A 104,567-nucleotide genomic window follows, 5' to 3' on the forward strand; every position below is an offset into this window, starting at 1 on the left:
CGGCACGCAGCAGCTGGCCGATGTGGTGCGCGAGGTCGGCGCGGCTAAACCACTGGTGACGCTTGGCGACGGCGTCATGGCGTCGGCAGCGTACTGGGTCGGCAGCGCGGCCAAAGCCGTGTACATCGCCGATGGCACCACCGAGGTGGGCTCGATCGGTGTGGTGACCAGCCACCGCGATGTTTCCGGCGCAGAAACGCAGCGCGGCGTCAAGACGACCGAGATCTACTCGGGCAAGTTCAAGCGCATTGCCAGCAGCTATGCCCCGCTCTCCGAGGAGGGCAGGGCGTCGGTGCAGGGCTACGTGGATTACCTGTACAGCCAGTTTGTGCAGGCCGTGGCCGACAACCGCGGCGCCAGCGTCGACCAGGTGTTGGCCGATATGGCGGATGGGCGGATCTTCGTTGGCCAGCAGGCCATCGACGCCGGCCTGGTCGACGGCATTGCCACGCTTGACCAGTTGGTAGGACGGCTCGCCGCCGGCGAGTTCAGCACGACCGGGGCGCGCACTGTGCCCCCTTCAAAAACCCGGGCAGATCTGCCCACCTCTCCGAAAGGAACCTCCATGAGCATCACCCGCGAAGAGCTGGCGGCGCAATCGCCCGAGCTGCTGCAGCAAATCCAATCCGAAGCCAGCACCGCCGGCGCGAGCGCCGAGCGCGCGCGCATCCTGGGTGTCGAGGCCCATGCGATGGCCGGCCATGAAAAGCTGATCGCCACGCTGAAGGCCGATGGCAAGACCACGCCCGACCAGGCTGCCGCGCAGGTGCTGGCAGCCCACCGCGGTGCGCTCGCAGCGCAGGCCACCGCGTTGGTGATCGATGCACCTGCGGCATTGCCTGCCAAGGTCAACAACGCGGACGCCAGCGAAAAGAAGGTGCCGACCCAGCAGGAAATCAGCGCCCGCGCCACCGAGCTGATGCAATCCGCGAAGGCAAGCGGCCAGCACATGAGCCACGCTGCGGCGGCCACCAAGGCGTTCAACGAACTGTCGGCGCAGGCCTGACCGTCGCCTCTCCCACGCAACACTACCGGACTACACCATGAGCAATCCTGGCCTCATCAAGACCCACACCGCCGATGGTGCCATCGGCAAATTCCGCATCGTTGCGCAGGGCGCATCCGATGGCGCCATCAAGCAGGGCACCGGGTCCACCGATGCGCTGCTCGGCGTAACGGAGGGGTTCGCCTACGTCGCTGGCGACCGACCCAGCATCGTGCGCAGCGGCATCGCGGATGTCGAGTATGGCGGCGCTGTCACGCGTGGCGCGCCCCTCACCAGCGACGCCAGCGGCCGCGCCATCGTGGCCACGCCCGCGGCCGGCGTCAATGCCCGCACCATCGGTTTCGCAGAAGTCTCCGGCGTGCTCGGCGACATCGGCTCGCTGCTGGTCTGCCCCAACCAGATCCAGGGCTGAGCGCCCGGCTCCGCCTTCTTTCTTCTCAATCTTCTAGGAGTCATCCATGACGACTGCTGTCGCTCCGTATCCGATCAATCTGCAGCTCATCGCGGCGATCGTGATCGCCTACGCCAACGGCGAAATGATCGCGGACCGCGTCATGCCGCGCGTTCCGGTCTCGCAGGCCGAGTTCAAGTATCTGGTGCAGACGGTCGCTGACCACTTCACCGTTCCCGACACCCGCGTGGGCCGCAAGGCCAAGCCCAACCAGGTGGAAAGCTCCGGCATCATGCAGACCGGCGCCGTGTTCGACTACGGCCTGGACGAAATCGTCCCGCTCGAGGACGTGCGCAACGCGCCGCAAGGCGTCGACCCGCTCGCGCTCGCCGCCGAATTCGTGATGAAGCTGGTCACGCTCGATCGCGAGGTGCGGGTGGCCAACATCGTCTTCGGTGCGGCCAATCACAGCAACAAGCTCACCCTGGCGGGCTCGTCGCAGTGGTCCGATTACACCAGCTCGGACCCGATCACGGCCATCCTGACCAACCTGGACACGCCGATCATGCGGCCCAATGTGGCGATCCTCGGCCGCACTGTGTGGACCAAACTGGTCTTGCACCCCAAGGTGATCGACTACGTCAACGGCAAGGGCGGCACCACTGGCGGCGTGACGCGCCAGCAACTGGCCGACGCGCTCGAGTTGGATGAAATCCTGGTCGGCAGCGCCTTCGTCAACACGGCGCGCAAGGGCCAGGCGATGTCGATGCAGCGATGCTGGGGCAAGCATGCGGCCTTCATCTACCGCGAGACCCCGGCGGAGGCGTCCCGCTCGACCACCTGGGGCTTCACCGCCCAGCAGGGCGAGCGCATCTCCGATGCCGATTTCGGCAAGCAGCATGGCGGCCTTGAGGGAGCCTACCAGGTGCGCGCCGGCGAGCGCGTCAACGAGCTGGTGACCGCCCCCGACCTGTCGTTCTTCTTCCAGAACGTCATCGCCTAAGCGCGCGAGCGTCAGGCCTTGCCAAAGCGGCCCGCCACGTGCGGGCCGTTTCCCTTTTCGAGGAGCAGCATGAAAGTCAAAGCAAACTGGCCGATCGACACCGGCAAGAAGGTGCACGATACCGACGCAGAGTTCGATCTGTCGCCCGTCGACGCCAAGGCCCTCGAGGCACTGGGCGCCGTCGAGATTTTGAGCCGCAAGAAGGGCGGAGACCCGCCGGCCTCGCCGCCGGTACCGGAAGCTCCGGACGGTGATCCAGACGACGATGATGATGAGGGTGGTCAGGGCGCCGATGGCTCTGGCCCGCCGGCCTGATGCTGGCCGACGAGGATCTCGACAACTTTGTCGAGGACTTTGGCGACCTGGTGAAGGTGGCCGGCCGGGGCATCGAGCAGCTGGCACTGCTCAGTCTGGTGCCGGGCGAGACGCTTAATGGCCTCTCGCGTGCCACCGGCGTGCAGCTGATCGGCCGCGCCGATGTGTTCGGTCTCCTGACCGCTGCTGATGTGGTGGATGTGACCGAAGGCAATAGCGCGGGTCTTTACAACCCGGTCGGGCCACCCGCCAAACACGGCGATGGTGCGTTTGTGAAGATCGACCTTAACCCGGTACCGACATGACGACCAAACGAGAGGCAATGGCGCAAGGCGTGCTGCAAGCGCTCCAGGCTGCGCCCACGCTGCAGGGGATCGGCCTGGTGTTCTCGCGTTCCCTGTTCGCCGCGCTGGACATGCGCGCCACCAAGCGAGTCGTGGTAGTTCACCACGGCCAGGAACAGATGGGCGCCGAGTCCACCGCCGAAGTCGACCGCCACGCCGAGCTGCTCATTACGGTGGTATCGCGTGATGCCGACCCGGATTCGATTTCCGAGGCCACGCTGGCGCTGGTCCACCCGGTGGTGATGGCATTCACGGATCCCGCCCTGATCGACATCGCCGAGCTCGGCACGGATACACCGAGTTACGACAACCTCGGCGGGATCGTCGGCGCCCGCACCGTCCACTATGACCTGTTCTACCGCACCAGTCGCGACAGCCTGAGTGCATAGGAGATCCACATGAAGACATCGAGGACCGCCGCGCCGGCGGACGGGGATGCGGCGGCAGCCGCGCCTCCTGACTCGGCGGGCGTGCTTGCTACCGATGAATACGCCGGCATGGCGGGCGTGTTCGAGTTCGACCCGGCCACCGGCGAGCGCCGCCCGATCTCCGGGCCGGCATTTGATGCAGCTGCAGCTGCAGCCCAACCTGATACGCAACCCGAGGAGCAAGCGTAATGCCAAAGCTCAATCGCAAGACGGTGCTGCTGGTGAAGACAGAGACGGTGCCAGGCACTGACTCGGTGCCCACCGGCGGCGCCAATGCCATCCTGGTGAAGTCGGCAACGATCCAGCCCCTGGTGGCCGAGAACGTGCCGCGCAACCTGATCCGCGCTTTCTTCGGCAACAGCGAGCAGCTGCCGGCCGGCATCCACAGCGAGCTGGATTTCGAGGTGGAGCTCGCCGGTTCCGGCGCGGCCGGCACGGCGCCCGCCTGGGGGCCGCTGATCCGCGCCTGCGGGATGTCCGAAACCATCACCGCGGCTACCGACGTCAAGTATGCACCGGTCACCGGCAGTAATGAGACGGTCACGATCTATGCGTATATCGATGGCCTGCTGCATAAGCTGCTCGGTTGCATCGGCACCGTGGCGTTCGACATCACCGCCAAGCAGATCCCGGTGATGCGCTACAAGTTCCTGGGCACCTTCAGCCCGGTGACCGATACCGCCAATCCGGCGGGCGTCGACTACACGAAGTTCAAGCGCCCCAGCGTGGCCAACAAGACCAATACGGCCGCCTGGTCGATGCAGGGCTACACCGGCCCGCTGCAGGCACTGCAGATCGATCTGGCCAATACCCTGGTCTGGCGCTCGCTGATCGGCTACGAAGGCGTTGCGCAGACCGATCGCCAGTCCTCGGGCAGCATCAACATGGAGTTGACCACGGTCGCCTCGAAGGACTGGTGGGCGACTGTGCGCGATGTCGTGACCGGCGCACTGTCGATCACGCATGGCACGGTGGTCGGCAACATCATCAAGATCGACGCGCCGGCGGTGCAGATGTCGAATCTGGCCTATGCCGACCAGGACGGTGTGGCGATGATGAGTTCCACGCTCACCATCAACCCTTCGGTGGGTAACGACGAGCTGGTCATCACCGTCAAGTAAGCGACCTGGTCGCGCAATCCACAACCCAAAACAAGGCCCGCCAACGCGCGGGCCTTTTGTATTGCTTAGGAGATCCCCATGGCATTCAAGCTGTCGGTAAAGCCCACCTTTGGCGTGCGCGTGCTCGTCGAGATCCTCAATGAGAAGGGACTGCTGGAGAAGTCCCAGTTCCTGGCCATCTTTACCCGTTACACGGTGGATGAGTTGGAGCTGCTCAAGGCCCGTTGGCTGGTCGAGGGCCGGGACGATCCGGTCTGGCTCGCGCGGCAGGTCCTGGTGGACTGGAAGGAGCTGATCGCCGACGACAACACGGCCGCGGAGTACAACGAAGAGAACAAGGCGTTTCTGCTCAGCATCCCGCCAGTGGTCGCAGCGCTGCAGCAGGCGTTCTGGGACAACGTGATCACGGCGCGCGCAAAAAACTGATCGCGGCCGCGCGCCATTGGGCCGGCGCCCGTGAGGATGAATTCGAAGCCGACGCCGATGTCGCCGATGCCCTGGAGGCGATCGGCGCGCCGGCAGACGTGCTCGAGGCGGTGCGCGCGCGGCCGAGCGGTGAGGATTTTCTGTACTACGCGGATAACCAGGAATCGCTGTTCCTCTTCTTCGACCTGGAACACCAGTGGAACCACGTTGGCTCGATGGCCGGCGTGATCCGCACGGGCCTCAACTACCCGGCGGTGGAGAGCGTGATGCGGATCCAGGGCATAGAGCGCAAGCGGCGGGCGGCGCTGTTCGCGGATCTGCAGCTGATGGAACGGGCGGCGCTCAAGGTTTTCCTCGAGGAGGCCGAGAAGCGCCGCGCAACAGACTAGGCACCCGCTCCGGCGGGTGTTTTCAATTGAGGGGAGGGGCCTGTGTCCGAACTCGGAAACATGGTGGTCAGGTATCGCGCGGATCTGGCCGACTACAACCAGGGAATGGCGGCCGGCGCCGCGACCGCCAAGCGGTTCGGGCGCGATGTGGAGCAATCCCTGCAGGGGTCGGCCACCCGGGCAGAACAAAGCGCCGCGGTGGTGGCCCGCAGCAGCGCGCAAATGTCGGGGTCGATCAGCCGTGTGGTGGAGTCCACCGGCGCGCTGAATCGCCAGTTTGATGGCCTGATGCGCACCATCGGCGGCATCGGCCTGGGCCTCACCATCACCGAAATGGTGAGCATGTCGGACGCGTCGACCAACCTGGCCGCGCGTATCGGCCTGGTGTCGTCGTCGGCGCAGGCCGCGACGCAGGCGCAGGCGGCGCTGTATGACGTGGCGCAGCGCACGCGCCAGCAGTGGGCGGGCGTCGCGCAGACCTACTCGTATCTGGCCAAGGCCGGGCAGGAGCTGGGCGTCAGTCAGGACAAGATCCTGCGCGTCACCGAGAACGTCTCCAAGGCGATCGCGCTCAGCGGCAGCTCGGCCGAGTCCACGCAGGCTGCCCTGGTGCAGTTCTCGCAGGGCCTGGCCAGCGGCACGCTGCGCGGTGAAGAGCTCAATTCGGTGCTCGAGCAGGCGCCGCGCCTGGCGCAGGCGCTGGCCGATGGCCTGGGCGTCTCGATCGGCGAGCTGCGCAAGCTCGGCGAAGAGGGCAAGCTGGTGCCGGCGCAGCTGCTGGATGCGCTGGACAAGGCCGGCAAGCAACTGAGCGCCGAGTTTGCCTCGATGCCGCTGACGGTCGAGCAGTCGTTCACCCAGCTGCAGAATGCGTTGATGAAGCGCATCTCGGACATGAACGAGGCCTCCGGCGTGTTCCGCAAGCTGGCCGATGGCGTCTCGTTCCTGGCCATGAACCTGGACTATGTGACGGCGGCGCTCACCGGCCTGGTGGCGGCCAAGGCGGCGGATTGGGCGCTCAATGCGGCGTCGTCGTTCGCCCGCAAGGCTGATGCCACCTTTCTGCTGACGCAGGCGACCCGCCAGCAGACCACGGCAACCCTGCTGGCCATCGAGACGGATGTGGCGCACACCGCGTCGCAGGTCGCCGATGCGGCCGCGACGTCCGCCGGCATCGGGGTCGCCCGGGCTGACCAGCTGGCCAAGCTGGCCAGCGCCAATGCCGCACTGCAGAGCGCCGAGGCCACCATCGCGGCTGCAAGCGCCACCGGCGCGCTCTCCGGCTCCCTGCGCCTGGTGCGCGAGGCCGAGCTGCAGGCGACCGCGGCGACCGTTGCCCGCTCGGCGGCGATGGCTGAGCTGGCGGTGCTGGGGCAGCAGCAGGCCCGGGTGAACCTGCAGATTGCGGCGGCCACCGAGGCCAACGCTGCTGCGCAGCGCTCGCTGGCTGCGGCACAGACCGCGGGTGCCGCTGGCGCCGGCATCGCCACGCGTGCCCTCGGCGTGCTTGGCGGCCCCCTGGGCGCGGTGGTGACCGTGCTGGGCCTGGGCGTCACGGCCTGGGAGATGTACTCGGCCCGCCAGCGGGAATCGGCGCGCGAGGCGGTGGATTCGTCGGGCAAACAGGTCGCGGTCAGCGGGCAGTCGACGCAGCAGATCATCGATGACCTGAACAAGCAGATTGCCAAGTACCGGGAGCGCAACGAGATCCGGGATGGCACGCCGTCAGGCGACTCGGCCAGGCTGGTCGATCAGAAACAGCGCCTGGCGGATCTGCGCGCCAAGAATGCCGCCATCACGCCAGCGCAACGGGCGGCCAACCCGTACAACCCGGATCTGCTGGATGAGGCCCGGCTTGAAAATGCCCTGGTCGCCGCCGAGGCGGCCATGCGCGCCGAGCGCGTGCGCAAGCTGGAGGCGGAAAACCAGAAGTTCGAAAACCAGCTCAAGGGGGTCAACGAGAATTACGAGAAGTACGTCACCACGCAGAAGGCGCTGCTGGCCGAGGGCGCTATCTCGCTGACCACGTACACCTCGCGCGTCAAGACGGCCTATGACAAGTGGGCTGGGGGCGCCAAGGATGCCGAGGAGGCCAACAGGGCCTATCAGAACATGCTGGGCGGCCAGATGGCGGCCATCGAGCAGCAGAGCAAGCTGCGCGAGGATACGCTCAAGCGCGAGCTGGCCAACGTCGACCGCCTGCGCCGCAACGGGCAGATCACCGAGTCCGAGGCCCTCACGCGCAGCTATGACGCGCGCGAGACCGCGCTGCAGGGCGAGCTGGAACAGGCCAAGCAGCTGGAGGAGCTGGCCGCCGGCAAGAAGGAAATGGCCGCACGCCAGAAGTACCGCGGCGAGCGCGTGCGCATCGAGGCCGAGCTCAAGGCCATCGGCCAGGAGCGCGTCAACGCGCTGCAGGACCAGAACGACCAGCTCTATCGGCAGCAGACCGAGCTGGACCAGAAGACGCTGCTGGGCATCGAGCAGCGCATCGTGGCCGTCCGGCAGGAGACGGATCTATACGGCCAGCTGCCTTCCACCATCGAGTCCGTCACGGTGGCGCGCATGCGCGAGCGCCGGGAGGCAATTGCGATGCTGGATCCCATGAGCGAGCAGCTCAAGGCGATCGATGCGGAGATCGAGGCGCGGGAGCGCCTGCGCGATGCCCTGTACACCAAGGAGGCCATGGAGGCCCACCACGACCAGGTCAAGAAGACCGAGGAGGAGTGGAAGCGGCTCTCCAACGAGCTGGGGCAGGGCCTGACGGATTCGTTTTTCCGGGCCTTCGAGTCGGGCAAGGACTTCGGCCGGACCTTCTTCGATGGCCTCAAGAACATGGCCAAGACCACGCTGCTGCGCATTCCCATCCAGTACGTGCAGAACGGCATTCTCAGCGCCTTTGGCATGGGCGGCACCAGCGGCACGGGTGGGGATGCCATCTCCGGCATCTCGAACCTGTACGGGGCCTATGACAAGCTGAAAACGGGTTACGGCCTGGTGTCGGGCTGGTTGGGCGGCGGCAGCGGTGCAGCGGCCACCGGCAGCATGTTCGGCGGTGCCGGCTATCTGTCAGGCGGCATGTTCGGCGCCGGCGCCGGCGCGTCGATCTATGGCGGTGGTGCGGCGGGCGTCGCGTATGGTGCCAATGCCGGGCTGTCGCTGTATGGCACCGGCACGGCAATGTCGCTCTCGGGCGGCACCGCCGGTCTCAGCGCTGCGGCAGGCTCTGCCGGCGCCAGCAGCGCAGGCCTGGCTAGCGGGTTCAGCGGGGCGATGGCATCCGTGCCCATTGCTGGCTGGATTGCGGCAGGGATGGCCGCGGCAGACTCGCTGTTTTCCAAGGGCTGGGACTACCAGAAGGTCGACGTGAACACGCTGGGTAAGGTGTACGGCGCGGCCACGTTTGGCGCTGACCGGCTCCTGCGCGGCATCGGGCTGAGCGATCGCGTTGCCAACCTGCTGTCCGGCGCCTCGACCATCACGGCGCTGTTTGGCCGCAAGAAGCCGGAAGTGCAAGCATCGGGCATCGAGGGGACGTTCACGGCGGATGGCTTCTCTGGCCAGGGCTTCACCGACTGGAAGGCGAAGGGGGGATGGTTCCGCAGCGACAAGAAGTGGACCGACTACTCGGCGCTCGATGATCAGCAGTCGGCGATGCTTGGCGGGGCGGTAAAAGGCTCGCTGGGCTTCTACCGCAACCTGGACAAGCTCGCCGGCGGCGCGGGCCTGTCCGATCGCCTGGGGTCGTTCAGCTACAGCGTGCGGACGGATCTGCGCGAGCAGTCGGCGGTCGACCAGCTGCTCAAGGATATGGCCAACTCCATGGGGCGGCAGCTGCTGCCCGAGCTGGAGCGCTTCCAGAAACAGGGCGAGTCGATCACCGACACTGCCCAGCGACTCACCGATGTGTTCTCGGCGACCAACATCGCCGCTTCGGTGCTGGGCAAGACCACCGAGCGCGCCTTCGGTGGGCTGGGGCTGTCGACTGCGCAGGTACGGCAAAGCCTGGTCGACCTGGCCGGCGGGTTGGAGGCCTTCAACAGCAAGGTGGCGGACTACTACGCGGGCTATTTCTCGGATGAGGAAAAGATCGGGCGCCTGCGCGAGCAGCTGAACGGCAGCTTCCGCGAGCTGGGCTTCGTCATGCCCTCCACCCGCCGCGGCTTTCGTGACCTGGTGGAGTCGATGGACCTCAGCACGGAGGAGGGCCAGACCCTGTTTGATGCCCTGATGAATCTGGCGCCGTCGTTCGGCCAGGTTGCGGATGCGGCGACCGCGGCGATGGAGGCCACCAAGGCCTTTAGCGACCAGGTCAAGGCGTTCCAGGATGGGCTGAAGCTGGGCAACCTGTCGACGCTCACACCCGAGCAGCAATATGCGGAAGCCAAGCGGCGCTATGAGGAGACATCCTCCAAGGCGATGGGTGGCGATGCCGACGCGCGATCGCAGTGGACGCAGATCGCGCAGGCCTTCCTGGAGGCCTCGCGGGCCTACTACGCCAGCGGCGGCAAGTACGCCGCCGACTTCGACCTGGTCAATGCCTTCCGTCCGGACGGCTCGCACGCCAACGGCCTCGCCTATGTCCCCTTCGATGGGTACCGGGCCGAGCTGCACGAGGGCGAGCGAGTGCTGACCCGGGCAGAAAACGTCCGGCTAAACCAGGCGCCGAATTGGTCGGAGTATGGCCGCGGCGGCAACGCTGCCCTGGTGGCGGAAGTCAAGGCACTGAGGGCCGAGCTGCAGGCTTTGCGCGATGACGGCCGCACGCAGGCCGTGGCGCGTATGCAGCAGGCGGAGGCGAGCCACCAGGAGGCCGTTGCGGTGGCCGGCCGGCAAGTCCGGCTGCTCGATGAGATGGTCAACGAGAGCAAACAATGACGATAGCGATAGAGGTAAGTGCCTGGCGGATCTCGGCCGCGGCGGTGGAGGTGCTGCGCTTCTCCAGCGCAGGCTTCACCACGCGGCCGACCGATACCCCGGGCAATGCGTATTTCGAGGGGCGTCTGCTCGAGCAGCCGCGGTTGTCGCGCACGCTGTTCGATCGGGCGACCACCTACGGCGCATCGCGCGCCTCGGCCGGCAAGATCCGGCTGAACAACACCGGCGGCGGGCTGGACAACCTGGTCACCGATTACGCGTTTGACGGCCGGCCCTTCACCGTCAAGGTGGGCCAGGCCGGTACGCCGGTGTCGGGCTGGGCGAGGGTGATGTCGGGGCTGCTCGATGACGTGAGCGCCGACGATGGCGCCATGAGTCTGCAGGTACGCGATCGCCTGGCCTTCCTGGGGCGGCCGCTGGCCCGGCCCAAGTATGCCGGCAGCAACGTGCTTCCGGACGGCGTGGAGGGCACCAAGGACGATCTCAAGGACCAGTACAAGCCGCGCGTCTATGGTGCCGTGCTCAATGTGCCGGCCAAGGCCGTCAACACCTCCAAGCTGGTGTACCAGGTGTCGGACCAGGCCTGCACCGTGAGCGCGGTCTATGACAACGGTGTCGCGCTTGTGCGCGGCGCGGACTACGCCAGCCAGGCCGAGCTACTGGCCACGGCGCCGGCGGCGGGCACCTTCCGCTGCTGGCTTGGCCTGTTCCGGCTGGGGAGTACTCCGGCCGGCCAGCTCACTGCTGATGCCGGCACCGTCGAGCAGCGTGCTGGTGCGCTGCTCAAGCAGCTCGCCCTCGATGCGGAGATCGTGGCTGGCGACATCCAGGACGCGGACGTAGCGGCCCTCAACGCTGCCAATGCCGCGCCGGTCGGCGTGTGGGTCGACGGCGAGGTGAGCGCGCAGGCGGTGATGGATGAGCTGGCCAACGCCATCGGCGCCTGGTACGGCTTCGATCGCTTCAACCGCCTGCGCATGGGCCGCCTGACAGCGCCGAGCGGCGTGCCGGTGGCGCGCTGGTCGCCCGACTCGGTCACCAGCCTGGTGCTGCGTTCCGCCGGCGTGCCGAGCTGGCGTGCAGTGGTGCGCTTCGGCCGCAACTACACGGTGCAGGCGCAGCCTGCCGGCAGCGTGGCGCAGGCGCGCAAGGCCTTTCTGGCGCAGGAGTACCGGCAGACCGCGGTGGAGGTGGCGGCCGTCAAAACGGCGTGGCCATCGTCGGAAGAAGTCACGTTCGACTCGGCTCTGCTCGCCGAGGCCGACGCCGCGGCCGAGGCGGCCAGGCGCAGTGCGCTGTATAGCGTGCGGCGGATCCTGGTCGGCGCGGAGATCCCGCTCTCGGAGCTGGGCGACCTGGTGGACCTCGGCGTAGTGGTCACCCTGGACCACCCGCGCTACGGCCTCGCAGGCCGGCTGCTGCGGGTGATTGGACTGGATGCCGGTGTCGACTCCGACACCGTGAAACTGACATTGTGGGGGTAGGGTGGCGAACGTTCTCCTGGCGCATCCCAATATCGCCGACACCGGCAGCCTGAGCGGCGGCAACTGGCAGATCGCGCGCGACAACCTCAAGGACCGGCAGCTGTTCAAGGTAGCGCGGACGGCAACGGCCGCCAAGGCCGACACGCAGTTCACGCTGGATCTCGGGCGCAGCCGCCTGGTGTCGGTGGTGGCCATCGTGCGGCACAACCTGTCGACGGCCGGCAAATGGCGCTTGCGCATGTCCAACGATGCGGGCTTTACCAAGCCGGTCTATGACAACGCCGTCACCATGCCGCCGGATGGTGGGCCAGGCCTGCAGATGGATTTCACCACGCAGACCTACCTGGCGTGGGATCCCGACTGGCAGCTGGCCTGGCCAACGATCTTTCCGACCAGCGTGCTGGAATGGGAGGATGACAACTTCTGGACCGGCAGCATCACCGAGGAGGAGCGCAGGGAATACCCGTCGCTGCTCCTGGTCGTGATGCCAAAGCCCACGGCCGGCCGCTATGTCCGCCTGGAGGTCGATGACGAGACCAACCCGGATGGCTATATCGAGTTCGGGCGCATCTTCGTTGGCAGTGCCTGGCAGCCGATCTACAACGCCAACTGGGGCGCCTCGATCGGTTGGGAGACGGATACGGGGGTGCAGCGCGCCATGGGCGGCGCTCCCTACTTCGATCGCAAGGCGGGCCGGCGCGTCACGCGCTTCACGCTGGGCTTTCTGTCGCGTGACGAGGCCCTGGGACGCATCTTCGAGATACAGCGCAAGGCTGGCATCGATGGCGAGATCCTGCTCGTCTGGGACAAGGACGATGCCATCAACCTGCTGCGCCAGTCCTATCTCGGCCGCCTCCGTCAGCTGGGCCCAATCGAGCGGGTCTTTGTCGGCAATCACAGCAATGCCTTTGAAATCGAGGAGCTTTAATGACCAGCGTTACCTTTACGCCGGACGTCGGCGGCGACAACGTCACCATCGACGACAGCGACAGCGCCACCACAGGCCTCGGCAATGGTGGCCACCGCACGCGCTTCATGATCGCGCTCGCGCAGTTCATGAAGGTGGTGTTGTGGGTGAAGAGCACGGCGGCCCTGATGCTGGGCTATCGAGATGCCGCGGCGACATCGGCCAGCCAGGCGCAAACCTACGCAGGGGCGGCGCAGGCGGCTGCGGGGATCCCGTCCTATGCCGCGAGGGGCAACTATGTGTTCACGGTCAATCCCGGGGCGACCGGGGTGGCATGGAGTAACGCGCTTACGCTGGCTGCCCTCATGGCCGACGCCCTCAGTGGCAAGACGGCGACGCTGACGCATACCCAGCCCCTGATTCGCTATGTGGAGAGCGACCAGGCCGGGGCTGTCGGTGTGTTTCAGACGCAGGTCGAAGGTGGGAGCTTCGCACTGCTGCGCAACACGGCCGCGGCACGCGATTTCAGCACGTTTGTCGCCGAGCACCAGGTCAACACTGCAGGTCGGCACCTGTTCGGCGGGGGTGCCGACAACAACACCGACAAGTTCCAGTTTCAAGGCGACCTGATGGTCACCGGCTACCTCAAGGCCTCCTTGAATGTGACGTGGACCTCGGATGCCCGAGTGAAGCGCGACATCGCGACGATCGAGGGCGCACTTGGCCTGGTGGAGCGGATGCGCGGCGTGCGATACACCCGCAGCGATATGGACGATGGGCGCGAGCATGTGGGCGTGATCGCGCAGGAGCTGCGGGAGGTGCTGCCGGAAGCGGTCATTGAAGGCGCGGACGGCTTGCTGTCGGTTGACTACGGCACACTTGGGCCAGTGCTGATCGAGGCAGTGAAAACGCTGTCGATGCGGGTGCGCCAGTTGGAAGGGGCGCGCGCATGACGACGCCAGCGGTCCCGCCCATTTCGCTTACGGACATCGCTGCTGAGCTGAGGCACCCTTCCATCGGTGAGTTGAACGCCGATGAAGTAAGGCGTTTGGCTGGGGTCTCGCGACTCGCCACCTCGTTGTCGTTGTCGCAGCTGCTGGGCAAGACGCGCCCATACTGGGGCGGCGTGACTTCGGAAGTCAGCACACCATTCATCGGGTTCAGTGGGACTTCCTTCGTGGGTGCCCTTGTCCCGCAAATCGACGTGTACCTCGGCAATGTGCAGATCAGGCAGTTCATGACGAGAACGTCTAGCGGGACCTCGCAGACGACTCTGGTCTTTGTGTCTGACCCTGGCTTTCGCAACGACTTGAAGGCGCGGCTGCTCGACACGGATTTCGGATTTGTCCGCGAGGTCACCCTAAGCTACTCGCCCACCGGTGGGACCTGGGATACCCCGGAACTCGCGGCCGGATCTGCAGCGGCCACCCTATTCACCGGCGCCGGGGTCTACTTGCTTGATTTGATCAAGCTCTAGCGCTTCACATAACGCATCTTTTCGCCACCTTCGGGTGGCTTTTTCATTTGGAGGGCTGCATGCCAGCAGAAGACAAGTTCAAGTACCACACGCAGCAGCTGGATTCGCCGTCGCGCGACTTCGCCGTGGTCGTCAAAAGCGACACCGTCGATTTCGACGTGTTGCCGCGCGCGATCTATGTCGGTACCGGCGGCGACATCCAGGCCGTGCGCGAGGACGGGGTGGTGGTGCCGTTCCTGAACTACCCGGGCGGCCAGTACCTGCCCATCCGCTGCATCCGGATCAACGCGACCGGCACCACGGCAAGCAATTTTGTGAGGCTGTGATGCGGATCGGCATCGGGCTATCGATGGCGGCGAATGCCCCGCGGTATGACGCGGAGGACTTGGCGAAGGGGACGATTTTGCTTGACTTCACGGCAACCAATGAACCGACCCTGCAGCTTGATTTTGCGGCCAACGACTATCGCAGCTGGGACGATGATCCGACCTGGCCTTATGGCGTGGTTGGCGTATTCAAAAGGAAAGCATAACGATGCTGACAAGTAAGAACTTCGGTGACATCGTCACCTTCGCCCGCGCCTCTGCCCGCTGGCGCTACAGCAACGGCGGGGTGCTGGTGCAGGATGCGGCCAACATGTCGGGCCTGGATTACGACCCAATCACGCTGGCCGCGCGTGGGCTGCTGGTGGAAGAGTCGCGAACCAATGCGATCCGCAACAATTCGATGGCCGGTGTCGTCAATGGTGTGGTAGGAGCCGGAGGAGCATTGCCGAATAATTGGTTTTCCGTCGGCGGTTTGAGCGGCCTCACGATGTCCGTTGAAGGGTCTGGGACTGCCTCCGGTATTCCCTATGTCGATGTGCGATTTAACGGCACCACGAATGCTGCCCTTGAGGCGGGCTTCAGTATGGAGGCAAATTCCACGGTGGCCGCTTCAAATGGTCAGACGTGGACCAGCTCTGCCTACCTGAAGCTGGTTGGCGGTAGCGTTGCCGGTGTCGACAACTTCATCCACTCGATCACCCAGCGCGACAACGCAGGCGCGTTCATCAATAACCTGTTTTCGTACTTCGTACCTGATGCTGCCGGCTCGCTGAGCGCTTTGAGGATGGCGCATACGGCAACGCTTAACAACGCGTCCGTTGCGTTCATCCATTCGCGACTGACTTTCGCGTACAAGACCGGGGCAGCTATTGACTTTACCCTGCGTATTGGCGCGCCGCAGTTGGAGCAAGGCCCCTTTCCAACGTCTCCGATCCTTGCGACTACCGCCCAAGTCACCCGCGCCGCCGACAGCGCGCTCATCACCGACCTGAGTAAGATCGGCTTCAACCCGAGCGAGGGGACGATTTATGTTGAGGGCGTAGCCCCTGCGCTGCCAGGTACTGGAGGTTTTGCGCACTTGATCCAGTTGGACTCAGGTGTGTCCACCGATCGGATCTCGCTCTACCTGCGGCAAGCGTCCGGCGGGCTTGCTGTCAATTGCTTCTCCGGTGGCGTGCAGCAGACGACGGGGCTGCAGCATCCGGCCTACACGCCCGGCACGGTGTTCAAGCACGCCGTGGCGTACCGAGCAGATGGCATTGCGTCATGTGTCAATGGCTCTGCACCGCTGACGTCTGCGGTGGGTGTGCTTCCGAGCAATCTATCGAAGATGGTTCTTGGGTGGGGGCGCGGTGCGAATGACTATCTAAATGGGGGGCTTCGCAATGTCCGCTACATCCCGCGTCGCATGACCAATGCCGATCTCCAGAACCTGACTGCGTGAGGTGACTATGTTCCATGACTACTACCTGCGCGGCCTCGACCGCGATACCACTCGCGCTGTGCTCCTGGCTGCCGGCTTGACTGTTGAGCGTGAGGATGACGCCGGCGAGCCGCGGCGCGTGCCGGCCGAGGGCGTCAATCTGTCGACCATAGGCGCGGTGTACCAGGGCGGCGAGTGGGATGCCAATGGCAACGTGATCACGCCGCCGGCGGCGGTGCCTGGCTGGCATGTGAATCTGCGTCTGGAGCGGCCGCTGTCGGCCGAGGAGGAGGCGCTGCTCAGCGAGATGCTGGTGGCGCCGGATCCTGCCACACCCTACCGGGTATGGGCGGCATGAAACTCTGCCTACGCCCCCTCTGCCTGGTGGTCGTCACGCAGCGCCTGATCCCGGCCGGCTTCGCTGGCTACACCTTGGGTCCGGTGGTCCTGGTGCGCCCCGGTACCAGCGATGCGCTGCTGGTGCATGAGCAGACCCATGCGCGGCAGTTCTGGCGCTGCCTCGGCTGCAATGGCCTGCTCTACCGGGTCAGCCGCCGCTGGCGCCTGCGCCTCGAGCTGGAGGCCTACCGCGCGCAGCTGGCGGTGGCTGGCCCGCCGGCGGCGCTGGAGCTCTCGGCGGCCCTGGCCAGCCAGTACGACCTGGACCTCACGCAGGAGGAGGCCTACCGCCTGCTGACGGCCTAGCACGCCAGCCGCACCACTACGGGCCACCCTGCGGGGTGGCTTTTTCTTGCCCGCCACGCGCGGGCTTTTTCAATTCGAGGTCATGGATAGATCAACCTTTCAGAAGGCGGCCGGCATCAACGATGCCCTGGCCGAGCGTTGGTGGCCGCACGTCGATGCCGCGCTGTTCGAGTTCGGCATCCTGCTCCCTCACCGGGTGGCAGCCTGGATTGCACAGGTCGGCCATGAATCGAAGGGCTTCTCCACGTTGGCGGAGTCCTTCGATTACTCGGTGGGCGGGCTGCTGGACACGTTCGGCAAGCGCCTGTCGCCGGCGCTGGCCAAGACCCTCGGCCGCCAGGCCGGTGAGCGCACGGTGCCGATCGAGCGCCAGCAGCGCATCGCCAGCATCGTCTACGCCGGGCGCTACGGCAACGGCGATGCCAGCACCGGCGATGGCTGGCGGTATCGCGGCCACGGCCTCAAGGAGATCACGTTCTTTGACAACCACCGGTCCTGCGGCCAGGCGCTTGGCGTTGACCTGGTCAGGCAGCCCGAGCTGCTGGCAACCGACGACCGGCTGGCCGCGCGCTCGGCGGGTTGGTTCTGGTTCGCCAACGGCTGCAACCGGCTGGCCGACGCCGGCGACCAGCGCGCGCTGACCAAGCGCATCAACGGTGGTTACAACGGGTTGGACGATCGCCTGCAGCGCTACGTGCGCGCCAAACAATTCATCCAAGGATAAGGGTCCACATGCAAGAACCTGAGAAGAGCCTTTTTATGCTGGTGGGGGTGGGCGCCATGATCGGCCTGGGCAAGCTGCTGGCCAGCGACGAAACGATCACCGTGCGCCTGGTGTGTGGCCGGACGGTGATGGGCGCCGCGGCCTCGATGGTGGCGGGCACGGTCCTGATTCAGTTTCCCGGTCTCAACCCGGTGGCGCTGATTGGCCTCGGCAGTGCGTTCGGCATCGTCGGCGCACAGGCCCTGGAGAGCTATTTCAAGCGCAGGCTGCGCCAAAGCGAGGGCGGGCATGGCAAAGGCGCTTGAGTTTCTAGCCGCCTGGAAGGGCCGCCTGGTGGCGGCTTTTCTCATGGTGGCCGCCGGCGCGGCCCTGGGCGGTGCGCTCGCCTGGTGGCTGCAGGGTAATCGCTATGGGCGTGAGCTGGCCGAGCTGCGGCTGGAGATCAACCGCGAACGGGAGGCTGCCACGCGAGCGGAGGCCGACCAGGTGACGAAGTACCGCGGGCTGGAGCGCGCGGCCGGAGAGGCGATTGCGGCCGTGGTGGCCCATGCCAAAGAGGAGAGAGATCGTGAAGACAACGCTGCAGCGACTGCTCGTGCTGAGTACCTGGCTGGCACTCGCCGGCTGTCCGTCGCCGTCCGTTCTTGTCAGGCCGGCGGTGGCGCCACCACAGATCCCGGCGCTGCCGGCGGAGCTGGTGAAGCGCGAGCCGAACTTGCTCCAGAGGCTGCAGCAGCTCTCGACGCCATCGCCCGAGACGGCGACCGCGGGATCCGCGACGCCAATGCCTGCATCGACGCTTACAACGCCGTCCGCGACACGCTGAACCAGGCGCAGCAGTAAAGACAGGGCGGCCGCTAGCGGTGTTAGAGCACCGCCGGCGGCCGCCGGACACACTGAAGAGACCAGTGAGCCAAGCCAAGGCCCTGCCACCTTCCTAGGAGGCGGGCGAATCATACCAAAAGTGAAAGGCTCACCACAAAATGGCAACACCCATCATCCCTTGGATCGGCGGCAAGCGCCGCCTGGCCGATACCCTGCTTTCCCGCTTCCCGCTTCCCGGTTCACGAGTGCTATGTGGAGGTGTTCGCCGGCGGCGCCGCGTTGTTCTTCATGCGGCCGCCGGCGGCGGTCGAGGTCGTCAACGATGTGAATGGCGAGCTGGTCAATCTCTACCGCGTGGTGCAGCACCACTTGGAGGAGTTCGTGCGCCAGTTCAAATGGGCGCTCACGAGCCGCACGGTGTTCCAGTGGCTCAAGGACACCCGGCCGGAGACGCTGACCGACATCCAGCGCGCCGCGCGCTTCTACTACCTGCAGCAGGCCTGTTTCGGTGGGAAGGTGGCCGGGCAGACGTTTGGCACCGCAACCACCACGCCGCCAGGCTTGAATCTTCTGCGGCTGGAGGAGAGCCTGTCGGCCGCCCATCTGCGGCTCGCCAATGCCTACGTCGAGCAACTCGATTGGGCGGAATGCATTCGTCGCTACGACCGGCCGCACACGCTGTTCTATCTGGATCCGCCCTATTGGGAAACCGAGGGCTATGGCGTCGACTTCCCCCTCGAGCAGTACGAGCGCATGGCGGAGGTGATGCGCCAGCTCAAGGGCAAGGCCATCGTCAGCCTGAACGACCACCCGGAGATCCGGCGCATTTTTGCCGGTTTCCAGATGGAGACGCTCGACATCAATTACCAGGTGGGCGGTGGCGACAAGCTGGCCGCGCGGCGGGAGGTGATCATCTACAGTTGGGATCGCCAGGCCGAGCCGGCAGGGCTGTTCTAGTCCAGCAACACATGAATATTTGCCCGCAGCTGGGAGAGCTGCGGGTACGGTCAGTATGTGTGGCTTTTCCTCCAGCACAACTGTCTTGATCTTAAGTGTTGCTGTTCGCCTTGCTGAGGTGACGGTATTGAACCCTCCGGTTTCGTGAGCCAAATCCGCCTGATAAGATTGCCGTGGCAAAGGTTGGTTGGTCATCAAAACCAAACACCGCTCAACTTCGGCTAGCGGGCCAGGACCCCAACAACTGGAAACAATTCGACATGTCGGCAGACAACAGAATATGTGCAAGTTGCGTCTCGGAGCGCTATCTCCAAGACGTTATAGCGAAGAGTTCGACCGTTGATTGTCAATGTGACTATTGTGAAGTGGTGCGACCAACGATTGATATATGGGATCTCGCTAAGCGCTGCAGCGACGTGATCGAGAATTTCTATGAGGTCACAAGTCTTGCCGATGCGGTAGTTATCTACGAAAGGACCCCACAGGGGGCTCCACTGACCGATGTTCTGGAGGAGTTGCTCCATGCATCGGATCGCGCAATCGAAGACCTCGGCGAAGTACTCACCGACCTGTGGTTTGATCTCAGTTGCCTCGAATCCCAATACGGGGATGACCCCTGGTTCATTCAAAAGCACGCGTTCCCTTGGTCGTTGAGCGAGGACTGGGAGAAGATGGAGCGCAGCCTGCGAAGCGAGGCACGTTTCGTGAACCCGGTGGCAGCAAGGACGCTCCAAAGCGTATTTGATCCAGTGCTAGATGAACGGACGCCGGAAGGCCGGCCGCTGATCCTTGAGGTTGGTCCGGGCTGCGAGCTCAATCTACTCTATCGGGCTCGGGTCTTTCAATCGATCGATGCGATGGAAGCTGCTCTCCGCCATCCAGAATGCCATCTTGGGCCACCGCCGCCAGGTGTCGGCGCGGCAGGCCGCATGAATGCCAAGGGCGTGGCCGTTTTCTACGGCTCCACTCAGCAGAACACAGCAATCTCGGAGGTGCGCCCCCCAGTGGGTAGTCATGTTGTGGTTGGCGCATTCAAGATTATCCGATCGCTCCGGCTACTCGACCTGACGCAGCTCGGCTCGATCCAGTTGGATCCAGGCCGAAGCCTTTTTGATTCCGCTACGGTAGATCAGGCCAACAGATGTCGCTTCCTCGGCCACTTGGCGCAGAAGCTCACCATGCCTGTAATGCCCGAGCTAGTTGACGAGGGGTATTTGACGACTCAGGTTATAGCGGACTATCTGGCGACACACCCAGGCATCGAGTTGGACGGCATTTTCTTCCCGTCGGTTCAGTCAGCGGGGACGTCAGGAACCCCGCCGGGCCACAACATCATCCTATTCCGGAAGGCGTCGTCTGTTTTACGCGCAGATTCTCGATATGAAGGGACCACCGACGTACGCCTGTGGGAGCACGAGGATGAACACACCTGGTTTGACCCGCAGATCTGGACTACGGAGTGCGCAAAGGAAAAAGAGCCGAATTGTATGCCGATGTGGATCAATCCAAGTGAAGTTCCCCCCGCGCTCGAACTGGATCGCGATGCTATCTACCTTCACAAGGTTCATGGCATTGAGTTCACGACAGAGTCTCGCAATATCAAGCATGCCGTTGCGAATACGCGAAAGAGCCCGTCCGGATCATTCGAGTGACTTGCGTTGGGTACGGACCAACGGTGGCGCGTGTCGCAAGTTGGCAAGATGAGTGCCAATGGGCCACCACGTCACCGTCAAGCGGTTTTCTGGGGGAAGTGGAGTAGCTTGCCCTTTTCGGCCACGTCAGCTGGATCCAGGTTGGTGTACCGCTTCAGGTTCCGCCAATCCTTGTGGCCGGTAACGGCTGCGACTTCGGGGATGTCCCAGCCGGCCTCGAATAGCTTGCTAGTCGCCTCGTGGCGCAGATCGTGCAGGTGCAGATCGACTATCTTCTTGTCGTCGCACGCCCACTTGAAGTATTTGCTGGCCGTGCCTGGCTCATGGGGGAAAATCCGGTCATCGGGGGTGTTCCGAGGCTGGCGCTGGATGATCTCAAGAGCATCACCGATGAGTGGCACCAGCTCGTCGTTTCCTTGCTTCTGACGCGGATCTTTCCGGTCACGCACCAGCACAAGGCGGCGGGCTTCGTCCAGGTCGGTCCAGGTGATGCGGAAGATCTCGCCCCGGCGGAAGGCCGATTGCATCAGGACGCGGACGATGGCCTCCATGGGCAGCTTGTGTTCGGGATGCTCGCGGAACCAAGTGAAGATTTTCTCTAGCTCAGCGGGGGAGGGTCGGCGCTCACGCTTGCCCCCAGGCCCGACCAGCTTGAGGTGGTTTAGGGCGGGCCAGGCATTTTTCACGACATCGGGCAGGGCGAGGTCCTGGATACTGCTCATATGGCGCATGACCGTGCCCAGCTTGGAGATGTCCATGCTGATGGTGTACGGGCCTGCGCCGGCGGCTTTCCGATCCTGGGCAAACTTGAGGATGTCCTGTGTCGAGAGGCGGTGCACCAGGTGGTCCGCAAAAGCCAGCTTGAGCTTGCGGAGCATGTACTCTTCGTTCGACTTTAGCGCAACGGCGCGGCCCGACTTTTCGCGTGCTTTTCGATAGTCCTCGATGAGGGTGCCGACCGTGAGGCCGGCGACTGCGCGTGGCGTCTCAATGTCCACTTCTGAATTTTTCGCCCACGCTTGCGCTTCCGCTTTGGTGCGAAAGGTTTTTGATATACTCCGGCCCTGCTTCCGGATCTGAGCGCGCCAGCGCTCCCCGATCTTGAGGATCGATGCCATGCGGTCTCCTGTAGCAAATCTGTAGCACGCGCTGCGTGAAATGTGATGATACAGGATGATGCAAAGTGATAAGTTGGGCATCGGCCAATCGCCCGGAAACCCAGGCAGGATAAGGCAAAAGCCAGTCCTGACAAGGGTTTCCAGCTACTGGGCAGAACCTATCCTCTCGCCGTAGTTCAATGGATAGAACACGCGCCTCCTAAGCGTGAAATGCAGGTTCGATTCCTGCCGGCGGGACCACCCCACGGGTCTCAGCGGTCCATCAAAGCTCCCCCGGTTGAAATGCAGAGGCTTGCCGCCGCGCGGCGCATGCGTCTCAATGCGTCCCCATCTTCGAAAACAGCTGAATCACCGCCACTCCCGCAATAATCAGCCCGATCCCCACCCAGGCCGCCAGATCCGGCACTTGCCGGTACAGCACGCTGGCAATCAGCGTCACGAGCACGATCCCCGCGCCGCACCAGATCGCGTAGGCGATGCCCACGGGCACGGTCTTCATGACCTGCATCAGCAGGAAGAAGGCGCTGACATAGCCGGCCACGACCAGCACGCTTGGCCATAGGCGCGTGAAATTCTCGGCGGCCTTGAGGCTGCTGGTGGCAATGACTTCGGCCGCGATGGCGAGGGCCAGTAGTACATAGGCATTCATGGATGGGTTCTTCACGTTGGCTGTCGCTGGGGCCACATTTTCCCATAGCTGCCCGGCGGGCCTTTCCGGGTGTACAGTGCAAAGCATGCTCGAGGCCGCTTTGCGGGCTGGTGATCCCTCCTTTCGGGTGGTTGTTCCTTGCGGGGATGCCATCTTCAATCGAGGTAGAAGCGCGCCGTCCAGGCGCCGGCAGTCCGGAGTCGTGTCGTGGGGTGGTCGCGGTAGCCCCGACCAGCTGGCAGTCGTGATAAAGCCAGCGGCGGGTGAGTCAGGTTTGCAGGGGAGCGTCATGAAAGGCGAGGATGAGGTTCAGACCGTGTGGCCGCAGGTGGATGGCCAGACGACGGGTCAGGGGCTCTGGCAGAACACGATTGCCGCAGCGGATGTGGCACTGGAAGAGGCGTCGCGCATACAGCGAGGCGTGCAGCACAACCTGAAGCTCCAGCAGGAAGTGAGGGCGCTGCGCGAGGAGTTGTGCAAGGCGCACGGCGAGCTGGATCGCTACCGTGGCATGCATGCGCGCGTGGTGGTCGGCATGCGGCAGCTGGAGGAGGGTAACGCTGGCGAGATTAGCCGCCTGCGCGCCGAGAGCGAGATGCTGATGGTGCGCCACCGGGTCTACAAGCTGCTCTCCGAGCACTATGCGCTCACCGCGCTGCGCTTTGATCCCGCCACGTTTGCCGAGCACCGCGACCGGGTGCTGCAGCACATCCTGTTCCAGCGGCGCAAGGGCACACCGGTCTCCGGGATCGGCGCCGCGGACATTGCTTTCCTGCTGCTGTAAGCGCTCGCGCTTACCCAGCCTTGGCGGCAGTACGCGGTCGCAAGACGATCAGCGCCAGCATGCCGCCCACCACACCCCAGAAGGCCGACCCCACGCCGGCCAGCGTCATGCCTGAGGCGGTGATCATGAATGTCAGCAGGGCGGATTCGCGCTCGGCCGGCGTTTGCATGGCCGTGGTCAGGCCGCTGGCGATGGAGCCGAGCAAGGCAAACGCGGCCACCGCAACGACCAGCGCTTTGGGGAACGCCGCGAACAGCGCGGCGATGCTGGCTGCCAGCGCGCCCGCAACCAGATAGCCGATGCCACAAACCACCGCTGCTGTATAGCGCCGGTTGCGGTCGGGATCCGCTTGCGCGCCGGTGCAGATGGCCGCGGTAATGGCCGCCAGGTTGATGCCGTGCGAGCCGAACGGGGCGAGCAGGGCGGAGGCGACACCAGTGACGGTGATCAGCGGCGAGGCCTGTACGTGATAGCCGTCGGCGCGCAGCACCGCCAGCCCGGGAATATTCTGTGACGCCAGCGCCACGATGAACAACGGTACCGCGATGCTGACGAAGGCTCGCAGCGAGAACGCCGGCGTGGTCCACACCGGCTTGGCCAGCGCGAAATGGAACGATTCGAAATGCAGCTGGCCAAGCGCGCCGGCCAGCGCCACGCCCGCCAGCAGCACGCCCGGCACCGCGTAGCGCGGCCAGAAGCGCTTGCCCAGCAGGTACAGCGCGAACATCACCAGCAGCAGCAGGGTCTGATGCTGGGCTTGCACGAACACGTCGACGCTGATGCGGAACAGGATGCCGGCGAGCAGCGCTGAGGCAATGCTGGCCGGCAGCGCGCGCATCAGTTTGTCGAACCAGCCGGTCATGCCGGCGGCGGTCATCAGCACCGCCGCCATGACGAAGGCGCCGATGGCTTGCGCGTAGGGAACGCCGGGAAGGCTGGCGATCAGCAGGGCGGCGCCAGGGGTGGACCAGGCAACGACGATGGGCGCCCGCGTCAACAGGGACAGCCCGATGGTGGTCACGCCCATGCCGATGGACAACGCCCAGATCCACGAGGCGACTTGCGCGTCCGACAAATGGGCTGCCTGGCCGGCCTGGATCATCAGCACCAGCGAACTGGTGTAGCCGGTCAGCATGGCGATCAGCCCGGCGACCAGGGCGGAGACGGAGAGATCGGTCAGCTTCAGGGGCGTGCTGGATATAGGGCTGGACATGGTGCGGCACTCGACGCAGCGCGTGCGGAAAAAGCGGCTGGGCCGCCATCTTCGCACGAGTTGCGCCGTTGCGGACGCGCGCTCAGTCGGCGACCTTGTCGCTGGGGAACTTGAAGGAATCGCGCAGCAGGTAGCTCATCGGGATGTCGAGGTTGACCCCTTGCGGCGGGATCGGCGACTGGAACCATTTCTTGTAGAGCTTCTGGGTATCGAGCGAATAGATGGAGGCGACCAGGGTCTTGTCCACCAGCCGCTTGAACTCGGCGTCCTGTTTCGACAGCATGATGGCGTAGGGCTCGATCGTCAGCAGCTCGCTGGTGACGGTGTAGCGGGCCGGGTCGCGCGCATTGGCGCGCAGGCCGTAGAGCAGCACGTCGTCCATCACGAAGGCGTCGGCCTTGCCTTGCTCGACCATGGCGAACGCCTCGGCGTGGTCCTTGGCTTCCACCACGTGGATCTGCATGGCGCCGGAGCCGTTGATCTGGCGCACCACCGCGAGCGACGTGGTGCCCACCGTGGAGACGACCGTCTTGCCGCGCAGGTCGCCCAGCTTGCGGATGCCAGAGTCGGTCTTGACCAGCATGCGGCTGCCGGCGATGTAGTGTGGAATGGTGAAAGCAACCTGCGCGCGCCGCTCGCGGTTGTTGGTGGTGGAGCCGCATTCGAGATCGGCCTTGCCGTCGACGATGGCGGCGATGCGGCTGGCCGGCGTGACAGGAACGAATTCCACTTTGAGGCCTGGGAGCCGGAGCGCGCCGCGCAGGGCGTCGGCCACCCGCAGGCACAGGTCGATGGCATAGCCGTAGGGCTTGCCGTCGGCCACGAAGGAGAACGGCACCGAGCTCTCGCGGTGGGCGATGCGCAGCACGCCAGTCTGTTCGATGCGCTGCAGCACTGGCGTGCTGCCGGACTGCGCGGCGGCGGGCATGGCGACAACGGCGAGTGAAAGCGAAAGCAGGGTCGATAGCACAAGCAGCAGCGGCAAGCGCTGCGCACGCGGATGGATCATGGAGTTCCCCGTACAAAGAAAAAGGCATCAAGCGGAATTGGCGTTGGGTCGCCTCTCACCGGTTCGGACCGGTTCTTGTATTGCTGCCGTTGTGCTGCGGCCTGCCGGCCGCCGGCCATTGTTCCATGGGGGAAAGCGGCCCGGCAATCGTCACGCCGGGGGGTGTTGCGCGGCGCGCAACAGGCGCGTGGCAGACGTGCAAGAGCCGCGCCGCAGGGGGCGTTGACGGGGCTTTCCCTTACGGACTTGTACGACTAGAGGCAGCCCGGGGCGCTTGCTATGCTCCTTTCCGTGCCTTGCGAGCAGGGCACCGAGGAGAGACTCTTGGGCCCGCGCGAGCGCGGGCCCTTCTTTTTTTGTGGCGGCCGCAGGCCAGGGGTTTGCGCCGCCTCCGGCGAGGGCGGGCGCCGGTGGTCTACAATGCCGGCTACCTGGCACCCCGCCGCCCGGTTGCTGTCCGACGCCGGCGCGCGGCCGCAGGTTCAAGCCGCTTGAACTGCCCCCTTGAACTGCCTCCTTTTCGCTGTCTCCTTTCGTATTGCTCCCATGGCCCTGTTTTCGATTTCCGACGCCCAGCTTGCCTTCGGGCATGTGGCCTTGCTCGACCATGCCGACTTCTCGCTGGAAGCCGGCGAGCGCGTCGGCCTGATTGGCCGCAACGGCACCGGCAAGTCGTCGCTGCTCAAGATCGTGGCCGGCCTGTCCGCGCCGGACGATGGCCTGATCGCGCGCCAGAGCGGCGTGACCTCGGCGTATGTGCCGCAAGAGCCGCAGTTCGAGGCGGGTGTGACCGTGTTCGACGCCGTGTCCCAGGGCCTGGGCAAGATCCACGACCTGCTGGTCGCCTACGAGGCAGCACTGGCGGGGCTGGACGACAACCACGACGAGGATTCGCTGGCCGAGCTGCACCGCCTGCAGTCGGAAGTCGACGCCGCCGGTGCCTGGGGTTTGCGCACGCGGGTCGAGACCACGCTGGCGCAACTCAGCCTGAGCGCCGATGTGCGCGTGGATGCGCTATCTGGCGGCATGCAAAAGCGCGTGGCGCTGGCGCAGGCCCTGGTGGCCGAGCCCGACATCCTGCTGCTGGACGAACCGACCAACCACCTGGACGTGGAAGCGATCCGCTGGCTGGAAGACCTGCTGCTGGCCTTCCGTGGCAGCGTGCTGCTGATCACCCACGATCGCGCCTTCCTGGACCGCGTGGCCACCCGCATCATCGAACTCGACCGTGGCCGGCTGATTTCCTTTCCTGGCAACTTCGCCGCCTATCAGGCGCGCAAGGCCGAGCTGCTGGCCGCCGAGCAGGTCGAGCAGGCCAAGTTCGACAAGCTGCTGGCGCAGGAAGAAGTCTGGATCCGCAAGGGCGTGGAAGCGCGCCGCACGCGTAGCGTGGCGCGTATCCAGCGCCTGGAGACGATGCGAACGGACCGCGCGGCGCGCCGCGACGTGCAGGGCAACGTCAAGCTGGAAGTGTCGCAAGGCGAGCGCTCGGGCAAGATCGTTTCCGAGTTGACGGATGTCAGCAAAGCCTTTGGCAACAAGATGGTGGTGCGCGACTTCACCGGCACCATCATGCGCGGCGACAAGGTCGGCCTGATCGGCGCCAATGGCGCGGGCAAGACCACGCTGCTGCGCCTGATCCTGGGCGAGCTGGCGCCGGATGCCGGTACGGTCAAGAACGGCAGCAACATGCAGGTGGCGTATTTCGACCAGATGCGCACGCAGCTGGACCTGGAGCGCTCGCTGGCCGATACCATCAGCCCTGGCAGTGACTGGGTCGAGATCAACGGCCAGCGCAAGCACGTCATGAGCTACCTCAGCGATTTCCTGTTCGCGCCGGAACGCGCGCGCTCGCCGGTCAAGTCGCTGTCCGGCGGCGAGCGCAACCGCCTGCTGCTGGCGCGCCTGTTCGCGCGCCCGGCCAATGTGCTGGTGCTGGACGAGCCGACCAACGACCTCGACATCGACACGCTGGAACTGCTTGAAGAACTGCTGCAGGACTACAGCGGCACTGTGTTCCTGGTGTCCCACGACCGGGCCTTCCTGGACAACGTGGTGACCTCCACCATCGCCGCCGAAGGCGACGGGCGCTGGCGCGAGTACGTGGGCGGCTACTCCGACTGGCAGGTCCAGTCGGCGCGCAGCGCGGCCATGCAGGACGCGCGCGGTGGCGAGGGCAAGGCCGCCGCGGAAAGCACGAAGCCGCGCGAAGCCCGCGCGGCCAACCGCCTGGTCAAGCTGTCGTACAAGGAACAGCGCGAGCTGGACACGCTGCCGGAGCGTATCGCTTCGCTGGAAAGCGAGCAAAAGGCCGTTGGCGCACAGCTGGCGGACGGCTCGCTGTATGTGAGCGACGCGGGCAAGGCCGCGCAGCTGGCGGCCCGCCACGATGAGATCGACCTGGAACTGCTGGAGGCGCTGGAGCGCTGGGAAGTGCTGGAAGCCAAGACCAAGGCCGAGGCGCCGTAAGGCCAGCACCGCTTGCCATGACGACGGCTGTCTCTCCCTCTCCCCTCAGGGGGAGAGGACCGGGGAGTGGGGTGGCTTAGCTAGGAGCCACTAGAAGCGGAGCTACGGTTTTTTCCAGCACGCGGGGGGAGGAACAACGGGCGATTGTTAGTCCTCGCGTCCCTTCACCCGCACCAGGCGAGCACCATGTTCGTCAGATCCACCATGAAAGCCGGCCGCAGGTAGGCCATGAAGGCCAGCGCCAGCACCCCGGCCAGCGCCGCGAAGCCTGCTGCCCGAAGCGCAAGGCCGGCGGGGCGTGCCGTGATCATGCCGCGGCCCCTTGCGGCCGCGCGATCGCATGCTCGCGGATCGGCAGGTTGACCAGGGCGGCCACTACGCCCAGCCCGATCGCGATCATCCAGACCGTGCTGTAGGTGCCGGTCCGGTCATACAGGAAGCCACCCAGCCACGCACCCAGGAAGCTGCCGATCTGGTGCGAGAAAAACACTACGCCCGACAGCATCGACAGGTACTGCACGCCAAACACCTGCGCGATGATGCCGTTGGTCAGCGGCACCGTGGACAGCCACAGGAAACCCATCATCGCGGCGAACACCCAGGTGCTGGTAGCCGTGAGCGGCAGCAGCAGGTAGCCGGCAATCACCACGGACCGGGTGATGTAGATCAGCGAAAGCAGGAAGCGCTTGGGCACGCGCTGCCCCAGCGCGCCCGCGCTATAGGTCCCGAACACATTGAACAGCCCGATCAGCGCCAGCGCCACGGTCGCGATCTTCGGGTCGGTCAGGCCCCGGTCCTTGAGATAGGGCGCCAGATGCACGCCGATGAACACCACCTGGAAGCCGCAGACGAAGTAGCCCAGCGTGAGCAACTGGAAGTTGCGGTTGCCGAACGCTTCGCGCACGGCCTGGCCGATGGTCTGCTGGAAGCCGGGCGCGTGCGTCGCGCCCTGCGGCTCGCGCAGGCTGAAGGCCAGCGGCAGCATCAGGCAAGCCAGCACCGCCAGGATGAACAACGCGTTCTGCCAGCCGGCAGTCGAGATCAGCGTCTGCTCCACCGGGATCATCAGGAACTGCCCGAACGAGCCCGCGGCCGCCGCGATGCCCATGGCCCACACGCGCTTCTCGGGGCTGGCCACGCGGCCAATCACGCCGTACACCACGCTGTAGGTGGTGCCGGACTGCGCAATGCCGATCAGGATGCCGGCGCCAGAGGCGAAGGCGGTGCCGGAGGTGGCCATGGCCATCACGACCAGGCCCGCCACGTATAGCGCAATGCCGACCAGCATGATGCGCAAGCCGCCGAACTTGTCGGCCAGCGCGCCCGTGAACGGCTGGGTCACGCCCCACATCAGGTTTTGCAGCGCCAGCGCGAAGGCAAAGGTCTCGCGGCTCCAGCCGTGGGTCTGAGTGATCGGCAGGTTGAACAGGCCGAAGCCGTGCCGGATGCCCATCGACAAGGTGACGAGCAGGCCACCGCAAATCAATACGGTTGTGAGGGAGAGTGGTTTTCTTGGTGTGTGTTGAATCGTGTTCTGCATGGCGTCCTGCATCCTGGCTCGGTGTGCGTAGTGCTGTTTTAGTTTTGTCGGCGCGGTCCGGAACCGCCTTGGCCACGCCGGTGCGAGCGAGTGTACCCCGCATCCCGGGAGGACGTCGGGCGTCACTCCGATGCCGCCCGCGACCCCGGATGTGCCGAATCGCGCACGGCAATTGCTGGTGACGATTGGCATCAAGACGGCTACCCGCTTCCATTACAATGCAGGCTGCCCGGCCCCCCTGGCTGGCGTGCGGCAACCGCGCCCCCGCCAAGGCTGGCCGAGAATCCCACTAAGCAAGCGACTCCATGGCGAGCAAAATCAGTCAGTACAGCGAATCCTCCATCCGGGTCCTGAAGGGCCTGGAGCCGGTCAAGCAACGACCCGGCATGTACACCCGTACCGACAATCCCCTGCACATCGTGCAGGAGGTGATCGACAATGCCTCCGACGAGGCCCTGGGCGGCCACGGCTCCGAGATCATGGTCACCCTGCATCGCGACGGCAGCATCAGCGTCGAGGACGATGGCCGCGGCATCCCGGTCGGCATCCATCCCGAAGAGCAGGTCCCGGTGGTGGAAATCGTGTTCACGCGCCTGCACGCGGGCGGCAAGTTCGACAAGGGCAAGGGCGGTGCCTATGCCTTCTCGGGTGGCCTGCACGGTGTGGGCGTCTCCGTGACCAATGCGCTGTCGACCCGCCTCGACGTGACCGTATGGCGTGACGGCAACTGCTCCACGCTGACCTTCTCCGGCGGCGATGTCACCGTGCCGCTGGCCACGCGCAAGCTCGAGCGCGGCGAGAAGAAGGGCGGCACGCGGGTGCAGGTCTGGCCCGATGCGAAGTACTTCGATTCGGCCGCGATCCCGATGGCCGAGCTGCAGCGGCTGCTGCGCAGCAAGGCGGTGCTGCTGCCCGGCGTCAAGGTCACGCTGCTGCAAGAGAAAAACGGCGAGCGCCAGACCTGGCAGTACGAGCAGGGCCTCAAGGGCTACCTGGTGGAAGCGCTGGCGCAGGGCAGCGGCGCCGAGCTGGTGGTGCCGATGTTCGAAGGCGAGCACTTCGCCGACCCGGACGCCAACCCGGCGGAAGATGGCTTCGCCGAGGGCGAGGGCGCTTCCTGGGTGGTGGCGTGGACCGAAGATGGCGCGCCGGTGCGCGAGTCCTACGTCAACCTGATTCCCACGCCGGCTGGCGGCACGCACGAGTCCGGCCTGCGCGAAGGCCTGTTCCAGGCGGTCAAGAGCTTTATCGAGATGCACGCGCTGCAGCCCAAGGGCGTGAAGCTGATGAGCGAGGACGTGTTCGCCCGTGCCTCGTTCGTGCTGTCCGCCAAGGTGCTGGACCCGCAGTTCCAGGGCCAGATCAAGGAGCGCCTGAACAGCCGCGACGCGGTGAAGCTGGTGTCCACCTTCAGCCGTCCCGCGCTGGAGCTGTGGCTCAACCATCACGTCGAGTACGGCAAGAAGCTCGCCGAGCTGGTGATCCGCCAGGCGCAGGCGCGCACGCGCGCGGCGCAGAAGGTGGAAAAGAAGAAGGGTTCCGGCGTAGCCGTGCTGCCGGGCAAGCTGACCGACTGCGAATCCACCGACGTCACCCGCAATGAACTCTTCCTGGTCGAGGGCGACTCCGCCGGCGGCTCGGCCAAGATGGGGCGCGACAAGGAGTTCCAGGCCATCCTGCCGCTGCGCGGCAAGGTGCTCAACACCTGGGAGACCGAGCGCGACCGCCTGTTCGCCAATAACGAGGTGCACGACATCGCGGTGGCAATCGGCGTGGACCCGCACGGCCCCAACGATGAGCCCGACCTGTCCAACCTGCGCTACGGAAAGATCTGTATCTTGTCCGACGCTGACGTGGACGGTGCGCACATCCAGGTGCTATTACTGACCTTGTTCTTCAAGCATTTCCCCAGGCTGATCGACAACGGCAACGTGTGCGTGGCCCGCCCGCCGCTTTTCCGGGTGGATGCGCCGGCGCGCGGCAAGAAGCCGGCCCAGAAGCTCTATGCGCTGGACGACGGTGAGCTGGTGGCCATCCAGGACAAGCTGATGAAGGATGGCATCAAGGAAGGCGGCTGGCAGATCTCGCGCTTCAAGGGCCTGGGCGAGATGAATGCCGAGCAGCTGTGGGAAACCACCATGAATCCCGACACGCGCCGCCTGTTGCCGGTGGCGCTCGGCCATTTCGACCTGCCGCAGACCGTGGGCGTGATGAATATGCTGATGGGCAAGGGCGAGGCCGCGCAGCGGCGCACCTGGCTCGAGGAGCGCGGCAACGAGGTGATCGCCGATATCTAGGCGGCACGAATCGAACCGTTCGATACCCGCATGACGCAAGGAGTCCCGATGGCTAAGACCAGACCTGGCAGCAACCGCGCGCGGCAATGGATTGCCGCCGGCATGCTGCTGGCCGGCTTGGCCGGTCTGGGCTTCATGCCAGCGGCCCACGCTGCGCTGTACGGCTATATCGACGACGACGGCGTGGCGCATTTCTCGGACGAGAAGCTGGACGAGCGCTACACGCTGTTCATGAAGAATGGTGGCGAGCTCAAGAGCCCGCTGCCGTACCGCGCCGGAGCCGGTGCCGGCAGCCAGATCGACCTGGAGACGCACAAGCTTTACCGCTATGTCGTCAACCATCCCAATATCGCCACGGTCGAGCCCATGATCCGCCAGATCGCGGCGGCGCAGAATGTCGACCCGGCGCTGGTCAAGGCAGTGATGGCGGTAGAGTCCGGCTTCAACGCAGGCGCGGTCTCGCCCAAGGGCGCGATCGGGCTGATGCAGGTGATTCCCGACACCGGCGCGCGCTTTGGCGTGAGCGCCGATGCCCGGCGCACGGTCGAGCAGAAACTGGCCGACCCGCGCACCAATATCTCGGCCGGCGTGCGCTACCTGCGCTGGCTGATGGAGCTGTTCCCCAACGACCTCGAGCTGGTGCTGGCCGCGTACAACGCGGGCGAGGGCGCGGTGCAACGCTACAACAACAAGATTCCGCCTTTCCCCGAGACCCAGCAATATGTCAGCACGGTGCTGCAGTTCTATCGCTTCTACCGTCCGGGCGGCGCGCCCGCGGGGTTGGGCGGGGCGGGAGTCAATCGCGTCAAGATGGTGATCGGCGGCCGCCGCAACATGCCCTGATCCCATACCGAACCCTAAGACGAACCGCATAACGAACAACATGCAACCGGCGCACCGGCCAACGATGCGGTGCGCCGTCTTCTTGCCAATCCATGGAACAACAAGACATTCCGCTTGACCCAGGTTCGCCCGACAACGGAGCGGACTCGCTGACCCTGGCGCACTATGCCGAGCGCGCCTATCTCGACTACGCCATCAGCGTGGTCAAAGGCCGCGCGCTGCCGGAAGTGGCCGATGGCCAGAAGCCGGTGCAGCGCCGCATCCTGTACGCCATGCACGAGATGGGGCTGCGCTCCGACGCCAAGCCGGTCAAGTCGGCGCGCGTGGTGGGCGATGTGCTGGGTAAATTCCACCCGCACGGCGACCAGTCCGCCTATGACGCGCTGGTGCGCCTGGCGCAGGACTTCTCGCTGCGCTACCCGCTGATCGACGGCCAGGGCAACTTCGGCTCGCGCGACGGCGACGGCGCAGCGGCCATGCGCTACACCGAAGCCCGGCTCACGCCGATCGCGCGCCTGCTGCTCGACGAGATCGACCAGGGCACGGTGGACTTCATCCCCAACTACGACGGCTCGATGGAAGAGCCCAGGCTGATGCCGGCGCGCCTGCCCTTTGTGCTGCTCAACGGCGCATCGGGCATTGCCGTGGGCATGGCCACCGAGGTGCCGCCGCACAACCTGCGCGAAGTGGCGGCAGCCACCGTGGCGATGATCCGCAACCCCAACATCACGCTGGCCGAGCTGCTGGCGCTGATGCCGGGGCCGGACTATCCGGGCGGCGGCCAGATCATTTCGCCCGTGGCCGACATTGCGCAGATCTACGAGAACGGCCGCGGCAGCCTGAAGGTGCGCGCGCGCTGGATCATCGAGGAAATGGCGCGCGGCCAGTGGCAACTGGTGGTGACCGAGCTGCCGCCGAGCACCTCGTCGCAGAAGGTGCTCGAAGAGATCGAGGAAATCACCAACCCGAAGGTCCGCGCGGGCAAGAAGTCGCTGACGCCCGAGCAGTTGCAGCTCAAGCAAGGCATGCTGGCGGTGCTCGACGCGGTGCGCGATGAATCCGGCAAGAACGCGCCGGTGCGGCTGGTGTTCGAGCCCAAGAGCAAGAACATCGAGCAGCAGGAATTCATCCAGACGCTGCTGGCGCACACCAGCCTGGAGTCCGGCGCCTCGATCAACCTGGTGATGATCGGCACCGATGGCCGCCCACGCCAGAAGGGCCTGGCCGACATCCTGCGCGAGTGGATCGCCTTCCGCTTCGCCACCGTCACCCGCCGCACGCGCCATCGCCTGGGCAAGGTCGAAGATCGCATTCACATCCTCGAAGGCCGGATGCTGGTGCTGCTCAATATCGACGAGGTGATCCGCATCATCCGCGAGAGCGATGAGCCCAAGCCGGCGCTGATGCAGGCCTTCGGCCTGTCGGACCGCCAGGCCGAAGACATCCTGGAAATCCGCCTGCGCCAGCTGGCCAGGCTGGAAGCGCTGCGCATCGAGCAGGAGTTGAAGAGCCTGCGCGACGAGCAGGCCGAGCTGGATGTGCTGCTCAAGTCCGAGACCATGATGCGCCGGCGCATCATCAAGGAGATCGAGACCGACGCCAAGCAATACAGCCCGGAAGACAAGGATCCGCGCCGCACGCTGATCCAGGAAGAGCGCCGCGCCAACGCCGAGGTGCGCGTGGTCGACGAGCCCGTCACCGTGGTGGTCTCCCAGAAGGGCTGGGTGCGCACGCGCCAGGGCCACGGCCATGATGCGCAGCAGTTCACCTTCAAGGCGGGCGATGCGCTCTATGGCACCTTCGAGTGCCGCAGCGTGGACGTGATGCTGGTGTTCGGCACCAATGGCCGCGCCTACACGGTGCCGGTGGCCGGCTTGCCGGGCGGGCGCGGCGACGGCGTGCCCGTGACCACGCTGATCGAGCTGCAGCCCGGCAGCCAGATCGCCCATACCTTTGCCGGCGGTGTCGACCAGCGCTTGCTGATCGCCACGCGCGGCGGCAATGGCTTCCAGACCAAGGTCGGCGACATGGTCAGCCGGCAGAAGGGCGGCCGCGCCTACCTGACGCTGGACGAGGGCGACGCGCCGCTGTTGCCCGCGCCGATCGGCGAGGAGGCCACGCACGTGGCCTGCCTGTCGGCCAACGGCCGCATGCTGCTGGTTGCGCTCGACGAGATCAAGTCGCTCTCGGCCGGTGGCCGCGGCGTGATCCTGATGGAGCTGGAACCCAAGGAGACGCTGCAGCAGGCGATTGCCGTCGGCGCCCCTGGGCTGGTGGTGTCCGGTGCCGGGCGCGGCGGCAAGCCGAGTTCGCAGAAGCTCTACGGCCAGCTGCTGCTGCCTTACGTGGGCAAGCGCGCCCGCAAGGGCCGCGCCCTGGATCTCAAGCTCAAGGAGCCGAGCATCGAGCCGGTACGGATCGTGCCGCCGGCGAGCGGCAACTAAGCCGCGCCAACCCGAACTGGCCCTGCGCGACAGACAATGCGCGGGGCCTTTTTCTTTCCCGGCATGCCGGACCGCCCCGGCGGCCATGCCTCTCCCGTGACAAGCGATGCCAGTTACTCCCTCTCCCACCGGCGACGATCCGATGGTAGCGCTAGCACCCCCACCTACGCCGCGGCGCCTGTTTATCGAATTCGCCCGCATGGGGCTGTCCGGCTTCGGCGGTGTGCTGCCCTTCGTGCGGCGCGCCGTGGTCGACCGCAACCGCTGGCTGGGCGACCGCGATTTTGTCGAACTGCTCAGCCTCGGGCAGGTGCTGCCCGGCCCCAACGTGATCAATCTCGCGCTGATGCTGGGCTTGCGCTTTGCCGGACTGCGCGGCGCGCTGGCGGCCTTTGCGGGGCTGGTGATGGTGCCGATGGTGGGCGTGCTGGCGCTGATGCTGCTGTACGAGCACTACCGCGACGTGGCGGCGGTGCAGCGCATGCTCACGGGCATGACGGCGGTGTCGGCCGGGCTGGTGCTGTCGACCGGCTTCAAGCTCGCACAGAGCCAGCCGCGCACCGTGCGCGGACTGATGATCGGCGGCGCGGCGTTTGTCGGCATCGGGCTGTTGCGCTGGCCGCTGGTGCCGGTGATGGCGGTGCTGGTGCCGATGGGGCTGGTGCTGGAGTGGCGCAGCGAGCAGCTTGCGCGGCGCGCGCAGGCGGCGGCTATCGAGGTGTCGTCCATGCCGCCCGCGCCGCCCGTGCCAGCGGTACCCGGGGAGCCACGGCAATGAGTTCACCGAACGTGCTTTCCAGCCTGCTCACGCATTTCCTGATGCTGTCGTTCCTCGCCATCGGCGGGGCCAGTACCACGATCCCCGACATGCATCGCTTCCTGGTGGAGTCGAACGCCTGGATGAGCGACGCGCAGTTCTCCGCCATGTACGCCATCTCGCAGGCCGCGCCCGGGCCGAACATCTTGTTCGTTGCCTTGTTCGGCTGGCAGGTGGCGGGCCTGGCCGGCGCCATTGTCGGCATGATCGGCATCTGCGGGCCGTCCAGCGTGATCGCGCTCGGCTTCGAGTATTTCGCCGGCCGCTCGCCGCAAGCACGGTGGCCCGGCTTGATCCGGCGCGGCCTTGCCACGCTGACCATCGGGCTGCTGTTTTCCACTGGCTGGATCCTTGCCGCGAGCGTGGATCACCGCTGGACCGCAGTGGCGGTGACGGTGGTCACCATCGTGCTGATGCTGAAGACTAAGGTGCATCCGCTGGTGCTGGTGGCGTTGGGGGCTGGGGCGGGGGTGATGGGGTTGGTTTGAGCCTGATAGTGGATGGATGATGCTGTGTCGGCTGTTGGGGCCAAGAGCCTCCATGCTCGGTCTTTCGCTGCTTCTTTTTGCGGCGATGGTTTTTGCACCCAAGGGCCATACGACATCCCCCTGCGGGGTTGGTCGCTGTTTCTTTGTACGGCGATGGTTATTGAACCCAACAGCCGTACGACATCCCCCTGCGGGGGCTGCCGGTCACTCTTCTTTGCGTCGGCAAAGAAGACTAACGAGAAGAAAGCCGACCCTGCCGGGGGCAGAGCAATCAGGCTTGCGGGCGTCGGTGGTTGCGTCGTACGGCCCGGAGTGTTGGCTGGCCTTTGCCATACCGGCTTAGAGGACATCGAAAATGCATGACCCAATGGTCACGTTGTGGTGCCCCTGATCGCGTTGCTCGGTGAGCATTCCACCATCTGCCGTTACCGGCGCGCGCCATCACGACACATCGCCCATCAGTGGTTTCGTGGTGGGGCGGGCGCGGTGGTCAGGGCCTTGGGCATAGCAAGCCGGTGCCACCGCGCCCACGACGGAACCGGTGCGCCCGCAACTTCGTGGCCGGCCACTGCGCGAGCGACAGACGGCTTGAAGCAAGTGATGTCAGCTACCGGGGGCCTTACCACGAATCCCGGAAGCTGGCAGGTTCGTGGTCAGTCAAGCCGGTACCGGCAGAAGCCCGCCGACACTCTGGGCCGTACGACGAAACCACAGTCCCACATAAGCCTGATTGCTCTGCCCCCGGCAGGGTCGGCTTTCTTCTCGTTAGTCTTCTTTGCCGACGCAAAGAAGAGTGACCGGCAGCCCCCGCAGGGGGATGTCGTACGGCTGTTGGGTTCAATAACCATCGCCGTACAAAGAAACAGCGACCAACCCCGCAGGGGGATGTCGTATGGCCCTTGGGTGCAAAAACCATCGCCGCAAAAAGAAACCCCCCTACATCAAACCTCTAATCCACCCCCACAAACCCCCCAGTCTGATGCGCCCACAACCGCGCATAAAGCCCCCCACGCGCCAGCAACTCCGCATGCGTGCCGCTCTCGGCGATCCGCCCATCCTCCAGTACCACCAGCCGGTCCATGCGCGCGATGGTGGACAGGCGGTGCGCGATGGCGATCACGGTCTTGCCCTGCATCAGCGTCTCCAGGTTCTCCTGGATGGCGGCTTCCACTTCGGAGTCCAGCGCCGAGGTGGCTTCGTCCAGGATCAGGATCGGTGCGTTCTTCAGCAGCACTCGTGCCACGGCAATGCGCTGGCGCTGGCCGCCCGACAGCTTCACGCCACGCTCGCCCACCTGCGCATCCAGCCCCGTCGCCCCATGCGCATCGCGCAGGCGCGGAATGAACTCGCCGGCATGGGCGTCGTTGGCCGCGGTGAGCAGCTCGGCCTCGCTGGCGCCGGGGCGGCCATAGCGCAGGTTGTCGCGGATCGAGCGGTGCAGCAGCGACGTATCCTGCGTCACCATGCCGATCTGCGCACGCAGGCTTTCCTGCGTGACGCCGGCGATGTCCTGGCCGTCGATCAGGATGCGTCCTTGCTCCACGTCGTACAGCCGCAGGAGCAGGTTGACCAGCGTCGACTTGCCGGCCCCGGAGGGGCCGACCAGGCCGATCTTCTCGCCCGGGCGCACCACCAGGTCGATGTTCTCGATCACGCCCGAGCCCTTGCCGTAGTGAAAGCCCACGCCTTCGAAGCGCACCTCTGCGCGCGTGACGCGCAGCGCTTGCGCGTTGTCGCGATCGCCGACCGTGCGCGGCACGGCGATGGTCTGCAGGCCATCCTGCACCTGGCCGATGTTCTCGAAGATGCCGCTGATCACCCACATGATCCAGCCCGACATGCTGACGATGCGGATCACCAGCCCGCTCGACAGCGCAATCGCGCCGACGCTGACATGGCCCTGGCTCCATAGCCACAGCGCCAGCCCGGTGGTGCCGGCGATCAGCAGGCCATTGAGCGAGGTCACGGTGAAATCCATGGCGCTGACCATGCGCCCGGACAGGCGTGCCTTGTCGGTCAGGTCGGCCATGGCTTCGCGCGCGTAGTCCTCTTCATGGCGCGTGTGGGCGAACAGCTTGAGCGTGGTGATGTTGGTATAGCCGTCGACGATGCGCCCCATCAGCCGCGAGCGCGCGCCGGTGGCGGCAACCGAGCGCGCCTTCACGCGTGGCGTGAAGTACAGCATGGCGGCCACGTAGCAGGCGATCCACGCCACGAGGGGAAGCATCAGGCGCCAGTCGGCTTGCGCGAACAGGTAGAGGGAGCTGGCCGCGTAGATCAACACATGCCAGATGGCATCCACGGCCTGCACCGCTGAATCGCGCAGCGAGAAGCCGGTCTGCATGATGCGCTGCGCGATGCGCCCGGCAAAGTCGTTCTGAAAAAACGACAGGCTCTGCTTGAGGACGTAGCGGTGGTTCTGCCAGCGCACCAGGTTGCCCAGGCTCGGGTTGATGACCTGGTGCACGAGGATGTCGTGCAGGCCGTTGAAGAACGGACGCAGCAGCAGCGCCACCACCGCCATCCACATGAGCTCGACGCGGTGGCGCGCGAAGAACTCGGCGGGCGGTGTTGCTTGCGCCAGGTCGACCAAGCGACCGAGAAAGCCGAACAGCGAGACTTCGATCAGCGCGCCAGCCAGCCCCACGCCCAGCAGCAGCGCGAAGACCGGCCACACCTCTCGCAGGAAGTAGGCATAAAAGCGCCAGATCTGGCTGGGTGGCTGGGTGTCGGGGAGGGCGCGGAACGGGTCAATCAGCCGTTCCAGGAAACGCATCAGCATGGGAGTCCAGGGGTGTTCCGCGGCGACCGCCTCGTTCGGGTCGCAGGCGTGCTTGCAAGGGCCGTATCGATGCCATGGGCATGCGGCGGATCAGGAGCATCATACCGCGCTTGCGCATCGCCGATGTCCGTACTCGCGGGAGGGGCGTCCGTGTCGCGGTGCTTGAGTGCGCGCTCGGAACGGCGCGCACTTTCCGTCGCCTTCATCATTTAAGTATTCATAAGCGCACTTTTTCGTCCATGCCTGCGGCTTATCCTCGGGAATACCCCAATTTATCCGAGCTTGTCTATACAACACTATACATACCTAGCATGGCTGAACAGACCGGTTCGAGCCGGCCTTATTGACCCAAGGAGTTCCCGTGAGCAACACCGACCGCTTTCGCGATGTAGAGATCCGCGCCCCGCGCGGCAACCAACTGAACGCCAAGAGCTGGCAGACCGAAGCGCCGCTGCGCATGTTGATGAACAACCTCGACCCGGAAGTGGCGGAGAACCCCAAGGAGCTGGTGGTGTACGGCGGCATCGGCCGCGCCGCGCGCAACTGGGCGTGCTACGACAAGATCGTCGAGACGCTCAAGACGCTGAACGACGATGAGACCCTGCTGGTGCAGTCCGGCAAGCCGGTTGGCGTGTTCAAGACCCATAGCAACGCGCCGCGCGTGCTGATCGCCAATTCCAACCTGGTGCCGCATTGGGCTACGTGGGAACACTTCAACGAGCTCGACGCCAAGGGCCTGGCCATGTACGGCCAGATGACAGCCGGCAGCTGGATCTATATCGGCAGCCAGGGCATCGTGCAGGGCACCTACGAGACCTTCGTGGAAGCCGGGCGCCAGCACTACAACGGCAACCTCAAGGGCCGCTGGGTGCTGACCGCCGGGCTGGGCGGCATGGGTGGCGCGCAACCGCTGGCCGCCACGCTGGCCGGCGCCTGCTCGCTGAACATCGAGTGCCAGCAGGCCAGCATCGATTTCCGCCTGCGCACCCGCTATGTCGACGAACAGGCCACCGACCTTGATGACGCGCTGGCGCGCATCGCCAGGTACACCGCCGAAGGCCGCGCCGTTTCCATCGCGCTGTGCGCCAACGCCGCCGAAGTGTTGCCCGAACTGGTGCGCCGCGGCGTGCGCCCGGACATGGTCACCGACCAGACCAGCGCGCACGATCCGCTCAACGGCTACCTCCCGGTGGGCTGGACCTGGGGCCAGTACCGCGACCGCGCGCAGACCGAGCCGGCTCGTGTGGTCAAGGCCGCCAAGCAGTCGATGGCGCTGCATGTGCAGGCCATGCTGGACTTCCAGAAGATGGGCGTGCCCACCTTCGACTACGGCAACAACATCCGCCAGATGGCCAAGGAAGAGGGCGTGGCGAATGCCTTCGATTTCCCCGGCTTCGTGCCGGCCTACATCCGCCCGCTGTTCTGCCGCGGTGTCGGCCCGTTCCGCTGGGCCGCGCTGTCGGGCGATCCGCAGGACATCTACAAGACCGACGCCAAGGTCAAGGAGCTGATCCCCGACGATGCGCACCTGCACCGCTGGCTGGACATGGCGCGCGAGCGCATCAGCTTCCAGGGCCTGCCGGCGCGTATCTGCTGGGTCGGCCTGGGCCTGCGTGCCAAGCTTGGCCTGGCGTTCAACGAGATGGTGCGCAGTGGCGAGTTGTCGGCACCGGTGGTGATCGGCCGCGACCACCTCGACTCCGGCTCGGTGGCCAGCCCCAACCGTGAAACCGAAAGCATGAAGGATGGCTCCGACGCCGTGTCCGACTGGCCGCTGCTGAACGCGCTGCTCAATACCGCCAGCGGCGCGACCTGGGTCTCGCTGCATCACGGCGGCGGCGTGGGCATGGGCTTCTCGCAGCATTCGGGCGTGGTGATCGTGTGCGACGGCACCGACGAAGCCGCCGCCCGCATCGCCCGCGTGCTGCACAACGATCCCGCGACCGGCGTGATGCGCCATGCGGATGCCGGCTACGACATCGCCATCGACTGTGCACGAGAGCAGGGCCTGAACCTGCCGATGCTCAACCACAAGAAGGAAGCCTGAACGTGAACGCGCTGAACCTCAAACCTGGTCAACTGACCCTGGCGCAGCTGCGCCAGGCCTATCTGCAGCCGCTGCGCGTGAGCCTGGACAGCGAGGCCGCCGAGGCCATCGCCGCCAGCGTGGCCTGCGTTGAGAACATCGTTGCCGAAGGCCGGACCGCCTACGGCATCAACACCGGCTTCGGCCTGCTGGCGCAGACCCGCATCGCCCGCGAGGACCTGGAGAACCTGCAGCGCTCGCTGGTGCTGTCGCATGCCGCCGGTGTGGGCGAACCGCTGGACGACGCCATGGTCCGGCTGATCATGCTGCTCAAGATCAATAGCCTGGCGCGCGGCTTTTCCGGCATCCGCCGCAAGGTGATCGACGCGCTGATCGCCCTGGTCAATGCCGAGGTCTATCCGCATATCCCGCTCAAGGGCTCGGTGGGCGCCTCTGGCGACCTGGCGCCGCTGGCGCATATGTCGCTGGTGCTGCTGGGCGAAAGCCGTGCCCGCTACCAGGGCGAATGGCTGCCGGCGCGCCAGGCGCTGGCACGTGCCGGCCTGGAGCCGCTGACCCTGGCCGCCAAGGAAGGCCTGGCCCTGCTCAACGGCACCCAGGTATCCACCGCCTACGCGCTGCGCGGCCTGTTCGAGGCCGAGGATCTGTTTGCCGCGGCCACGGTCTGCGGCAGCCTCAGCGTCGAGGCCATGCTCGGCTCGCGCGCGCCTTTCGACGCGCGCATTCATGCGGTGCGCGGCCAGCGCGGCCAGATCGATGCGGCCACCACCTATCGCGATCTGCTGACCGATACCAGCGAGCTGGCGCGTTCGCATGCGCAGTGCGACAAGGTGCAGGATCCCTACTCGCTGCGCTGCCAGCCGCAGGTGATGGGCGCTTGCCTGACGCAATTGCGGCAGGCGGCCGAGGTCCTGGAAGTGGAGGCCAACGCGGTCTCGGACAACCCCTTGGTGTTTGCCGCCGAAGGCGACGTGATCTCGGGCGGCAATTTCCATGCCGAACCGGTGGCGATGGCCGCCGACAACCTGGCGCTGGCCATCGCCGAGATCGGCTCGCTGTCCGAGCGCCGCATCTCGCTGATGATGGATCGCCATATGTCGCAGCTGCCGCCTTTCCTGGTGGCCAACGGGGGCGTCAACTCGGGCTTCATGATCGCCCAGGTCACCGCCGCCGCGCTGGCCAGCGACAACAAGGCACTGGCCCATCCGCACAGCGTCGACAGCCTGCCGACCTCGGCCAACCAGGAGGACCACGTGTCGATGGCGCCGAATGCCGGCAAGCGCCTGTGGGCGATGGCCGAGAACGTGCGCGGCATCCTTGCCGTGGAGTGGCTGGGCGCCTGCCAGGGCCTGGACTTCCGCGAAGGCCTGAAGAGCTCGCCCAAGCTGGAGCAGGCACGCAGCCTGCTGCGCGCCGAAGTGCCCTACTACGAGAAGGACCGCTTCTTCGCGCCGGATATCGAGACCGCGAGCCGGTTGCTGGCGGCCGGCACCCTGAACGCGCTGCTGCCCGCGCGGTTGCTGCCCAGCCTCTGAGGCTTGGGCATGACGCCCGGGGGCGGGACGCCTGCCACGCAGCAGGCCGCAGCCCGCGCCCCGGGCGGACAGAAGACAGAATAATGATTCGGAGACAAATAGATGCAAGAGCAGTCGCAAGGCCTGCAGCGTGGCCTCAGCGCCCGTCATATCCGCTTCATGGCGCTCGGATCGGCCATCGGCACGGGACTTTTCTACGGCTCGGCCTCGGCCATCCAGGCCGCGGGACCGGCGGTGCTGCTGGCCTACGTGATCGGTGGCGCCGCGGTCTACATGGTGATGCGTGCGCTGGGCGAGATGGCGGTGCGCAATCCGGTGGCGGGTTCGTTCGGCCAGTACGCCAGCACCGGCCTGGGACCGCTGGCGGGCTTCCTGCTCGGCTGGACCTATGCCTTCGAGATGATCGTCGTTTGCCTGGCGGACGTGACTGCCTTCGGCATTTACATGGGCTTCTGGTTCCCGGACGTGCCGCGCTGGATCTGGGTGCTCGGCATCGTGTTCCTGATCGGCGGCCTCAACCTGCTCAGCGTCAAGGTGTTCGGTGAGCTGGAGTTCTGGCTTTCGCTGCTGAAGGTCGGCGCCATCGTCGCGATGATCGGCGGCGGTGTTGCCATCATGCTGTTCGGCTTCGGCATGGCCGACGGCGGCGTTGCCACCGGCATCCACAACCTCTGGGCGCACGGCGGCTTCATGCCCAACGGCATTGCCGGCGTGATCGCCTCGTTCGCCGTGGTGATGTTCGCCTTTGGCGGCATCGAGATCATCGGCATCACGGCCGGCGAGGCGCGCGACCCGCAGCGCGTGATTCCGCGTGCGATCAACGCGGTGCCCCTGCGCATCCTGCTGTTCTATGTGCTGACGCTGGCGGTGCTGATGTCTCTCTATCCTTGGCACCGCATCGGCAGCGAGGGCAGCCCCTTTGTGCAGATCTTCAGCCGGCTGGGCATTGGCTCGGCCGCCGCATTGCTCAATGTCGTGGTCATCTCCGCCGCGGTATCCGCCATCAATAGCGACATCTTCGGCGCTGGCCGCATGCTGTATGGCATGGCGGTGCAACGGCAGGCGCCACGCATCTTTGCCAGCGTGTCGCGCAAGGGCGTGCCCTGGATGACGGTGGTGGTGATGGCTTTCGCGCTGCTGGCCGGCGTGGTGCTCAACTACGTAATGCCCGAGGACGTGTTCACGCTGATCGCTTCCATCGCCACCTTTGCCACGGTCTGGGTGTGGCTGATGATCTTGCTGTCGCAGGTCGCCTTGCGCAGGCGCATGAGCCGCGCCGAGGTGGCGGCGCTGAAGTTCCCCGTGCCGTTCTGGCCGGTAGCGCCGCTCGCGGCCATCGCCTTCATGCTGTTCATCTTCGGCGTGCTTGGCTGGTTCCCGCAGACCCGCGCAGCGCTGCTGGTGGGCGCGGCGTGGCTGCTGCTGCTGGTGGTGGCGTGGTGGTGCTGGGGACGGCCGCGCGGCCAGCAGGGGGCGCCTGCTTCCTCCTTTGCGGCGGACTGATACATGCGCGGACCCTGCCTCGGCAGGGTCCGCGTTGCCTGGCATCTGCCTAGCCGGATGCCAGGGTAACCGGCAGCGCGCGCCAGCCCGGCGCGCTGCCGTAGTGGCGCGAAGAACACCCTGTCTGGGTTGCGCTCACCGCCCGCTTGCGGGCGGCCAGGATTATTTTGCTTCGGAGTTACATCATGTCCATTGACAACACCATTCCCGGTATCGCAGCCCAGCATGCCGCCACGGCCCAGCCGCTGTCCAGGTTCAAGTCCATCGCTGCCATTACTATCGGCAATGGCCTGGAGTTCTACGACTTCGTGGTCTACAGCTTCTTCGCCACGCTGATCGGCCGCCTGTATTTCCCGGTATCCGATCCCACCGGGCAGTTGCTGTTGTCTTTCGCCACCTTCGGCGTAGGCTTCCTGATGCGCCCGCTGGGCGGCCTGCTGATCGGCATGTATGCCGACCGCGTCGGGCGCAAGCCGGCGGTGGCGCTGACGCTCTGGCTGATGGGCTTGAGCTCGGTGATCTTCGTGGTGACGCCGACGTATGCGCAGATCGGCATGCTCGCGCCGATCATGATCCTGCTCGCGCGCCTGGTGCAAGGCTTTGCCATCGGCGGGGAGATGGGTGCCTCCACGGCACTGCTGCTGGAATATGCCGACGACCGCTCGCGCGGCTTCTACACCAGCTGGCAGCCGTTTAGCCAGGGCCTGGCGGCGCTGTTCGGCGCGCTGGTTGGCTTGCTGCTCAGCAATGTGCTGGAGCAGCAAGCGCTGGAGGCATGGGGCTGGCGCCTGGCCTTCGTGATTGGCATCCTGGTGATCCCGGTGGGCCTGGTGATTCGCCGCCGCCTGGAAGAGACGGCGCCGGCCGCCGGCGAGTCGGAGCGCGGTTCCACGCTGCAGCTGTTGCGCGAGCACGGGCGTGCGCTGGTGGCCAGCATCCTGCTGATGATCGGCGTGGCTTCGTCGACCTATATCGTGGTGTATTACCTGAGCAACTATGCCGTTAGCCAGCTGCACATGCCGCTGTCGCTGGGCATCTGGGCCGCTTGCGTGGCCGCTGCCGTGCAGGTCGTGCTGTCGCCGTTCGCGGGCTGGCTGAGCGACCGGGTGGGGCGGCGCCCGGTGGTGCTGTGGTCGCGCGTGGCCTTGCTGCTGATGATCTATCCCGCTTTCGTGCTGATCAACGCCGAGCCCAGCCTGATGCGCCTGCTGCTGGTGGTGGGCTGCCTTTCGGTGCCGATGTCGATGACGTCGCCCGCGTCGATGGTGCTGGTCAGCGAGGTGCTGCCGCAGCGCATGCGCGCCACCGGCCTGTCGATTGCCTACTGCGTGGCGATTGCCATCTTCGGTGGTTTCGCGCAGTTCTTCTCGACCGAGCTGATCCATCTCACCGCCAATCCCAACGCGCCCGCGTTCTACGTGATCGGCTGCGGCCTGGTCTCGCTGATCGGCCTGGCGATGGTGCCGGAAACCCTGGGCCGCCGCCTGTCATGAGCGAAAGGGATCCGATGGCTGCAGCGCCGGGCAGCATCTGGCGCGGCCGCAGCGATGCGGGCGAGCTGGGCGACACGCGCCGGCTATTCAATGTCGTGCGCGTGCAAGGCGCCGAACGTGTGCCTGGCGCGCCCGTGCTGCTGGGCTTTTGCTGCGACGCCGGCGTGCTGCGCAACCAGGGCCGTCCCGGCGCGGCGGGTGGCCCGCGCGAGATCCGCCGCGCGCTGGCCGGCATCCCGGCCCATGGCCTGGAAGTGTTCCACGATGCGGGCGACGTCGTCTGCCACGATGGCGATCTCGAGACGGCGCAGCAAGCGTTGGCAACAGCGGTCGCGGCCGAACTGGCGCAGGGCGCATTCCCGCTGGTGCTCGGTGGTGGCCACGAGATCGCCTGGGGCACCTGGCAGGGGCTGCGCGCGCATCTCGATGCGCGTGGCGACCACGGCCGCGTGCTGGTGATCAACCTCGATGCGCACTTCGACCTGCGCACCGGTCGTCCCGGCAGTTCGGGCACGCCCTTCGACCAGATCGCGCAGGCCTGCCACGAGCGCGGACAGCGTTTCGAATACGCTTGCCTGGGCGTGAGCCGGCTCGGCAATACCGCCGCGCTGTTCGCGCATGCCAAGGCGCTTGGCGTGCACTACGTCGAGGACGTGCAGATGCAGGAACGGCACCTGGACGCGCGGATTGCCGAGTTGCAGGGGCTGATGGATGCGGTCGATCACGTCTACCTCACGATCGACCTGGACGTGCTGCCGGCGGCAGTGATGCCGGCGGTCTCGGCGCCAGCCCCTTATGGCGTGCCCCTTCCCGTGGTGGAGGAGGTGGTGGCGCAGGTGCGCGCCAGCGGCAAGCTGCGCGTGGCGGACCTGGCGGAGTTCAATCCGCTCTATGACCGTGACACCTGCGGCGCTCGGGCCGCGGCGCGGCTGGCTTACCGGTTGATGGCCTGAGGGCCGTGGTCATCGCCATTGCCATCGCCATTGCCGCAAGGAAAACCCCCGCCGACACTCGGCGGCTCATTCTTGTACAATTGAGTTGTACATTTCGAGCAGGGGGCACGCTATGCAAACCATCCCATTCTCGGAGGCAAGAGCGCATCTCGCTGATGTGCTTCGGGACGCGGAAAGAGGGCAGGAACCGCTGCTGATCTCCCGGCGCGGTGAGCCGGCTGCAGTGTTGATGTCCTGGTCGCAATACCGGCTGCTTGTCGGTTCCACGTCTGGCTTCTTTGGGCGTTTGAGCGAATGGCGCAGCGAGCACGTGCAAGCGGAAGATGAGGTCGACCCTTTCGAGCATGTGCGTCAACCCGGCGACGGGCGTGACTTCACATGGTGAGCGCTGCGAGTTGGCTGCTGGACACCAACATTGTCTCGGAGGCAATGCGGCCAAAGCCGGATGCAGGCGTCATGGCGAATCTGGCCCGATTCGATGGCGAACTGGTTATTCCGGCGCCGGTCTGGCATGAATTACGTTTTGGCTGGCTGCGCATGCCGGATGGCCAGCGCAAGGACGCGGTTGGCCGTTTCGTGCAGGAAGTGGCGGGTAGCCTGCCGGTCTTGCCCTATGACAGCGCCGCGGCACGGATCCATGCCGAGCTACGCAATTCGCGGGAGCGGGCTGGGCTGAGCCTGCCCTTTGTGGATGGACAGATCGCATCCGTCGCGATGGCGCACGGCCTGACCTTGGTGACGCGCAATGTCAGGGGTTTTGCCGGGCTGCCGGGCTTGCGGCTGGTCAACTGGTTCGGGGGCTGAGTTCGGGGGCTGAGCGCGGGCTCCGGCGCCCAGCTCCCTTTTCGGCTTCCGTCTGGCCCCGCCCATGCACGAGCGGGGATTTATTCATGCCTGCTGGTTCGCCAGCTCAGTGAATCACCATCTGCGTGAACGGATGCACATAAGCCTGCAGCGTAATGAACAGCCCGACCAAGATCGCCAGCGCGATCGAGTGGAAAAACACATAGCGCAGGATATCGCCTTCGTGCCCGTACCACTTGGTGGCGGTGGACGCCACCACGATGGACTGCGCATCGATCATCTTGCCCATCACACCGCCCGAGCTGTTGGCCGAGGCCATCAGGATCGGCGATAGGCCCAGCTGCTCGGCCGTGGTTTTCTGCAGGCCGCCAAAAAGCACGTTGGAGGCGGTGTCGGACCCGGTCAGCGCCACGCCCAGCCAGCCCAGCATGGTGCCAAACAGCGGGTAGAGCACGCCGGTGTGAGCAAAGGCCAGGCCCAGCGTGGCATCCAGGCCCGAGTAACGGGTCAGGTAGCCCACGCCGAACATCGCGCAGATGGTCAGCAGCGAATATTTCACCAGCTTGATGGTCTCCCAGTATTCCTTGATGAGGCGCGGCACGGAGTAGCCCATCAGCAGGCCGCCGAGAATGCCGGAGACCAGGATGCCGGTGCCGGCCATCGACAACACGTTGAACGTGAAGACCGCGCCTTCGGCAGTGGCCTTCGGCACCACCGGCGGCACCTTTAACACGGCTTTGTCCAGGCCGGGGATGGGGAATTTCCATTGCCACAGGCCGTCCATCAGCTTCTTGAATTCCGGCACGCCCCAGACAAAGACGAACACGGTCAGGATCACCCAGGGCATCCAGGCCTTGACCACCGAGATGCCGGCGGAGGCGGCGCTGGCGCGGGCTTCGGCGGCTACCGCTTCGGGGTCGTCGACCTTGGAGTCGTCCCTGCGGCCGAGGATGCGCGTGGAGGTCCAGATTTCCTTGGGCTTCCAGACCTTCAGGAACAGCGTCAGGCAGCCCATCGACACCAGCGCGGCAATCACGTCCACCAGCCAGGGGCCGTGGTAATTCGACACCAGGAACTGCGGCACGGCAAAGGTGACGCCGGCCACCAGGATCGCCGGCCAGATCGCCAGCATGCCGCGGAAGCCGGCAAAGGCCCAGATCAGCCAGAACGGCACGAGCACCGAGAAGAAGGGCAGCTGCCGGCCGACCATGGCCGAGAGGTGCAGCAGGTCCAGGCCCGTCACCGCGGACAGGCCGATCAACGGCGCGCCCAGCGCGCCGAAGGCCACCGGCGCGGTATTGGCGATCAGCGCCAGGCCGGATGCCGCCAGTGGCGAAAAACCGAGGCCGATCAGGATGGCGCCGGTGACCGCCACCGGCGTGCCGAAGCCGGCGGCGCCTTCGAAGAAAGCGCCAAAGCTGAAGGCCACCAGCAGCAGTTGCAGGCGCCGGTCTTCGGTGATGCCGGAGATCGAGTTCTGCAGCACCTTGAAGGAGCCGTTGATGGTGGTCAGCCGGTGCAGGAAGATGATGTTCAGCACGATCCAGCCGATCGGGAACAGGCCCGATACGATGCCCAGGCCGGCGGCCTTGCCAGCCATGTCGGCGGGCATGCCGAATACCGCGGAAGCGATGACCACGCCGACCACGAGCGCCAGCCCGGCGGCCAGGTGGGCCTGCAGGTGAAAGAAGGCTAGCGCCGCCAGCAGTACGGCGACGGGAATCCCCGCAGCCAGCGTGGACAATGCCAGGCTGCCTAGCGGGTCATAGACTTGGGTCCACACGATGAGTCCTCCTCGGGTTGGGGCGACAGGTTGCTTTTGTATTAGAGGCCATTTCAAAAAGATTCTGGCGTCGTTGCGCGGCCTTGCCGTACCCCCTTGTACTGTCTGCGGCCGCGCGCCTAGCCAGAACCGCTTCGCTTCATTTTGAAACGGCCTCTTAGGCCCAGGCTGCCGCGTCGTCTTCTTGTCCGGGCGCGCATTGCGAACCTGCCAAGCTGTCAACCGCGCGACCAGCAAACTTCGGATTTTATGGATGGGTTCCTGCCGCGCCGCCCTAAATCCAGTCACCGTCATCGTGAGCAGGATTCATGGATCAGGGTTTGCCTGGGGGCAGGTTGGCGCACTCGCTGCCTTATTGGCAGAGTACTCCAAACCACTCGATACGCAAATGTATGCTGGCCAGGCCCGTGGTGGCAGAATGTGCCGGTCGTCCTTTTACGCCTTGGCGCTGTCGATAAGCCGGCCGACCGGGCATGAAAGGTGGCGTTCCTGTTTCTGGAGGAGCATTGCCATGCTGCACATCCTTCCCGGCGGTCACGTGCTTGCCGCTTTCCTGCTGTCCAGCCTGTTGCTTGCGGTGACGCCGGGGCCGGCGGTGATCTACATCGTTGCGCGCACGCTGTCGCTAGGCCGGCTTGCGGGCCTGGCTTCGGTGACGGCCGTGGTGTTGGGCAACCTGGTCAATGTGCTGGCGGCCGCGCTGGGGCTGGCGGCGCTGTTCGCGGTATCGTCTCTGGCCTTTGCCGTGATGAAGTACGCCGGCGCGGCCTACCTGGTCTACCTGGGGGTGCGGGCGCTGCGCGCGCGACCGGCCGCTGCTGCGCAGGCGGACCCGGCTGCTGGCAGCGCCGGGCTGCGGCGGGTGTTTCGCGATGGCTTCGTGGTGGCCTTGTTCAACCCCAAGACCACATTGTTCTTCGCGGCCTTCCTGCCGCAGTTCATGGATCCCGCCATCGCGGCGCTGCCGCAGAGCGTGGCCCTGGGCGGCACCTTCGTCCTGATCGCCGCCACCACCGATTGCTGCTATGTGCTGGCCGCGGCGGCGTTGTTGCCGCTGCTCGCGCGCGCCAGGGGCGCGCAGGCCGTGGGCCGCTACCTGACGGGCGGCGCGCTGATCGGGCTGGGGGTGCTGGCCGCGGTGTCGGGCGGGCGCAACAGCAGGTAAATCAGCCAGTAAATCGGCCAGTAAATCAGCCAGTAAATCAGCCAGTAAATCAGCAAATAAGGGGGCGGCTCAGACCAGCGGCAACGTCAGGATGGTGCGGGCGGCAGGCCGTGCACGCATGGCCGCTGCCCAGCGCTCAAGGTGCGGGCGGGGCTGGTGTGTGACCGGCAGGCCCAGCCAGCGGTGGGCGGCGCAGGCAACCGGGATGTCGGCCATGGTGAAGCGGTCGCCGCAGATGAACTCACGCTGCGCCAGGGCTTCGTCGAGCCGGGCCGCGAGCGGTTCGGTGCGTTCCAGGGAGCGGGCGATCAGGTCGGGGTCGCGCTGCTCGGCGGGCAGCCGCACCAGGTGGCGGAATGCGTCGACCATGGCCGGGCTGAAGGCGTTGGTCTGCCAGTCCATCCAGCGGTCGGCCAGCGCGCGCGCCTTGACGTTGCCGGGCCACAGGGTGTCCTCGCCGTCGTGCGCGCACAGGTAGCGCACGATGGCGTTGGATTCCCACAGCACAAAAGGCTCGCCGCCCACGTCGGTGCCGCGGAAATCCTCGATCACCGGGATGCTGCGGTCGGGGTTGAGCCGGACATAGGCCTCGGTGTCGAGGTCGCCCTCGCTGACGCCAATGTCGATGCGTTCGTGGTCCAGGTGCAGCTCGCGCGAGCACCAGACCACTTTTTGCACGTTGATCGATGAGAGTCGACCCCAGATACGCAGCACGAAACCCTTCTCCTCAAGGCGTGGGCCGCGCATGCGCAATGCCTGCGCGTTCGCGGCCCGGACTGACAGGCGATGGCCATTATCTTGCCATGAAGCCCGCCAGCCCGGTATCAGTCAGGAGACGTATCCGTGCCACGCGTGTCGCTCAAGCGACGCTCAGGCGGCCTTGGCTTGCGGCGCGTGCTTGGCGATGGCTTCGCGGAACAGCGTGCCGAGGATGGCCACGCCTTGCTCGATGCGCTCCGGCGCCACCGTGACAAAGGCCAGGCGCAGCGCATTGCGGCGCGGGTTGCTGGCGTAGAACGGCGCGCCCGGCACATAGGCCACATTGCGCTTGACCGCTTCTTGCAGGATCTCCATGCTGTCCAGGCCCTCGGGTAGCTCCATCCAGATGAACATGCCGCCTTCCGGCGCGTTCCAGGTCACGCCTTCCGGCATGTGGCGCGCGAGCGAATCCAGCATGGCCTGGCACTGCGCCGCGTAGAGCGTGCGGATGGTGGGGATATGCGAGTCCAGCAAGCCATCGCGCACCACTTCATAGGCAAGGCGCTGGGTGAAGCTGGGCGTATGCAGGTCCGACGCCTGCTTGGCCTGGCACAGCTTGAAGTGCAGCTCGGGCGGGGCGATCACAAAGCCCAGGCGCAGGCCGGGGGCCAGGATCTTGGAGAACGAGCCCATGTAGATCACGCCGTCGGGGTTCATCGACAGCAGGCTCGGCAACTGGTCGCCGCGATAGCTCAGTTCGCCGTAGGGATCATCCTCGACCAGCAGCACGCCGAGCTCGCGGGCGCGGGCCACCAGGGCCTGGCGGCGCTCCAGCGGCATGCGCCGCCCGGTGGGGTTCTGGAAGTTGGGCAGGGCGTAGAGGAAGCGCGCGCCAGCGGTCAGCTCGGGCGTGAGCGATTCCGGCAGCAGGCTCTTGTCGTCGCCCGGCACCGAGACGAACTCGGGCTCGAACAGCGAGAAGGCTTGCAGCGCGCCAAGGTAGCTGGGCGTTTCCACCAGCACCGGGCTGCCCGGGTCGATCAACACCTTGGCGATCAGGTCCAGCGCCTGCTGCGAGCCGGTGGTGATCAGCACGCGCTCCACATCCACGTGATGGCGCTTGGCGATGAATTCGCGCAGCGGCATGTAGCCTTCGGTGGCGGCGTACTGCAGGGCGGCTTGCGGGTTGTCGGCGAAGATCCGGGCCACCGCCTGTTCCATGGCCGCTACCGGGAAGGTGGCCGGCGACGGCAGGCCGCCCGCGAAGGAAATAACTTCCGGACGCTCGGTCACTTTCAGGATTTCGCGGATAGCCGAGCTGGTCAGCTGTTGCGCCCGGCGGGAAATGGCCCAGTTCATGATGTTCTCTTGGTGTGTGGGGAGTCGGGTTGGCTCGACTCAGTCAACGATAAAAAGCCGCGCCCCGGTCGGGGTGGACGAACGGTGCGGCTCGGCCTGGTCGGCGACCTGGTAGCTCGTGCCCGCGCGGAGCACGAAATGCCGGCCGTCTTCCAGCTCGGTATGCAACTCGCCTTCCAGCACAAAAAGGATGTGCCCTTTGGTGCACCAGTGATCGGCGAGATACCCGGCAGAATACTCCACCATGCGAACGCGGATGTCGCCGAACTGGCGGGTGCGCCAGAGGGCTTCCCCGGTGTCGCCGGGGTGGCGGGTCGGGGTGATGTCGGACCAGTCGGTGGTGCCGAAAGGCAGGTTGTCGATGCGCATGGGTGGGCGGTGCCTTCAGTTGGTTGGGCGCAGGGCGGGGGTATCCCCCGGTCCCTGGCCTGACTTCCATTCACTTGGTTCTGCTTTCTTGCTTCACGCCGGCTTACTTCACTTCGACGATCATCTCGATCTCGACGCAGGCGCCCAGCGGGACCTGCGCTACGCCAAAGGCGCTGCGGGCATGCTTGCCGGCTTCGCCGAAGACTTCCGCCAGCAACTCCGAGGCGCCGTTGGTCACCAGGTGCTGCTCGGTGAAGTCTTCCGTGGAGTTGACCAGGCTCATCACCTTGACGATGCGGGTGACGCGGTCCAGGTCGCCGCCCAGGTGGGTGTTCAGCGTGGCCAGCAGGTCCACGGCGATGGCGCGAGCGGCAACCTTGCCGTCTTCGGTGCCAAGGTCCTTGCCCAGCTTGCCTACCCAGGGTTTGCCATCCTTGCGGGCAATGTGGCCCGAAAGGAACACGGTGTTGCCGGTTTGCGCGGCCATGACGTAGGCGGCGGCCGGTGCGCCAGCGGTCGGCAGTGCGATGCCGAGGCGGGCAAGGGTGTCGTGAACGGACATAGGGTCTCCAGTCAGAGGGATCGTGCCGTAGGGGCAGGGTGGGGTTCTTCGGCGGCGGGCGCGGGCATGGGACTCGCGGGGGCGCTGCGCACGGCGGTCCGGCGGCCCAGGGCTACCACGCCGATCACCGCCACCGCAAACGCCAGGGTGACGGCATCAAGCGGTTCGGCCAGCAGCAGGGCGCCGCCCGCCAGCGTGAGGAACGGCTGCAGCAATTGTATCTGCCCGACGCGCGCCACGCCGCCTTTTGCGAGCCCGGCGTACCAGAACAGGAAGCCGATGAACATCGAGAATACGGAAACATAGCCCATGCCGAGCCAGGCGCGCGGCGAGGCGGCTGCGATCTGGCCGGCATGCGCAAGCCCCAGCCAGGCCACCACCGGCAGCAGCAGCGGCAGTGCCACGGCCAGCGCCCAGCTGATGGTTTCCAGCCCGCCAAGCTCGCGCGACAGCTTGCCGCCCTCGGCATAGCCCAGCGCACCCAGCACCATCGCCGCGAACAGCAGCCAGTCGGCATGCTGCAGCCCGCCGGCGCCTTGCCACAGGGCAAAGGCGACCACCAGCGCACTGCCGGCGGCGGCCGACAGCCAGAACGCCGGCGATGGCCGCTCGCGGCCGAACCAGGCGGCGAAGACCGCCGTGGCCAGCGGCAGCAGGCCGGTAATGATGGCGCCGTGGCCGGCCGGCACTTCACGCATGGCCAGTGAGGAAAACAGCGGAAAGCCCACCACCACGCCCAGCGAGGTGACCCCCAGGCGCCACCACTGGCCGCCCCGGGGACGGCGCGCGCGGGCGAACGCGCCGCGCTGCCACAGCAGCACCAGCGCCAGCAGCGCCGCCACCACCGCACGGCCGAGCGCGACGAAGGTGGCGTCCAGCTCGGCCACCGCCATGCGCGTGAAGGGCAAGGTCTGGCTGAACACGGCCACGCCGACTAAGCCGAGCAGCATGCCGCCGCCGTGGGTGTCGGCAGGGGCGCTAGCGATGGGTTGGACAGAGGTGGTTTTGGCAGCCATGGCGTTTGAATTAGTGCAGGGTGGGCCGGCCAGCCAGCGCAATCCACAGCGCCGTGAGTGCCAGCGCCAGGCCCATTGCGCGGTTGAACCAGCGGATGCGGTGGCCAACCTGCAGCCATTGCCGCAGCGTGGCGCCAATCACGCCGTACACGCCATTGCTGACAAAGCCGAACACGCCGAACACCGCGCACACCAGCACGGCCCGATGCACCGGCGACTGCGCGCCTGCCATATAGGAGGCGGCTGTAGCCAGCGCCAGCATCCACGCCTTGATATTGGCGTACTGCAGCACGGCCGACTGCCACACCGACAGCGGGCGCAGCACCTGTTTGTCCGACAGCACGGTACTGCGCGCCAGTTTGAGCGCCAGCCACAGCAGGTAGAGCACGCCGGCGGCATGCACCAGCAGCGCTAGCGCCGGGCTGGCCAGGATCAGCGCGCCCACGCCCGCCGCGCACAGCGCCAGGATGCTGGCAAAGCCGAACGCGACGCCCACGCAGTGCGGCAGCGTGGCGCGCAGGCCAAAGTTGGCGCCGGTGACCGCGGCAATCGTCGTGTTGGGGCCGGGCGTGAAGGCGCCGACTGCCATGAGCGACAGCAGCGCGGCGAACTGGGCGGCCGACAGCCCGGTGAGCAGAGCGGGATCCATCTATCGTCCTGCCGCTCTCACGCTGCGAACTGCACGACCACGCGGCGGTTGGTGCGGCTCTTCTTCTCGATCTTGGTCACCAGCACGGCGCCGATCTCGCCGGTGGCCGCGACATGGGTGCCGCCGCAAGGCTGGCGGTCCACGCCGGGGATGTCGATGATGCGGATGACGCCGCTGCCCGCGGGCGGCGCCGCGCCCACCGTGCGCACCAGCTCGGGCTGCTCGGCGAGTTGCTCGGACGTGATGCGCTCCACCTGCACGCGGCTGTCGGCATCGATCAGCGCATTGAGCTGCTCGGTGAGCACGGCCTTGTCGAGCGTGGATTCCGGCAGGTCGAAGTCGATGCGCGCCGAGTCGGGCGAGATGCCGCAGCCGGTCACTGGCACCGGGATCAGCGAGCCCAGCAGGTGCAGGCAGGTATGCAGCCGCATCAGCCGGTGGCGGCGCTCCCAGTCGATCGTGACGGCCACGATGTCGCCCGCCTCCGGCAGCGCCGTACCCGGCGCCGGGACGTGCAGGATATGGCTGCGGTCCGGGGCGTACACGGTTTCCAGCAGTGCGATGGTCGCGCCGTTGGCCAGCTTGAGCGTGCCGGTATCGCCCGCCTGGCCGCCGCTGCGCGCGTAGCACACGGTCTGGTCGAGCTCGATGCCGTCAGCGTGAACGGCTACCACGGTGGCGGTGCAGCTGCCGAGATAGGCGTCGTCGTCGAAGCGTTTGCGGGTGGCGGACATCAGAGGGGCTCCTTGGCGGTTGTTCTAGTTGTGACAGATTTTTTTTGTCTTGCGGCGTGCGGCTCAGCGCAGCGTGCGCACGCCATCGGGCGTTTCTATCTCCGCGCTCAGTTCCGCGAGCGTGGATGCTTCCGGGACGAACCGGGTGCCGCCCAGCCATTGCAAGGCCTCCGCGAGCCGCGCGGCCTGTGGATGGCGTGCCCGCAGCGAGCGCAGCGCCAGGCCCTGGTTCGGCAGCCGGGACGACGGATGGGTCGAGACATCCCACTGGATCAGCGTGGGGAGGATGCCGTCGCCCGGCGTCGCCGGGCCGTCCGTGCCATCCGCATCGTCAGCCGGCCACGCGGGCAGGCTGCCGTCTTGCGGCACGGTGATGCGCCAGCGCAGGTCGCCACGGGTCATCGGGATGACCGGCGGGATGCGCGTGGGGTACTGCGCCTGCCACAGGGACAGGTCGGTGGGGCGTTCCACCCGCGCGACCCAGTGCATCAGGAAGGGACCATGGCGCAGCCGGGCCTGCACTGCCTCGGTGTCCAGGCCAAACCAGCGCGGCCGCATGGGGGCCGGTGCCTCGGGGTCGATGGCGATGACTTCCAGGTAGATGCCGCCGAACAGGCCGAGCAGGCAATTGTGGGTGCCCATGCCAGGGTGCGCGCCGCCCGGCTGGGGCGTCACGCCGAGCGCGTCGGCGACATGCTGCGCCCCCGCTTCAAGCGTGGGGGCGGCGATCACGAGATGGTCGAGGGCAATTGTCATTGTGTGTTGATGGTAGACAAGGTTGTCGGTACAGTACCGATACAGTTATGCAGAACATTCTCAGTACAGTGGCGGGAGCAAGGCATGAACAGCAGGGAACCGGTTGCGCCAGGGCTCAAGGATAAAGAAGCCGGGGCAGGCAAGCAGGAGGGCGCGGCTTTCCACGCTGGCGAAGAGGCTGGCGAGCAGGTGCGCTCATTGCGCCTGGTCATGCCGCCCCCCACCGAGCGCATGCCCGACCCTGTGCCCTCGGCGCAGATGACGCTGGTGGAGCAGTTGACCGAGTGGGCGCGGCTGCGCATCGACGAGCGGGTCTTCCGCGCCGGCATGCGCATGCCCTCGATTCGCCAGCTTGCGCAGGAAAAGGGCATCTCGCGCTTCACCGTGGTCGAGGCCTATGAGCGGCTGGTGGCGCTGGGCTACCTCGAATCCCGCCGCGGCTCAGGCTTCTACGTGCGCGAGCGCACGCCGCAAGTGGTGCCGGTGGCCCCGGTCTCGACCGGCGCGCGCAACATCGACGTAACCTGGCTGCTGCGCAGCATGTTCCACTCGACCGAGCCGCATAAGTCTCCGGGGATGGGCTTCCTGCCCAACGACTGGCTCGACGGCGACCTGATCGCCAGCGCGCTGCGCGGGCTGGGCCGCCAGCCGGGCAGCCATTTCCTGGCCAGTGGCACGCCGCAGGGCTTCCTGCCTTTGCGCCAGCAACTGCGCAACCGCCTGGCCGAACTGGAGATCGGCGCCACCCCCGAGCAGATCGTGCTTACCTCCGGCATCACCCAGGCGCTCGACCTGATCGCGCGGCTCTACCTGCGCCCCGGCGACGCCGTGCTGGTGGGCGACCCGGCGTGGTTCGTCATGTTCGGCCGCTTCGCCGCCCAGGGCGCGCAGCTGATCGGCATGCCTTACACCGCCGAGGGCCCGGACCTGGAGGCGCTGGAGCGCATCCTGCAGGCGCGCCGCCCGCGCCTGATGGTGATCAACTCGGTGCTGCACAACCCCACCGGCACCTCGCTGTCGGCCGCCAAGGCCTTCCAGCTGCTGCGCCTCGCCGAGCAGTACGACCTGCTGATCGTCGAGGACGACATCTATTGCGACCTGTGCCCGCCAGGTCACTCCGCCACCCGGCTGGCCAGCCTGGACCAGCTGCGCCGGGTGATCTACCTGGGCAGCTTTTCCAAGACGCTGGCCGCCAATCTGCGCGTGGGCTTTATCGCCGCCCATCCGGAGCTGGTCGCCAGCCTGACCGACAGCAAGCTGCTGGCGGGCCTGGCCTCGCCGGAGATCAACGAGCGCGTGCTGTACAAGGTGTTGACCGAAGGCCATTACCGCAAGCACGTGGAGCGCGTGCGCAACCGGCTTGACCGGGCGCGCGACGAGACCCGGCGCACCATTGAGCGGATGGGCCTGTCGCTCTTTGCAGGCCAGCACGCCGGCATGTACCTGTGGGCGGACACCGGGCGCGATACCAACGCCATCGCCGTCGCCGGGCATGAGGAGGGCTACCTGTTCGCCCCCGGCAGCTTGTTCTCGCCGTCGCAGATGCCGTCCGGCTGGATGCGCTTCAATGTGGCTAGCAGCCAGGACCCTGCCATGCTGGCCTTCCTGGCGCGCCAGCTGGAGCGGCGCTAACCGGGGCCTAACCTGGTCCTAGCCGGGCCATGTCTTGAAAACCGGTCGGATGCCCTTATGTCTCGGGTCACCGGCCTGACGCCGGCCCGCAGCCCCCGGCTGCCGGCCCGTCACATTGCCTAGATTCCCAAATCAGCCAAGTTTGCCAAGATTGTTAAGAGGAGAACCATGACCGCACCGCACGAGACGATGAGCTTCCAGGCGGAAGTGAAGCAACTGCTGCACCTGATGATCCACTCGCTGTACAGCAACAAGGAAATTTTCCTGCGCGAGCTGGTTTCGAATGCTTCCGACGCCACTGACAAGCTGCGCTTCGAGGCGATTGCCAACCCGGCCCTGCTCGAGAACGACGCCGACCTGGCGATCCGCATCGAGGCCGACGCCAAGGCCCGCACGCTGAAGATCACCGACAACGGCATCGGCATGAGCCGCGACGAGGCGATCCGCAACCTTGGCACCATCGCCCGCTCGGGCACCAAGGAATTCTTCCAGCAGCTCTCCGGCGACCAGCAGAAGGACGCCGCCCTGATCGGCCAGTTCGGCGTGGGCTTCTATTCGGCGTTCATCGTGGCTGACAAGGTCACCGTGGAAACGCGGCGCGCCGGCCTGCCCGCCAGCGAAGCCGTACGCTGGGAAAGCGCAGGCGATGGCGAGTTCACCGTCGATGCCATCGATCGTGCCGAGCGCGGTTCCACCATCACGCTGCACCTGCGCGAAGGCGAGGACGATTTCCTCTCCGCCTGGAAGATCAAGGGCATCATCCAGAAATATTCCGACCACATCTCGCTGCCGATACGCATGCCCAAGGAAGTCTGGGATGCCGAGACCAGCGCCTACAAGGACACGGGCGAGTGGGAGAGCGTGAACCAGGCCAGCGCCCTGTGGACCCGCTCCAAATCGGACATCACCGAAGAGCAGTACACCGCTTTCTACCAGCACATCGCGCACGACAACGAAGCGCCGCTGGCCTACACCCATAACCGCGTCGAAGGCCGTAGCGAATACACGCAGCTGCTGTACGTGCCGGCGCGTGCGCCGTTCGATATGTGGGACCGCAACCACAAGGCCGGCCTCAAGCTCTATGTGAAGCGCGTCTTCATCATGGACGATGCCGAGCAGTTGCTGCCGGCATACCTGCGCTTCGTCAAGGGCGTGGTGGATTCGGCCGACCTGCCGCTCAACGTCTCGCGCGAACTGCTGCAGGAAAGCCGCGACGTGAAGGCCATCCGCGAAGGCTGCACCAAGCGCGTGCTGTCGATGCTGGAAACGCTGGCGGACAGCGAGGACGAAGCCGAACGCGCCAAGTACACCACCTTCTGGCAGCAGTTCGGCCAGGTGCTCAAGGAAGGCCTGGGCGAAGACGCCGTCAACCTGGAGCGCATCGCCAAGCTGGTGCGCTTTGCCTCCACGCATCAGGACAGCGCCGAGCAGAGCGTGGCGCTGGCTGCCTACGTGGGCCGCATGAAGGAAGGCCAGGACAAGATCTACTACGTCACGGCCGATAGCTGGGCCGCGGCCAAGTCGAGCCCGCACCTGGAAGTGTTCCGCAAGAAGGGCATCGAAGTCCTGCTGCTGACGGACCGCGTGGACGAATGGATGCTGTCCTTCCTGCGCGAGTTCGATGGCAAGGAACTGGTCTCGGTGGCACGCGGCGACCTGGAGCTTGGCGCGCTGGCCGACGCCGACGAGAAGGCCGAGCAGGAAAAGGCCGAAGGCGATTGGAAGGACGTGCTGGAACGCGCCAAGGCTGTGCTGGATGGCAAGGCCAAGGACGTGCGCGTCACGCTGCGCCTGACCGAGTCGGCATCCTGCCTGGTGTCGGACGAAGGCGACATGAGCGGCTACCTGCAACGCCTGCTGAAGCAGGCCGGCCAGAAGGCGCCCGACGCCCAGCCCATCCTGGAGCTGAACCCCGACCACGCGCTGGTGAAAAAGCTGCGCGCGCTGGTGGAGGCCGGTCCCACGGACGACGCCTTCGGCGACCGCGTGCACGTACTGTTCGACCAGGCCCTGCTGGCCGAGGGCGGCACGCTCGAAGACCCCTCGATCTACGTGCAGCGCGTCAACAAGCTGCTGGCGTAAGCGTAGCGGGTTTGCTCCCTCTCCCGCCTGCGGGAGAGGGACCGGGAGAGGGCGGGCGCCGGCAGCAAGCATGATGCATGCAAGCCGCGCAGGCGCCCGTCCTCCCCCGGGGCCAAGTACACTCACCCCATGCCCGTCCCATCTCCCGCATCCCCTCTGGTTCTCCCCCCCGATCTACAGCAAGGCCTTGCACCGGTCATCGATCGGCACATCCGCGTACTGGTGCTGGGCAGCTTTCCCGGCGCGGCGTCGCTGGCGGCGCAGCAGTATTACGCGCATCCACGCAACCAGTTCTGGCCGCTGCTGGGCGCGCTGACCGGCGAGCCCCTGCCTGCTTTGCCTTACGCCGATCGTTTGGCGCGGTTGCTGTCCCACGGCATCGGCGTGTGGGATGTGCTCGGCGCCTGCGTGCGCGAGGGCAGCCTGGACAGCAATATCCGCCATCCGCAGGCCAACGACTTCGTGCGGCTCAAGGCGCTGGCGCCTGCGTTGCGCCGCGTCGGCTTTAACGGCGGTACGTCGGGTCGTTTCGCCGCGCAGTTTGAGGCGGCAGGCTATGAGACTGTGGTGCTGCCCTCATCGAGCCCGGCACATGCGGCGCGCAATTTTGAGCAGAAGCTGGCGTTGTGGCGTGCGCTGCTGAACTAAGCGCTGATATTCGTGCCGGCGGGCAAGCCGTCGGCTGCCGCAGAGGGGCAAATTACCGCAGAGTCGCTCGGGCGTCTATGATCGAAATCTCGATATGCCAACCGGCGCGAAGCCGCGCCGGGCGCCCAAGGCTGTTGTTTTGTTCGCAGTCATTTCAGTGAAGGTTCCCATGCCACGCTCTGACTGGACCCGCGAAGCGATTCGCAAGATCGAAGCCGACTTCAACCGCTGCGCCGATACGCATCTGATTCCGCTGGACCTGCCGGGATATCCGCAAATCCGCTTCTATTTCAAGGATGAATCCAGCCATCCGACCGGCAGCCTGAAACATCGCCTGGCGAGATCGCTGTTTCTCTACGCGCTTTGCAATGGCTGGCTGAACGAAAAAAGCACCGTCGTGGAGGCGTCCAGCGGCTCGACGGCCATCTCCGAAGCCTACTTTGCCAGGCTGCTCGGCTTGCCCTTCGTGGCGGTGATTCCGGCGGGTACCTCAAGGGCGAAAATCGAGGCGATCGAATTCTATGGCGGGCGCTGCCAACTGGTTGCCAATCCGGCGGACATCTATACGGAATCGCACTGCATAGCGGTGGAAACCGGTGGCCATTTCATGGACCAGTTCACCTATGCGGAGCGTGCTACCGACTGGCGCGCCAACAACAATATCGCCGAGTCGATTTTCAAGCAGATGGCTGACGAGGAATACCCGGTTCCGACGTGGCTCGTGGCCAGCGGAGGCACCGGTGGCACCGTCGCAACATTGGGCCGCTACGTTGCCTACAGCCGGCATAGAACCCGCATTCTTTGCGCCGACCCGGAGAACTCCGTATTTTTTGACTATTTCAAAAGCATGCTGGCGGGCCAGCCGGACAGCAGCCTGAGCCTGGACGTCGGCTCGCGGATCGAGGGCATCGGCCGCCCGCGTGTCGAGCGCTCCTTTATTCCGACGTGCATCGATGCGATGCTCAAGGTACCCGATGCCTTGTCCTTTGCCGCGATGCGCTATCTGGCCGCGCGCTTCGGCCGTCGCGTGGGCGGCTCGACAGGCACCAACTTCGTCGGTGTGCTGTACCTGGCCGAGCGGATGGCGGCGGCGGGCGAGCAGGGCGCCATCGTCGGCTTGCTGTGTGATAGCGGTGAACGCTATGGCAATACTTACTATGATGATGCATGGTACCGGGCGCAGGGAATTCCCGTCGCGCAGCCCGATGCCCTGATCGCTCGCGCAGTCAACGGCGAACCGCTGCTGACACGGCAGGCTCATGCGGGGAGCGAGGCTGCGGGGCTTGGGGTTCAGGACGCATCCTAGCTGCCGAGATCAACTGCCAGCGATTCCACTCACAACGCCAGCGCAGCCATCTCCCCATAGGCCCGGTTCAGCCAGACCTTGACGCGCTGGCGCTCCAGCATGCCGAGCCCGGTGGCGGCGCGCTCCGGATGATTGACCGCGGCCCAGAAGCTGGTGCTTTGCTGATCGATCTTCTGCATGGTCGTATCGGGCAGGTGGCGTAGCGTCATCACGCTGGCGCCCAGCGCTTCGGCGCGGGCGCGTTCGCCCGAGGCTTCCAGGATCTCGAAGCGATCGCCGCGGACTTCATTGAGGACCAGCACCAGCTTGATGCGGCCGCCGAACTGGTCAAGCCACTGGCGCAGCAGGTCGACCGAGTCGCGGCCCGCATCCATCACGTGCCACCAGGTGAGCGTCAGGCCATGCGCTTCGGCCAGCGCCAGCACGTCGGCGTCGTCCATCCATTTTGCTAGTGCGTGCTGCGTCTGGGCCGCGAGGTCGACCAGGATGCGCCGCTGCGGGTCTTCCACGGCGTGCTCGATAATGGGGTCCAGGCTGTCGTGCTTGTCCAGCACGGCGGGCGCGGCAAAGTCGGCATAGAAGCGCAGCAGGGCGCCGTGCGACTTGTCGGTGTCGAAGCCCAGGAACGGCATGCTCCGGTCGATAAAATGCTGGGCTAGCAGGCGGGCGACGAGCGATTTGCCGACGCCGCCTTTTTCACCACCGATGAAGTGGATGTAGCTCATATCTGCGGATCCTTTGTCGTGGGGGCCAGGTTTGGGGGGAGCGTCTCGGGCCTTGGTAAGGCAAGCCAGGCAGGTATGCCAGGAAGCCAAGCGCAGAACGTAAGCGCAGAACGTAGACGCAAGACAGCCTTACCGTAAAAGGCATTTGTGACAGTAGCAAGTAGCATGCCGCATCGGGCACCCCGGCCGCATCTGTCACAATCACGGCTATGCATGCCGGTGGGAAGCCCGCCGGCCAACGCTTTGCAGGATAGATAGACAATGCCGTATCTAGGAATTGGTTTTCACGTCATCATCGCCGTGTTCTTCGCCGTGCACGCGGTGCGCACCCAGCAGAACATGTACTGGCTGCTGATCCTGTTCGCCTTCCCGGGCCTGGGCAGCGTGGTGTATTTCTTCGCCATCTACCTGCCCGGGCTGCGCCAGACGCGGGGTGCGCGGGCCGCCAAGCGCGCCATTGGCCAGTTGGTCGATCCCAACCGCGCGGTGCGCGAGGCGCGCGACGCGTTCGACCGCGCGCCCACCGTCGATCACCGCATGCGCCTGGGCGCCGCCTTGCTCGAGGCCGGCGAGTCCAAGGCTGCGCTGGAACACTATGAGGCCGCCGCCAGCGGGCCGTTCGCCACCGACCCGGCGCTGCTGCTGGGGTTGGCGCGCGCGCAGTTCGCCACCGGTGGCCATGCCGCTGCCGTGGCGGCGCTGGAGCGCTTGTTCGCCTCCCAGCCCCAGGCCCGCCAGCAAGCGGACCCTGCATTGCTGTACGCTCGCGCGCTGGCCGCGTCGGACGCGCCCGGCACGCGGGCTGCATTCGAGCAGGCGCTGACTTGCGCCAGCGATGCCGCCGCGCGCTGCCTGTTTGCCGACTGGCTGACGGCCCGCGGGGAACCGGCCGACCGCGAGCGCGCCCAGGCGCTGTACGCGGAGATCGTGCACGACGGCAAGCACTGGCCGCGCCACGCCCGCGAGCACAACCGGGAGTGGCTGCAGCGTGCCCAGGGCGCGCTCGGCAAAGCCTGATCCCGGGTCGATCCGAACTGACTTACGTGCGGCCCCGCTGGGCGGCACGCTTACACGCATTCTTCCTGACCACCATGACTCTTCTCAAACGCAAATCGATTGAAGCCGTGGCCTCGCGCCGTCCCGCGCGCGGCGCGCGCAGCCCTGAGGACGGACGCGGCGCACGCAGCGCGCAAGCTGCGCAGCGCGAGGAAAAGCGCATGACCCCGCGCTTCGCGCCGGTGACCTTCTCCGAGATGGACGGTGTGCGCTACCTGCATTTCGGCACCGAATGGGTGCAAGGCGCCATGCGCCTGCGCAAGCCCGATGCCATCGAGCTGGAGTACGCGCAGCAGATGATGGCGTGGCTGTTGTTCCTGTCGCCCTCGGCGCCGGAGTTTCACGTGACGCAGCTGGGCCTGGGCGCGGCTGCGCTCACCAAGTTCTGCCATCGCCAGTTCAGCCGCGCGCGGGTGACGGCGGTGGAGCTCAACCCGGCCGTGATCATTGCGGGCCGCAGCATGTTCGGCCTGCGTGAAGACGACGAGCGCCTTACCGTGCGGGAGCAGGATGCGTGGGATTACGTGATGGATGGCGCGCACACCGGCGCGCTGGATGTGCTGCAGGTGGACCTGTATGACGCCACCGCGCGCGGGCCGGTGCTTGACACCACGGCGTTCTACAAGGCGTGCCGCCGTGTGCTCAAGGCGCCGGGCGTGATGACGATCAACCTGTTCGGCGATCACGACAGTTTCCCGAAGAACATCGTGCGGATCTGCGAAGCGTTTGATAACCGCGTGCTGGTGTTCCCCGAAGTGCACGACGGCAATGTCATTGCGCTTGCCTTCAATGGGCCGGCAATCGATGTGTCGTGGGACGTGCTGGAGATTCGCGCGAAGGTGCTGGAGGATACGACCGGGTTGCCGGCGCGCGAATGGGTGAAGGGTTTGCGCGCGGCGAACGCAAACCAGGAAGACGGCCTGCGGATCTGATTCAAGCTGCCAGGTAGGTGGCGGCGCCGGGTTCAACGCCCAACGCCGCCTCGCGAAACGCCTCTCTGCCTCTCTCTTACTGCTTGTGGAAGAACTGCGCCAGCGACCATTCGTCGGTGCGCGCTTCGTACTTCAGGTCCTTGCGCATGGCCCACATCGCCAGCTGGCTGTGCGAGGGGATGATGGCGTGGTCGGCCAGGGCGAACCTGGCTGCGGCGCGGGCGTTTTCCTCGCGGGCCTTGTCGCTGGTCACCGTGGTCAGCGATTTCTCGATCAGCTGGTCGAGCTGGGTATTGCTGTATTTGCCCCAGTTCCACGTGCCGTATCCCGTCTTGGGGTTCGGCGTGCCGGTGATCGATCGCAGCGCCACGTCGGCCGCTGCCGAGCCCCAGCCCAGCATCTCGAACGCAAAGTCGCCCTGGCGCGCACGGGTGAAGTACGCGGCTACCGGTAGCGTTTCCACCTTGGTCTGGATGCCGATGCGCGTGAGCATGCTGGCGGTGGCCTGTGCCACGGCAGCATCGTTCAGGTAGCGGTTGTTGGTGGCGTGCAGCGTCAGGCCGAACCCATCCGGATAGCCCGCCGCGGCCAGCAGCTTCTTGGCGCCTTCGGGGTCATAGGCCTCTGGCTTGGTGCCGGGGTGGCCGAAGATCTGCGGCGAGACGATCGACGAGGCCGGCACGGCCAGGCCTTCCATGATGCGGCTGACGATGGCGTCGCGGTTCAGCGCGCGGCTGATGGCGGCACGCACGCGTGCGTCCTTGAAGGGGTTCTTGCCCAGCGGCTTGCCGGCCTTGTCGGTGACGTAGGGCGGGTTGTCGCGCGACTGGTCCATCTGCCAGAAGATGGTGCGCCACGAGACCTGCTGCTCGATGCGGAACTTGGGGTTCTGCCTGAGCTTGGCCACGTCCGCGGACGGCACGCTTTCGATCACGTCGACGTCGCCGGACAGCAGCGCCGCGCTGCGCGCGCCGTTGTCCGTGATGATGCGAAAGATCGCGCGATCCCATTCCGTCTTCGGGCCCCAGTAGTCGGGGTTCTTCGCCATCACGATTTCCTGCCCGCGCGCGAAGCGCACGAACTTGAATGGGCCGGTGCCGATCATCGCCTTGCCGGAGTCGAAATCCGCCTGGCTCAGTGTGGCAGCTACCTTCTTCGGCATGATCGGCACGCTGTTCAGGTCGTTGGCCAGGTTGGCGTAGTTCGGCACGCTCATGGTCAGGCGCACGGTCAACGGGTCGGGCGTGTCGATGCGCGCGATCGGCTTGGTGTAGCTGGTGAAGGAACCCGGGCTGTTGGTGAGCTTGTCGGGGCGCTCGAGCGAGGCCTTGACGTCTTCGCTGGTAAACGGCGTGCCGTCATGCCATTTCACGTTGGGGCGCAGCTTGATTTCCCAGGTGATGGCGTTGACCGGTTTCCACGACAGCGCCAGGCCGGGGATGTAGCGGGCATTCTTGTCGAGGAACACCAGCGACTCGAAGATATGCAGCGCGATGGCGTTGTTGGGGCCGGAGTTGTTCCACTGCGGGTCCATCGAGGTCACGTCGGCGGACAAGCCGATGCGCAGGTCTTCGGCCTGCGCCGCACCGGCGGGCAACAGCATCAGCGCGGCACTGCCGAGCGCGAGCGCGGCACCGGCTTGCAGCAGCGCGCGGCGCGGCATCATGGCGGCGAGGCTGGAGGTGTGGCGTGTGCGGCGTGTGGCGGTCATCGGGATGCGCTCCTCGTACGGGCCGTCGCCAGGATGGGATGGCGGCGGCGGGTTCTCAGATGGGGTGGCGGGTCACGCTTGGGCGGCCCGCTGGTTCACCCCGGTTGCCCGCATTGTGCCGTCAAAACGACATCTGCGTGCGACATCGACGTCATATCCTTATGCTCGCAGCAGTGGATGGCATTTGTCCACGCCCGTCGCCAGCGCCGCATGCCCCGGCGATCCCGCAGCGCTCGGCAGCCGGGTAGAATCCCGCCCATGTTTGCCAACTCCCGCACCATCACCTCGGCCCAGGCCGATGTCCACGACCACCTCGAGGCGCGCCTTGCCCGCCACCTGGCCGAGCCCTTTCGCAAGCCGATCGGCGAGCCGAGCCGGCGCGCGCTGGATCTTGCGTTGCAGCAATGGCAGCAGGCCGGAGCGGCCCCGCTGATCCTGGACGCCGGTTGCGGCGTGGGGGAGAGCACCTTGCGCCTGGCCACGGCGTTCCCCGGGCATTTCGTGATCGGCGTGGATCAGTCGGAGAAACGGCTGACCGGGGGCAAGGACTGGTGGGATGGCCCGATGCCGGCCAATTTTGCCTGGGCGCGCGCGGACCTGGTCGACGTCTGGCGGATGCTGCAGTCGGATCACATCGCGGTGGATCGCCATTACGTGCTGTATCCCAATCCCTGGCCCAAGATCGGCCACCTGGGGCGGCGCTGGCAAGGCCATGCGGTGTTCCCGGCGCTGGCTGCGTGCGGCACGTACCTGGAGTGCCGCAGCAACTGGCAGGTCTACATCGACGAGTTTGCCCAGGCCCTGGCGCTGGTCGGCCGGCCAGCGCAGGTCGAGCTGTGGCAGCCGGCCGAGGCCATCACGCCGTTCGAGCGCAAGTACGCGGCCTCCGGTCATGCGCTGTGGCGCTGCGTCAGCCCGGCGGCCGCCGGCTGAAGGAAAAACGGCCCGCGCAAGGCGGGCCGTTGGTCGGGCAGGGCGAAGCGACGCAGCTCAGTGGAACAGCGGCTGCTGCGTGGGCGCGTCTTCCGGCAACTCGGCGTGGACGATCTCGCCAGAGCGGTCGGCGTAAAGCGGCGTGCCGCAGTCTTCGCAATACTCGGGGTCGAACAGCGCGGCGTGGCGGAAGATGTCTTCCACCCCGGCGTTGCGCAGTTCCTCGCAGATCTGCTCCAGCGGGTTGTCCTTCTCGCTGGCATCGATCTCGCCGGACTCGCGGCCATACACCGGCCAGACGATGCCGTAGATCACATCCTTCTCGCCGCGCATGGTGAAGCCCACGCGGTATTCCTCGACTTCTTCCTCGCCGAATGCCGCCACCACGGCCGCCATCTGGCCGGCCGGCACGTCCAGCGTGCCGCACAGGTAGTTGACGGCAGCGCGCACGGTCAGCGGGCGGATGCTCTTGTCGGATTCGCGGCAGGACAGGAAGAAGGCGTCGGGTAGCAGCAGGTCGAACTCACAGCCGGGCATTAGCAGCGCGATCGACGGCTGCACCTGGGTGCGCCATTGCTCCAGGCAGACGCTGCGCTCGGCATGGTGCTCCTTGGCGTCTTCCTGCCAGCGGAACAGGGCCTGCTCGTGCGGTGCCACCACCACGGCCAGCAGGTAGCGCGGATCGGCCAGGATCGGCGCGGTTTCCGGCAGGTCGCGCAGGTCGACCTTGGGCGTGGTACCGGCCATGGCGGCCGATACCAGCTTGTAGGTCAGGGCAAAGGTGTCGCTGTGCGTGCGCGGCAGCTGGTCGATGCTGTACAGGTAGGGCGACAGCGCCATCTTGGTGTTGGCCGCCAGCACATGCGCCTGCATGTGCACAGCCAGCGTCTGCGACAGCTCGGGCTTGAGCGCGCCGGACGGGATGGCGTAGCGGGTGTGGGCCAGGATGGGCGCGGCGATCAGCAGGGCGTCGTAGCTGACGCCGTCGATTTCGACGGTAGCCGATTCGGCGAGGGTCTCGGCTTGCTCGGCGAGCACGTCGGAGGCGTCGGCGTTGTGCTTGAACAGGTGTTCGAGCGCTGCGTCGAGCGCGGATTGGCTGCCGTTCTTCAGGAGCCGGCCCAGGCGTTGCGAAAGACGCCGCTCCCAGTAGCCATCCTCCATGCGGCTGCCCGAGGCATCGAGCGCAAGCGCATCGGCCACCAGACGCTCGGCGTCAGGCGAAAGACGTTGGGAAGCCTTGGGGCGAAAACCTGCCATAAGTCGAAATCATCCGTTTTTCGGTAAAACGGTATTCTACTCGCTGCGTTGACAAAAAAAGCCGCCTGGGGGCCGGGCGGCTGTATTGCATTGCGTCAGGCAGCGCCGCGCAGCGGCGGAACCGACCGGGTTTTACTTCTGCGCGGGCGCTTGCGCAGCCTCCGGCGCGTGGGTTTCCACGCCGTGCTGCTCGCCGCCCATCGAGATGTCGCCGCCCTTTGACAGCATATACAGTGCCGCGCCGGCAATGACGACGAATGCGATGAAAATCTTTGCCATGATGTCTCCTGTGCGTTTCAGGCGGGGTTGGCCGGCATGGCTGTCCCGCGCAAGGCGTTTTCTTTGTGGATGACGGGCAGTTTGGCAGGGCAGCCTTGCGTGGAACTTACACCGGCCAACACTTGGGGCAAGCCCGGTACAAGCGGCGGCTGATGCGCTTTGGGGCCAGCGCAGATGGCGCCCCAAAGAAAAACGCCACTGGCCATGGCCTCCGAAAGAGGCGCAGAGCCAGCGGCGTCACCCCTTGGCCCCGAAGGGCCAGGGTTGCTCCGGTCAGGCAGCCAGCAGCTGACGCAGCACGAACGGCAGGATGCCGCCGTGGTTGTAGTAGTCGACCTCGATCGGGGTGTCGATGCGCAGCAGCACCGGCACGCGCTGCACGTCGCCATTGGCGCGCTTGATCACCAGCGTCACGTCCTGCTGCGGCTTCAGTTCGCCTTCGATGCCTTCGATGTCGAAGGTCTCGTCGCCGATGATGCCGAGCGTCTGCACGCTGTCGCTGCCCTTGAACTGCAGGGGCAGCACACCCATGCCGACCAGGTTGGAGCGGTGGATGCGCTCGAAGCTGCGCGTGATCACGGCCTTCACGCCGAGCAGCTGGGTGCCCTTGGCCGCCCAGTCGCGCGACGAGCCCGTGCCGTACTCTTCGCCGCCGAACACCACGGTGGGCGTGTCCTCGGCGATGTACTTCATGGCGGCGTCGTAGATCGACAGTTCTTCGCCGGACGGCTGGTGCAGCGTCACGCCGCCTTCCACGCGGGAGCCGTCGGCCTTGACGGGCAGCATCAGGTTCTTGATGCGCACATTGGCAAAGGTGCCGCGCATCATGACCTCATGGTTGCCGCGGCGCGAGCCGTAGCTGTTGAAGTCCGCCTTGAGCACGCCGTTGGCCAGCAGGTACTTGCCCGCGGGCGACGATTCCTTGATGGAGCCGGCCGGCGAGATGTGGTCGGTGGTCACGGAGTCGCCGAAGACGCCCAGCGCGCGCGCATTGCGCACGCTCGACTGCGTGGCGGCCGGCTCCATGCCGAAGCCGTCGAAGAAGGGTGGCTCGGCGATATAGGTGGACTTCGGCCAGTCGTAGACCTGGCCCTTGGTGCCCTTGACCTTGGCCCACAGCTTGCTCGGCTTCTTGACCTGCTCGTAGTTGATCTTGAACACCTTCGAGTCCATCGCGAACTTCATCAGCGCGTGGATTTCTTCCGAGGTCGGCCAGATGTCGCCCAGGTAGATCTCGCGGCCGCCCTTGCCCGTGCCCACCGGCTCGGTCATCAGGTCGCGCGTGACGTTGCCGGCGATGGCGTAGGCCACCACCAGCGGCGGCGAGGCCAGGAAGTTGGCGCGGATGTTCGGGTGGATGCGTGCTTCGAAGTTGCGGTTGCCCGACAGCACGGCGGCGGCCACCAGGTCGTTCTTGGTGATGACCTCGTTCAGTTCCGGCGTCAGGTCGCCGGCGTTGCCGATGCAGGTGGTGCAGCCGTAGGCGGTCACGCCGAAGCCCAGCTTTTCCAGATACGGCAGCAGGCCGGCGGCTTGCAGGTATTCCGTTACCACGCGGCTGCCAGGGGCCAGCGACGTCTTGATGTGCGGCGCCACCTTGAGGCCGGCTTCCACCGCCTTCTTGGCCAGCAGGCCGGCGGCCAGCAGCACGCTCGGGTTGGAGGTATTGGTGCAGGACGTGATGGCGGCGATCAGCACGTCGCCGCTCTTCACATCGAGGCCGTCTGTCGTGGTGTAGGTCCGGTCCAGGTCGGCGATGTCCTTGTTGAAGCCGTTCTCGGCGGTCGGCTTGGCGAACAGCGAGGCAAAGGTGGACTTGACGTTGCCGATCTCGATACGGTCCTGCGGGCGCTTGGGGCCGGCCAGCGAGGGGGCCACGGTGCCCAGGTCCAGCGTGACCACATTGGTGTAGTCGATTTCGCCTGCCTTGGGCACGCCGAACATCTTCTGGGCACGGAAATAGCCCTCGAAGGCGGCAATTTCTTCTTCGGTGCGGCCGGTGCCCTTGAAGTAGTCAATGGTTTTCTCGTCGACCGGGAAGAAGCCCATGGTGGCGCCGTACTCCGGTGCCATGTTGCCGATGGTGGCGCGGTCCGGCAGTGCCAGGCTGGCCGTGCCTTCGCCGAAGAACTCGACGAACTTGCCGACGACCTTCTCGCGGCGCAGCATTTCGGTGATGGTGAGCACCAGGTCGGTTGCCGTCACGCCTTCGCGCAGGCGGCCCTTCAGTTCCACGCCGACCACGTCGGGCGTCAGGAAATAGACCGGCTGGCCCAGCATGCCGGCTTCCGCCTCGATGCCGCCCACGCCCCAGCCCACCACGCCGATGCCGTTGATCATGGTGGTGTGGCTGTCGGTGCCGACCAGGGTGTCGGGGTAGTACACGCCGTCCTTCTTGTGCACGCCGCGGGCCAGGTACTCCAGGTTCACCTGGTGCACAATGCCGAAGCCCGGCTGCACCACGCCAAAGGTATCGAAGGCCTGCATGCCCCATTTCATGAACTGGTAGCGCTCGTTGTTGCGCTGGAACTCCAGTTTCATGTTCAGGTCCAGTGCGTTCTTCTCGCGGAAGTGGTCAATCTGCACCGAGTGGTCGACCACCAGGTCCACGGGAACCAGCGGCTCGATCTTCTTGGGGTTCTTGCCCATCTTCTCGGCCACGTTGCGCATGGCGGCCAGGTCGGCCAGCAAGGGCACACCGGTGAAATCCTGCAGCACCACGCGTGCCACCACGAAGGGGATCTCGTCGACACGCTCGGCGACGGGTTTCCAGTGGGCGAGCTGCCTGACGTGCTCCTCGGTGACCTTCTTGCCGTCGCAGTTGCGCAGCACGGATTCCAGTACGACGCGAATCGATACCGGCAGGCGCTCGACCGCCACGCCTAGTGCCTTGCCCAGTTGCGGCAGGGAGTAGAACTGGCCCTTGCTCGACGGGCCGATCTTGAATTCTTTCAGAGTCTTATTGAGATTGTGGGGCATTGCCTTACTCCAATCGAAGGATGGTGCGGACTTGCTTGGACTCGTAAATCGTAAATCGTAAATCGTCTATTGCCGCCGGCTGCCGGAGAAGCAGGGTTGCCGCGCGGCGCGCGGCGCGGTTTTGCGCGCCGTGTTCATGCCTACTGCCCTTCTTGCTGATTGATCTTGCAGGACTGCTTTGCTGCCCAATCGCTAAACCAAGGTACGTGCCGCGTGGATTTTAGGCCAAGGCGTCTGCCGCCGTCAGCCCCCGTTGGCTTTGGCGCGCGCAAATCGGCCCTGTTTTTTTGCTCAGGCCGCTCAGATCATTCAGATCACGTACAGGTCGACATACTCATTGACCGGCATGGCCTCCAGGCGCGCCTGGTCCAGCGACACCGCCAGGATCGCTTGCTGCTGCCTGGCCGGAAAACGGCGGGCGAGGTTGGTCTTGAACTTCTCCACCAGCAGTGGGATGCCCTCGTCGCGCCGGCGCTTGTGGCCGAGCGGGTAGTCCACCACGACTTCGGGCAGCACCGTGCCGTCGTCCAGCGTCACGGTCAGCGCATTGGCGATGGAGCGCTTCTCCGGGTCGTGGTAGTCGGCGGTGAACTGCGGATCCTCCACGCACACGATCTTGTCGCGCAGGGCGTCGATGCGCGGGTCCGCCGCTATCTTGTCTTCATAGTCCTCGGCGGTCAGCCGGCCGAACAGCAGCGGTACCGCCACCATGTACTGGATGCAGTGGTCGCGGTCGGCGGGGTTGGCCAGCGGGCCTTTTTTGTCGATGATGCGGATGCAGGCTTCGTGGGTGCGGATGGTGACCTGCCTGATCTGCGCTGCCGTCTTGCCCGCGGCGCACAGCTGGCCGTGCAGGGTCATGGCGGCCTCTACCGCGGTTTGCGAGTGGAATTCGGCCGGGAAGGCGATCTTGAACAGCACGTTCTCCATCACGTAGGTGCCATACGGGCGCTGGAACCTGAAGGGCTGGCCCTTGAACAGTACGTCGTAGAAACCCCAGCCCTTGGCGCTCAGCACCGAGGGATAGCCCATCTCGCCGGTCCGGGCGATCAGCGCCAGGCGCACCGCGCGGCTGGTGGCGTCGCCGGCGGCCCAGCTCTTGCGGCTGCCGGTATTGGGGGCGTGGCGGTAGGTGCGCAGCGCTTGCCCGTCGACCCAGGCAAGGGACACCGCGTTGAGGATTTCGTCACGGGCCAGACCGAGCATCTGGGCAACCACGGCGGCGGAAGCCACCTTGACCAGCACCACGTGGTCCAGGCCCACCTTGTTGAAGGCGTTTTCCAGCGCGATGCAGCCCTGGATCTCATGGGCTTTGATCATGCCGGTGAGCACGTCCTTCATGGTCAACGGCTTGCGCCCGGCGGCCACGTTGTTGCGCGAGAGCCAGTCGGCGGTGGCGAGGATGCCGCCGAGGTTGTCGGACGGGTGGCCCCATTCGGCGGCCAGCCAGGTGTCGTTGAAATCGAGCCAGCGGATCATGGCGCCGATATTGAAGGCGGCCTGGATCGGGTCGAGCTGGAATTGGGTGCCGGGCACCTTGGCGCCGTTGGGGACCACCGTGCCGGGCACGATCGGGCCCAGCAGCTTGGTGCAGGCCGGATACGACAGGGCTTCCAGGCCGCAGCCTAGCGTGTCGATCAGGCAGTTGCGGGCCGTGTCGTAGGCAAGCGCGCTCTTGACCTGATACCTGGTGACGTAGTCGACGATGTCGGCCATGACCGGGTCCGGTTCAGGGCGGACGTTCGAAATAGGCGCGGACATGGGATCCCCTCGGATATTTGTGCTTCCTGGTGCCCATGGGGCCGTAGCCGGACGATGCCAGGTTACGGCCCCTTACTACTGATTACCGCTTACTGCTCTTACTGCTCTTACTGCTCTTACTGCTCTTACTGCTTATAGGTTGGTGCTTACTGCTTGGGCGCGGCCGGTGCCTGGGAGGCATCGGCTGCCGGTGCCGACGGGGCGATCAGCAAGGGGGTGGCTACCGGAGCGCGCAGCGCGCCTGCCTGGGTCGGGGCCGAGCCGCCAGCCTGCATGTCCGCGGTCTGGCACTCGTCGGCCAGGCGCTGGCCGGCGTTCTTGTTGAACAGCATGGCCTTGCTCGGGATCACGACCAGGTCCAGGCCGGAGCGGGCGTCGAAGTAGCGGTCGGCGCCGGTTACGGTGGACAGGCGGGGCAGGCGGTATTCCTTGCCCTCCCAGTTCACGGTGATGACTTCGTCGCGCTGCATGTTGCCACCGATGTACAGGACATGGCCCAGTTCGCACTGCCATTTTTCGCCACTGGGGACGACTGCGGGTGCTGCTGCCGCGGTCTTCTTGGTGTGCTTCGCAGGAGCCTTCTTGGCGGGAGCGGCCTTCTTGGCCGGTTCCTGGGCCATCGCAACACCGGCGGTGGTCAGCGTAAATGCGCCGATGCAGGCGGCGAGGACAAGTTGCTTCATTCTGTGGGTTCCTTCTGGAGTTGGGTCAATGGCGGTGGCTTGCCGGCAAGGCCGGCAGCCATATCCGCCGCTATTCTCTACGATTTGAAAGTCGGGGCGTAGTGCCCCTACCATCCGTTACATAATTCGGTGTAGCCCAGGCCGGGCAAGGGGGCGCCTTCGCTACATGGCAAGGCGGTTTGCGGCCCGCCCAGCCTATTTCCGTTTTCCGATCGGCACGAACTTGAGGTTTTCCGGCCCGGTGTAGTTGGCGCTGGGGCGGATGATCTTGTTGTCGATGCGTTGCTCGATGATATGCGCAGCCCAGCCCGAGGTGCGCGCGATCACGAACAGCGGGGTGAACATGGCGGTGGGCACGCCCATCATGTGATAGCTCACCGCGCTGAACCAGTCCAGGTTGGGGAACATCTTCTTGGCGTCCCACATGGTGGTTTCCAGGCGCTCGGCGATGTCGAACATCTTCATCGAGCCGGCATCCTTGGACAGGCGCCGCGCCACTTCCTTGATCACCTGGTTGCGCGGGTCGCCGGTGGTGTACACCGGGTGGCCGAAGCCGATCACCACTTCCTTGTTCTCCACGCGGCGCGAGATGTCGATATGCGCCTCGTCCGGGCTGTCGTAGCGCTTCTGGATCTCGAACGCCACTTCGTTGGCGCCGCCGTGCTTGGGGCCGCGCAGCGCGCCGATGGCGCCGCAGATCGACGAGTACATGTCCGAGCCCGTGCCGGCGATCACGCGGCCGGCGAAGGTGGAGGCGTTGAACTCGTGCTCGGCGTACAGGTTGAGCGAGGTCTGCATGGCGCGCTCCCACAGCGCGGACGGCTTCTGGCCGTGCAGCAGGTGCAGGAAGTGCGCGCCGATGGTGTCGTCGTCGGTCTCGACTTCGATGCGCCGGCCGTTATGGCTGTAGTGGTACCAGTACAGCAGCATGGAGCCCAGGCTGGCCATCAGGCGGTCGGCGATGTCGCGCGCGCCGGGGGTGTTGTGGTCGTCCTTTTCCGGCAGCACGGTGCCGAGCACGGACACGCCGGTGCGCATCACGTCCATCGGGTGGGCGCTGGCGCTCACCCATTCGAGGGCGGCCTTGACGTTGGCGGGCAGGCCGCGCAGGGCCTTGAGCTTGGCCTTGTAGGCAGCCAGTTCGGCGCGGGTGGGGAGCTTGCCGTGCACCAGCAGGTGGGCGATTTCCTCGAATTCGCAGGTCTCGGCGATGTCGAGGATGTCGTAGCCGCGGTAGTGCAGGTCGTTGCCGGTACGGCCGACCGTGCACAGCGCGGTATTGCCGGCGGTCACGCCCGACAGGGCGACGGATTTCTTGGGCTTCGGGCCGTTCTGCGGGACTGGCTGCTGCTCTGACATCGCGTTTCCTGTCTGGTCTCTTGCCCGAGCCAAGCGCGGGGTCGATCCTGTGGCACACCGTGGTCATCGCCTGGCGCGCGCCAGGCAACGTTCAAGCAAAGAAGCGTTCGAGCACCGTGCCGGGCAAATCAGCACCGGTGGCGTGCGCCCGCTGCAGAAGCGACCAGTAGTACCGGTAGCTGGCCCGGTCGTGCAACTGGCCCTGGTGGCGGATCGGCGCCCAGTTGTTCTCGTAGGCGGCCAGCAGGATCTCGCTGGACGCGCCAATCTCCGTGCCGCTGGGGCGGAAGGCCGCCACGATCGGCTGGATCTGGCTCGGGTGGATGCTCCACTTGCGCAGGTAGCCGAATTCGGCCCGAGCGCGCAGGGCATCGTCTCCGGCGCGGGATGGCTGCTCGATATCGGTGCTGACGTTATGCGAGGGCACCTTGCCGTACCGATGGCAGGCGGCCGAGATCTCCAGCATGGCGCGCCGGATCAGCGGGTGCTCGAACTGCTGCGGCGAGCGCATGGCGTCGCCCGGGATGGCACCGTGGTGGGCGGAAACGAAATCCATCAGCCCGAAGCTGAGGCATTCCACCTGCACGAGGCGGGCGATGTCGAATGCCTGGTCCAATGCGGCATGCGTCTCTATCAGCACATGAATAGGGATGTGCCGTGCGATGCCGGCGGCGCGGGCCGCCTGGTTCACGTGGTCGGTGACGCGCGCGACCTCGACCACATCGGTCACCTTGGGCACCACCACATAGGCCAGCCGGGCGCCGGCGCTGCCCACCAGGATGTCGATGTCCTGGCGCCAACAGGGGTGCGCCGGGTCATGGATGCGCACGCCCACGCGGTTGAAGTGGTTTTGCGGGCTGTTGATGAGGCGTGCGCACAACTCGGCGTGCTCGCGCTCCAGCCCGACGGCGGCGCCGTCTTCGCAGTCGAAGGTGATATCGAAGACGGGCCCAAGCTCTTGCTGCAGGGCAAGCGATTTCAGCATCAGCTTTTCGTTGCCGGCATAGTGGTCGCAGACCGGCAGTTGCGTCGGAATGGCTTCGCCCTGGAACAAGACCTCGGAAGGATGCACTTTATTCAATCGAATAGCGGTTGAGGGAGGAAGGGGCGGGGCGCCAGAATGAAAAAACCGGAGCCTGCGCCGATTCGTGAATCGATGCGAGGCTCCGGTCTAGTCATTGGCGCTGCCTGGATCCTGGATCAGCCGAGCAGGTGCTGCACGCCGGCACGCTCTTCTTCCAGTTCCTTGAGCGTGATATTGATCTTTTCCTGGCTGTAGGCGTCGACTTCGAGGCCCTTGACCATTTCGTACTTGCCGTTGGCGGTGGTCACCGGGAAGCCGAACATGGTGTCTTCGGGGATGCCGTACGAACCGTCCGACGGGATGCCCATGGTGACCCACTTGCCGTTCGAGCCCAGGACCCAGTCATGCACGTGGTCGATGGCAGCGTTGGCGGCCGAAGCTGCCGACGACAGGCCACGGGCTTCGATGATGGCGGCGCCGCGCTTGCCAACGGTCGGCAGGAACACGTCGTTGTTCCAGGCGTGGTCGTTGATCAGGTCCTTGACGCTCTGGCCGTCGACGGTCGCGTAGCGGTAGTCGGCGTACATGGTCGGGCTGTGGTTGCCCCAGACGAACATCTTCTCGATCGACGCGACCGGCTTGCCGGTCTTGGCGGCAATTTGCGACAGGGCACGATTGTGATCCAGACGCAGCATGGCGGTGAAGTTCTCCTTGGGCAGGCTCGGAGCCGACTTCATCGCGATGTAGGCGTTGGTGTTGGCCGGGTTGCCGACCACCAGCACCTTGATGTCGCGGGCGGCGACTTCGTCCAGTGCCTTGCCTTGCACCGTGAAGATCTGTGCGTTGGCTTCGAGCAGGTCCTTGCGTTCCATGCCCTTGCTACGCGGACGGGCACCGACCAGCAGCGCGACGTTGGCGTCCTTGAACGCGACCTTGGGGTCGTCGGTGATCACCACGCCGGCCAGCAGCGGGAATGCGCAATCTTCCAGTTCCATCACCACGCCCTTGACGGCGGCCTGGGCTTGCGGGAGGTCGAGCAATTGGAGGATGACCGGCTGGTCTTTGCCAAGCATGTCGCCATTGGCGATGCGGAACAGCAGGGAGTAGCCGATCTGGCCAGCGGCGCCGGTGACTGCGACGCGCATTGGGGCTTTAGCCATGAGTAATTCTCCAAACAAGAAGAGGGGGAAACTGGTCGGTGTCTGGCCGGAGGGTAGTCCGGACGTCACCGGTTGCGGGTTTGTCGCCACGGCGGCAAGCGGCAATCCGCCGGCGCGCTGCTAGCGGTACCGACTGGAGAGAGCCACAACGGGTCATGGGGTGCGACAAAGCGTAAGTCTACTGCGAAGAGGGGTGCCGTATCCAGAGCGGGTGCAGGCGTGAAACCTGCGGGAGTGTAGGCCTGCCCATTTGTGTTGTCAATTCATATGTCTTATATAAGACATAAGACATTTGATGGCGGGCTGGACGTGCTTCCTCGTTTTGTGGTGAAATTCGCCTATGTCATCCCTGCCCCCGTCCCTCGCCGGCACTGCCGTTGCTGCAGTGCAGGATAACGGCGCCGCTACGTCCGGCGCCGGGACGCAGCCGTCCGCGGCGGCGGCCTCGCCAACATTCAGCCCACTCTACCAGCAGATCAAGGCGCTCATCACGCAGAGCCTGCAGTCCGGTGAATGGAAGCCCGGCGACATGATCCCCAGTGAAATGGACCTGGCGGCCCGCTACAAGGTCAGCCAGGGCACCGTGCGCAAGGCCATCGACGAACTCGCCGCCGAGAACCTGGTGGCGCGCCGCCAGGGCAAGGGCACCTTTGTCACGACGCACCACGAGGATGGCGTGAAGTTCCGCTTCCTGCGTCTGGTGCCGGACGAGGGCGAGCCCCATTATGGGGCCAGCCAGGTGCTGGAATGCAAGCGCCTGCGCGCGCCGGCCGAAATCGCACGCCTTCTCGACATCCGCACCGGCGATGGCGTGGTGCAGATCCGCCGCGTGCTGTTTTTCTCCGGCGAGCCGACCGTGCTGGACGAAATCTGGCTGCTGGGCACCAACTTCAAGGGCCTGACGGCCGAGAAGCTGACCGAATGGAAGGGCCCGATGTATGCGCTGTTCGAGGCCGAGTTCGGCACGCGCATGATCCGGGCGAGCGAAAAAATCCGCGCGGTGGCCGCTGACCAGGCCACCGCGTCGCTGTTGTCCGTGGATGCGGGCACGCCGCTTTTGTCTGTCGAGCGCGTCTCGTTCACCTATGGCGACCGGCCCGTCGAAGTCCGCCGCGGCCTGTATGTAACCACCCGGCACTATTATCAGAACGATTTGAGCTGATACGCCGGAATGCAATCCATGTCGATTATTGCTGTTGCAGCCACGGCAGCCGCCGCTGTTGCGCAAAGCAGGGATGATTACCTCGCGGCATGGTTGCGTGCGATTGTCGGGCACGCCATGTTGGTGCGCGATAGCTGAAAATTATTGGTGCGCCGCGCAACAAAGGCGCTAAAATTATCGGGATTTGCTCCGGCTGCATCCATTTGCATCCAGGGCGCTCAGAAGTTTCGTTTTTTGTTTACCGCAAATGGGGTCTAGCAATGGCTGAAGCCAAACAAGCCAGGCCGGAGTTCAGGAACATCCATGTGACGCAGCTGGCGCGTTACAGGTTGCCCTGGGCCGGCAAGGTGTCCATCCTGCATCGCGCAAGCGGCGCTCTGATGTTCCTCCTCCTTCCTTTCGTCCTGTATCTCTTCGAGCAGAGCGTCACTTCCGAACTGAGCTTCGCAAAGTTCTCGGCGCTTCTGTCCGGCGGCTTCGTCAAGCTGGTTCTGCTGGCTCTGATCTGGGGTTACCTGCACCACTTCTGCGCCGGCATCCGTTTCCTGCTGCTCGACGTGCACGTTGGCGTGACCAAGCCCGCTTCGGCGAAGTCCGCTGTTGCCGTGCTGATCATCAGCCTGTTGCTCACCGCTGTGTTCGGCCTGAAGCTGTTCGGCCTGTTCTGAGGAGAGAGTCAACGTGGCAAATAATAATATCGGTCCCAAGCGTCTGGTCGTCGGTGCGCACTACGGTCTCAAAGACTGGCTCGCGCAGCGCGTCACCGCTGTCATCATGGTGGTCTTCACCATCGTGCTGGCAGTCGCCTTCCTGCTCTCGAACGGCGCTTCCTACGAAGCGTGGGCAGGTCTCTTCTCCAACCAGTGGATGAAGATCATCACGTTCCTCACCATCCTGTCGCTGCTGTATCACGCCTGGATTGGCGTGCGCGACATCTGGATGGACTATGTGAAGCCGATGGCAGTGCGCCTCGTGCTGCAAGTTCTTACGATTCTGTGGCTCGTCGGTTGTGCGGGCTACGCAGCTCAGATTCTCTGGAGGGTGTAATAAATGGTCGCAGTCAAGACAGGATTGCCGCGTCGTCGCTTTGACGTGGTCATCGTCGGGGCGGGCGGCGCTGGGATGCGCGCATCCCTCCAGCTCGCGGAAGCCGGCCTGAATGTCGCCGTGCTCTCCAAGGTTTTCCCGACGCGCTCGCACACCGTGGCGGCGCAGGGTGGCATTGGCGCTTCGCTCGGCAACATGAGCGAGGACAACTGGCACTATCACTTCTACGACACCATCAAGGGTTCCGATTGGCTGGGCGACCAGGACGCAATCGAATTCATGTGCCGTGAAGCCCCCAAGGTCGTCTACGAGCTCGAGCACTTCGGCATGCCGTTCGACCGTAACGCCGACGGCACCATCTACCAACGTCCGTTCGGCGGCCATACGTCGAACTACGGCGAGAAGCCGGTCCAGCGCGCTTGCGCGGCTGCCGACCGTACCGGCCACGCACTGCTGCACACGCTGTACCAGCGTAATGTGCGCGCCAAGACGCATTTCTTCGTCGAGTGGATGGCGCTGGACCTGATCCGCGACGCCGACGGCGACGTGCTGGGCGTGACCGCGCTGGAAATGGAAACCGGCGAGGTCTACATCCTCGAGGCCAAGACCACGCTGTTCGCCACCGGCGGCGCCGGCCGTATCTACGCCGCGTCGACCAATGCCTTCATCAACACCGGTGACGGCCTGGGCATGGCAGCGCGCGCAGGCGTGCCGCTGGAAGACATGGAGTTCTGGCAGTTCCACCCGACCGGCGTGGCCGGCGCGGGCGTGCTGATCACCGAAGGCGTGCGCGGGGAAGGCGGTATCCTGCGTAACAAGGACGGCGAGCGCTTCATGGAGCGCTATGCGCCGACGCTGAAGGATCTGGCGCCGCGCGACTTCGTCTCGCGCTCGATGGACCAGGAAATCAAGGAAGGCCGCGGTTGTGGCCCGAACGGCGACTACGTGCTGCTGGACCTGACGCACGTCGGGGCCGACACCATCATGAAGCGCCTGCCGTCGATCCGCGAGATCGGCGTCAAGTTCGCCAACGTCGACGCGATCAAGGAACCGATCCCGGTGGTGCCGACCATCCATTACCAGATGGGCGGTATCCCGACCAATATCAATGGCCAGGTGGTGGCGCCGAAGAACGGCAACCCCAACGAAGTCATCAACGGTTTCTACGCGATCGGCGAATGCTCCTGCGTGTCGGTGCACGGCGCCAACCGCCTGGGCACCAACTCGCTGCTGGACCTGGTGGTGTTCGGCCGCGCGGCCGGCAACCACATCGCGGCGACCTCGATCAAGCAGAAAGAGCACAAGCCGCTGCCGGCCGATGCTGCCGACCGCGCCATGTCGCGCCTGGCCAAGCTGCAATCGTCGTCGTCGGGCGAATACACCCAGGACGTGGCCAACGACATCCGCAAGAACATGCAGTCGCATGCGGGCGTGTTCCGTACGCAGAAGCTGATGGACGAAGGCGTCGAGCGCATCCTCGAAGTGGCGGAACGTGCTGACAACATCCATCTGAAGGACAAGTCCAAGGTCTTCAACACCGCACTGGTGGAAGCCCTGGAAGTGGCCAACCTGGTGGAAGTGGCCAAGGCCACCATGATTTCGGCAGCTGCCCGCAAGGAATCCCGCGGTGCGCACGCGCACAGCGACTTCCCGAATCGCGACGACGAGAGCTGGCTCAAGCACACGCTGTTCTACAGCGAAGGCAACCGCCTCGACTACAAGCCGGTGAAGATGAACCCGCTGACGGTGGAAAGCGTTCCTCCCAAGGCCCGGACCTTCTAAGCACCGCGTAGGACCCACAGGACCCACAGAAATGAAGCGTATTTTCGAAGTCTACCGCTACGACCCGGACAAGGATGCGGCCCCCCGCATGCAAACGTACGAAGTCGAGCTCGACGGTCATGAGCGCATGCTGCTGGACGCGCTGGTCAAGCTGAAGAAGCTGGACGAAACCATTTCGTTCCGCCGCTCGTGCCGCGAAGGCGTGTGCGGATCGGACGCGATGAACATCAACGGCAAGAACGGTCTGGCCTGCCTGACCAACATGCTCGAGCTGCCGGAACGCATCGTCTTGCGTCCGCTGCCCGGCCTGCCGGTGGTGCGCGACCTGATCGTCGACATGACGCAGTTCTTCAAGCAGTACAACTCGATCAAGCCGTACCTCATCAACGACGAGCCGCCGCCCGAGAAAGAGCGCCTGCAGTCGCCCGAGGAGCGCGACGAGCTGGACGGCCTGTATGAGTGCATCTTGTGCGCAAGCTGCTCGACGTCGTGCCCGTCGTTCTGGTGGAACCCGGATAAGTTCGTCGGCCCGGCCGGCCTGCTGCAAGCCTATCGCTTTATCGCGGACAGCCGCGACCAGGCGACCAGCCAGCGCCTGGACGACCTGAACGACCCGTACCGCCTGTTCCGTTGCCACAGCATCATGAACTGCGTCGACGTTTGCCCGAAGGGGTTGAACCCGACCAAGGCCATCGGCAAGATCAAAGAGCTGATGGTTCGCCGCTCGGTCTGATCCTGCGCGGTTGTTGTAAGCGGCGCGTCAGTCCGGGCTATCAAACTGCATACCCGACCGGCGCGCCGGAAGTAGGTACCTATGACCGAAAGTGTTTCCCCCAGTTTCTCCCACCAGGCCGACCCGCACCGGCGTGCACGACTGCGCTGGCGCGCGCGGCGCGGCCTCCTGGAGAACGACATCATCGTCGAACGTTTTTTCAACCGTTACGAAGAAAGCCTCTCCGACCAGGACGTGGCCTCGCTCTCCGAACTCTTCGAGCTGAGCGACAACGAGTTGATGGACCTGCTTCTTGCGCGCAAGGAGCTGGACGGTGAGCTCGACACGCCCCCGATGCAGCACGTGATTGCCCTGCTGCGTTCGGTCTGAGTTTCGTCAACATTATTAGTCAGCATTAGAAGGAACCGACATGACGCCGTCCGATGTGAAAGCCACGCTATCGTTTTCCGATGGTTCCCCCAGCGTTGAGCTGCCGATTTATACGGGTACCGTTGGCCCCGACGTAATCGATATTCGCAAGCTGTACGGACAAACCGGCAAGTTCACCTATGACCCCGGTTTCATGTCGACGGCTTCGTGCAATTCGAAGATCACCTACATCGACGGGGACAAGGGTGAGCTGCTGTATCGCGGCTACCCGATCGAGCAACTGGCTACCAAGTGCGACCACCTGGAAACCTGTTACCTGCTGCTCAAGGGCGAACTGCCCAATGCCAAGCAGAAGGAAGAATTCGTGGGCGCCGTGATGAACCACACCATGGTTCACGAGCAGATGCAGTTCTTCCTGCGCGGCTTCCGCCGCGATGCCCACCCGATGGCCGTCCTGACGGGCCTGGTGGGCGCCATGAGCGCGTTCTACCACGACGCCATGGACATCGATGATCCGCACCAGCGCGAAATCTCCGCGATCCGCCTGATCGCCAAGATGCCGACCCTGGTCGCCATGGCCTACAAGTACAACATCGGCCAGCCGTACATCTATCCGCAGAACGACCTGTCCTACTCGGGCAACTTCATGCAGATGATGTTCTCCACGCCGTGCGCCCCGTACAAGGTGAACCCGGTGCTCGAGCGCGCGCTCGACCGCATCTTCATCCTGCACGCGGATCACGAGCAGAACGCCTCCACCTCCACGGTGCGCCTGGCTGGCTCCTCGGGTACCAACCCGTTCGCCGCCATCGCCGCCGGCGTGGCTTGCCTGTGGGGCCCGGCCCACGGTGGCGCCAACGAAGCCGCCCTCAAGATGCTTGAGGAAATCGGCAGCGTCGACAACATCACCGAGTTCATCAAGCAGGTCAAGGACAAGAACTCGGGCGTGCGCCTGATGGGCTTTGGCCACCGCGTGTACAAGAACTACGATCCGCGTGCCAAGCTGATGCGCGAAACCTGCTATGAAGTGCTGAACGAACTGGGCCTGCACAACGACCCGCTGTTCAAGCTCGCCATGGAACTGGAAAAGATCGCGCTGGAAGACGAGTACTTCGTCAGCCGCAAGCTGTATCCGAACGTCGACTTCTACTCTGGCATCGTGCAACGCGCACTCGGCATTCCGACGTCGCTGTTCACCTGCATCTTCGCCCTGGCACGCACGCCGGGCTGGATCTCGCAGTGGGAAGAAATGATCACCGATCCGGAATACAAGATCGGCCGTCCGCGCCAGCTGTTCAACGGCGCGGCAAGCCGCAACGTGCCGGATATGGGCACGCGTTAATGCCCCGGTAAGGCGGCGCTGGCAGTGACGGCGCCGTATGCATCACGAAACGCCCCGGCCATGGCCGGGGCGTTTTGTTTTTTGCGCGTGCACGTGCACGGATCTGATCCCCCAGCCAAGACGCGAAATGGCTCGCTGGGGCGGCGCAGCAATACCAAACGCATCGGCCTTGCCAAGGCCTTGTCCTCCAAGCTCGCCGGCACTTGTGCGGCGCAAAAGATTCATTGCGTGAAACGTGGCGATAACGCCAATTTCCGATGATTTGTGCTGTGTTACTACCATTAAGACCCTCATTTGTTGTGCAAATGTGCCATCCGGCGCGGAATTTGACCCTATAATGCGGGCTGCTTTGCCGACAGCAGCCGGGCCACCCTTCCGGACTGCGTTGAGGCGAGCGGGGCAGGCGAATCACCTGCGCAATAGAGAACGCATCAACGTTGTCTTTCCGAACCAAGGTCTTCCGTTGCATGGATTGCACAGGAGGGCTGACACATGCCGGGCCCCGCACACGCTTCATTTCTTGCAGGCCCGTCTTCCGCGTCTCGGGCGTCCTTTTCAGGTTTTAGCTCGCGGGTGTTGTTCGATTGCGCAGGTCATGCCGTCTCAGCCCATGACCCAACCATAATCGAGGAGCTCCTGAATGACGCTGTCCCGTCTTACGTCCATCTCCCTGGCCACGGCCCTGTGCGCTTTCGGCGCCGCTGCCAACGCTGAAACCGTCAAGATTGCCATTGCCGGCCCCATGAGCGGCTCCGTTGCCCAGTACGGCGACATGGTCAAGGCTGGTGCGCTGACTGCCATCGAGCAGATCAATGCCGCCGGCGGCGCGGGCGGCAACAAGTTCGAAGTGGTGATGATGGACGACGCCTGCGAACCGAAGCAGGCCGTGGCAGTAGCCAACAAGATCGTCAGCCAGAAGATCCATTACGTGATCGGCCACGTGTGCTCGGGCTCGACCATCCCGGCTTCGGACATCTACGAGAACGAAGGCATCGTCATGGTGACGCCGTCGGCCACCGCGCCGCAGCTGACCGAAAACAAGAAGCGCAAGTTCATCTTCCGCACCATCGGCCGCGACGACCAGCAAGGCCCGGCTGCTGCCCAGTACATCATCACCAAGATCAAGCCCAAGAAGGTCGCGATCCTGCACGACAAGCAGTCGTACGGCCAGGGCATTGCCTCGTCGGTGAAGAAGGACCTGGAAGCCGCCAAGATCCCCGTGGCTGTGTTCGAAGGCGTGAACGCTGGCGATTCGGACTACTCCGCCGTCATTACCAAGCTCAAGTCGCAAGGCGTGGACTTCGTCTACTTCGGCGGCTATCACCCGGAAATGGGCCTGCTGCTGCGCCAGGCGCGCGAGCAGGGCGTCAAGGCGACCTTCATGGGTCCTGAAGGCGTGGGCAACAAGGACGTGACGGCCATCGCCGGCGCGTCTTCGGAAGGCATGCTGGTCACGTTGCCGGCCGACTTCTCCGCCGATCCGTCCAACGCCGCGCTGGTCAAGGCCTTCGCCGACAAGAAGCGTGACGCCAACGGTCCGTTCCAGATGCCGGCCTACGCCGCGGTCCAGATCATCGGCGACGCCATCGCCGGCGCCAAGAGCACCGATCCGACCAAGGTTGCCGCGTACATGCACAAGAACGCCTTCCAGACTCCGATCGGCAAGGTCGAGTATGACGCGCAGGGCGACCTGAAGTCGTTCAAGTTCGTTGTGTTTACCTGGCACAAGGACGCCACCAAGACCGCTGCCAACTAAGCCGCACATTGGCTTTGCGCGCCCCGCTCATGGCTTGAGCGGGGCGTTTTGGTATCGGGGTCCGGTTGCCCGGCCGGCGCGGTTTATCCGCCGCGCCCGGGGCCTGGGCATATCCGGCATTACGGAGCCGGCCCGGCGCTTGCGCACCTCCTGCAACGCCGGCGTCTCCAGCTTCAAAGTTATGGGGCTTCCCGCATGAACGAGTTCCTTCCACAGTTTACCCAGCAACTGGTCAATGGCCTGACGCTGGGTGCGATCTATGCGCTGATCGCCATTGGCTACACCATGGTCTATGGCATCATCGGCATGATCAATTTTGCCCACGGCGAGATCTACATGATCGGCGCCTACGTGGGCCTGGTGACGCTCACCGCCATCGGCGCGAGCGCGGGCTATCCGCTGCCGCTGGTGCTGGGCGCCGCCTTGCTGGTGTCCGTCCTGGTCACCGGTTTGTATGGTTTTGCCGTGGAGCGCGTGGCCTACCGGCCCCTGCGCGGCGGTCCGCGGCTGGTGCCGCTGATCTCCGCCATCGGCATGTCGATCTTCCTGCAGAACTACGTGCAGATCGGGCAGGGCGCGCGCGACGTGTCTGTGCCCGTGCTGATCTCCGGCGCCATCGAGTTTCAGATGGGCAGTGACTTCACCGTGACCATGCCGTATTCGCGCCTGCTGATCGTGGGCGTGACGCTGGTGCTGATGATCGCGCTGACGCTATTTATTGGCCACTCGCGCATGGGCCGCGCCTGCCGTGCCTGTGCCGAAGACATGCGCATGGCCAACCTGCTCGGCATCGACACTAACCGCGTGATCTCCTTCACCTTCGTGCTGGGCGCGATGCTGGCGGCGGTGGGCGGCGTGCTGATCGGCCTGACCATCGGCAAGCTCAACCCGTATATCGGCTTCGTGGCCGGCATCAAGGCCTTCACCGCGGCCGTACTGGGCGGCATCGGCAGCATCCCGGGCGCCATGCTCGGCGGCGTGCTGCTGGGCTTGGCCGAGACCTTTGCCTCCGGCTATATGCCGGCCGAGTACAAGGACGTGGTGGCGTTCGGCCTGCTGGTGCTGATCCTGCTGTTCCGCCCGACCGGGCTGCTGGGCAAGCCTGACGTTGAAAAGGTGTGAGGACGCTATGACACAAGCTATTTCTACGCCAATCAGTTTGGCGCAGGGCGCGCCGGCAGGGCAGACCCTGAAGAACGCCATCGTCGCGGCAGTGATGACGGCCATCCTGACCATTCCCGTGCTGGGGCTGCAGCTGAAGCTCGACGGCTACAAGGTCGTGCTCGAGCCGCACTGGCAGCCGGTGTGGCTGGCGGTGGGCGCGGTCTTCCTGTTCCAGCTCTTCAAGCCGCTGTTCCAGCGCGCTACGGCCGGCGTCAAGGTGCCGAGCCTGCCCGCGCTGGGCGCGACCCAGCAGCGCAAGGTGATCTGGCTGCTGCTGGCGGTGGGCCTGGTGTTCCCGTTCTTTGGCTCGCGCGGCGCGGTGGACGTGGCCACGCTGGCACTGATCTACGTGATCCTGGGCCTCGGCCTGAATATCGTGGTGGGCTATGCCGGCCTGCTCGACCTGGGCTACGTCGGCTTCTACGCGGTCGGCGGCTACACCTACGCGCTGCTCAACCAATATTTCGGGCTGACCTTCTGGGAGTGCCTGCCGATCGCCGCCGGCATGTCGGCGCTGTTCGGCTTCGTGCTGGGCTTTCCGGTGCTGAGGCTGCGCGGCGACTACCTGGCCATCGTCACGCTGGGCTTCGGCGAGATCATCCGCCTGCTGCTCAACAACCTGACCAGCCTCACCGGTGGACCGGATGGCGTGTCGGGCATCCCGAAGCCGACCGTGTTCGGCATCGAGATGGCGCGCAGTTCTAGCGTGGAAGGCGTCATGACCTTTCATGAGTTGCTGGGCTGGGACTACAGCGGCGAGCACATGGTGATCTTCCTCTACCTGCTGGCGCTGCTGCTGGTGGGCTTCACGCTGTTCGTCACCAGCCGGCTGATCCGCATGCCGATGGGCCGCGCATGGGAAGCCCTGCGCGAGGATGAAATCGCCTGCCGGTCGCTGGGCTTGAACCCGACCCGCATCAAGCTGTCGGCGTTCACGCTGGGCGCGGCCTTCGCCGGCCTGGGCGGCGCGTTCTTCGCCGCGCGCCAGGGCCTGGTCAATCCCGAATCGTTCACCTTTATCGAGTCCGCGCTGATCCTGGCGGTGGTGGTGCTGGGCGGCATGGGCTCGCAGCTGGGCGTGATCCTGGCCGCTATCCTGCTGACCGCGCTGCCGGAAATGGCGCGCGGCTTCGCCGAGTACCGCATGCTGATTTTCGGCCTGGTGATGGTGCTGATGATGATGTGGCGTCCGCAGGGCCTGCTGCCCGCGAGCCGCCCCCATGTGGAGTTGCCGCAATGAGCCAAGTTCAATCAGCGGAACTGCTGAAAGTCTCCGGCCTGCAGATGCGCTTCGGCGGCCTGCTGGCGGTCGACGGCATCGATTTCGATGTGCGCCGCGATGAGGTCTTCGCCATCATCGGCCCCAACGGCGCGGGCAAGACCACGGTGTTCAATTGCGTGGGCGGCTTTTATAAGCCCACCGCCGGCGAGGTCATGCTGGACGGGCATTCGATCGCCCGCCTGCCGAGCCACCAGGTGGCGCGCCGTGGCCTGGTGCGCACGTTCCAGAACATCCGCTTGTTCAAGCAACTGACGGTGGTCGAGAACCTGCTGGTGGCGCAACACCTGCAGGTACGCTCCGGGCTGCTGCGCGGGCTGTTTGCCACGCCGGCCTACCGCCGTGCCGAGCGCGAGGCGCTGGAGCGTGCCGCGCTGTGGCTCGAGCGCATGGGGCTGCGTGGCGTGGCCAACCGCGAGGCGGGCACGCTGTCGTATGGCCACCAGCGCCGGCTGGAAATCGCGCGCTGCATGATCACCAATCCGCGCCTGCTGATGCTTGACGAGCCGGCTGCCGGCCTCAACCCGCAGGAAAAGGTCGAGCTGTCGCAGCTGATCGACCAGTTGCGGCGCGAGCACAAGATCTCGGTGCTGCTGATCGAGCACGACATGAGTCTGGTGATGGGCGTGTCCGACCGCATCCTGGTGATGGAACACGGCCGCCCGATCCTGGTCGGCAAACCGGCCGAAGTGCGCAACGACCCGCGCGTGATCAAGGCTTACCTGGGAGAGGACTGATGCTGAAGCTGGAACAAGTCCATACCCATTACGGCGCGATCGAAGCGCTGTCTGGCGTATCGATTGAGGTGAACAAGGGCGAGATCGTCACGCTGATCGGCAGCAACGGCGCTGGCAAGACCACGCTGATGATGACCGTGTGCGGCTCGCCGCGCGCGTCGAGCGGGCGCGTGATGTTTGAAGGGCAGGACATCACGCGCCGTCCCACGCACGAGATCATGCGCCTCGGCATGGCGATCTCGCCGGAGGGGCGGCGCGTGTTTCCCAGCCTGACGGTGCTGGACAACCTGAAGATGGGCGCCTTCTTCGGCAAGCGCGACGAGATCGAGGCGGGCGTCGAGCACGTCTATAAGCTCTTCCCACGGCTCAAGCAGCGCTCCACGCAACGCGCCGGCACCATGTCCGGCGGCGAGCAGCAGATGCTGGCCATCGGCCGCGCACTGATGAGCCGGCCCCGCCTGCTGTTGCTGGACGAGCCGACGCTCGGCCTGGCACCGCTGGTGATCGCACAGATCTTCGACATCATCCGGACCATTCGTGACGAGGGCGTCACAGTGTTCCTGGTCGAGCAGAACGCCAACAAGGCGCTGGGCGTGGCGGATCGCGGCTATGTGCTGGAGACGGGGCGCGTGGTGCTGGCGGACACCGGCGCCAATCTGCTGGCCAACGACCGCATCAAGAGCGCTTACCTGGGCGGTTGAGCCCAGTTTTTCTCCCGCTCACCCGCCTGGCGGGCGAGCGGGAGAAGACCCTCGCCATTCCCCCTTTTCGCCATCGGCGAAATCCCCCTTTCGCCAATCACATTACATTTCCGCCGCCGCGCAGGCCGGCCACGGCCCGGTCGCGCGCTATCGCTGTGGCATAATCGATTGTGAAGTCAAGCATCGCAGCAAGCCGCATTTCGTTGCCCGCGTTCCTGCGAAAAATCCCCCAAACTACCGCGCGACGCCGCCAACCGTGCTGTACCAAACGGTCCCGGCCCGCCCCCCCTGCATCATGGCCAAGACGCTTTACGACAAACTTTGGGATGACCACACCGTGCACGTCGAGGATGACGGCACCACGATGCTGTACATCGATCGCCATCTGCTGCACGAAGTCACCAGCCCGCAGGCGTTCGAAGGCCTGAAGCTGGCGCAGCGCCCGGTCTGGCGCATCAGCGCCAACCTGGCGGTGTCGGACCACAACGTGCCGACCACGGATCGTAGCCAGGGCATTGCCGATCCGGTGTCGAAGCTGCAGGTGGATACGCTGGATAACAACTGCGACGCGTACGGCATCACCCAGTTCAAGATGAACGACCTGCGCCAGGGCATCGTGCACGTGATCGGGCCGGAGCAGGGCGCTACGCTGCCGGGCATGACGGTGGTCTGCGGCGATTCGCATACCAGCACGCACGGCGCGTTTGGCGCGCTGGCGCACGGCATCGGCACCTCCGAGGTGGAGCACGTGCTGGCCACGCAGACGTTGCTGGGCAAGAAGGCCAAGAACATGCTGGTGCGCGTGGAAGGCAAGCTGCCGCGCGGATGCACCGCCAAGGACATCGTGCTGGCGGTGATCGGCAAGATCGGCACCGCGGGCGGCACCGGCTACACCATCGAGTTCGCCGGCTCGGCCATTCGCGACCTGAGCATGGAAGGGCGCATGACGGTGTGCAACATGGCCATCGAGGCGGGCGCGCGCGCTGGCCTGGTGGCGGTGGACGATGTCACGCTCGAGTACGTCAAGGGCCGCCCGTTCTCGCCGCAGGGCGTGGAGTGGGAGCAGGCCGTGGGCTACTGGCGCACGCTGCATTCGGACGCCGGTGCGCATTTCGACCAGGTGGTCGAGCTGCGCGCGGAAGAGGTCCGTCCGCAGGTGACCTGGGGCACCTCGCCCGAGATGGTGGTCAGCATCGAGGACCGCGTGCCGGATCCCGAGAAGGAAAAGGACCCGAACAAGCGCAACGCCATGGAGCGCGCGCTCGAGTACATGGGCCTGCAGCCCAACGTGCCAGTGGACAGCATCAAGATCGACAAGGTCTTTATCGGTTCCTGCACCAATTCCCGCATCGAAGACATGCGTGCCGCTGCGTGGGTCGTGCAAAAACTGGGACGGCGCGTGGCTTCCAACGTGAAGCTGGCGATGGTGGTGCCGGGCTCGGGCCTGGTCAAGGAGCAGGCCGAGCGTGAAGGGCTGGACAAGGTCTTCAAGGCCGCGGGTTTTGAGTGGCGCGAGCCGGGCTGCTCGATGTGCCTGGCCATGAATGCCGACCGCCTGGAGGCGGGCGAGCGCTGCGCGTCGACTTCGAACCGCAACTTCGAAGGGCGCCAGGGCGCCGGTGGCCGGACTCACCTGGTGAGCCCGGCGATGGCCGCCGCGGCTGCCATCGAAGGCCACTTCGTCGATATCCGCCAGCTCAGCTAATTCGCGCAGGCTCATCATGAAACAAGCCCTGATTGTGTTGCTCGCATGCCTGGGCATGCTGCAACTGGCCGGCTGCCATACGATGGCCGGCCTTGGCAAGGACACACAGGCCGCAGGCCGCTCGCTCGAAAGCGCGGCAAAGAAGTAAGGAACCGACCATGGACAAGTTCACTGTACACAGCGGGCTCACGGTGCCGCTGGACCGCGAGAACGTCGACACCGACGCCATCATCCCCAAGCAATTCCTCAAGTCGATCAAGCGCACCGGCTTTGGCCCGAACCTGTTCGACGAATGGCGCTACAAGGATGTGGGCCAGCCCGGGCAAGACAACAGCCTCCGCCCGCTGAACCCGGACTTCGTGCTCAACCAGCCGCGCTACCAGGGCGGCTCGATCCTGCTGGCCCGCCGCAACTTCGGCTGCGGCAGCTCGCGCGAGCACGCTCCCTGGGCGCTGACGCAATATGGCTTTCGCGCCGTGATCGCGCCGAGCTTTGCCGACATCTTCTTCAACAACTGCTACAAGAACGGCCTGCTGCCGGTGGTGCTGACCGAGTTGCAGGTCGACCACATCTTCAACGAGACCAATGCGTTCAACGGCTACAAGCTGACCATCGATCTCGATAAGCAACTGGTGGTCACGCCGGGCGGCAACAGCTACCCGTTCGACATCGCGCCGTTCCGCAAGTACTGCATGCTCAACGGCTTTGACGATATCGGCCTGTCCCTGCGCCATGCCGACAAGATCAAGGCGTATGAGGCCGAGCGCGTGGCCAGGATGCCGTGGTTGAACAACCGCGTGGTCGGCTGAGGCCGGCTGGTACGCTGAGACGCTGAGACAAAACAAGGAAGACAAAGCATGAAAATCGCAGTCCTGCCGGGTGACGGCATCGGTCCCGAGATCATCGCGGAGGCCGTCAAGGTCCTGAACGCGCTCGACGAAAAATTCGAGATGGAAACCGCCCCGGTGGGCGGCGCCGGCTACGAGGCCAGCGGCCATCCGCTGCCCGACGCCACGCTCAAGCTGGCCCAGGAAGCCGACGCCATCCTGTTCGGCGCCGTGGGCGACTGGAAGTACGACAAGCTGGATCGCCCGCTGCGTCCCGAGCAGGCCATCCTCGGCCTGCGCAAGCACCTGCAGCTGTTCGCCAACTTCCGTCCGGCGATCTGCTATCCGGAACTGACTGGTGCGTCCAGCCTGAAGCCCGAGCTGGTGGCCGGCCTGGACATCCTGATCGTGCGCGAGCTGAACGGCGACATCTACTTTGGCCAGCCGCGCGGCATGCGCGAAGCCCCGGACGGTCCTTTCAAGGGCGCACGCGAAGGCTTCGATACCATGCGCTACAGCGAGCCGGAAATCCGCCGCATCGCCCACGTGGCCTTCCAGGCCGCGGCCAAGCGCGGCAAGAGGCTGTGCAGCGTGGACAAGGCCAACGTGCTCGAGACTTTCCAGTTCTGGAAGGACGTCGTGATCGACGTGCACAAGGAATACCCGGAAGTCGAGCTGTCGCACATGTACGTGGACAACGCGGCCATGCAGCTGGTCAAGGCGCCCAAGAGCTTCGACGTGATCGTCACCGGCAATATGTTCGGCGACATCCTGTCGGACGAGGCTGCCATGCTGACGGGTTCGATCGGCATGCTGCCGTCGGCTTCGCTGGACGCCAACAACAAGGGCCTGTACGAACCGTCGCACGGCTCCGCTCCGGACATCGCGGGCAAGGGCGTGGCCAATCCGCTGGCCACCATCCTGTCGGCGGCGATGATGCTGCGCTTCTCGCTGAACCGCGCCGAACAGGCCGACCGCATCGAGAACGCCGTCAAGAAGGTGCTGGCCCAGGGCTATCGCACCGGCGACATCCTGACGCCGGGCTGCAAGCAAGTCGGCACGCGTGAAATGGGCGAGGCCGTGCTCGCGGCCCTGTAAGCCGCATTAAAGTTAAAAAGGCGCCGCATGCGGCGCCTTTTCTTTCATTTGTCCCCGATTTCCCCCGTGTGGCAGCGCCACAAAATCGTGTAGACTTCGCGAATGGTCCGAATCTTCCAGTCCCCCTCGACTGCCATCGCCGCCCCGGTTGCTACCCGCAGCCCGGTTGGCCTGGGTTCGCACGGCCACCCGCTTACCGCAACGACGATTAAAACCATTACTACCAAAACGATCGGCTAGATCGTTCGTCGTGCCTGCTCGTCTTCCCCGCGCAGTCACGTCGGGCGAGGAAAGCGCGGGGAAGTTCAAATCACATCCGAGGTTAGTCATGATTGTAGGTCTCGTCGGCTGGCGAGGAATGGTCGGCAGCGTCCTGATGCAACGCATGCAGGAAGAGCGCGATTTCGACCATATCGAGCCCGTATTCTTCAGCACGTCCAACGCTGGCGGCCAGGCTCCGGCCATGGCCAAGAATGAAACCAAGCTCAAGGATGCGAACGACATCGAAGCGCTGAAGAAGTGCGACGTTGTCCTCACCGCCCAGGGCGGTGACTACACCAACGAGATTTTCCCGCAGCTGCGCGCAGCTGGCTGGAAGGGCTACTGGATCGACGCGGCTTCCTCGCTGCGGATGAAGGACGATGCCATCATCGTGCTGGATCCGGTCAACCTTGGTGTCATCAAGGACGCGCTCACGAAGGGCGTCAAGAATTTCATCGGCGGCAACTGCACGGTCAGCTGCATGATGATGGGCCTGGGCGGCCTGTTCCAGCACGACCTGATCGACTGGATGACGTCCATGACCTACCAGGCTGCCTCGGGCGGTGGCGCGCAGCACATGCGCGAGCTGCTGACGCAGTTCGGCACGCTCAACGCGTCGGTCAAGTCGCTGCTGGATAACCCGGCATCGGCCATCCTGGAAATCGACCGCACCATCCTTGCAACCCAGCACGGCCTGTCCGCGGACGAAACCAAGCAGTTCGGCGTGCCGCTCGCTGGCAACCTGATTCCCTGGATCGACAAGGACCTGGGCAACGGCGTGTCGAAGGAAGAATGGAAGGCCGGCGCCGAGACCAACAAGATCCTGGGTCGCGGCGAAGGCTTCCTGGGCGCGACCGGCGCTGCGCCGATCGCCGTGGACGGCCTGTGCGTGCGCATTGGCGCCATGCGCTGCCATTCGCAGGCGCTGACCATCAAGCTGCGCCGCGACGTGCCGCTCGATGAGATCGAAGCCATGCTGGCCGAAAACAACCAGTGGGCCAAGGTGGTGCCGAATACCCGTGAGGCCAGCATGACCGACCTCACGCCGGCCGCCGTGACCGGCACCCTGACCATTCCGGTGGGACGCCTGCGCAAGATGCAGATGGGCGGAGAATACCTCTCGGCCTTCACCGTCGGCGACCAGCTGCTGTGGGGCGCCGCCGAGCCCCTGCGTCGTATGCTGCGCATCCTGATCGAAGCCTGAGCCAGGGACTTGCTCCCAAGCAGCGCTTGAGTCATGTCTTGGTCCATGTCTTGAGGCTCCGCGCAAGGCCTCCGTGGTTCCGTTGCAGCAAGGCAACAGAAACCACGGGCTTTGATAACAACGCCGCGCCTGTGCGCGGCGTTGTCACGCCCAGCCGCCTATTTTTCCCGGTGTTGCGTCACAATACAGGCGGCATATGCCGGGCTGCGGGGCGGTCATCCGCACGTCCGTACAAGTTGGCGCGGGGCTCAGTCGGGACGCTAACTTGCTGCGCTAAACCATTGATGTTAAGTTAATTTCACTACTAGAACACAACGGAGCACAAGGTGAGTGTGAGCCAACATCGCCGGAAAGATGCGCCTACCGCCCGCCAGCGCTGGTCAACGCTGGCCTTCACGGCACTCGGTTTGCTGCTCGCGCAGCCGGCCGCGTATGCCGCGGGGTTTGGGCAATTGCGGGTACAGTCGAATCTGGGTCAGCCGCTGCAAGCGGAAATCGATATTAGCGGCGTCAGTGCGGAAGAAGCGGACGGCCTGGCCGTCAAGCTGGCGTCGCCCGATGCATATGCCAAGGCCGGCCTGACATATCTGCCTGCGGTCAGCAGCCTGCGGCTGCAGGTCGAGCGCCGCCCCAATGGGAGCTATGTGGCACGGGTCCGGTCAACCCAGCCGCTCAGCGAGCCCTTTGTCGACATCCTGGTCGACATGACATGGGCGAGCGGCAAGGTGTCGCGCGCGTATACCTTCCTGCTGGATCCGGCAGGAGCCAAGCCTTCCAACCAGACATTCTCGCCAACCACCGTAGTGCAGGCGGGCACGCCCGACGAATCGGGCGCCACCAGCCCGGCGGCGCCCGCGCCAAGCGCCGCGCCCGTGCCCGCGCCGTCGGTGCAGGCTCCGCCTCCCGTGGCGGCCAGCCCGGCGCCACGGCCCCAGGCCAAGGCTCCAGCGCCGCGTGCGCACCGCGCCGCCACGCAGGCTTCGGCGGACGGTGCTGCCGCGGCTGGCGGCACCTACACCGTGCAGCGAGGCGACAACCTCTCCGCCATTGCCGGCGAGGCGTCCCAGGGACAGGATTCGGTATCGCTGGACCAGATGCTGGTCGCGCTTTATCGCAACAATCCGAACGCCTTCGTTGGCGGCAATATGAACCGCCTAAAGGCGGGCGCCGTGCTCAAGGTGCCTAGCCAGCAAGAAGCGCAATCGGTCACGCCCCGCGCGGCACGCCGCGAAGTGGTGGCGCGCACGCAGGGCTTCGACGCTTACCGCAGCCGCCTGGCTACGGCGGCGGCGGGGCGCTCGGTCGAGGCCGGCAGTGGCCGCGAACAGTCGGGCAACGTCACCGCGCGCGTGCAGGAACAGGCCGCCCCGGCCGCCGGCCCACGCGACGAGCTCAAGCTCAGCAAGCCCGATCGTGCCAGCCAAGCTGCTGCCGCTGCGGCAACCGAAGCCACTATCGCCAAGGAGCGCCAACTCAAGGAGGCCGAGGCACGCCTCGCGCAGCTTGAGAAGAACGTGACCGACATGCAGCGGCTGGTCGAGCTGAAGAACGCCGAGATCGCCAAGCTGGCCCAGGTACAGAAGGGGGCGGGCAAGGACTCGGCCGCCGCACCTGCAGCTCCCGCCGCCGCACCTGCCGTGGTTCCGGCTGAGGCCGCTAAGGCCGACGCTGCCGCGCCGGCCCCGGCCCCGGCCCCGGCAACGGCAACGGCCAGCGCTGGCACCAGCGCGGCCACGGCCGCCGCGGCAGCGGCGCCGCTCGCAGCATCCCCGGCGTCCGCGCCTGCGGCCACCGCTGACGCCAGTAGTGCTGGCACGAATGCCGCGGACGCCACCGTTGCGGCTGCCGCCAGGCCTGCTGCCGCTTCCGCGCCTGCCGCCAAGCGCCCGCCGGTCGTGACGCAGCCCGCGCCGGTGGCCCAGCCGTCCTTCATCGAAGACCTGCTTGCCAATCCGATGCTGCTGCCAGGCGGCGGACTCTTGATTGCCCTGCTGGGCGGCTACGCGATCTATCGCCGGCGCCAGCAACAGAAGACCAGCGACAGCGCGGCCTTCGGGGACAGCATCCTGTCGCAGGAAAGCACCGTCATGGCCGGCGGCAATTCGCTGTTCGGCACCGCGGGCGGGCAGAGCGTGGACACCTCGCAGCACAGCGTGTTCGGAGCGGATTTCCGCATTGGCAACAATGCCGCGGAAGCCAACGAGGTCGATCCGATCGCCGAGGCCGATGTCTATATCGCCTACGGGCGCGATGTGCAGGCCGAGGAAATCCTGCGCGAAGCCTTGCAGCAAAACCCTGAGCGCCAGGCGATCCGCCTCAAGCTCATGGAGATTTACAACACTCGTCAGGATGTGGAAGGTTTTCGCGTGATTGCAGAAGAAATGTTCGCCCAGACTGGAGGACACGGGGCGGAGTGGACACAGGCAGCGGAGATGGGGCGTAGCCTCGATCCGAACAATGCCTTGTACTTGAATGTGGCGCCCGATGTCGCGTCGGTTGACACCACTACCTTGCCGGCCGATCAGTGGCGCACCCACGATCCGTCGCAAGACCTGGCGGCGGCACCGCGTGAAACCCCGCTGGCGGACCTGGCAGACTTCGCGCTGCCGCTGGATGGGTTCCCCGCGCCGGCAGCCGGTGCGCCGATCACCGCGCCCGAGTCCGCCTCGCGCGTGTTCGGCAATGGCGAGGCGGCGCCTTCGGCGCTAGCCGCGCGCCTGGACGATGGCCTTGGCCTGGATCTGCCCGAGGCCGATGCCATCGGTGCTCATGACGGTCATGACGACATCCCGGCGCTGGATACGCCTACGCGTAGCCGTCCGCTCGACTTCGACATGTCCGGCATCTCGCTGGACCTCAGTCCGGCGGGCCATGCCGACGCGCGTGCCGACAGCCCGGCGCAAGTGCATGACGAGGCACGTTCCTCGTTCGGCTCGTCCCTGCCGGCGCCGACCATGCTGCGCGACGGCAAGCTGTCCGAGCCGATCGATCTGTCCCGCGTGAGTGCGGAAAGCGGGCTCGACACGGCGCGCGGCATCTCGCCGAGCACGTTGTCGGCCGACTCCGCCGATGGTGGCCGCGACATGCAGATCAAGTTCGACCTGGCCCGCGCCTATATCGAGATCGGCGACAAGGAAGGCGCGCGGGAATTGCTGCAGGAAGTGGTGGAGCAGTCGCAGGACCCGCTGCTGACCGAAGCCAAGACTTTGCTGCGGGACGTGGCCTGACAGCCAAGCTGTAGAATGGCGGGCTGTGCGCAAGCGATGCGCCCGGCAGCTCGCCACCAATGCGCCGGGAGCGTGGCTCCCGGCGCATTTGTTTTTTTGCGAGCCGGCAGCCGGGCGATCCTCATCGGCGCCGCGCCGTTTTCGCTAGCTCCCGTTGATCGTCAATTTCCGTCGTCAATTTCCGCCCCATGACCCGCATTGCCCTCGGCCTCCACTATGACGGCGCCGCCTTCTCCGGCTGGCAGTCGCAACCGCACCGCAATACGGTGCAGGACCGGCTCGAGGACGCCATCGCGCAGTTCGCCGGCAGCCGGGTGCCGACCACGGTGGCGGGCCGCACCGATACCGGCGTGCACGCGCTCGGCCAGGTGATCCACATCGACACCGAGCTGACGCGCGAACCGTTTTCCTGGGTGCGCGGCGTCAACGCCTTCCTGCCGCCCAGCATCTCGCTGCAATGGGCCAAGCCGGTGGACGACAGCTTCCATGCGCGTTTCCTGGCCTTCGAGCGCATGTATTACTACGCGCTCTACGTGGGGCCGCACCGTGTGCCGCTGGTGCACGGCAGGGCGGGCTACCTGATGCTTCCGCCAGGCAAGGGCCTGGACGTCGACGCCATGCGCACGGCCGCGGGCTGCCTGCTGGGCGAGCACGATTTCTCGGCCTTTCGCGCCGCCGAGTGCCAGGCGAAGTCGCCGGTCAAGACCATGTACGACATCACCTTGAAGGCCGACGGCGACTGGTTGTTCGTGCGCTTTCGCGCCAGCGCCTTCCTGCACCACATGGTGCGTAACCTGATGGGTTGCCTGGTGGCGGTAGGGCGGGGGCGCAACCCGCCGGAGTGGCTGGCCGAAGTGCTGGCAGGGCGCAACCGCGCCAAGGCAGCGCCCACTTTCATGCCCGACGGCCTTTACCTGGCCGGGGTGAAGTATCCTGAGCAGTACCAGATCCCGGTCGCCGAGACGGCCGCCAGCCTGTTTCATGGAGTGTTTGCCAATGACCCAGTTGCCTGAAGCAGGCAGCGCGCCGCGCCGCACCCGCATCAAGATCTGCGGGCTGACGCGCGAGGACGATGTCCGCGCCGCGGTCGATGCCGGCGCCGACGCGATCGGCCTGGTGCTCTATCCGGGCAGCCCGCGCTTTGTCGAGGTGGCACGCGCCGCAGCGCTGGCCGAAGCCGCCGGCCCCTTCGTGTCGGTGGTGGGCCTGTTTGTCAATGCCGAGGCCGATCATATTGCCCATGTGGTGGAGCGTGTGCCGCTTACGCTACTGCAATTCCACGGCGACGAGCGCCCCGAGGACTGCGCCCTGGTGGCCCAGCGCTGCCGGCTGCCGTTTCTGCGTGCGGCACGCGTGCAGCCGGGCCTCGATTTGGTAGAATTCGCGGATCTGCATCGTGATGCCGCTGCCTTGCTGCTTGATGCCTTCGTCGAAGGCTACGGCGGTGGCGGGCACGTCTTCGACTGGACCCTGATACCCCCGGCATGGCTTCCGCCCACCCACAACCCGACCGCAAGCGCCGCTCCTCGGATCGTTTTGAGTGGTGGGTTGAACGCGCAAAACGTCGCTGGCGCGATTGAGCGCGTGCGGCCCTACGCTGTCGATGTAAGCAGCGGCGTGGAGGCTGCCAAAGGCGTGAAAGACCACGCCAGGATTGCCGCCTTCGTGCGCGCGGTGCGCAGCGCGGATGCCGGGTGAGTCAAGTCGCCGTCCAGGCGCTCGGCCTCCCGCATATCCCCCGCAAACCGCACCTGCCCCGCGCACGACCCTAACGTCATCGGGCCCCTGCCAGAACGGCAAGGGCCCTGTTCAGAAGAGCTGACTCATGTACGACCTGCCCGATTCCCGTGGCCATTTCGGCCCCTATGGTGGTTCCTTTGTATCCGAGACCCTGGTGCACGCGCTGGACGAACTGCGCGAAGCCTATGCGCACTTCCAGAAGGATCCTGAGTTCGACGCGGAGTACCGCCGCGAGCTGAAGCATTTCGTCGGCCGCCCCTCGCCGATCTATCACGCACAGCGCTGGAGCGAGATGCTCGGCGGCGCGCAGATCTATCTGAAGCGCGAAGACCTCAACCACACCGGCGCCCACAAGATCAATAACGTGATCGGCCAGGCACTGCTGGCCAAGCGCATGGGCAAGCCGCGCGTGATCGCCGAGACCGGCGCCGGCCAGCACGGCGTGGCCACCGCGACCATCGCCGCGCGTTTCGGCATGGAGTGCGTGGTCTACATGGGCTCGGAAGACGTCAAGCGCCAGGCTGCCAACGTCTACCGCATGAAGCTGCTGGGTGCCACCGTGGTGCCGGTCGAAAGCGGCTCCAAGACCCTCAAGGACGCGCTCAATGAAGCCATGCGCGACTGGGTCACCAACGTCGAGAACACCTTCTACATCATCGGCACCGTGGCCGGCCCGCATCCTTACCCGATGATGGTGCGCGACTTCCAGTGCGTGATCGGCGAAGAGGCCAAGGTGCAGATGCCGGAGATGACGGGCCGCCAGCCCGATGCCGTGATCGCCTGCGTGGGTGGTGGCTCCAATGCCATGGGCATCTTCTATCCGTACATCGAGCACAAGGATGTGCGCCTGATCGGCGTGGAAGCCGCTGGCGACGGCCTGGAAACCGGCCGCCACGCCGCCGCGCTGATCGGCGGCACGCCGGGCGTGCTGCATGGCAACCGCACCTACCTGCTGCAGGACGCCAACGGCCAGATCATCGAGACCCATTCGATCTCCGCCGGCCTGGACTATCCCGGCGTCGGCCCCGAGCACGCATGGCTCAAGGATATCGGCCGCGCCGAGTATGTCCCGATCACCGATGAGGAAGCGCTGAAGGCTTTCCACGACTGTTGCCGCATCGAAGGGATCATCCCGGCGCTGGAGTCCAGCCACGCCATCGCCTACGCGTGCAAGCTCGCGCCCACGCTGCCCAAGGACAAGCTGCTGCTGGTGAACCTGTCCGGCCGTGGCGACAAGGACATGCATACCGTGGCCGAGCGTTCGGGGCTGACCCTCTGATGCGCGACTTTCTCCCGCCGGGCGCCGCTGAAGGCGGCGCCCCGTCCGCGCCCATCGCCGCACCGCAACTGACGCTTTACCAGGAAGACGTGCTGGAGGGCATCAAGCGCATAGCCGACGGCTCCATCGACCTGATCGTGGCTGATCCGCCCTATGGCCTGGGCAAGGACTACGGCAATGACTCCGATCGCCTGTCCGGGGACGCCTACCTGGAATGGTCCGCGAGCTGGATCGATGCGGTGGTGCCCAAGCTGGCGCCGCGCGCCTCGCTCTATCTGTTCTGCACCTGGCAATACTCGCCGGAGCTGTTCGTGATGCTCAAGCAGCGCCTGACCATGATCAACGAGATCATCTGGGACCGGCGCGTGCCTAGCATGGGCGGCACCACGCGCAAGTATTCCTCGGTGCACGACAACATCGGCTTTTTTGCCCGGGCCCGCGACTACTACTTCGACCTCGACCCGGTGCGCGTGCCGTACGACGCCGAGACCAAGAAGGCGCGCAGCCGTCCGCGCTTCGAGGGCAAGAAGTGGCTGGAGGTTGGCTATAACCCTAAGGACCTGTGGAGCGTGCCGCGCATCCACCGGCAGGATCCGGAGCGCGCCAATCACCCGACCCAGAAGCCGTTGCATATCGTGCAACGCATGGTGCTGGCCAGCTGCCCGCCGGGCGGGCTGGTGCTCGATCCGTTCACCGGCAGCGGCACCACCGCCGTAGCCTGCGCGTTGCACGGGCGCCGCTTCGTCGGCTTCGAGATGAATCCCGACTATGTCGACGTGGCGCGCGCGCGCGTCGCGGCATGCATTACGACGCCGCAGGCCGCGCCCGCTACCCTGAACATCGCAGCCGCGAACGATGAGCCCCTGCTGGCTGCTTCGTCCACGCCGCTGCCCACTCTCGCTCAATGACCATGTCCCGAATCAAAACGACTTTCGCGGCGCTGGCCGCGCAGAACAAGAAGGGCCTGATTCCGTTCATCACCGCTGGTGACCCCGAGCCCGGCCTGACCGTCGCGCTGATGCACGCGCTGGTGGCGGGCGGGGCCGACGTGATCGAGCTTGGCGTGCCGTTTTCCGACCCGATGGCCGACGGCCCGGTGATTCAGCGTGCCTCCGAGCGCGCGCTTGCGCAGGGCGTGACGCTGACCAAGGTGCTGGCCTGGGTGGCCGAGTTCCGCCAGACCAACGCGGCGACACCCGTGGTGCTGATGGGCTACGCCAACCCGATCGAGCGCATGGGCGAGGAAACCTTCGCCAAGGCCGCGCGCGCCGCCGGTGTCGATGGCGTGCTGGTGGTCGACTATCCGCCCGAGGAGTGCGAGTCCTTCGCCGCGCAGATGCGTGCCAACGAGATGGACCCGATCTTCCTGCTGGCACCGACTTCCACCGACGATCGCATCGAAGCCGTGGCCAAGCTGGCCAGCGGCTACCTGTACTACGTGTCGCTCAAAGGCGTAACCGGTTCGGCCACCATCGACCTCGACAGCGTGGCCGAGCGCATTCCGCTGATCAAGCGCCATGCCAACCTGCCGGTGGGCGTGGGCTTCGGCATCCGCGACGCGCAGACCGCGCGCACGATCGGCAGCGTGGCCGACGCCGTGGTGATCGGCAGCCGCCTGGTGCAATTGCTGGAAGATGCGCCGCGCGACCAGGCGGTACAATCGCTGCGGTCGTTCATCGCGGAAATCCGCCAGGCGCTGGATGCCTGAATGTGATTGAAGTGCCGCTGCCCGTGTCGACGCACGGGCGGTGAATGCAGCAAAAAACACGGATTTTGACGGCCGTTGTGCCGCAACAGGCGCATCGCCCCGGCGGAACGGGGACTGCGGACCGCAGGCATGGTAAATTCGCGGCCTGACATGTTCCGCACATGTGCCGAAAGGAGCCTTTCATGAGCTGGTTGGATAAACTCCTCCCTCCCAAGATTCAACAGACCGACCCCTCCACCCGCAAGGGCATTCCGGAAGGGCTGTGGGTCAAATGCCCGTCGTGCGAGTCGGTGTTGTACCGGACCGACGTCGAGGCCAACCTCCACGTCTGCCCCAAGTGCGACCACCATATGCGCATCCGCGCCCGCGCCCGCCTCGACGGGCTGCTGGACGCCGAAGGCCGCTATGAAATCGGCCAGGAAATCCTGCCGGTCGACGCACTGAAGTTCAAGGACACCAAGAAGTACCCGGACCGCATCAAGGCCGCCATGGACGACACCGGCGAGACCGATGCCATGGTCGTGATCGGCGGCGCCATTCACACCATTCCGGTCGTGGTGAGCTGCTTCGAGTTCGAATTCATGGGCGGCTCCATGGGCTCGGTGGTGGGCGAGCGCTTCGTGCGTGGCGCCCAGGCGGCGCTGGAGCAGAAGGTGCCGTTCATCTGCATTACCGCCACGGGCGGCGCACGCATGCAGGAAAGCCTGCTGTCGCTGCTGCAGATGGCCAAGACCACGTCCATGCTGAACCAGCTGTCGAATGCCAAGCTGCCGTTCATCAGCGTGTTGACCGATCCCACCATGGGTGGTGTTTCGGCCAGCTTTGCGTTCCTGGGCGATGTGGTGATTGCTGAGCCCAAGGCGCTGATCGGCTTTGCCGGTCCCCGCGTGATCGAGCAGACCGTGCGCGAGAAGCTGCCTGAGGGCTTCCAGCGGGCTGAATTCCTGTTGCAGAAGGGTGCGATCGATATGATTGTCGATCGTCGCAAGCTGCGGGATGAGTTGGCGCAGTTGCTGGCTTTGCTGCAGAAGCAGCCGGCGGATGCGGTGGCATAAGGGTTGGGTTGGTTGATGGTGATTAGGCGCGGACTGGGATGTTCGCGCTTTTTCGCTTTATGGGGTGGGGGCTTGGCTGCAACTGCAAAATCAGCTTCAGCTACAACCGCTTAACTTCAAGGGCAACTGCAGTTTCACCTCCCCTGCGGGGAGGCGACCTACTTTCTTGTCTCGCCAAGAAAGTAGGCAAAGAAGCGACC

Annotated in this window: 96 protein-coding genes, 1 tRNA gene and 1 pseudogene (1 of these 98 cut by a window edge); 72 read left to right on the forward strand and 26 right to left on the reverse strand. The window is 65.4% G+C overall.

Annotated features, from left to right (window positions below; all coding sequences use genetic code 11):
- From AC1RQC_RS05330 to AC1RQC_RS05450, 25 genes and pseudogenes are all read left to right on the forward strand, one after another.
- Positions 1-1,006: the 3' portion of a S49 family peptidase gene (locus tag AC1RQC_RS05330; RefSeq protein WP_492882616.1), read on the forward strand. It extends 353 nt beyond the left edge of the window; 1,006 of the gene's 1,359 nt are visible here — the last part of the coding sequence; the start codon falls outside the window, past its left edge; its stop codon occupies positions 1,004-1,006.
- Between the two features lie 37 nt (positions 1,007-1,043).
- A complete protein-coding gene (locus AC1RQC_RS05335; protein WP_492882617.1) occupies positions 1,044-1,418 on the forward strand; it encodes a capsid cement protein in 375 nt (124 codons plus the stop codon).
- A gap of 46 nt (positions 1,419-1,464) precedes the next feature.
- On the forward strand, positions 1,465-2,400 hold the full coding sequence (locus AC1RQC_RS05340; RefSeq protein WP_492882618.1) for a phage capsid protein: 936 nt from the start codon (positions 1,465-1,467) through the stop codon (positions 2,398-2,400).
- Between the two features lie 69 nt (positions 2,401-2,469).
- Positions 2,470-2,715, forward strand: a complete 246-nt coding sequence (locus AC1RQC_RS05345; RefSeq protein WP_492882619.1) for a hypothetical protein — start codon at positions 2,470-2,472, stop codon at positions 2,713-2,715.
- Positions 2,715-3,020: a hypothetical protein gene (locus tag AC1RQC_RS05350; RefSeq protein ID WP_492882620.1), complete on the forward strand. Its 306-nt coding sequence runs from the start codon at positions 2,715-2,717 to the stop codon at positions 3,018-3,020. The genes AC1RQC_RS05345 and AC1RQC_RS05350 overlap by 1 nt, the downstream gene beginning before the upstream one ends.
- Positions 3,017-3,448, forward strand: coding sequence for a hypothetical protein (locus tag AC1RQC_RS05355; protein ID WP_492882621.1), 432 nt, complete (start codon positions 3,017-3,019; stop codon positions 3,446-3,448). The genes AC1RQC_RS05350 and AC1RQC_RS05355 overlap by 4 nt, the downstream gene beginning before the upstream one ends.
- Before the next feature lie 9 nt (positions 3,449-3,457).
- Complete coding sequence (locus AC1RQC_RS05360; protein ID WP_492882622.1) at positions 3,458-3,676, forward strand: hypothetical protein; 219 nt, start codon at positions 3,458-3,460, stop codon at positions 3,674-3,676.
- A complete protein-coding gene (locus AC1RQC_RS05365; protein ID WP_492882623.1) occupies positions 3,676-4,608 on the forward strand; it encodes a phage tail tube protein in 933 nt (310 codons plus the stop codon). The genes AC1RQC_RS05360 and AC1RQC_RS05365 overlap by 1 nt, the downstream gene beginning before the upstream one ends.
- A gap of 78 nt (positions 4,609-4,686) precedes the next feature.
- Positions 4,687-5,034 carry a hypothetical protein gene (locus tag AC1RQC_RS05370; protein ID WP_492882624.1) on the forward strand — a complete coding sequence of 116 codons (348 nt, stop codon included), beginning with the start codon at positions 4,687-4,689 and terminating at the stop codon, positions 5,032-5,034.
- A 98-nt stretch (positions 5,035-5,132) separates the two neighbouring features.
- Positions 5,133-5,423, forward strand: coding sequence for a DUF1799 domain-containing protein (locus AC1RQC_RS05375; protein ID WP_492882625.1), 291 nt, complete (start codon positions 5,133-5,135; stop codon positions 5,421-5,423).
- 42 nt (positions 5,424-5,465) lie between these two features.
- Entirely contained in the window at positions 5,466-10,301 is a 4,836-nt protein-coding gene (locus AC1RQC_RS05380) for a tape measure protein (RefSeq protein ID WP_492882626.1), read from the forward strand.
- Positions 10,298-11,785, forward strand: coding sequence for a hypothetical protein (locus AC1RQC_RS05385; RefSeq protein ID WP_492882627.1), 1,488 nt, complete (start codon positions 10,298-10,300; stop codon positions 11,783-11,785). The genes AC1RQC_RS05380 and AC1RQC_RS05385 overlap by 4 nt, the downstream gene beginning before the upstream one ends.
- A 1-nt stretch (position 11,786) precedes the next feature.
- Entirely contained in the window at positions 11,787-12,713 is a 927-nt protein-coding gene (locus AC1RQC_RS05390) for a hypothetical protein (protein WP_492882628.1), read from the forward strand.
- Complete coding sequence (locus AC1RQC_RS05395) at positions 12,713-13,645, forward strand: tail fiber domain-containing protein (RefSeq protein ID WP_492882629.1); 933 nt, start codon at positions 12,713-12,715, stop codon at positions 13,643-13,645. The genes AC1RQC_RS05390 and AC1RQC_RS05395 overlap by 1 nt, the downstream gene beginning before the upstream one ends.
- Complete coding sequence (locus AC1RQC_RS05400) at positions 13,642-14,169, forward strand: hypothetical protein (protein ID WP_492882630.1); 528 nt, start codon at positions 13,642-13,644, stop codon at positions 14,167-14,169. Before AC1RQC_RS05395 ends, AC1RQC_RS05400 begins: the two co-directional genes overlap by 4 nt.
- A 59-nt stretch (positions 14,170-14,228) precedes the next feature.
- Entirely contained in the window at positions 14,229-14,495 is a 267-nt protein-coding gene (locus AC1RQC_RS05405; protein WP_492882631.1) for a spike base protein, RCAP_Rcc01079 family, read from the forward strand.
- Positions 14,495-14,701 carry a hypothetical protein gene (locus tag AC1RQC_RS05410; protein WP_492882632.1) on the forward strand — a complete coding sequence of 69 codons (207 nt, stop codon included), beginning with the start codon at positions 14,495-14,497 and terminating at the stop codon, positions 14,699-14,701. Before AC1RQC_RS05405 ends, AC1RQC_RS05410 begins: the two co-directional genes overlap by 1 nt.
- Positions 14,702-14,703: 2 nt before the next feature.
- On the forward strand, positions 14,704-15,939 hold the full coding sequence (locus tag AC1RQC_RS05415) for a phage head spike fiber domain-containing protein (RefSeq protein ID WP_492882633.1): 1,236 nt from the start codon (positions 14,704-14,706) through the stop codon (positions 15,937-15,939).
- Position 15,940: 1 nt separating this feature from the next.
- Positions 15,941-16,276: a hypothetical protein gene (locus AC1RQC_RS05420; RefSeq protein WP_492882634.1), complete on the forward strand. Its 336-nt coding sequence runs from the start codon at positions 15,941-15,943 to the stop codon at positions 16,274-16,276.
- Positions 16,273-16,623 (forward strand): hypothetical protein, encoded by a 351-nt coding sequence (locus AC1RQC_RS05425; protein WP_492882635.1) that lies wholly within the window; start codon positions 16,273-16,275, stop codon positions 16,621-16,623. Before AC1RQC_RS05420 ends, AC1RQC_RS05425 begins: the two co-directional genes overlap by 4 nt.
- 82 nt (positions 16,624-16,705) lie before the next feature.
- The gene (locus tag AC1RQC_RS05430) at positions 16,706-17,347 is read left to right on the forward strand and encodes a glycoside hydrolase family 19 protein (protein WP_492882636.1); all 642 of its coding nucleotides are present in this window, start codon (positions 16,706-16,708) and stop codon (positions 17,345-17,347) included.
- 8 nt (positions 17,348-17,355) lie between these two features.
- Positions 17,356-17,652, forward strand: a complete 297-nt coding sequence (locus tag AC1RQC_RS05435) for a phage holin family protein (protein ID WP_492882637.1) — start codon at positions 17,356-17,358, stop codon at positions 17,650-17,652.
- Entirely contained in the window at positions 17,636-18,190 is a 555-nt protein-coding gene (locus AC1RQC_RS05440) for a lysis system i-spanin subunit Rz (protein WP_492882638.1), read from the forward strand. The genes AC1RQC_RS05435 and AC1RQC_RS05440 overlap by 17 nt, the downstream gene beginning before the upstream one ends.
- Positions 18,191-18,330: 140 nt before the next feature.
- Positions 18,331-19,129: pseudogene (locus tag AC1RQC_RS05445) on the forward strand (DNA adenine methylase).
- A gap of 416 nt (positions 19,130-19,545) precedes the next feature.
- A complete protein-coding gene (locus AC1RQC_RS05450; RefSeq protein ID WP_492882639.1) occupies positions 19,546-20,781 on the forward strand; it encodes an RES family NAD+ phosphorylase in 1,236 nt (411 codons plus the stop codon).
- 77 nt (positions 20,782-20,858) lie between these two features.
- Here AC1RQC_RS05450 and AC1RQC_RS05455 read toward each other — a convergent pair whose 3' ends face one another.
- Positions 20,859-21,899: a tyrosine-type recombinase/integrase gene (locus AC1RQC_RS05455; RefSeq protein WP_492882640.1), complete on the reverse strand. Its 1,041-nt coding sequence runs from the start codon at positions 21,897-21,899 to the stop codon at positions 20,859-20,861.
- A gap of 165 nt (positions 21,900-22,064) precedes the next feature.
- Here AC1RQC_RS05455 and AC1RQC_RS05460 point away from each other — a divergent pair.
- Positions 22,065-22,139, forward strand: a tRNA-Arg gene (locus tag AC1RQC_RS05460).
- A 76-nt stretch (positions 22,140-22,215) separates the two neighbouring features.
- Here AC1RQC_RS05460 and AC1RQC_RS05465 read toward each other — a convergent pair.
- On the reverse strand, positions 22,216-22,548 hold the full coding sequence (locus AC1RQC_RS05465; protein WP_441635072.1) for a DMT family transporter: 333 nt from the start codon (positions 22,546-22,548) through the stop codon (positions 22,216-22,218).
- A 289-nt stretch (positions 22,549-22,837) separates the two neighbouring features.
- Here AC1RQC_RS05465 and AC1RQC_RS05470 point away from each other — a divergent pair, with 289 nt between their 5' ends.
- A complete protein-coding gene (locus tag AC1RQC_RS05470; protein WP_492376086.1) occupies positions 22,838-23,332 on the forward strand; it encodes a hypothetical protein in 495 nt (164 codons plus the stop codon).
- Between the two features lie 10 nt (positions 23,333-23,342).
- Here the strand turns inward: AC1RQC_RS05470 and AC1RQC_RS05475 are convergent, their stop codons facing one another.
- Entirely contained in the window at positions 23,343-24,545 is a 1,203-nt protein-coding gene (locus tag AC1RQC_RS05475) for a benzoate/H(+) symporter BenE family transporter (protein WP_492882641.1), read from the reverse strand.
- A gap of 82 nt (positions 24,546-24,627) precedes the next feature.
- Positions 24,628-25,554, reverse strand: a complete 927-nt coding sequence (locus AC1RQC_RS05480; RefSeq protein WP_492882642.1) for an amino acid ABC transporter substrate-binding protein — start codon at positions 25,552-25,554, stop codon at positions 24,628-24,630.
- Positions 25,555-26,100: 546 nt separating this feature from the next.
- On the opposite strand from AC1RQC_RS05480, the gene AC1RQC_RS05485 reads away from it, so the two are divergent.
- Positions 26,101-28,023, forward strand: coding sequence for an ATP-binding cassette domain-containing protein (locus AC1RQC_RS05485; protein ID WP_492376088.1), 1,923 nt, complete (start codon positions 26,101-26,103; stop codon positions 28,021-28,023).
- A 164-nt stretch (positions 28,024-28,187) separates the two neighbouring features.
- On the opposite strand, the gene AC1RQC_RS05490 is transcribed toward AC1RQC_RS05485, so the two are convergent.
- Entirely contained in the window at positions 28,188-28,334 is a 147-nt protein-coding gene (locus tag AC1RQC_RS05490; RefSeq protein WP_174427383.1) for a hypothetical protein, read from the reverse strand.
- Positions 28,331-29,563, reverse strand: a complete 1,233-nt coding sequence (locus AC1RQC_RS05495; RefSeq protein ID WP_492813732.1) for an MFS transporter — start codon at positions 29,561-29,563, stop codon at positions 28,331-28,333. The genes AC1RQC_RS05490 and AC1RQC_RS05495 overlap by 4 nt, the downstream gene beginning before the upstream one ends.
- A gap of 305 nt (positions 29,564-29,868) precedes the next feature.
- Between AC1RQC_RS05495 and AC1RQC_RS05500 the strand changes: the two genes are divergently transcribed.
- From AC1RQC_RS05500 to AC1RQC_RS05520, 5 genes are all read left to right on the forward strand, one after another.
- Complete coding sequence (locus tag AC1RQC_RS05500; protein ID WP_492813730.1) at positions 29,869-31,860, forward strand: DNA topoisomerase IV subunit B; 1,992 nt, start codon at positions 29,869-29,871, stop codon at positions 31,858-31,860.
- Positions 31,861-31,908: 48 nt separating this feature from the next.
- Positions 31,909-32,703: a lytic transglycosylase domain-containing protein gene (locus tag AC1RQC_RS05505; protein WP_492376092.1), complete on the forward strand. Its 795-nt coding sequence runs from the start codon at positions 31,909-31,911 to the stop codon at positions 32,701-32,703.
- 92 nt (positions 32,704-32,795) lie between these two features.
- On the forward strand, positions 32,796-35,147 hold the full coding sequence (gene parC / locus AC1RQC_RS05510) for a DNA topoisomerase IV subunit A (RefSeq protein WP_492882643.1): 2,352 nt from the start codon (positions 32,796-32,798) through the stop codon (positions 35,145-35,147).
- A 106-nt stretch (positions 35,148-35,253) separates the two neighbouring features.
- Complete coding sequence (locus tag AC1RQC_RS05515) at positions 35,254-35,925, forward strand: chromate transporter (RefSeq protein WP_492831083.1); 672 nt, start codon at positions 35,254-35,256, stop codon at positions 35,923-35,925.
- Positions 35,922-36,452 carry a chromate transporter gene (locus tag AC1RQC_RS05520; protein WP_183036321.1) on the forward strand — a complete coding sequence of 177 codons (531 nt, stop codon included), beginning with the start codon at positions 35,922-35,924 and terminating at the stop codon, positions 36,450-36,452. Before AC1RQC_RS05515 ends, AC1RQC_RS05520 begins: the two co-directional genes overlap by 4 nt.
- A 949-nt stretch (positions 36,453-37,401) precedes the next feature.
- On the opposite strand, the gene AC1RQC_RS05525 is transcribed toward AC1RQC_RS05520, so the two are convergent.
- The gene (locus tag AC1RQC_RS05525; RefSeq protein WP_492813726.1) at positions 37,402-39,234 is read right to left on the reverse strand and encodes an ABC transporter ATP-binding protein; all 1,833 of its coding nucleotides are present in this window, start codon (positions 39,232-39,234) and stop codon (positions 37,402-37,404) included.
- A gap of 361 nt (positions 39,235-39,595) precedes the next feature.
- Between AC1RQC_RS05525 and hutU the strand changes: the two genes are divergently transcribed.
- From hutU to AC1RQC_RS05560, 7 genes are all read left to right on the forward strand, one after another.
- Positions 39,596-41,281: a urocanate hydratase gene (hutU, locus tag AC1RQC_RS05530; RefSeq protein WP_492375388.1), complete on the forward strand. Its 1,686-nt coding sequence runs from the start codon at positions 39,596-39,598 to the stop codon at positions 41,279-41,281.
- A gap of 2 nt (positions 41,282-41,283) precedes the next feature.
- Complete coding sequence (gene hutH / locus AC1RQC_RS05535) at positions 41,284-42,816, forward strand: histidine ammonia-lyase (RefSeq protein WP_492882644.1); 1,533 nt, start codon at positions 41,284-41,286, stop codon at positions 42,814-42,816.
- Positions 42,817-42,918: 102 nt separating this feature from the next.
- Entirely contained in the window at positions 42,919-44,319 is a 1,401-nt protein-coding gene (locus AC1RQC_RS05540; RefSeq protein WP_492831086.1) for an amino acid permease, read from the forward strand.
- A 185-nt stretch (positions 44,320-44,504) separates the two neighbouring features.
- On the forward strand, positions 44,505-45,812 hold the full coding sequence (locus AC1RQC_RS05545) for an MFS transporter (protein ID WP_492882646.1): 1,308 nt from the start codon (positions 44,505-44,507) through the stop codon (positions 45,810-45,812).
- On the forward strand, positions 45,809-46,765 hold the full coding sequence (gene hutG / locus AC1RQC_RS05550) for a formimidoylglutamase (protein WP_492375392.1): 957 nt from the start codon (positions 45,809-45,811) through the stop codon (positions 46,763-46,765). Before AC1RQC_RS05545 ends, hutG begins: the two co-directional genes overlap by 4 nt.
- A 112-nt stretch (positions 46,766-46,877) precedes the next feature.
- Positions 46,878-47,150, forward strand: coding sequence for a type II toxin-antitoxin system Phd/YefM family antitoxin (locus AC1RQC_RS05555; protein WP_492375393.1), 273 nt, complete (start codon positions 46,878-46,880; stop codon positions 47,148-47,150).
- On the forward strand, positions 47,144-47,569 hold the full coding sequence (locus tag AC1RQC_RS05560) for a type II toxin-antitoxin system VapC family toxin (RefSeq protein WP_492831088.1): 426 nt from the start codon (positions 47,144-47,146) through the stop codon (positions 47,567-47,569). The genes AC1RQC_RS05555 and AC1RQC_RS05560 overlap by 7 nt, the downstream gene beginning before the upstream one ends.
- A gap of 106 nt (positions 47,570-47,675) precedes the next feature.
- Here AC1RQC_RS05560 and AC1RQC_RS05565 read toward each other — a convergent pair whose 3' ends face one another.
- On the reverse strand, positions 47,676-49,352 hold the full coding sequence (locus tag AC1RQC_RS05565) for an L-lactate permease (protein WP_492375395.1): 1,677 nt from the start codon (positions 49,350-49,352) through the stop codon (positions 47,676-47,678).
- 511 nt (positions 49,353-49,863) lie between these two features.
- Here AC1RQC_RS05565 and AC1RQC_RS05570 point away from each other — a divergent pair.
- Positions 49,864-50,517, forward strand: a complete 654-nt coding sequence (locus AC1RQC_RS05570; protein ID WP_492882648.1) for a LysE family translocator — start codon at positions 49,864-49,866, stop codon at positions 50,515-50,517.
- Positions 50,518-50,586: 69 nt separating this feature from the next.
- On the opposite strand, the gene AC1RQC_RS05575 is transcribed toward AC1RQC_RS05570, so the two are convergent.
- From AC1RQC_RS05575 to AC1RQC_RS05610, 8 genes are all read right to left on the reverse strand, one after another.
- Positions 50,587-51,231: a glutathione S-transferase family protein gene (locus tag AC1RQC_RS05575; protein WP_492882669.1), complete on the reverse strand. Its 645-nt coding sequence runs from the start codon at positions 51,229-51,231 to the stop codon at positions 50,587-50,589.
- 156 nt (positions 51,232-51,387) lie between these two features.
- A complete protein-coding gene (locus tag AC1RQC_RS05580) occupies positions 51,388-52,575 on the reverse strand; it encodes an aminotransferase-like domain-containing protein (protein WP_492375396.1) in 1,188 nt (395 codons plus the stop codon).
- 39 nt (positions 52,576-52,614) lie between these two features.
- Entirely contained in the window at positions 52,615-52,944 is a 330-nt protein-coding gene (locus AC1RQC_RS05585) for a DHCW motif cupin fold protein (protein ID WP_043348099.1), read from the reverse strand.
- Between the two features lie 103 nt (positions 52,945-53,047).
- Positions 53,048-53,506 (reverse strand): RidA family protein, encoded by a 459-nt coding sequence (locus AC1RQC_RS05590; RefSeq protein WP_492375397.1) that lies wholly within the window; start codon positions 53,504-53,506, stop codon positions 53,048-53,050.
- A gap of 11 nt (positions 53,507-53,517) precedes the next feature.
- Positions 53,518-54,456, reverse strand: coding sequence for a DMT family transporter (locus tag AC1RQC_RS05595; protein WP_492375411.1), 939 nt, complete (start codon positions 54,454-54,456; stop codon positions 53,518-53,520).
- 76 nt (positions 54,457-54,532) lie between these two features.
- On the reverse strand, positions 54,533-55,171 hold the full coding sequence (locus AC1RQC_RS05600; protein ID WP_492375398.1) for a LysE family translocator: 639 nt from the start codon (positions 55,169-55,171) through the stop codon (positions 54,533-54,535).
- A 17-nt stretch (positions 55,172-55,188) separates the two neighbouring features.
- A complete protein-coding gene (locus AC1RQC_RS05605; RefSeq protein WP_492882650.1) occupies positions 55,189-55,905 on the reverse strand; it encodes an alanyl-tRNA editing protein in 717 nt (238 codons plus the stop codon).
- Positions 55,906-55,968: 63 nt separating this feature from the next.
- Positions 55,969-56,661, reverse strand: coding sequence for a VOC family protein (locus tag AC1RQC_RS05610; protein WP_492882652.1), 693 nt, complete (start codon positions 56,659-56,661; stop codon positions 55,969-55,971).
- Between the two features lie 210 nt (positions 56,662-56,871).
- On the opposite strand from AC1RQC_RS05610, the gene AC1RQC_RS05615 reads away from it, so the two are divergent.
- From AC1RQC_RS05615 to AC1RQC_RS05630, 4 genes are all read left to right on the forward strand, one after another.
- On the forward strand, positions 56,872-58,293 hold the full coding sequence (locus AC1RQC_RS05615) for an aminotransferase-like domain-containing protein (RefSeq protein ID WP_492375412.1): 1,422 nt from the start codon (positions 56,872-56,874) through the stop codon (positions 58,291-58,293).
- Positions 58,294-58,461: 168 nt separating this feature from the next.
- On the forward strand, positions 58,462-60,375 hold the full coding sequence (gene htpG / locus AC1RQC_RS05620) for a molecular chaperone HtpG (protein WP_492882654.1): 1,914 nt from the start codon (positions 58,462-58,464) through the stop codon (positions 60,373-60,375).
- A gap of 129 nt (positions 60,376-60,504) precedes the next feature.
- A complete protein-coding gene (locus tag AC1RQC_RS05625) occupies positions 60,505-61,023 on the forward strand; it encodes a DNA-deoxyinosine glycosylase (protein WP_492831090.1) in 519 nt (172 codons plus the stop codon).
- 169 nt (positions 61,024-61,192) lie between these two features.
- Entirely contained in the window at positions 61,193-62,329 is a 1,137-nt protein-coding gene (locus tag AC1RQC_RS05630) for a PLP-dependent cysteine synthase family protein (RefSeq protein ID WP_492882671.1), read from the forward strand.
- A 29-nt stretch (positions 62,330-62,358) separates the two neighbouring features.
- Here the strand turns inward: AC1RQC_RS05630 and AC1RQC_RS05635 are convergent, their stop codons facing one another.
- Entirely contained in the window at positions 62,359-63,054 is a 696-nt protein-coding gene (locus AC1RQC_RS05635; protein WP_492375403.1) for a P-loop NTPase family protein, read from the reverse strand.
- Between the two features lie 261 nt (positions 63,055-63,315).
- Between AC1RQC_RS05635 and AC1RQC_RS05640 the strand changes: the two genes are divergently transcribed.
- Positions 63,316-64,071, forward strand: a complete 756-nt coding sequence (locus tag AC1RQC_RS05640; protein ID WP_492375404.1) for a hypothetical protein — start codon at positions 63,316-63,318, stop codon at positions 64,069-64,071.
- A gap of 74 nt (positions 64,072-64,145) precedes the next feature.
- Positions 64,146-65,042, forward strand: coding sequence for a class I SAM-dependent methyltransferase (locus tag AC1RQC_RS05645; RefSeq protein ID WP_492813711.1), 897 nt, complete (start codon positions 64,146-64,148; stop codon positions 65,040-65,042).
- A 76-nt stretch (positions 65,043-65,118) separates the two neighbouring features.
- On the opposite strand, the gene AC1RQC_RS05650 is transcribed toward AC1RQC_RS05645, so the two are convergent.
- Positions 65,119-66,753 carry an ABC transporter substrate-binding protein gene (locus AC1RQC_RS05650; protein ID WP_492375406.1) on the reverse strand — a complete coding sequence of 545 codons (1,635 nt, stop codon included), beginning with the start codon at positions 66,751-66,753 and terminating at the stop codon, positions 65,119-65,121.
- Positions 66,754-67,011: 258 nt separating this feature from the next.
- Between AC1RQC_RS05650 and trmB the strand changes: the two genes are divergently transcribed.
- Positions 67,012-67,686: a tRNA (guanine(46)-N(7))-methyltransferase TrmB gene (gene trmB / locus AC1RQC_RS05655; protein ID WP_492375407.1), complete on the forward strand. Its 675-nt coding sequence runs from the start codon at positions 67,012-67,014 to the stop codon at positions 67,684-67,686.
- Between the two features lie 57 nt (positions 67,687-67,743).
- Here trmB and AC1RQC_RS05660 read toward each other — a convergent pair whose 3' ends face one another.
- The 8 genes from AC1RQC_RS05660 to AC1RQC_RS05695 all read right to left on the reverse strand — a co-directional run bounded on the left by AC1RQC_RS05660 (position 67,744) and on the right by AC1RQC_RS05695 (position 78,191).
- Entirely contained in the window at positions 67,744-68,946 is a 1,203-nt protein-coding gene (locus tag AC1RQC_RS05660; RefSeq protein WP_150986348.1) for a DUF2863 family protein, read from the reverse strand.
- A gap of 132 nt (positions 68,947-69,078) precedes the next feature.
- Positions 69,079-69,225, reverse strand: a complete 147-nt coding sequence (locus AC1RQC_RS05665) for a hypothetical protein (RefSeq protein ID WP_170301880.1) — start codon at positions 69,223-69,225, stop codon at positions 69,079-69,081.
- Between the two features lie 273 nt (positions 69,226-69,498).
- Complete coding sequence (gene acnA, locus AC1RQC_RS05670) at positions 69,499-72,204, reverse strand: aconitate hydratase AcnA (RefSeq protein WP_492375408.1); 2,706 nt, start codon at positions 72,202-72,204, stop codon at positions 69,499-69,501.
- Positions 72,205-72,513: 309 nt separating this feature from the next.
- Positions 72,514-73,965: a bifunctional 2-methylcitrate dehydratase/aconitate hydratase gene (locus AC1RQC_RS05675; protein ID WP_492882656.1), complete on the reverse strand. Its 1,452-nt coding sequence runs from the start codon at positions 73,963-73,965 to the stop codon at positions 72,514-72,516.
- Positions 73,966-74,111: 146 nt separating this feature from the next.
- The gene (locus AC1RQC_RS05680) at positions 74,112-74,648 is read right to left on the reverse strand and encodes a hypothetical protein (RefSeq protein ID WP_492375410.1); all 537 of its coding nucleotides are present in this window, start codon (positions 74,646-74,648) and stop codon (positions 74,112-74,114) included.
- A 195-nt stretch (positions 74,649-74,843) separates the two neighbouring features.
- The gene (gene prpC, locus AC1RQC_RS05685; protein WP_492882658.1) at positions 74,844-76,007 is read right to left on the reverse strand and encodes a bifunctional 2-methylcitrate synthase/citrate synthase; all 1,164 of its coding nucleotides are present in this window, start codon (positions 76,005-76,007) and stop codon (positions 74,844-74,846) included.
- Between the two features lie 91 nt (positions 76,008-76,098).
- Positions 76,099-77,079 carry an HpcH/HpaI aldolase/citrate lyase family protein gene (locus AC1RQC_RS05690; protein ID WP_459371458.1) on the reverse strand — a complete coding sequence of 327 codons (981 nt, stop codon included), beginning with the start codon at positions 77,077-77,079 and terminating at the stop codon, positions 76,099-76,101.
- A 128-nt stretch (positions 77,080-77,207) separates the two neighbouring features.
- Complete coding sequence (locus AC1RQC_RS05695; RefSeq protein WP_150993520.1) at positions 77,208-78,191, reverse strand: malate dehydrogenase; 984 nt, start codon at positions 78,189-78,191, stop codon at positions 77,208-77,210.
- A gap of 340 nt (positions 78,192-78,531) precedes the next feature.
- On the opposite strand from AC1RQC_RS05695, the gene AC1RQC_RS05700 reads away from it, so the two are divergent.
- The 24 genes from AC1RQC_RS05700 (at position 78,532) to accD (ending at position 104,367) form a co-directional block, all read left to right on the forward strand.
- On the forward strand, positions 78,532-79,353 hold the full coding sequence (locus AC1RQC_RS05700) for a GntR family transcriptional regulator (protein ID WP_183033200.1): 822 nt from the start codon (positions 78,532-78,534) through the stop codon (positions 79,351-79,353).
- 260 nt (positions 79,354-79,613) lie between these two features.
- The gene (sdhC, locus tag AC1RQC_RS05705; protein ID WP_150993516.1) at positions 79,614-80,021 is read left to right on the forward strand and encodes a succinate dehydrogenase, cytochrome b556 subunit; all 408 of its coding nucleotides are present in this window, start codon (positions 79,614-79,616) and stop codon (positions 80,019-80,021) included.
- A 13-nt stretch (positions 80,022-80,034) separates the two neighbouring features.
- Positions 80,035-80,400: a succinate dehydrogenase, hydrophobic membrane anchor protein gene (gene sdhD / locus AC1RQC_RS05710; protein WP_043348033.1), complete on the forward strand. Its 366-nt coding sequence runs from the start codon at positions 80,035-80,037 to the stop codon at positions 80,398-80,400.
- A gap of 3 nt (positions 80,401-80,403) precedes the next feature.
- Complete coding sequence (gene sdhA / locus AC1RQC_RS05715; protein ID WP_043348030.1) at positions 80,404-82,182, forward strand: succinate dehydrogenase flavoprotein subunit; 1,779 nt, start codon at positions 80,404-80,406, stop codon at positions 82,180-82,182.
- 31 nt (positions 82,183-82,213) lie between these two features.
- Entirely contained in the window at positions 82,214-82,915 is a 702-nt protein-coding gene (locus AC1RQC_RS05720) for a succinate dehydrogenase iron-sulfur subunit (protein WP_043348027.1), read from the forward strand.
- A gap of 81 nt (positions 82,916-82,996) precedes the next feature.
- Positions 82,997-83,284, forward strand: a complete 288-nt coding sequence (locus tag AC1RQC_RS05725) for an FAD assembly factor SdhE (RefSeq protein WP_006161620.1) — start codon at positions 82,997-82,999, stop codon at positions 83,282-83,284.
- Between the two features lie 40 nt (positions 83,285-83,324).
- Positions 83,325-84,626, forward strand: coding sequence for a citrate synthase (gene gltA, locus AC1RQC_RS05730; protein ID WP_006161619.1), 1,302 nt, complete (start codon positions 83,325-83,327; stop codon positions 84,624-84,626).
- A gap of 640 nt (positions 84,627-85,266) precedes the next feature.
- Complete coding sequence (locus AC1RQC_RS05735) at positions 85,267-86,382, forward strand: branched-chain amino acid ABC transporter substrate-binding protein (RefSeq protein WP_150993326.1); 1,116 nt, start codon at positions 85,267-85,269, stop codon at positions 86,380-86,382.
- Positions 86,383-86,577: 195 nt separating this feature from the next.
- Positions 86,578-87,504, forward strand: a complete 927-nt coding sequence (livH, locus tag AC1RQC_RS05740) for a high-affinity branched-chain amino acid ABC transporter permease LivH (protein WP_006161617.1) — start codon at positions 86,578-86,580, stop codon at positions 87,502-87,504.
- 7 nt (positions 87,505-87,511) lie between these two features.
- On the forward strand, positions 87,512-88,786 hold the full coding sequence (locus AC1RQC_RS05745) for a high-affinity branched-chain amino acid ABC transporter permease LivM (RefSeq protein WP_492882661.1): 1,275 nt from the start codon (positions 87,512-87,514) through the stop codon (positions 88,784-88,786).
- Positions 88,783-89,562 (forward strand): high-affinity branched-chain amino acid ABC transporter ATP-binding protein LivG, encoded by a 780-nt coding sequence (gene livG, locus AC1RQC_RS05750; RefSeq protein WP_043348014.1) that lies wholly within the window; start codon positions 88,783-88,785, stop codon positions 89,560-89,562. Before AC1RQC_RS05745 ends, livG begins: the two co-directional genes overlap by 4 nt.
- Positions 89,562-90,263, forward strand: coding sequence for an ABC transporter ATP-binding protein (locus AC1RQC_RS05755; protein WP_043348012.1), 702 nt, complete (start codon positions 89,562-89,564; stop codon positions 90,261-90,263). Before livG ends, AC1RQC_RS05755 begins: the two co-directional genes overlap by 1 nt.
- A 295-nt stretch (positions 90,264-90,558) precedes the next feature.
- Entirely contained in the window at positions 90,559-91,968 is a 1,410-nt protein-coding gene (gene leuC, locus AC1RQC_RS05760; RefSeq protein ID WP_174428408.1) for a 3-isopropylmalate dehydratase large subunit, read from the forward strand.
- A 16-nt stretch (positions 91,969-91,984) separates the two neighbouring features.
- On the forward strand, positions 91,985-92,116 hold the full coding sequence (locus AC1RQC_RS05765; protein ID WP_006161612.1) for an entericidin A/B family lipoprotein: 132 nt from the start codon (positions 91,985-91,987) through the stop codon (positions 92,114-92,116).
- 10 nt (positions 92,117-92,126) lie between these two features.
- Positions 92,127-92,777, forward strand: a complete 651-nt coding sequence (leuD, locus tag AC1RQC_RS05770; RefSeq protein ID WP_150993316.1) for a 3-isopropylmalate dehydratase small subunit — start codon at positions 92,127-92,129, stop codon at positions 92,775-92,777.
- A 48-nt stretch (positions 92,778-92,825) separates the two neighbouring features.
- Entirely contained in the window at positions 92,826-93,893 is a 1,068-nt protein-coding gene (gene leuB, locus AC1RQC_RS05775; RefSeq protein WP_492376532.1) for a 3-isopropylmalate dehydrogenase, read from the forward strand.
- Positions 93,894-94,221: 328 nt separating this feature from the next.
- Positions 94,222-95,358, forward strand: coding sequence for an aspartate-semialdehyde dehydrogenase (gene asd, locus AC1RQC_RS05780; RefSeq protein WP_492813780.1), 1,137 nt, complete (start codon positions 94,222-94,224; stop codon positions 95,356-95,358).
- A gap of 326 nt (positions 95,359-95,684) precedes the next feature.
- Positions 95,685-98,585: a motility hub landmark protein FimV gene (locus tag AC1RQC_RS05785; RefSeq protein ID WP_492882663.1), complete on the forward strand. Its 2,901-nt coding sequence runs from the start codon at positions 95,685-95,687 to the stop codon at positions 98,583-98,585.
- 188 nt (positions 98,586-98,773) lie between these two features.
- A complete protein-coding gene (gene truA / locus AC1RQC_RS05790; protein ID WP_492376529.1) occupies positions 98,774-99,598 on the forward strand; it encodes a tRNA pseudouridine(38-40) synthase TruA in 825 nt (274 codons plus the stop codon).
- On the forward strand, positions 99,582-100,283 hold the full coding sequence (locus AC1RQC_RS05795; protein ID WP_492813784.1) for a phosphoribosylanthranilate isomerase: 702 nt from the start codon (positions 99,582-99,584) through the stop codon (positions 100,281-100,283). Before truA ends, AC1RQC_RS05795 begins: the two co-directional genes overlap by 17 nt.
- A gap of 127 nt (positions 100,284-100,410) precedes the next feature.
- Positions 100,411-101,604 carry a tryptophan synthase subunit beta gene (trpB, locus tag AC1RQC_RS05800; RefSeq protein ID WP_043347992.1) on the forward strand — a complete coding sequence of 398 codons (1,194 nt, stop codon included), beginning with the start codon at positions 100,411-100,413 and terminating at the stop codon, positions 101,602-101,604.
- A complete protein-coding gene (locus AC1RQC_RS05805; protein WP_043347990.1) occupies positions 101,604-102,512 on the forward strand; it encodes a DNA-methyltransferase in 909 nt (302 codons plus the stop codon). The genes trpB and AC1RQC_RS05805 overlap by 1 nt, the downstream gene beginning before the upstream one ends.
- A 2-nt stretch (positions 102,513-102,514) precedes the next feature.
- The gene (gene trpA / locus AC1RQC_RS05810; RefSeq protein WP_492376526.1) at positions 102,515-103,312 is read left to right on the forward strand and encodes a tryptophan synthase subunit alpha; all 798 of its coding nucleotides are present in this window, start codon (positions 102,515-102,517) and stop codon (positions 103,310-103,312) included.
- A 182-nt stretch (positions 103,313-103,494) separates the two neighbouring features.
- The gene (gene accD / locus AC1RQC_RS05815) at positions 103,495-104,367 is read left to right on the forward strand and encodes an acetyl-CoA carboxylase, carboxyltransferase subunit beta (RefSeq protein WP_043347984.1); all 873 of its coding nucleotides are present in this window, start codon (positions 103,495-103,497) and stop codon (positions 104,365-104,367) included.
- The last annotated feature ends 200 nt before the right edge of the window (positions 104,368-104,567 follow it).

This window comes from Cupriavidus sp. GW822-FHT03E04, assembly GCF_058801495.1.

What these genes read in the sequence shown, in the direction of transcription:
- AC1RQC_RS05480 (WP_492882642.1), bottom strand. Translation starts at nt 25,554, where the DNA reads ATGATCCATCCGCGTGCGCAGCGCTTGCCGCTGCTGCTTGTGCTATCG.
- AC1RQC_RS05360 (WP_492882622.1), top strand. Translation starts at nt 3,458, where the DNA reads ATGAAGACATCGAGGACCGCCGCGCCGGCGGACGGGGATGCGGCGGCA.
- AC1RQC_RS05435 (WP_492882637.1), top strand. Translation starts at nt 17,356, where the DNA reads ATGCAAGAACCTGAGAAGAGCCTTTTTATGCTGGTGGGGGTGGGCGCC.
- AC1RQC_RS05430 (WP_492882636.1), top strand. Translation starts at nt 16,706, where the DNA reads ATGGATAGATCAACCTTTCAGAAGGCGGCCGGCATCAACGATGCCCTG.
- AC1RQC_RS05665 (WP_170301880.1), bottom strand. Translation starts at nt 69,225, where the DNA reads ATGGCAAAGATTTTCATCGCATTCGTCGTCATTGCCGGCGCGGCACTG.
- AC1RQC_RS05745 (WP_492882661.1), top strand. Translation starts at nt 87,512, where the DNA reads ATGACACAAGCTATTTCTACGCCAATCAGTTTGGCGCAGGGCGCGCCG.
- AC1RQC_RS05485 (WP_492376088.1), top strand. Translation starts at nt 26,101, where the DNA reads ATGGCCCTGTTTTCGATTTCCGACGCCCAGCTTGCCTTCGGGCATGTG.
- AC1RQC_RS05455 (WP_492882640.1), bottom strand. Translation starts at nt 21,899, where the DNA reads ATGGCATCGATCCTCAAGATCGGGGAGCGCTGGCGCGCTCAGATCCGG.
- trpA (WP_492376526.1), top strand. Translation starts at nt 102,515, where the DNA reads ATGTCCCGAATCAAAACGACTTTCGCGGCGCTGGCCGCGCAGAACAAG.
- AC1RQC_RS05555 (WP_492375393.1), top strand. Translation starts at nt 46,878, where the DNA reads ATGCAAACCATCCCATTCTCGGAGGCAAGAGCGCATCTCGCTGATGTG.
- AC1RQC_RS05415 (WP_492882633.1), top strand. Translation starts at nt 14,704, where the DNA reads ATGCTGACAAGTAAGAACTTCGGTGACATCGTCACCTTCGCCCGCGCC.
- AC1RQC_RS05630 (WP_492882671.1), top strand. Translation starts at nt 61,193, where the DNA reads ATGCCACGCTCTGACTGGACCCGCGAAGCGATTCGCAAGATCGAAGCC.
- AC1RQC_RS05560 (WP_492831088.1), top strand. Translation starts at nt 47,144, where the DNA reads ATGGTGAGCGCTGCGAGTTGGCTGCTGGACACCAACATTGTCTCGGAG.
- AC1RQC_RS05495 (WP_492813732.1), bottom strand. Translation starts at nt 29,563, where the DNA reads ATGCAGAACACGATTCAACACACACCAAGAAAACCACTCTCCCTCACA.
- AC1RQC_RS05725 (WP_006161620.1), top strand. Translation starts at nt 82,997, where the DNA reads ATGACCGAAAGTGTTTCCCCCAGTTTCTCCCACCAGGCCGACCCGCAC.
- AC1RQC_RS05660 (WP_150986348.1), bottom strand. Translation starts at nt 68,946, where the DNA reads ATGGCAGGTTTTCGCCCCAAGGCTTCCCAACGTCTTTCGCCTGACGCC.
- hutG (WP_492375392.1), top strand. Translation starts at nt 45,809, where the DNA reads ATGAGCGAAAGGGATCCGATGGCTGCAGCGCCGGGCAGCATCTGGCGC.
- AC1RQC_RS05405 (WP_492882631.1), top strand. Translation starts at nt 14,229, where the DNA reads ATGCCAGCAGAAGACAAGTTCAAGTACCACACGCAGCAGCTGGATTCG.
- AC1RQC_RS05700 (WP_183033200.1), top strand. Translation starts at nt 78,532, where the DNA reads ATGTCATCCCTGCCCCCGTCCCTCGCCGGCACTGCCGTTGCTGCAGTG.
- AC1RQC_RS05425 (WP_492882635.1), top strand. Translation starts at nt 16,273, where the DNA reads ATGAAACTCTGCCTACGCCCCCTCTGCCTGGTGGTCGTCACGCAGCGC.
- AC1RQC_RS05765 (WP_006161612.1), top strand. Translation starts at nt 91,985, where the DNA reads ATGAAACAAGCCCTGATTGTGTTGCTCGCATGCCTGGGCATGCTGCAA.
- AC1RQC_RS05470 (WP_492376086.1), top strand. Translation starts at nt 22,838, where the DNA reads ATGAAAGGCGAGGATGAGGTTCAGACCGTGTGGCCGCAGGTGGATGGC.
- AC1RQC_RS05345 (WP_492882619.1), top strand. Translation starts at nt 2,470, where the DNA reads ATGAAAGTCAAAGCAAACTGGCCGATCGACACCGGCAAGAAGGTGCAC.
- leuC (WP_174428408.1), top strand. Translation starts at nt 90,559, where the DNA reads ATGGCCAAGACGCTTTACGACAAACTTTGGGATGACCACACCGTGCAC.
- AC1RQC_RS05595 (WP_492375411.1), bottom strand. Translation starts at nt 54,456, where the DNA reads ATGCTGCTCGGCTTAGTCGGCGTGGCCGTGTTCAGCCAGACCTTGCCC.
- AC1RQC_RS05505 (WP_492376092.1), top strand. Translation starts at nt 31,909, where the DNA reads ATGGCTAAGACCAGACCTGGCAGCAACCGCGCGCGGCAATGGATTGCC.
- AC1RQC_RS05680 (WP_492375410.1), bottom strand. Translation starts at nt 74,648, where the DNA reads ATGAAGCAACTTGTCCTCGCCGCCTGCATCGGCGCATTTACGCTGACC.
- AC1RQC_RS05475 (WP_492882641.1), bottom strand. Translation starts at nt 24,545, where the DNA reads ATGTCCAGCCCTATATCCAGCACGCCCCTGAAGCTGACCGATCTCTCC.
- leuD (WP_150993316.1), top strand. Translation starts at nt 92,127, where the DNA reads ATGGACAAGTTCACTGTACACAGCGGGCTCACGGTGCCGCTGGACCGC.
- trmB (WP_492375407.1), top strand. Translation starts at nt 67,012, where the DNA reads ATGTTTGCCAACTCCCGCACCATCACCTCGGCCCAGGCCGATGTCCAC.
- leuB (WP_492376532.1), top strand. Translation starts at nt 92,826, where the DNA reads ATGAAAATCGCAGTCCTGCCGGGTGACGGCATCGGTCCCGAGATCATC.
- AC1RQC_RS05515 (WP_492831083.1), top strand. Translation starts at nt 35,254, where the DNA reads ATGCCAGTTACTCCCTCTCCCACCGGCGACGATCCGATGGTAGCGCTA.
- AC1RQC_RS05395 (WP_492882629.1), top strand. Translation starts at nt 12,713, where the DNA reads ATGACCAGCGTTACCTTTACGCCGGACGTCGGCGGCGACAACGTCACC.
- livH (WP_006161617.1), top strand. Translation starts at nt 86,578, where the DNA reads ATGAACGAGTTCCTTCCACAGTTTACCCAGCAACTGGTCAATGGCCTG.
- AC1RQC_RS05795 (WP_492813784.1), top strand. Translation starts at nt 99,582, where the DNA reads ATGACCCAGTTGCCTGAAGCAGGCAGCGCGCCGCGCCGCACCCGCATC.
- truA (WP_492376529.1), top strand. Translation starts at nt 98,774, where the DNA reads ATGACCCGCATTGCCCTCGGCCTCCACTATGACGGCGCCGCCTTCTCC.
- AC1RQC_RS05490 (WP_174427383.1), bottom strand. Translation starts at nt 28,334, where the DNA reads ATGATCACGGCACGCCCCGCCGGCCTTGCGCTTCGGGCAGCAGGCTTC.
- AC1RQC_RS05640 (WP_492375404.1), top strand. Translation starts at nt 63,316, where the DNA reads ATGCCGTATCTAGGAATTGGTTTTCACGTCATCATCGCCGTGTTCTTC.
- AC1RQC_RS05805 (WP_043347990.1), top strand. Translation starts at nt 101,604, where the DNA reads ATGCGCGACTTTCTCCCGCCGGGCGCCGCTGAAGGCGGCGCCCCGTCC.
- sdhC (WP_150993516.1), top strand. Translation starts at nt 79,614, where the DNA reads ATGGCTGAAGCCAAACAAGCCAGGCCGGAGTTCAGGAACATCCATGTG.
- AC1RQC_RS05625 (WP_492831090.1), top strand. Translation starts at nt 60,505, where the DNA reads ATGCCCGTCCCATCTCCCGCATCCCCTCTGGTTCTCCCCCCCGATCTA.
- AC1RQC_RS05570 (WP_492882648.1), top strand. Translation starts at nt 49,864, where the DNA reads ATGCTGCACATCCTTCCCGGCGGTCACGTGCTTGCCGCTTTCCTGCTG.
- AC1RQC_RS05645 (WP_492813711.1), top strand. Translation starts at nt 64,146, where the DNA reads ATGACTCTTCTCAAACGCAAATCGATTGAAGCCGTGGCCTCGCGCCGT.
- livG (WP_043348014.1), top strand. Translation starts at nt 88,783, where the DNA reads ATGAGCCAAGTTCAATCAGCGGAACTGCTGAAAGTCTCCGGCCTGCAG.
- AC1RQC_RS05650 (WP_492375406.1), bottom strand. Translation starts at nt 66,753, where the DNA reads ATGACCGCCACACGCCGCACACGCCACACCTCCAGCCTCGCCGCCATG.
- AC1RQC_RS05400 (WP_492882630.1), top strand. Translation starts at nt 13,642, where the DNA reads ATGACGACGCCAGCGGTCCCGCCCATTTCGCTTACGGACATCGCTGCT.
- AC1RQC_RS05545 (WP_492882646.1), top strand. Translation starts at nt 44,505, where the DNA reads ATGTCCATTGACAACACCATTCCCGGTATCGCAGCCCAGCATGCCGCC.
- AC1RQC_RS05540 (WP_492831086.1), top strand. Translation starts at nt 42,919, where the DNA reads ATGCAAGAGCAGTCGCAAGGCCTGCAGCGTGGCCTCAGCGCCCGTCAT.
- prpC (WP_492882658.1), bottom strand. Translation starts at nt 76,007, where the DNA reads ATGTCAGAGCAGCAGCCAGTCCCGCAGAACGGCCCGAAGCCCAAGAAA.
- AC1RQC_RS05590 (WP_492375397.1), bottom strand. Translation starts at nt 53,506, where the DNA reads ATGTCCGTTCACGACACCCTTGCCCGCCTCGGCATCGCACTGCCGACC.
- AC1RQC_RS05440 (WP_492882638.1), top strand. Translation starts at nt 17,636, where the DNA reads ATGGCAAAGGCGCTTGAGTTTCTAGCCGCCTGGAAGGGCCGCCTGGTG.
- AC1RQC_RS05340 (WP_492882618.1), top strand. Translation starts at nt 1,465, where the DNA reads ATGACGACTGCTGTCGCTCCGTATCCGATCAATCTGCAGCTCATCGCG.
- asd (WP_492813780.1), top strand. Translation starts at nt 94,222, where the DNA reads ATGATTGTAGGTCTCGTCGGCTGGCGAGGAATGGTCGGCAGCGTCCTG.
- accD (WP_043347984.1), top strand. Translation starts at nt 103,495, where the DNA reads ATGAGCTGGTTGGATAAACTCCTCCCTCCCAAGATTCAACAGACCGAC.
- AC1RQC_RS05605 (WP_492882650.1), bottom strand. Translation starts at nt 55,905, where the DNA reads ATGTCCGCCACCCGCAAACGCTTCGACGACGACGCCTATCTCGGCAGC.
- AC1RQC_RS05755 (WP_043348012.1), top strand. Translation starts at nt 89,562, where the DNA reads ATGCTGAAGCTGGAACAAGTCCATACCCATTACGGCGCGATCGAAGCG.
- AC1RQC_RS05610 (WP_492882652.1), bottom strand. Translation starts at nt 56,661, where the DNA reads ATGACAATTGCCCTCGACCATCTCGTGATCGCCGCCCCCACGCTTGAA.
- trpB (WP_043347992.1), top strand. Translation starts at nt 100,411, where the DNA reads ATGTACGACCTGCCCGATTCCCGTGGCCATTTCGGCCCCTATGGTGGT.
- AC1RQC_RS05335 (WP_492882617.1), top strand. Translation starts at nt 1,044, where the DNA reads ATGAGCAATCCTGGCCTCATCAAGACCCACACCGCCGATGGTGCCATC.
- gltA (WP_006161619.1), top strand. Translation starts at nt 83,325, where the DNA reads ATGACGCCGTCCGATGTGAAAGCCACGCTATCGTTTTCCGATGGTTCC.
- AC1RQC_RS05350 (WP_492882620.1), top strand. Translation starts at nt 2,715, where the DNA reads ATGCTGGCCGACGAGGATCTCGACAACTTTGTCGAGGACTTTGGCGAC.
- acnA (WP_492375408.1), bottom strand. Translation starts at nt 72,204, where the DNA reads ATGCCCCACAATCTCAATAAGACTCTGAAAGAATTCAAGATCGGCCCG.
- AC1RQC_RS05465 (WP_441635072.1), bottom strand. Translation starts at nt 22,548, where the DNA reads ATGAATGCCTATGTACTACTGGCCCTCGCCATCGCGGCCGAAGTCATT.
- AC1RQC_RS05410 (WP_492882632.1), top strand. Translation starts at nt 14,495, where the DNA reads ATGCGGATCGGCATCGGGCTATCGATGGCGGCGAATGCCCCGCGGTAT.
- AC1RQC_RS05675 (WP_492882656.1), bottom strand. Translation starts at nt 73,965, where the DNA reads ATGTCCGCGCCTATTTCGAACGTCCGCCCTGAACCGGACCCGGTCATG.
- AC1RQC_RS05695 (WP_150993520.1), bottom strand. Translation starts at nt 78,191, where the DNA reads ATGGCTAAAGCCCCAATGCGCGTCGCAGTCACCGGCGCCGCTGGCCAG.
- AC1RQC_RS05720 (WP_043348027.1), top strand. Translation starts at nt 82,214, where the DNA reads ATGAAGCGTATTTTCGAAGTCTACCGCTACGACCCGGACAAGGATGCG.
- AC1RQC_RS05365 (WP_492882623.1), top strand. Translation starts at nt 3,676, where the DNA reads ATGCCAAAGCTCAATCGCAAGACGGTGCTGCTGGTGAAGACAGAGACG.
- AC1RQC_RS05520 (WP_183036321.1), top strand. Translation starts at nt 35,922, where the DNA reads ATGAGTTCACCGAACGTGCTTTCCAGCCTGCTCACGCATTTCCTGATG.
- htpG (WP_492882654.1), top strand. Translation starts at nt 58,462, where the DNA reads ATGACCGCACCGCACGAGACGATGAGCTTCCAGGCGGAAGTGAAGCAA.
- AC1RQC_RS05500 (WP_492813730.1), top strand. Translation starts at nt 29,869, where the DNA reads ATGGCGAGCAAAATCAGTCAGTACAGCGAATCCTCCATCCGGGTCCTG.
- AC1RQC_RS05355 (WP_492882621.1), top strand. Translation starts at nt 3,017, where the DNA reads ATGACGACCAAACGAGAGGCAATGGCGCAAGGCGTGCTGCAAGCGCTC.
- AC1RQC_RS05635 (WP_492375403.1), bottom strand. Translation starts at nt 63,054, where the DNA reads ATGAGCTACATCCACTTCATCGGTGGTGAAAAAGGCGGCGTCGGCAAA.
- AC1RQC_RS05585 (WP_043348099.1), bottom strand. Translation starts at nt 52,944, where the DNA reads ATGCGCATCGACAACCTGCCTTTCGGCACCACCGACTGGTCCGACATC.
- AC1RQC_RS05600 (WP_492375398.1), bottom strand. Translation starts at nt 55,171, where the DNA reads ATGGATCCCGCTCTGCTCACCGGGCTGTCGGCCGCCCAGTTCGCCGCG.
- AC1RQC_RS05580 (WP_492375396.1), bottom strand. Translation starts at nt 52,575, where the DNA reads ATGAACTGGGCCATTTCCCGCCGGGCGCAACAGCTGACCAGCTCGGCT.
- AC1RQC_RS05525 (WP_492813726.1), bottom strand. Translation starts at nt 39,234, where the DNA reads ATGCTGATGCGTTTCCTGGAACGGCTGATTGACCCGTTCCGCGCCCTC.
- AC1RQC_RS05385 (WP_492882627.1), top strand. Translation starts at nt 10,298, where the DNA reads ATGACGATAGCGATAGAGGTAAGTGCCTGGCGGATCTCGGCCGCGGCG.
- AC1RQC_RS05615 (WP_492375412.1), top strand. Translation starts at nt 56,872, where the DNA reads ATGCCGCCCCCCACCGAGCGCATGCCCGACCCTGTGCCCTCGGCGCAG.
- AC1RQC_RS05735 (WP_150993326.1), top strand. Translation starts at nt 85,267, where the DNA reads ATGACGCTGTCCCGTCTTACGTCCATCTCCCTGGCCACGGCCCTGTGC.
- parC (WP_492882643.1), top strand. Translation starts at nt 32,796, where the DNA reads ATGGAACAACAAGACATTCCGCTTGACCCAGGTTCGCCCGACAACGGA.
- AC1RQC_RS05370 (WP_492882624.1), top strand. Translation starts at nt 4,687, where the DNA reads ATGGCATTCAAGCTGTCGGTAAAGCCCACCTTTGGCGTGCGCGTGCTC.
- sdhA (WP_043348030.1), top strand. Translation starts at nt 80,404, where the DNA reads ATGGTCGCAGTCAAGACAGGATTGCCGCGTCGTCGCTTTGACGTGGTC.